The sequence below is a fragment of the Nostoc sp. genome, assembly GCF_036917615.1.
GTDB lineage: Bacteria > Cyanobacteriota > Cyanobacteriia > Cyanobacteriales > Nostocaceae > Nostoc.
The window spans coordinates 1-115,343 of record NZ_JBALCZ010000011.1 but is presented as its reverse complement, the minus strand read 5'-3'; the positions used below and the strand labels follow the sequence as shown (position 1 = coordinate 115,343).

At 41.7% G+C, this 115,343-nt stretch carries 100 protein-coding genes and 3 pseudogenes (1 of these 103 running past the window's edge); 47 read left to right on the top strand and 56 right to left on the bottom strand.

All coding sequences use genetic code 11. The annotated features are described in order from the left end of the window. From V7K85_RS01920 to V7K85_RS01905, 4 genes are all read right to left on the bottom strand, one after another. A protein-coding gene (locus V7K85_RS01920) for a redoxin family protein (RefSeq protein ID WP_334810979.1) crosses the window boundary here: on the bottom strand, nt 1-632 show its 5' portion. Its footprint begins 103 nt before the window's first position; 632 of the gene's 735 nt are visible here — the first part of the coding sequence; its start codon is at nt 630-632; its stop codon lies off the left edge, out of view. A 77-nt stretch (nt 633-709) separates the two neighbouring features. Continuing rightward, nucleotides 710-1,660, bottom strand: coding sequence for an alpha/beta fold hydrolase (locus V7K85_RS01915; RefSeq protein WP_334810978.1), 951 nt, complete (start codon nt 1,658-1,660; stop codon nt 710-712). Nucleotides 1,661-1,682: 22 nt separating this feature from the next. Further along, complete coding sequence (locus V7K85_RS01910) at nt 1,683-2,507, bottom strand: SDR family oxidoreductase (RefSeq protein ID WP_334810977.1); 825 nt, start codon at nt 2,505-2,507, stop codon at nt 1,683-1,685. Between the two features lie 132 nt (nt 2,508-2,639). Then, nucleotides 2,640-3,125 (bottom strand): glutathione peroxidase, encoded by a 486-nt coding sequence (locus V7K85_RS01905; RefSeq protein WP_334810976.1) that lies wholly within the window; start codon nt 3,123-3,125, stop codon nt 2,640-2,642. Nucleotides 3,126-4,238: 1,113 nt separating this feature from the next. On the opposite strand from V7K85_RS01905, the gene V7K85_RS01895 reads away from it, so the two are divergent. Continuing rightward, nucleotides 4,239-4,694: a DUF2141 domain-containing protein gene (locus V7K85_RS01895; protein ID WP_334810975.1), complete on the top strand. Its 456-nt coding sequence runs from the start codon at nt 4,239-4,241 to the stop codon at nt 4,692-4,694. 23 nt (nt 4,695-4,717) lie between these two features. Here the strand turns inward: V7K85_RS01895 and V7K85_RS01890 are convergent, their stop codons facing one another. Together V7K85_RS01890 and V7K85_RS01885 are read right to left on the bottom strand one after the other, a co-directional pair. Then, on the bottom strand, nt 4,718-5,860 hold the full coding sequence (locus tag V7K85_RS01890) for a peptidoglycan-binding protein (protein WP_334810974.1): 1,143 nt from the start codon (nt 5,858-5,860) through the stop codon (nt 4,718-4,720). Nucleotides 5,861-6,213: 353 nt separating this feature from the next. After that, nucleotides 6,214-7,281, bottom strand: coding sequence for a DMT family transporter (locus V7K85_RS01885; RefSeq protein ID WP_334810973.1), 1,068 nt, complete (start codon nt 7,279-7,281; stop codon nt 6,214-6,216). Nucleotides 7,282-7,807: 526 nt separating this feature from the next. Here V7K85_RS01885 and V7K85_RS01880 point away from each other — a divergent pair. From V7K85_RS01880 to V7K85_RS01865, 4 genes are all read left to right on the top strand, one after another. Then, the gene (locus V7K85_RS01880) at nt 7,808-8,467 is read left to right on the top strand and encodes a vWA domain-containing protein (protein ID WP_334810972.1); all 660 of its coding nucleotides are present in this window, start codon (nt 7,808-7,810) and stop codon (nt 8,465-8,467) included. 10 nt (nt 8,468-8,477) lie between these two features. Further along, nucleotides 8,478-9,266: a PP2C family serine/threonine-protein phosphatase gene (locus V7K85_RS01875; protein ID WP_334810971.1), complete on the top strand. Its 789-nt coding sequence runs from the start codon at nt 8,478-8,480 to the stop codon at nt 9,264-9,266. A 6-nt stretch (nt 9,267-9,272) separates the two neighbouring features. Then, complete coding sequence (locus V7K85_RS01870; protein WP_334810970.1) at nt 9,273-11,291, top strand: protein kinase domain-containing protein; 2,019 nt, start codon at nt 9,273-9,275, stop codon at nt 11,289-11,291. Between the two features lie 99 nt (nt 11,292-11,390). Next, nucleotides 11,391-11,717, top strand: a complete 327-nt coding sequence (locus V7K85_RS01865) for a barstar family protein (RefSeq protein ID WP_334810969.1) — start codon at nt 11,391-11,393, stop codon at nt 11,715-11,717. Between the two features lie 874 nt (nt 11,718-12,591). Here the strand turns inward: V7K85_RS01865 and V7K85_RS01860 are convergent. Beyond that, nucleotides 12,592-14,220, bottom strand: a complete 1,629-nt coding sequence (locus V7K85_RS01860) for a Ppx/GppA phosphatase family protein (RefSeq protein ID WP_334810968.1) — start codon at nt 14,218-14,220, stop codon at nt 12,592-12,594. 450 nt (nt 14,221-14,670) lie between these two features. Between V7K85_RS01860 and V7K85_RS01855 the strand changes: the two genes are divergently transcribed. Both V7K85_RS01855 and V7K85_RS01850 read left to right on the top strand, forming a co-directional pair. Then, nucleotides 14,671-15,552, top strand: coding sequence for a 4-hydroxybenzoate solanesyltransferase (locus V7K85_RS01855; RefSeq protein ID WP_334810967.1), 882 nt, complete (start codon nt 14,671-14,673; stop codon nt 15,550-15,552). A gap of 117 nt (nt 15,553-15,669) precedes the next feature. Beyond that, nucleotides 15,670-16,437, top strand: coding sequence for a DsbA family protein (locus V7K85_RS01850; RefSeq protein ID WP_334810966.1), 768 nt, complete (start codon nt 15,670-15,672; stop codon nt 16,435-16,437). A 284-nt stretch (nt 16,438-16,721) separates the two neighbouring features. Here the strand turns inward: V7K85_RS01850 and V7K85_RS01845 are convergent, their stop codons facing one another. From V7K85_RS01845 to V7K85_RS01835, 3 genes are all read right to left on the bottom strand, one after another. Next, a complete protein-coding gene (locus V7K85_RS01845; RefSeq protein WP_334810965.1) occupies nt 16,722-17,171 on the bottom strand; it encodes an acyl-CoA thioesterase in 450 nt (149 codons plus the stop codon). Between the two features lie 252 nt (nt 17,172-17,423). Further along, nucleotides 17,424-17,813 (bottom strand): tautomerase family protein, encoded by a 390-nt coding sequence (locus V7K85_RS01840; RefSeq protein WP_334810964.1) that lies wholly within the window; start codon nt 17,811-17,813, stop codon nt 17,424-17,426. Between the two features lie 4 nt (nt 17,814-17,817). After that, on the bottom strand, nt 17,818-18,405 hold the full coding sequence (locus V7K85_RS01835) for a TetR/AcrR family transcriptional regulator (protein WP_334737549.1): 588 nt from the start codon (nt 18,403-18,405) through the stop codon (nt 17,818-17,820). A 557-nt stretch (nt 18,406-18,962) separates the two neighbouring features. On the opposite strand from V7K85_RS01835, the gene V7K85_RS01830 reads away from it, so the two are divergent. Beyond that, nucleotides 18,963-19,760, top strand: a complete 798-nt coding sequence (locus V7K85_RS01830) for a sulfite exporter TauE/SafE family protein (protein WP_334810963.1) — start codon at nt 18,963-18,965, stop codon at nt 19,758-19,760. A 36-nt stretch (nt 19,761-19,796) separates the two neighbouring features. Here V7K85_RS01830 and V7K85_RS01825 read toward each other — a convergent pair whose 3' ends face one another. Further along, the gene (locus V7K85_RS01825) at nt 19,797-20,459 is read right to left on the bottom strand and encodes a cadmium resistance transporter (RefSeq protein WP_334810962.1); all 663 of its coding nucleotides are present in this window, start codon (nt 20,457-20,459) and stop codon (nt 19,797-19,799) included. A 739-nt stretch (nt 20,460-21,198) separates the two neighbouring features. Between V7K85_RS01825 and V7K85_RS01820 the strand changes: the two genes are divergently transcribed. The 6 genes from V7K85_RS01820 (at nt 21,199) to V7K85_RS01795 (ending at nt 26,794) form a co-directional block, all read left to right on the top strand. After that, nucleotides 21,199-22,533 carry an ABC transporter substrate-binding protein gene (locus tag V7K85_RS01820; protein ID WP_334810961.1) on the top strand — a complete coding sequence of 445 codons (1,335 nt, stop codon included), beginning with the start codon at nt 21,199-21,201 and terminating at the stop codon, nt 22,531-22,533. Between the two features lie 104 nt (nt 22,534-22,637). Further along, nucleotides 22,638-23,549 carry a carbohydrate ABC transporter permease gene (locus V7K85_RS01815; protein ID WP_334810960.1) on the top strand — a complete coding sequence of 304 codons (912 nt, stop codon included), beginning with the start codon at nt 22,638-22,640 and terminating at the stop codon, nt 23,547-23,549. A 3-nt stretch (nt 23,550-23,552) separates the two neighbouring features. Continuing rightward, nucleotides 23,553-24,416 (top strand): carbohydrate ABC transporter permease, encoded by an 864-nt coding sequence (locus V7K85_RS01810; protein ID WP_334810959.1) that lies wholly within the window; start codon nt 23,553-23,555, stop codon nt 24,414-24,416. Between the two features lie 8 nt (nt 24,417-24,424). Next, nucleotides 24,425-25,504 (top strand): ABC transporter ATP-binding protein, encoded by a 1,080-nt coding sequence (locus V7K85_RS01805; RefSeq protein ID WP_334810958.1) that lies wholly within the window; start codon nt 24,425-24,427, stop codon nt 25,502-25,504. Between the two features lie 102 nt (nt 25,505-25,606). Beyond that, nucleotides 25,607-26,317, top strand: a complete 711-nt coding sequence (locus V7K85_RS01800; protein ID WP_334810957.1) for a cadmium resistance transporter — start codon at nt 25,607-25,609, stop codon at nt 26,315-26,317. Nucleotides 26,318-26,383: 66 nt separating this feature from the next. Then, nucleotides 26,384-26,794 carry a hypothetical protein gene (locus V7K85_RS01795; protein ID WP_334810956.1) on the top strand — a complete coding sequence of 137 codons (411 nt, stop codon included), beginning with the start codon at nt 26,384-26,386 and terminating at the stop codon, nt 26,792-26,794. Here V7K85_RS01795 and cysK read toward each other — a convergent pair. Then, the gene (gene cysK / locus V7K85_RS01790; protein ID WP_334810955.1) at nt 26,747-27,709 is read right to left on the bottom strand and encodes a cysteine synthase A; all 963 of its coding nucleotides are present in this window, start codon (nt 27,707-27,709) and stop codon (nt 26,747-26,749) included. The genes V7K85_RS01795 and cysK overlap by 48 nt on opposite strands. Nucleotides 27,710-27,727: 18 nt before the next feature. Beyond that, nucleotides 27,728-28,210: an RrF2 family transcriptional regulator gene (locus V7K85_RS01785; RefSeq protein ID WP_273769587.1), complete on the bottom strand. Its 483-nt coding sequence runs from the start codon at nt 28,208-28,210 to the stop codon at nt 27,728-27,730. 214 nt (nt 28,211-28,424) lie between these two features. Here V7K85_RS01785 and cysE point away from each other — a divergent pair, with 214 nt between their 5' ends. Next, nucleotides 28,425-29,159 (top strand): serine O-acetyltransferase, encoded by a 735-nt coding sequence (cysE, locus tag V7K85_RS01780; protein ID WP_442940532.1) that lies wholly within the window; start codon nt 28,425-28,427, stop codon nt 29,157-29,159. 270 nt (nt 29,160-29,429) lie between these two features. Continuing rightward, nucleotides 29,430-30,020, top strand: a complete 591-nt coding sequence (locus V7K85_RS01775) for a Crp/Fnr family transcriptional regulator (protein ID WP_334810954.1) — start codon at nt 29,430-29,432, stop codon at nt 30,018-30,020. Between the two features lie 15 nt (nt 30,021-30,035). On the opposite strand, the gene V7K85_RS01770 is transcribed toward V7K85_RS01775, so the two are convergent. The 5 genes from V7K85_RS01770 to V7K85_RS01750 all read right to left on the bottom strand — a co-directional run bounded on the left by V7K85_RS01770 (nt 30,036) and on the right by V7K85_RS01750 (nt 38,033). Next, a complete protein-coding gene (locus V7K85_RS01770) occupies nt 30,036-30,233 on the bottom strand; it encodes an NIL domain-containing protein (protein WP_334810953.1) in 198 nt (65 codons plus the stop codon). 121 nt (nt 30,234-30,354) lie between these two features. Beyond that, nucleotides 30,355-30,999: an NIL domain-containing protein gene (locus V7K85_RS01765; protein ID WP_334810952.1), complete on the bottom strand. Its 645-nt coding sequence runs from the start codon at nt 30,997-30,999 to the stop codon at nt 30,355-30,357. Between the two features lie 390 nt (nt 31,000-31,389). Continuing rightward, complete coding sequence (locus V7K85_RS01760; protein WP_334810951.1) at nt 31,390-32,502, bottom strand: PepSY-associated TM helix domain-containing protein; 1,113 nt, start codon at nt 32,500-32,502, stop codon at nt 31,390-31,392. 115 nt (nt 32,503-32,617) lie between these two features. After that, nucleotides 32,618-35,314, bottom strand: a complete 2,697-nt coding sequence (locus V7K85_RS01755) for a TonB-dependent siderophore receptor (RefSeq protein ID WP_334810950.1) — start codon at nt 35,312-35,314, stop codon at nt 32,618-32,620. A gap of 79 nt (nt 35,315-35,393) precedes the next feature. Continuing rightward, on the bottom strand, nt 35,394-38,033 hold the full coding sequence (locus V7K85_RS01750; RefSeq protein ID WP_334810949.1) for a TonB-dependent siderophore receptor: 2,640 nt from the start codon (nt 38,031-38,033) through the stop codon (nt 35,394-35,396). An 884-nt stretch (nt 38,034-38,917) separates the two neighbouring features. On the opposite strand from V7K85_RS01750, the gene V7K85_RS01745 reads away from it, so the two are divergent. Both V7K85_RS01745 and V7K85_RS01740 read left to right on the top strand, forming a co-directional pair. Further along, on the top strand, nt 38,918-40,906 hold the full coding sequence (locus V7K85_RS01745; protein WP_334810948.1) for a hypothetical protein: 1,989 nt from the start codon (nt 38,918-38,920) through the stop codon (nt 40,904-40,906). Next, nucleotides 40,858-41,739, top strand: a complete 882-nt coding sequence (locus V7K85_RS01740) for a type I restriction enzyme HsdR N-terminal domain-containing protein (RefSeq protein ID WP_334810947.1) — start codon at nt 40,858-40,860, stop codon at nt 41,737-41,739. The genes V7K85_RS01745 and V7K85_RS01740 overlap by 49 nt, the downstream gene beginning before the upstream one ends. A 90-nt stretch (nt 41,740-41,829) precedes the next feature. Here the strand turns inward: V7K85_RS01740 and V7K85_RS01735 are convergent, their stop codons facing one another. From V7K85_RS01735 to V7K85_RS01720, 4 genes are all read right to left on the bottom strand, one after another. Then, the gene (locus tag V7K85_RS01735; protein WP_334723834.1) at nt 41,830-42,096 is read right to left on the bottom strand and encodes an NIL domain-containing protein; all 267 of its coding nucleotides are present in this window, start codon (nt 42,094-42,096) and stop codon (nt 41,830-41,832) included. Between the two features lie 152 nt (nt 42,097-42,248). Further along, a complete protein-coding gene (gene cysW / locus V7K85_RS01730; protein ID WP_334810946.1) occupies nt 42,249-43,127 on the bottom strand; it encodes a sulfate ABC transporter permease subunit CysW in 879 nt (292 codons plus the stop codon). Continuing rightward, nucleotides 43,114-43,974 (bottom strand): sulfate ABC transporter permease subunit CysT, encoded by an 861-nt coding sequence (cysT, locus tag V7K85_RS01725; RefSeq protein ID WP_334810945.1) that lies wholly within the window; start codon nt 43,972-43,974, stop codon nt 43,114-43,116. Before cysT ends, cysW begins: the two co-directional genes overlap by 14 nt. Before the next feature lie 93 nt (nt 43,975-44,067). Continuing rightward, the gene (locus V7K85_RS01720; RefSeq protein ID WP_334810943.1) at nt 44,068-45,213 is read right to left on the bottom strand and encodes a sulfate ABC transporter substrate-binding protein; all 1,146 of its coding nucleotides are present in this window, start codon (nt 45,211-45,213) and stop codon (nt 44,068-44,070) included. Between the two features lie 402 nt (nt 45,214-45,615). On the opposite strand from V7K85_RS01720, the gene V7K85_RS01715 reads away from it, so the two are divergent. Then, entirely contained in the window at nt 45,616-46,083 is a 468-nt protein-coding gene (locus V7K85_RS01715; RefSeq protein WP_334810942.1) for a hypothetical protein, read from the top strand. A 223-nt stretch (nt 46,084-46,306) separates the two neighbouring features. Here the strand turns inward: V7K85_RS01715 and V7K85_RS01710 are convergent, their stop codons facing one another. From V7K85_RS01710 to purE, 3 genes are all read right to left on the bottom strand, one after another. Continuing rightward, on the bottom strand, nt 46,307-47,086 hold the full coding sequence (locus tag V7K85_RS01710) for a class II glutamine amidotransferase (RefSeq protein WP_334810941.1): 780 nt from the start codon (nt 47,084-47,086) through the stop codon (nt 46,307-46,309). A gap of 577 nt (nt 47,087-47,663) precedes the next feature. Further along, nucleotides 47,664-47,963, bottom strand: a complete 300-nt coding sequence (locus V7K85_RS01705; protein ID WP_334810940.1) for a putative quinol monooxygenase — start codon at nt 47,961-47,963, stop codon at nt 47,664-47,666. Between the two features lie 85 nt (nt 47,964-48,048). Next, nucleotides 48,049-48,567: a 5-(carboxyamino)imidazole ribonucleotide mutase gene (purE, locus tag V7K85_RS01700; RefSeq protein WP_334810939.1), complete on the bottom strand. Its 519-nt coding sequence runs from the start codon at nt 48,565-48,567 to the stop codon at nt 48,049-48,051. Nucleotides 48,568-48,659: 92 nt separating this feature from the next. Here purE and nagA point away from each other — a divergent pair, with 92 nt between their 5' ends. Beyond that, complete coding sequence (gene nagA, locus V7K85_RS01695; RefSeq protein WP_334810938.1) at nt 48,660-49,829, top strand: N-acetylglucosamine-6-phosphate deacetylase; 1,170 nt, start codon at nt 48,660-48,662, stop codon at nt 49,827-49,829. 454 nt (nt 49,830-50,283) lie between these two features. Here nagA and V7K85_RS01690 read toward each other — a convergent pair whose 3' ends face one another. Continuing rightward, complete coding sequence (locus tag V7K85_RS01690; protein ID WP_334811084.1) at nt 50,284-50,646, bottom strand: type II toxin-antitoxin system HicB family antitoxin; 363 nt, start codon at nt 50,644-50,646, stop codon at nt 50,284-50,286. Between the two features lie 28 nt (nt 50,647-50,674). Further along, on the bottom strand, nt 50,675-50,905 hold the full coding sequence (locus V7K85_RS01685) for a type II toxin-antitoxin system HicA family toxin (protein WP_334810937.1): 231 nt from the start codon (nt 50,903-50,905) through the stop codon (nt 50,675-50,677). A 112-nt stretch (nt 50,906-51,017) separates the two neighbouring features. On the opposite strand from V7K85_RS01685, the gene V7K85_RS01680 reads away from it, so the two are divergent. Then, a complete protein-coding gene (locus tag V7K85_RS01680) occupies nt 51,018-51,239 on the top strand; it encodes a hypothetical protein (protein WP_334810936.1) in 222 nt (73 codons plus the stop codon). Next, nucleotides 51,227-51,670, top strand: a complete 444-nt coding sequence (locus V7K85_RS01675) for a type II toxin-antitoxin system VapC family toxin (RefSeq protein ID WP_334810935.1) — start codon at nt 51,227-51,229, stop codon at nt 51,668-51,670. Before V7K85_RS01680 ends, V7K85_RS01675 begins: the two co-directional genes overlap by 13 nt. A 70-nt stretch (nt 51,671-51,740) precedes the next feature. Here V7K85_RS01675 and V7K85_RS01670 read toward each other — a convergent pair. The 8 genes and pseudogenes from V7K85_RS01670 to V7K85_RS01635 all read right to left on the bottom strand — a co-directional run bounded on the left by V7K85_RS01670 (nt 51,741) and on the right by V7K85_RS01635 (nt 60,046). Further along, nucleotides 51,741-52,313 (bottom strand): annotated as a pseudogene (locus V7K85_RS01670) (Uma2 family endonuclease). A 279-nt stretch (nt 52,314-52,592) separates the two neighbouring features. After that, entirely contained in the window at nt 52,593-52,934 is a 342-nt protein-coding gene (locus tag V7K85_RS01665) for a hypothetical protein (RefSeq protein WP_334810934.1), read from the bottom strand. A gap of 183 nt (nt 52,935-53,117) precedes the next feature. Further along, the gene (locus tag V7K85_RS01660) at nt 53,118-53,450 is read right to left on the bottom strand and encodes a type II toxin-antitoxin system PemK/MazF family toxin (protein ID WP_334810932.1); all 333 of its coding nucleotides are present in this window, start codon (nt 53,448-53,450) and stop codon (nt 53,118-53,120) included. Further along, on the bottom strand, nt 53,434-53,652 hold the full coding sequence (locus V7K85_RS01655; RefSeq protein ID WP_334810931.1) for a hypothetical protein: 219 nt from the start codon (nt 53,650-53,652) through the stop codon (nt 53,434-53,436). The genes V7K85_RS01660 and V7K85_RS01655 overlap by 17 nt, the downstream gene beginning before the upstream one ends. 54 nt (nt 53,653-53,706) lie before the next feature. Next, entirely contained in the window at nt 53,707-54,009 is a 303-nt protein-coding gene (locus V7K85_RS01650) for a hypothetical protein (protein WP_334810930.1), read from the bottom strand. Between the two features lie 62 nt (nt 54,010-54,071). Beyond that, nucleotides 54,072-54,956, bottom strand: a pseudogene (locus V7K85_RS01645) (AIPR family protein); the annotation flags it as partial. 18 nt (nt 54,957-54,974) lie between these two features. Continuing rightward, nucleotides 54,975-55,826 (bottom strand): hypothetical protein, encoded by an 852-nt coding sequence (locus tag V7K85_RS01640; RefSeq protein WP_334810929.1) that lies wholly within the window; start codon nt 55,824-55,826, stop codon nt 54,975-54,977. A gap of 233 nt (nt 55,827-56,059) precedes the next feature. Beyond that, on the bottom strand, nt 56,060-60,046 hold the full coding sequence (locus V7K85_RS01635) for a magnesium chelatase subunit H (protein ID WP_334810928.1): 3,987 nt from the start codon (nt 60,044-60,046) through the stop codon (nt 56,060-56,062). A 1,143-nt stretch (nt 60,047-61,189) separates the two neighbouring features. Between V7K85_RS01635 and V7K85_RS01630 the strand changes: the two genes are divergently transcribed. Both V7K85_RS01630 and V7K85_RS01625 read left to right on the top strand, forming a co-directional pair. Further along, on the top strand, nt 61,190-61,513 hold the full coding sequence (locus tag V7K85_RS01630; protein WP_334810927.1) for a hypothetical protein: 324 nt from the start codon (nt 61,190-61,192) through the stop codon (nt 61,511-61,513). A 766-nt stretch (nt 61,514-62,279) separates the two neighbouring features. After that, complete coding sequence (locus V7K85_RS01625) at nt 62,280-63,107, top strand: PEP-CTERM sorting domain-containing protein (protein ID WP_334810926.1); 828 nt, start codon at nt 62,280-62,282, stop codon at nt 63,105-63,107. A gap of 140 nt (nt 63,108-63,247) precedes the next feature. Here V7K85_RS01625 and V7K85_RS01620 read toward each other — a convergent pair whose 3' ends face one another. Beyond that, nucleotides 63,248-63,532 (bottom strand): DUF427 domain-containing protein, encoded by a 285-nt coding sequence (locus V7K85_RS01620; RefSeq protein WP_334810924.1) that lies wholly within the window; start codon nt 63,530-63,532, stop codon nt 63,248-63,250. Nucleotides 63,533-64,612: 1,080 nt separating this feature from the next. Here V7K85_RS01620 and V7K85_RS01615 point away from each other — a divergent pair. The 9 genes from V7K85_RS01615 (at nt 64,613) to V7K85_RS01575 (ending at nt 72,758) form a co-directional block, all read left to right on the top strand. Then, a complete protein-coding gene (locus V7K85_RS01615) occupies nt 64,613-65,017 on the top strand; it encodes a hypothetical protein (RefSeq protein ID WP_334810923.1) in 405 nt (134 codons plus the stop codon). Nucleotides 65,018-65,309: 292 nt separating this feature from the next. Continuing rightward, nucleotides 65,310-65,558, top strand: coding sequence for a toxin-antitoxin system HicB family antitoxin (locus tag V7K85_RS01610; protein ID WP_334810922.1), 249 nt, complete (start codon nt 65,310-65,312; stop codon nt 65,556-65,558). Between the two features lie 132 nt (nt 65,559-65,690). Beyond that, a complete protein-coding gene (locus tag V7K85_RS01605) occupies nt 65,691-66,851 on the top strand; it encodes a KamA family radical SAM protein (protein ID WP_334810921.1) in 1,161 nt (386 codons plus the stop codon). Nucleotides 66,852-66,904: 53 nt separating this feature from the next. Then, nucleotides 66,905-67,336: an SET domain-containing protein gene (locus tag V7K85_RS01600; RefSeq protein WP_334810920.1), complete on the top strand. Its 432-nt coding sequence runs from the start codon at nt 66,905-66,907 to the stop codon at nt 67,334-67,336. Next, complete coding sequence (locus tag V7K85_RS01595; protein ID WP_334810919.1) at nt 67,329-67,547, top strand: hypothetical protein; 219 nt, start codon at nt 67,329-67,331, stop codon at nt 67,545-67,547. The genes V7K85_RS01600 and V7K85_RS01595 overlap by 8 nt, the downstream gene beginning before the upstream one ends. Further along, nucleotides 67,548-68,591, top strand: coding sequence for an inosamine-phosphate amidinotransferase 1 (locus tag V7K85_RS01590; RefSeq protein ID WP_334810918.1), 1,044 nt, complete (start codon nt 67,548-67,550; stop codon nt 68,589-68,591). It abuts the gene before it with no gap. Between the two features lie 62 nt (nt 68,592-68,653). Next, nucleotides 68,654-69,643, top strand: a complete 990-nt coding sequence (locus tag V7K85_RS01585; protein WP_334810917.1) for a D-alanine--D-alanine ligase family protein — start codon at nt 68,654-68,656, stop codon at nt 69,641-69,643. 434 nt (nt 69,644-70,077) lie between these two features. Beyond that, nucleotides 70,078-71,397, top strand: a complete 1,320-nt coding sequence (locus tag V7K85_RS01580; RefSeq protein ID WP_334811083.1) for a bifunctional serine/threonine protein kinase/MFS transporter — start codon at nt 70,078-70,080, stop codon at nt 71,395-71,397. Continuing rightward, nucleotides 71,394-72,758, top strand: a complete 1,365-nt coding sequence (locus tag V7K85_RS01575) for a serine/threonine protein kinase (protein ID WP_334810915.1) — start codon at nt 71,394-71,396, stop codon at nt 72,756-72,758. The genes V7K85_RS01580 and V7K85_RS01575 overlap by 4 nt, the downstream gene beginning before the upstream one ends. A gap of 375 nt (nt 72,759-73,133) precedes the next feature. On the opposite strand, the gene V7K85_RS01570 is transcribed toward V7K85_RS01575, so the two are convergent. From V7K85_RS01570 to V7K85_RS01550, 5 genes are all read right to left on the bottom strand, one after another. Next, nucleotides 73,134-74,519 (bottom strand): MATE family efflux transporter, encoded by a 1,386-nt coding sequence (locus tag V7K85_RS01570; RefSeq protein WP_334810914.1) that lies wholly within the window; start codon nt 74,517-74,519, stop codon nt 73,134-73,136. 274 nt (nt 74,520-74,793) lie between these two features. Beyond that, nucleotides 74,794-76,989 (bottom strand): lytic transglycosylase domain-containing protein, encoded by a 2,196-nt coding sequence (locus V7K85_RS01565; protein WP_334810913.1) that lies wholly within the window; start codon nt 76,987-76,989, stop codon nt 74,794-74,796. 359 nt (nt 76,990-77,348) lie between these two features. Then, nucleotides 77,349-79,340 carry an MASE1 domain-containing protein gene (locus V7K85_RS01560; RefSeq protein ID WP_334810912.1) on the bottom strand — a complete coding sequence of 664 codons (1,992 nt, stop codon included), beginning with the start codon at nt 79,338-79,340 and terminating at the stop codon, nt 77,349-77,351. Nucleotides 79,341-79,481: 141 nt separating this feature from the next. Next, nucleotides 79,482-79,940: a hypothetical protein gene (locus V7K85_RS01555; protein ID WP_334810911.1), complete on the bottom strand. Its 459-nt coding sequence runs from the start codon at nt 79,938-79,940 to the stop codon at nt 79,482-79,484. Between the two features lie 13 nt (nt 79,941-79,953). Further along, the gene (locus V7K85_RS01550) at nt 79,954-80,727 is read right to left on the bottom strand and encodes a toll/interleukin-1 receptor domain-containing protein (protein ID WP_334810910.1); all 774 of its coding nucleotides are present in this window, start codon (nt 80,725-80,727) and stop codon (nt 79,954-79,956) included. A gap of 136 nt (nt 80,728-80,863) precedes the next feature. Here V7K85_RS01550 and V7K85_RS01545 point away from each other — a divergent pair, with 136 nt between their 5' ends. Further along, a complete protein-coding gene (locus V7K85_RS01545; protein WP_334810909.1) occupies nt 80,864-81,484 on the top strand; it encodes a Uma2 family endonuclease in 621 nt (206 codons plus the stop codon). On the opposite strand, the gene V7K85_RS01540 is transcribed toward V7K85_RS01545, so the two are convergent. Next, nucleotides 81,466-82,743: an FAD-dependent hydroxylase gene (locus V7K85_RS01540; RefSeq protein WP_334810907.1), complete on the bottom strand. Its 1,278-nt coding sequence runs from the start codon at nt 82,741-82,743 to the stop codon at nt 81,466-81,468. The genes V7K85_RS01545 and V7K85_RS01540 overlap by 19 nt on opposite strands. Nucleotides 82,744-83,086: 343 nt before the next feature. On the opposite strand from V7K85_RS01540, the gene V7K85_RS01535 reads away from it, so the two are divergent. Continuing rightward, on the top strand, nt 83,087-83,779 hold the full coding sequence (locus V7K85_RS01535; RefSeq protein ID WP_334810906.1) for a PEP-CTERM sorting domain-containing protein: 693 nt from the start codon (nt 83,087-83,089) through the stop codon (nt 83,777-83,779). A gap of 316 nt (nt 83,780-84,095) precedes the next feature. Here V7K85_RS01535 and V7K85_RS01530 read toward each other — a convergent pair whose 3' ends face one another. Next, nucleotides 84,096-84,275 (bottom strand): hypothetical protein, encoded by a 180-nt coding sequence (locus tag V7K85_RS01530; protein WP_334810905.1) that lies wholly within the window; start codon nt 84,273-84,275, stop codon nt 84,096-84,098. Between the two features lie 241 nt (nt 84,276-84,516). Then, nucleotides 84,517-85,275 carry a YebC/PmpR family DNA-binding transcriptional regulator gene (locus V7K85_RS01525; RefSeq protein ID WP_334810904.1) on the bottom strand — a complete coding sequence of 253 codons (759 nt, stop codon included), beginning with the start codon at nt 85,273-85,275 and terminating at the stop codon, nt 84,517-84,519. 147 nt (nt 85,276-85,422) lie between these two features. Here V7K85_RS01525 and V7K85_RS01520 point away from each other — a divergent pair, with 147 nt between their 5' ends. Beyond that, nucleotides 85,423-86,376 carry an extracellular solute-binding protein gene (locus tag V7K85_RS01520; RefSeq protein WP_442940531.1) on the top strand — a complete coding sequence of 318 codons (954 nt, stop codon included), beginning with the start codon at nt 85,423-85,425 and terminating at the stop codon, nt 86,374-86,376. Between the two features lie 349 nt (nt 86,377-86,725). Here V7K85_RS01520 and V7K85_RS01515 read toward each other — a convergent pair whose 3' ends face one another. From V7K85_RS01515 to V7K85_RS01480, 9 genes and pseudogenes are all read right to left on the bottom strand, one after another. Next, nucleotides 86,726-88,672, bottom strand: coding sequence for a hypothetical protein (locus tag V7K85_RS01515; protein ID WP_334810903.1), 1,947 nt, complete (start codon nt 88,670-88,672; stop codon nt 86,726-86,728). A 65-nt stretch (nt 88,673-88,737) separates the two neighbouring features. Beyond that, nucleotides 88,738-91,590 carry a DUF6603 domain-containing protein gene (locus V7K85_RS01510; RefSeq protein WP_334810901.1) on the bottom strand — a complete coding sequence of 951 codons (2,853 nt, stop codon included), beginning with the start codon at nt 91,588-91,590 and terminating at the stop codon, nt 88,738-88,740. Nucleotides 91,591-91,746: 156 nt separating this feature from the next. Beyond that, nucleotides 91,747-94,299 (bottom strand): tail fiber domain-containing protein, encoded by a 2,553-nt coding sequence (locus V7K85_RS01505; protein WP_334810900.1) that lies wholly within the window; start codon nt 94,297-94,299, stop codon nt 91,747-91,749. Between the two features lie 26 nt (nt 94,300-94,325). Continuing rightward, entirely contained in the window at nt 94,326-94,520 is a 195-nt protein-coding gene (locus V7K85_RS01500) for a hypothetical protein (RefSeq protein ID WP_334810899.1), read from the bottom strand. Further along, complete coding sequence (locus V7K85_RS01495; RefSeq protein WP_334810898.1) at nt 94,517-98,788, bottom strand: hypothetical protein; 4,272 nt, start codon at nt 98,786-98,788, stop codon at nt 94,517-94,519. Before V7K85_RS01495 ends, V7K85_RS01500 begins: the two co-directional genes overlap by 4 nt. Nucleotides 98,789-98,871: 83 nt before the next feature. Further along, a complete protein-coding gene (locus tag V7K85_RS01490) occupies nt 98,872-99,321 on the bottom strand; it encodes a hypothetical protein (protein WP_334810897.1) in 450 nt (149 codons plus the stop codon). A gap of 36 nt (nt 99,322-99,357) precedes the next feature. After that, on the bottom strand, nt 99,358-99,606 hold the full coding sequence (locus V7K85_RS01485) for a helix-turn-helix domain-containing protein (RefSeq protein ID WP_334810896.1): 249 nt from the start codon (nt 99,604-99,606) through the stop codon (nt 99,358-99,360). A gap of 262 nt (nt 99,607-99,868) precedes the next feature. Then, nucleotides 99,869-100,123, bottom strand: a pseudogene (locus V7K85_RS36340) (hypothetical protein); the annotation flags it as partial. A 77-nt stretch (nt 100,124-100,200) separates the two neighbouring features. Beyond that, nucleotides 100,201-101,769, bottom strand: a complete 1,569-nt coding sequence (locus V7K85_RS01480) for a metallophosphoesterase family protein (RefSeq protein WP_334810895.1) — start codon at nt 101,767-101,769, stop codon at nt 100,201-100,203. Between the two features lie 475 nt (nt 101,770-102,244). Between V7K85_RS01480 and V7K85_RS01475 the strand changes: the two genes are divergently transcribed. Beyond that, the gene (locus V7K85_RS01475; protein ID WP_334810894.1) at nt 102,245-104,224 is read left to right on the top strand and encodes a beta strand repeat-containing protein; all 1,980 of its coding nucleotides are present in this window, start codon (nt 102,245-102,247) and stop codon (nt 104,222-104,224) included. A 164-nt stretch (nt 104,225-104,388) separates the two neighbouring features. Further along, nucleotides 104,389-104,565: a hypothetical protein gene (locus tag V7K85_RS01470; RefSeq protein ID WP_334810893.1), complete on the top strand. Its 177-nt coding sequence runs from the start codon at nt 104,389-104,391 to the stop codon at nt 104,563-104,565. A gap of 138 nt (nt 104,566-104,703) precedes the next feature. On the opposite strand, the gene V7K85_RS01465 is transcribed toward V7K85_RS01470, so the two are convergent. Beyond that, nucleotides 104,704-105,129 carry a type II toxin-antitoxin system VapC family toxin gene (locus tag V7K85_RS01465; RefSeq protein WP_334810892.1) on the bottom strand — a complete coding sequence of 142 codons (426 nt, stop codon included), beginning with the start codon at nt 105,127-105,129 and terminating at the stop codon, nt 104,704-104,706. Between the two features lie 7 nt (nt 105,130-105,136). Next, nucleotides 105,137-105,352, bottom strand: a complete 216-nt coding sequence (locus V7K85_RS01460; protein WP_298920326.1) for a hypothetical protein — start codon at nt 105,350-105,352, stop codon at nt 105,137-105,139. Nucleotides 105,353-105,859: 507 nt separating this feature from the next. Here V7K85_RS01460 and V7K85_RS01455 point away from each other — a divergent pair. The 7 genes from V7K85_RS01455 (at nt 105,860) to V7K85_RS01425 (ending at nt 113,815) form a co-directional block, all read left to right on the top strand. Continuing rightward, nucleotides 105,860-107,017 (top strand): sulfate ABC transporter substrate-binding protein, encoded by a 1,158-nt coding sequence (locus V7K85_RS01455; protein ID WP_334810891.1) that lies wholly within the window; start codon nt 105,860-105,862, stop codon nt 107,015-107,017. 84 nt (nt 107,018-107,101) lie between these two features. Further along, nucleotides 107,102-108,103 (top strand): PstS family phosphate ABC transporter substrate-binding protein, encoded by a 1,002-nt coding sequence (locus tag V7K85_RS01450; RefSeq protein WP_334810890.1) that lies wholly within the window; start codon nt 107,102-107,104, stop codon nt 108,101-108,103. A gap of 49 nt (nt 108,104-108,152) precedes the next feature. After that, nucleotides 108,153-109,094 carry a phosphate ABC transporter permease subunit PstC gene (gene pstC / locus V7K85_RS01445; protein ID WP_334810889.1) on the top strand — a complete coding sequence of 314 codons (942 nt, stop codon included), beginning with the start codon at nt 108,153-108,155 and terminating at the stop codon, nt 109,092-109,094. A gap of 6 nt (nt 109,095-109,100) precedes the next feature. Continuing rightward, on the top strand, nt 109,101-110,000 hold the full coding sequence (pstA, locus tag V7K85_RS01440) for a phosphate ABC transporter permease PstA (RefSeq protein WP_334810888.1): 900 nt from the start codon (nt 109,101-109,103) through the stop codon (nt 109,998-110,000). 51 nt (nt 110,001-110,051) lie between these two features. Next, a complete protein-coding gene (gene pstB, locus V7K85_RS01435; protein ID WP_334810887.1) occupies nt 110,052-110,879 on the top strand; it encodes a phosphate ABC transporter ATP-binding protein PstB in 828 nt (275 codons plus the stop codon). A gap of 256 nt (nt 110,880-111,135) precedes the next feature. After that, nucleotides 111,136-111,561, top strand: coding sequence for a hypothetical protein (locus tag V7K85_RS01430; protein ID WP_334810886.1), 426 nt, complete (start codon nt 111,136-111,138; stop codon nt 111,559-111,561). Between the two features lie 76 nt (nt 111,562-111,637). Continuing rightward, nucleotides 111,638-113,815 carry a single-stranded-DNA-specific exonuclease RecJ gene (locus V7K85_RS01425; protein WP_334810885.1) on the top strand — a complete coding sequence of 726 codons (2,178 nt, stop codon included), beginning with the start codon at nt 111,638-111,640 and terminating at the stop codon, nt 113,813-113,815. A gap of 102 nt (nt 113,816-113,917) precedes the next feature. Here V7K85_RS01425 and psb30 read toward each other — a convergent pair whose 3' ends face one another. Then, complete coding sequence (psb30, locus tag V7K85_RS01420) at nt 113,918-114,061, bottom strand: photosystem II reaction center protein Ycf12/Psb30 (protein WP_069068686.1); 144 nt, start codon at nt 114,059-114,061, stop codon at nt 113,918-113,920. A gap of 291 nt (nt 114,062-114,352) precedes the next feature. Here psb30 and V7K85_RS01415 point away from each other — a divergent pair, with 291 nt between their 5' ends. Together V7K85_RS01415 and V7K85_RS01410 are read left to right on the top strand one after the other, a co-directional pair. Then, nucleotides 114,353-114,703: a YkgJ family cysteine cluster protein gene (locus tag V7K85_RS01415; RefSeq protein ID WP_334810884.1), complete on the top strand. Its 351-nt coding sequence runs from the start codon at nt 114,353-114,355 to the stop codon at nt 114,701-114,703. A 124-nt stretch (nt 114,704-114,827) separates the two neighbouring features. After that, nucleotides 114,828-115,259 carry a TMEM165/GDT1 family protein gene (locus V7K85_RS01410; protein ID WP_334810883.1) on the top strand — a complete coding sequence of 144 codons (432 nt, stop codon included), beginning with the start codon at nt 114,828-114,830 and terminating at the stop codon, nt 115,257-115,259. Nucleotides 115,260-115,343: the final 84 nt, after the last annotated feature.

Genomic DNA, 115,343 nt, shown 5'->3' with positions numbered 1-115,343 from the left:
GACCGTGTAGTGATATCCTTACCCAAGGTAATTTCTTCGTAGTTAATACCATGTTCCTTGAGCATCGCCTTAGCACGGGCACAGAAGGGACAACCGACTTTCGTAAATAGGGAAACTACTTCGGGCTTCACTGCTTGGGGATTGATGTATCTGAGCATTGTCTCAGCATCGGACACCTTAAAGGGATCTCCTGGCTCCTCTGGCTCAATAAACATGTTGTTGATTACGCCATCTTTCACCAGCATAGAATAGCGCCACGATCGCTTCCCAAACCCCAAGTCTGATTTATCTACCAGCATCCCCATGCCTTCAGTAAATTCACCATTTCCATCGGGAATTAGTGTGATATTTTCTGCTTCTTGATCCTTTGCCCATTCATTCATCACAAAGGCATCATTGACAGAAACACAGATAATATCATCGACACCATTTTCTTTGAAAACCTTAGCCAACTCGTTGTAACCAGGGAGATGAGTTGATGAACAAGTCGGAGTATAAGCACCCGGTAAGGAGAAGACAACCACTGTCTTATTAGCAAACAATTTATCGGTTGTCACATCCACCCACTGGTTATCCACACGAGTATGGAAAGTGACATTGGGTACTTCTTGTCCTTGGCGATTGGAGAACATAATTTTGCTTGCCTTTAGTAATCAATTCCAGTCATAACCTATCATAGGAAGACGAGTATGATGTAACTATCAATCAGCTAAGAAACTTCATTAATAAATGGAGCGATCGCTCCAACAAATTCAGCGGTTGACTCATATGGTAAAACATTGCGCCCATTTATTTTTATACCTCGACCTTGAGGTAAACAAGCGAGGTAGTGAGCCAAGCGTTCATCTGGCGTTTCTTTTCTATTGTCTTGACTAATACTCGATGCAGTTTCCCCCACAACCGCTAATGTTGGTTGCCCAATAGAGGCGATAAAACTAGTATAATCCTGTCGCCAAAATCCTGCTAAAAAAGAAAATACTGCATAGCGATTAGCAGGATTTTCTGCTCCTGCAACCAATGTCTTCAACCACTCTGCATCCACAGCATTTTCAGAAGCAAAAAGTTGACGAGTCGAGAAAGAATGTAAAAACTTTGGAGTGCGTGCATAGCGATAAAAAGCACTCCCAAAAGGCGAATCTAACAGGTTCCAAAGGACTTTTTGCTGCCATTCTGGTGATTTATTTGTCATCAAAGCCCACGCTGGAGGCCCAGAGAGTACAAGTCTGGCAATTAAGTTTGATTCCTTTTGGACTAATGCGATGCCTGCGGCGGGCAAAGCCAACGCAACTGGTAATAAAGCACCTTGTACTACTACAATGACAGGTTTTTGCACTACTGTTTGTAAAAAGTACTGCAACTGTTCCGCCCAATCCCTAGGAGTGTAAGCCACACGAGGCATATCACTTTCGCCACATCCTAATAAATCAGGGTTGTAAATTAAATTACGCTGACCTGTATTATACCATTCGCGACAAAATCGCTGCCAAAATTGCCGCGACAATCCGACGCCAATAGGATGAATTAACAGTAAGGGAATACCCTCAGATGTTGTATTAATTGGTTGATGAACTTCGTAGGCGCAACGATAATTCTGCCAACTGTAAAACTGGCTAGGAGATGCTGTCAAATTGGTTGTGTTAGCTATAGCTGATGGTTGCATAATTCCCAGTTTTTAATAATTGCTAAAAAATTATTTGTGGATGAATTAACTGGTATCCAGCCTCTTTGAGCTTTTCATTCGATACCCAAGCATTATATGGGCGAGTACTCTTGATAGAAGTATCCCATTTAACTTTGGGTAAATTATGTTTTTCAAATAGGCACTCTAGCAAGTCTCGGCTGGTAAAATGTGCATCATCGACTAGATTGTAAATCCCTTGCAAACGACGGTGACGGGCAAATTCTATCGCACTAACAATATCATCTAAATGAATCCAATTTGTGATATCCTCGCCATTGCCAGGACGGGTTGCACCAGAATATCTGTTAAATATTTTCACCAGTTCTCTGTCAGTCCCATAAATCCCTCCTAAGCGGAAGATACAAACGCGGAGATTTTCGTTAGATGCTGATAGCAACACATCCTCTGTTTTTCGGAGAATTTGTGTATTTAAATTAGCGGGTGCAACCGGTGTTTCTTCATCTACCCATACACCATTTCTGTCACCATACACTGCATAACTTCCTGTATATATCAATTGTTTTACACTCTTAATCTGCTGCAAGCATGAAACTAAAGTTTGAGCAGTTTGTAGATAAGTTTCTTCGTAAACTTCCGCACCTTTTGCACCAACACTCAAAAGTACAACATCTTGATTGTGCAAAACTGATTTTAGACTATCTAGGTCATTTCCGCAGGTAACTACAACTCTTTGGGATACTGATTGTAGTGCAGGGACACGCTCAGGGGAAGTTGTGGTTACACTGATCACAAAATCCCTCTTCTGCTGCCAATATTGAGCAACTTTATAACCAACATAACCACAACCAATAATTGCAACGTTCATGACAAATTAGATACAAATAAGTTAAACTAATGATCGAGATAATATTCTCAATTAAGGGACTGGACAGAAATAAATTTAACAGTCCAGAGTTAACAGTCAATAGTTAATAAGACAGAAAGTTTTACCTAATGACTATTTTGCTAATTCTTTCTCAATTATGGCAATTATCTCTGGTGAATTGGGCTGGATACTACTATTAAATCGAGCGATCACTTCACCTTGTTTATTAACTATAAATTTTTCAAAGTTCCAAGCAACAGTTCCGGTTGGCTTAACGGCTTTGGTAAGTCGCTGATAAAGTGGATGCTGCTGTGAGCCTTTAGCATGAACTTTATCGAATAGTTCAAAGGTAACATCATATTTACTCGTGCAGAATTGCGAAATATCTTCATTGCTTCCTGGTTCCTGCGCTCCAAAATCGTTACAGGGAAACCCCAAAATACGTAACCCTGCTTCCCCATACTTCTGGTTCAACTTTTCTAGCTCCTCATATTGAGAAGTATAACCGCAGTAGGAAGCCACATTCACAATTAAGAGTACCTTGCCAATATAGTCGTTTAATTGCTTATCCTCACCGTTGATGGTCTTGACTGCGATGTCCGAAATTGTGTTAATCATCTTGAATCTGATTTATAGGGAATATTGCCAAGTCTCCCATATTACAGGTACTCTAAACTCGGTTTATTTTAGGAAATTAGGTTTGTTAGCCTTGTTTACCACTACGATTCTATTTAACTCAGGTTATAAGCTTGTATGGGAGTTTCAATAGATGTTTCCCTGACTGATTGATGCTCAATGACCAAAGCGATGTCTAACGATAAGCCAGGAGGCAGAGCCTCTTTGCTCAACTGGTACGTCTGATCAATTAAGATCGCGATCGCCTCTCATATCCGCCTAATCATTTACGATATGTAATTGCGAGTACAACGTACTTCTAGGTCGAAGCAAGCTATGCTACCGCGAACACTTCGTACCCTTCTCCTGGCAAAGACCAAGGCCAACGGGTTCTAGACATCTCCAAAAATTAAATATGCGTTATCCAGAACCCTTGTAGAGACGCGAAATTTCGCGTCTTTACATTCTTTTCCGGAGATGTCTAATACAAAATTTTTTCGCAGAGATGAATTAGGAATTATGTTGACTCCTGTCTTGAGTTTATCTCTACAGCCCGTCACTTTTATCAACAAGGTTAGATGGTGGAGACTGCGGGCAATCTATCGGTTCTTTTAGCCGATGGTAGCTTCTGGATTATGTTTAAAGGATATAGTTGCTTTATTTGTTGCATTAAGAGATATACGCCATAACAGACGCAAAAATGTATTATGCAATACATTAATACATTTTTTTGAGTAAATAGACAATCAGTCAAATTTATCCTTTTAGAGGATAGCAGAACTCAAAGTTGCTCTTGACACCCTGTGGGTTGCGATCGCTGCCTTTTTAGTGTTTTTCATGAACGCTGGTTTTTGTATGATTTAATAGACCCAGCTTTAAAACTAGGAGGATAGAATCTGAAAGGCCCAAAGCAGGTAGGGTTTGAAATTCCAGTAGATGGCTATGAGAACCTGGGAACGGGATGACTGACTACTGCGTATACAAGATAAATCTAAAGACGAAATATGGCAGGATGCTTGCGAGTATTGACCGAATAATGTCAGTATGAATCTGCGTGATCTGAATCAAAGTGAAAACTTAATTTCAACAAAACTTATTTTAGCTTGTGACAATTTTATGGTTAAAGGATTGAGAGCTAGTATGCTGCTATTGGCAGTTCTGGGAAATCTGGCATGGTCATTTACTGCTAAGGCAAATTTTAACGGCAAACTCACCGTGGAAATTGATGGCTTGAAGAATAAAGAAGGACAAGTCTGTGCCAGTATATTTACAAGCAGTGAAGGATTTCCTAGCGATCGCGATCGCGGCTTACAAAAGCAGTGTAGCAAGATTACTAACACTCCCTTAACCATTACCTTTGAGAACTTGAAAGCAGGTAGTTATGCTGTTGCTATCTTCCACGATCAAAATAATGACGGCACTCTCAATAGTAATGGACTTGGTATACCAAGCGAAGGCTTTGGATTTTCCTGCAACCCAGAAATTCGCACAAGAGCGCCCAAATTTAGCGAAGCAGCATTTGTGGTCGCAGGCCCAAACACTTATATCCAAATCCAATTGAAATATTTTTAGGCTGACCAAAAAGCGAAGTTGCTCTATTCTCGCGAATCGTTGTATGAATCTTCTGGTAGACTTTGTTGTTCTGGCAAGCCACGCATTCGATTGATTTGAGTTAAAGCATATCGTGCTGTTGCTTGCACTTCGGGATCTGGGTCTTCCAGCGCATGGAGCAACATCTGACTGGTTTGACTCATCATGTCATAAACGCGCGTCAGGTCACGGATCGCATTTTGCCGCACTTGTGGACTTTCATCTTGGATTGAAGTTGCTAGAGCACGGTTCATCGGTTTGAGTGCGCGGATGCCAATTTCTGCCAAAGCTGCCAAAATTAAGCTGCTTTCTTGAGAATCGGCATCAATCATCAGGTCAACCATAGGCTGAATTGCCCGCGAATCTCCCTGCTGACCCAAATCCCAAATAGCCTTGTGTCGCTTCGTTGGGTCAGGACTGCGTAAGTCTTGAATTAATTCGTCAATGATATTGAGTTTAGCAAGCCGGGAAGTTTTTTCCGGTAGCAGTAATTGTGTGGCGAATGGTGGCGTAGCTGTTTGTGGACTAGTTACAGTCTCTGGTGAGGGTGGTGTCATCGGGTCTTTCTTAGCTTCACTCAAACTTTTAGTATTTGATATTTCCGACTTTTGCACTTGTTGTACCTGACGAAACCACCTCAGCAGGTAAACAAGTGCGCCAATACTTCCTAGAACTCCGATGGCAAATAGTAACCACCAGACAAAACCTCTCTCGATTGGCTTGGGTTTTGCAGTTGGTTTGGAAGTCGTAGCAGGAGAGACAACAAATGGAGAGGTGACAATCTGATTTTTGGCAACTAAAGCTGCTTGCAGTCTCCCCCTAGTCGCCAGACCCGTAATCCCATCTACTTCTAAACCCTTTGCTTTCTGGAATTTAGCTACAGCCATTTCCGTACTGGCGCTGTACTCTCCATCTACCACGCCATTGTAGTATCCCAACTCCTTTAATTGGGTTTGTAGTATCTGCACATCTGATTTTGGACTACCATATCTCAAAACAGCCGGACTAGCAGTAACTGTCGAACTAGCTTGTGCAAGTTCTGAAATTGCAGGTGCTAGGTTAGGTGTGGCTGTACTTGCGTGATTTGGGTAAAAACCCAGGCAAGAAAAACAGGTAAATATCAAAATTGAGGAAGGGCGTAGCCTCATATTGCAAGTTTCAGCCTGAACGTGCTTTTGAAATCATCGATCCCACAATAACTTCTAGATGACCAAATGTTAACTCTTATTTTTCATTGGGTATTGGCCATTGGGCACTTGTTAAGTAGGTCGGCGTGAATAATTATTGTTGGGATAAGGCAGTTATTGCTGGGGGCAGGGGGCAGGAGGAGAAAAAGTTTGAGCCTTATTTACTTTTCTTCACACAGTTTGGTTTTATTGCACCGACTTACTTACTGAGCTTGTCCTGAGCGTAGCCGTTGGTCAACGCTTAGAGCGAGTATTCGTTCGCTTTTAGCGTCTCGTAGAGAGCGTCATTAGGAATTACGAATTATTTTAACGAGTTAGGGCAAAATTTCGGGTTCAGATTCTCTGATTGCTAAAGTTATGGGGTTTAATTTTTTAGCAGATGCTTCTAAAACTGGTTGCTGTATATTAGCTTTTTCGCCGACAGTAACTGTGTCGGTTTGCGCTGCTAAAGTATCACGTTGGTTAATCAGATAGATGCTGATTAAAGTCAGGAAAACACCGACCCACTGCAACGGACTGAGGACTTCTGAGAGAAAAAGATTGCCGAATAGTAGGGCAAAGACGGGTGTGAGGAAGGTGAGGGAACTAAGACTGGTGAGACTGCTACTAGAAGCAAAGTAGAAGAATAACCCGTAGGCGATCGCACTGCCAAATACGGTAGCATAACCCAAAGCCACTAAATCAGATGCTCCTAGATTCTCCCACTGCTGGGATTCGACAACTGATGAAACTCCCCATAGTGGCAATCCACCCAAAATCATGTGCCATCCCGTGGCGCTTACTGGGTCAGCATGTCGGCACACAAACCGAATCAACACTGTTCCCACTGCCATTGATAGCGCTGCTAACAGCATCAACCACTCGCCACGGGCAAACAAATCTTGCCAGTTCCCAATTGTGATATTTGCGCCTGAGTCGAGAAAATGTAAAATCCACTCATTAGGTAAACCAATTAAACTAATGCCTGTGACTCCTAGTCCTAGTCCCAGCCATCCCCAAAAACCAATATGTTCCTGGAATAGCCACAACGATAGCAAGGCAACAGCCAAGGGTTGGGAGTCAATCATCACAGACCCTAACCCCGCACTGGTTCTGACTAATCCTTCTGCCAAAAAGCCTTGAAACAGCGTCCCATCTATCAGGGCAAATAATCCAATCCACAGCCATGCAGCCCAACCTTTGGGCTGGGGTTTACCCATGAATGCTGCTGCAATCAAAATTAACATCCCCGCTGGTATCAGACGCACTCCCGCCATGAATAGCGGTGTGGTGTGGGGTATCACTCCTTTCATGGCTACCATTGCCGTTCCCCATAGGAAAAAGGGAGCAATTAACAAAAAGGGGGCGAAGGGAAATCGAGATGCACTGAGTTTCAGTTGCATGGGTTTGCTGATGCCTTTGTTTAACAAGCGCAAAAATTGCTTTACCCAATTTTACCGAATTATGTAGTTTTGCGTAGGCATAGCCCGTCGTAGACATCGCCTCTGGCGGGTGCTTTGCACCATCGCGTCGTGTCTGCCAGAGAAGGAAAGAATACTCAGGTTTAGCTAAGGTTGCAGGATGCGGAAGATTGTAATCAGACGGATAGCTTTAAAAAGCTTTATTAGATGACAAGCACAAACGCTTTAAATTAACCTAAGTTCGATAAACCTCTCCCTGACTCGAACTAAAGTTCAAGTCTGTCCCTCTCGCCCGTCGGAGAGGGGCGGTTTTGCGTAGTAAAACCTTCTTAGAGGTCTTTCGATTCAGATCGTTAGGCAACACCACATAAGCCGTCAAACTCAGCTTAAATCAGGCAAATAGGCAATAGTATTTATACGTATAAATACTACTGTAAAAGTCTTTTTTAAAGCTGACAATATAAATGATTGATCTCTCAGACCAGTTGATTCAATTTAGGAGCATCGAATGTCTGTAGGATTGCCTGAATTCGTTGAAAATCCAGAAAATCGTTGCCCTGTAATTCTCTTACTCGATACTTCTGGTTCTATGTCAGGTCAGCCTATCCAAGAGTTAAATCGAGGACTTGCTGCTTTCAAAGAAGATGTACTAAAAGATTCCCAAGCATCGCTGAGTGTGGAAGTGGCCATGATCACATTTGGCCCCATAGTTAAACTCACGCAAGACTTTGTGACGATTGACCAATTTACACCGCCTATATTGAAAGCAAATCATTTTACCCCAATGGGTGCGGCGATTGAGTATGCTTTGGATTTTCTAGAGAACCGGAAACAGACTTATAAAGATAACGGTATTCTCTATTATCGCCCTTGGGTGTTTTTGATTACAGACGGAGCGCCATCAGACTCCTGGCAGTCAGCCGCGCAAAGATTGAGAGAAGCAGAAGCACAAAGCCGACTGTCATTTTTTGCAGTTGGTGTAAAAGGTGCTGATATGAATATCCTCAAACAAATTTCCCCACCTGAACGTCCACCAGTTATGCTAAATGGCTTAGATTTTCGTGAGCTGTTTGTCTGGCTTTCTGCTTCGATCAAACGGGTTTCTAGTGGCAAAGTAGGGCAAGCTGTAGCTTTACCGGCTATGGGATGGGGTCAAATTACCAGTTAGAGGAAATTTTGTGAATTGGAAAGCTGTTGCACGTTACGCTATCGGAACAAGTCATCAAAACCAGGGGATACGTTGTCAAGATTATGGGGATTATCGCATCTTTAATGATGTGATTGTAGGCGCTGTTGCCGATGGTGCTGGTAGTGCAAAATATTCTGATATTGGTTCTAAGTTGGCGGTAGAAACGGTACTTAAATGCTTTTCTGATATTAATGAATCTCCTCAGAAGCAAGAAGAATTAGAAGAAGGTTTTTCTCAACCACTGTCCAAAGAAGAAGTTCATAAACTGTTTGCTAAGATTCTGGAAATAGCTCTTGAAAAGTTACATAATCAAGCAGCCCAAGGAAATTATTCTGTCAATGATTTAGCTTGTACGTTGTTGGTTTTCGTGGCGACTCCTGACTGGATTGCAGCTATGCAAATTGGGGATGGATTTATTGTGGTACGTTCCCAAGAGTCAGAATATCAACTGTTGTTTGAGCCAAATAAAGGTGAATTCATCAATGAAACGACTTTTATCACCTCAACAAATGCAGTAAAAGAAATGCAGGTAGAAATTATTTTAGAAAAACAAGAGTTTATTTGTGCTTCCACTGATGGACTGGAAAAAGTAGCAATTCGCTTGAGCGACTGGAAACCCTTCCCACCTTTCTTTAAACCTTTCGAGGAATACTTGCATGATACTGTTAATCCAGAGAAAGAAGATAAATATTTAATAGAATTTCTCAACTCTGAACGGCTAAATTCTCGCACTGATGATGATAAAACCTTACTTTTATGCTTGTTTGATAGAGAGTAAAATTCGATGACAGTTCTCACCTGTGCCAGTACGGGTCAATCGATTACTTTGCTGGGTGAATTAATAGCTGATAGTGGTGAAGGTCAGGTTTGGCGAACTAATCGCAATGGTTACTTAGCAAAAATTTACCACTCGCCAACTCCTGAGCATGTGCAAAAATTGGCGGTGATGATAGCGCACCGACCCAAAGAGCCAAACTCTGATCTCAATCATATTTCTTTTGCTTGGCCTAAGTCGGTACTGAAAGATGCTCAGGCTAATTGCGTGGGCTTTTTAATGCCGGAAATTAAGGAGGGAAAAGAACTTATTGATGTTTACAACCTCAAGCGCCGTAAGACTTTAAAACTTGATGTTGATTGGCGTTTTCTCCACACAACGGCGCTGAATATCGCCTCAATTATTGAAGAAATTCACATTTCTGGCTATGTTGTGGGTGACATCAAGCCGCAAAATATTCTTGTAAATGATCGCGCCTTACCTTCTATTATTGATACTGACTCCTTTCAGGTTCGGAATCCAAAAAATAATAAGGTTTATCGTTGTCTAGTTGGTTCAGAGGGCTTTACACCACCGGAACTGATTGATCAAGATTTTTCTAGCATTGAGCAAACTGAAGTACACGATCGCTTCCGGTTAGCAGTCATTATCTATCAGTTGTTGTTTGGTGGTCAAACTCCTTTTGCAGGAAAGTGGATAGGTGCGGGGGAAACTCCAGAAACTAATGAACTTATCCGTCAGGGTTTATGGCTGTATGCACCAAACCGTTTGATTCAACCTGTAGAAAGGACAATTCCTCTTGAGATTATTCACCCAGAGGTTCAGCGATGTTTTCTCAGATGCTTTAATGATGGTTATAAAAATTCTAACTTGCGCCCAACTGCTGGGGATTGGGTAAAGGCGCTGAGACTTGCTGTTAATGAGTTAACTATCTGTGGAAAGGTAGACAGCCACTACTACAGCCAAACTTATGGTAAGTGTTATTGGTGCGATCGCTCTACAAAACTTGGTATTGATATATTTCCTAGCTTTGCTAGACCAAAACAACAATCTGCTTTTTCTGTATCAACATCACAACCTGAAGCTTTTGCCGCAGATAAAATTATAGAAAATGTTGCAATAGGAGGGCAAATCCATACTCTGCAAAGGCATTCCGGCTCTGTTCATTCCGTAGCTTTAAGTCCAGATGGCAGAATTATTGCCAGTGGAAGTGGTGACAAGACTATCAAACTGTGGGATGTAAGCACGGGAAGAGAAATTTCCACTCTTCAGGGGCATTCCTCCTATGTTGATTCCGTAGTTTTCAGCCCAGATGGAAAAAGCCTTGCCAGTGGGAGTGATGACAAGACTATCAAACTGTGGGATGTGACAACAGGAGGGCAAATCCGCACTCTCCAAGCGCATTCTTCCCGGGTTCAGTCCGTAGCCTTCAGCCCAGATAGCAAAACCCTTGCTAGTGGGAGTCGTGGCAAGACTATCAAACTGTGGGATATGACAACAGGAGGGCAAATCCATACCCTACAAGGGCATTTCAACTATGTTTATTCTGTAGCTTTCAGCCCAGATAGCAAAACCCTTGCCAGTGGGAGTCGTGACAGGACTATCAAATTATGGGATGTGACAACAGGAGGGCAAATCCATACCCTACAAGGGTATTCCTCCCGGATTCATTCCGTAGCCTTCAGCCCAGATAGCAAAACCCTTGCCAGTGGGAGTCGTGACAAGACTATCAAACTGTGGGATATGACAACAGGAGGGCAAATCCATACCCTGCAAGGGCATTTCAACTATGTTTATTCCGTAGCTTTCAGCCCAGATGGCAAAACCCTTGCCAGTGCGAGTCATGACAGGACTATCAAACTGTGGGATGTAGGCACGGCAAGAGAAATCTACACCCTTCTGGGGCATTCCTCTTATGTTACTTCCGTAGCTTTCAGTCCAGATGGCCAAATCCTTGCCAGTGGGAGTGATGACAAGACTATCAAGATTTGGCAGCTTGCATCATCAACCAATACGGCTACACAATAGGTTTCAAGAAGTCATCTAGTAGTCGTGATAACTAAGGAAGAATATATGAGTGAATTCCTAAATGTTTCAATAGACGTAAAATAAGGTATACGTGAAGCAGTGGAACAAATAGCCGCAGAACCAGGAACTAAAGTTTTTTATCTTGATGGTAAAAAAATTAGTAGCAAAGAAACATTTTTAAGTAAAGCTGCTGAAGCAATGCAATTTCCTACATACTTTGGTGCTAATTGGGATGCTTTTGATGAATGTATCACCGATTTAACATGGTGTCCGGCTGAGAGATACGTGATATTGTATGACCATGCTGAAATATTTGCTCAAGCTGAACCGACACAGTATCAAATAGCATTGGATATTTTAAATTCAGCCAAAGAATACTGGGAAGCTAATAATATTACTCTGAAGTTTTTTACTATAAACAAATAAGTTGAATCATCCTTGAACATTCCCGCAAATTTCATCCAAGGATGTTCGGTTTGGGGAGGTTCAATTTCCAAAGTCACTATTTCTGGTTTTCGCTCTTGTAAAAGTTGAATGAGTTTCTCTAACGCTTCTTCTTTTGTCGCACCAGAGCTTTTAATATCTGGCAAGCCTAGCACTGTCGCACTAACCCTACCATCTTGTTGATTCTCAATCAACACATCGTAACTTAACTTAGGTACAGTTTTAGTAAGAGAAGTTGTTACAGATAAATTTATCAGATTTTTTCCCTCAAGCTTTGATAACGATCATAGCTCTCAAAGCTGAGAAATTCTCACAATAGACCTCTTGCATAAATGCTTAAATTGTCATGTTGAGCAGAGCGAAACAAAGTAGTGAGATTCTTCTCTCCACTACGTTCCGTACCCTGCGGTAACGCTGCGCGAACAGAATGATATTCGTCATTTTTTGACTTTTGCAAGAGGTCTAATCAAGAAATCTAAGCTATATGCTGAAGCCTGAATATTCTCCAGTGCAGAAAACTGAGCAATTTAGCCTGCTTGATTGAAATTTCATAAAAGGATACCTAAGTTTTCCCGGCTTAGATATCCTATAGCAACATAACCTACACTAAATAGATTGTTAATTCTAGTCTAAGTCCTAATTTGTGTTTTTAAAATATTTCTTGAGTTAGTTTTTAAATTCATACTTAAGTATGATGAAAAAGTATATGAGAATTAACTGAAATTTTGAAAGCAGATGCGTAATTTACAGATAATTTGTATAAGCGCATATATATACGCTTATACTTGATTCAGCAGATGCGTTATACAGCATTAACGCACCCTAATTTCTAGGAGAAGTTAGCAACGCTAGACTTTTATAAACTCGCTACTAATTTTACTCCAAATTCTTCCTCAAACACTCCTTTTTTATAATCTAAACTCCAGAGTTCTAAGGCGCAGTCATCATTAGGTTGAGATGGGAATATTAGCAGATTACACTGCCTCAATTGTGGATAATACTCACACTGCACTTGGGCGATCGCACCGATTTGTCGTCTATCTAATGCCACTGCCAATCTTAAAATTGCACTCAATTGACTGACCATTTGTCGCTGATGTTTAGTCAGCCAATTTTGGTAATTTTCATGTTTTTTCTTGGGAGGCGATTTGCGATGATAACGCGCTAAATTGGCAATGATTTCAATCTCGGTTTCTGTATAACCGAGTAATTCCCCATTGCGAATTAGATAGTAAGAGTGCTTGTGGTGAGACGAATGGCTGATATAATGACCGCAATTGTGTAATATTGCAGCTGCCCACAGCAGTTGTCGCTCGTCAGATCCCCAGTGATGTAGTGTACCTTGAGTTTGGTCAAATAAACTCTGGGCAAATGTTGCCACGCGATCGCTATATTCTAAGTTGACGTGGTATTTATTAGCTAGTTTTAGAACATTCCGTTCCCGAACTGAACTTTGGTAACGCAGCTTATCTTCAATTAAACCGTGGGTTAGCATCCAGTCTACGATTACGCCTTCCCTTAAAGAACGCTCACAAACTGTGACCGATTCACTACCCAAAAGGGTCATTGCTTCCTGTAATATGACTGCGCCAGCGAGTATAACTTCAGGGCGCTTATCTGGCATACCCGGAATCGCAGCCTTTTCTGAGTTACTCAGTTTCCGGAAGCGATTTACCAACTCTCGCAAGTCTTTAAGACTGAACTGGTAACCATTGAGAGTGGAAGGAATGACACCTGACTTTTCTCGTACATGAATCATCGCCAGGGTTTCAATTGTGCCCGCCGTACCCACTAAACGCGGAGATTCCCCAAGTTCGAGGTTTGTTAGTACCTCATCCACGGAACGTTCTAACATCCCGCGTGCATAAGCTTGCAGATACTGAAACTCGGTGTTGCTGATTGGGTCAGTGGTGATTAACTCGCTAGTGAGTCGCACTGCACCCACTTTGGTACTGGTGAGAGTACGTGCTTGGTGACTATCACCCAAAATTAATTCTGTGGAACCACCGCCAATATCAATAATCATGTGGGGCTGGTTGTGAAATTCCATCCCCGATAGTACGCCAAGGTAGATTCGTCGCGCTTCTTCTTGACCAGAAATCAAGTCAACGCTTAAACCTAACTCCGTTTCTATTTTGTGCAAAAAATCTTTCCCATTGGGGGCTTCCCGCACAGCACTAGTTGCCACCGCAATGATTGTTTCAGCATTAATAGTTTTGGCAACTTCTTGGAAGCGTCCTAAAGCAGCGATCGCCTTTTTAATTATCTCCGGTTTGAGTTCCCCAGTACTAAGATTGCGATCGCCAAGTCTGACGGTTTCTTTTTCTCTGGCGATAATGCTGAAAGCTGGTAGTATGGGGTCAATCTTCACTACTACCATATGTAGAGAATTTGTTCCCAGGTCAATGGCAGCAATAATCCGGTCTTGCTTAGTTGGTTGAGTTGGAACACTCTCCCAGCTAGCCGAAGCAACTAAATTCAGCATCTAGTTTTCTCTCTTTATAAGAAATGGCAAACGGTGGTATGTCGGGGTAGCTGGCGCTGATATTTGTTGCAACACACTTGCTCAAACTGAGTACTGGGTGCTAGGTACTGAGTTAATTAAAAAATACTCAGCACTCTTCATCTTTAGTCGGGGGGAACTCAGCTAAGTATATTCACCCTACTGCTTCTAACCGTAGTGACTATTTAAAGATATTTTAAGTTGCCACTTGGGGTTATGTTTTTACAAATAACAAATAACGTTATTCTCTAGATGTAAAGATGTGTGAATTAGAAATATAAAATAGAAAATAGCCTGTTATCTACTGGATTGATGCTGTATCGTTGGCATAATTCGGCGAATAGAGGCATATTTTTACAAATATAAAATAACGTTATTCTGTAGATGTAAAGATGTGTGAATTCATCTATCTAAAGTTATTTGTTGATTTCTATGTTAACGACGCCAGAACGCCCCCAGCAACCAGTTTGGCTTGTAATTATCCGGCTTTTGCGCTGGCATAAACCAGAAGGACGGTTAATTCTAATGATTCCTGCCCTTTGGGCTGTGTTTTTGGCAGCTTCTGGTAAACCGCCTTTACCTCTGGTTGGTGTAATTATATTGGGTACTCTGGCCACGAGTGCGGCTGGGTGTGTTGTCAATGATTTATGGGATCGGGACATTGATCCACAAGTGGAGAGAACACGCGATCGCCCCCTAGCTTCTCGCGCCCTGTCTGTGAAAGTTGGGATTGTAGTCGCTATAGTCTCGCTAGCATGTGCAGCAGTCCTGGCCTTTTATCTTAACCCCCTGAGTTTCTGGTTATGTGTAGCAGCAGTGCCTGTAATTCTGCTTTATCCAGGTGCAAAGCGGGTGTTTCCTGTACCGCAACTGGTGCTTTCCATCGCTTGGGGTTTTGGCGTGTTAATTAGCTGGAGTGCAGTGACACAAACCATCTCCCAGCCAACTTGGTTACTTTGGGGCGCGACTGTACTGTGGACATTAGGATTTGATACAGTTTACGCCATGAGCGACAAGGAAGACGATCGCCGCATTGGTGTTAATTCTAGCGCTCTATTTTTTGGGAATTATGCCCCTGTAGTTATTGGAATTTTCTTTGCTGGCACAATCTTGTTATTGGCTTGGTTAGGTGTACTCATAGATCTGCACTTAGCCTTCTGGATTAGCCTTGCAGTTGCTACTATCGGATGGGTTTGGCAGTCTCTGCGATTAAGACAGCTAGACTTACCTAATCCTGTTTATGGTAAAATGTTTCGGCAAAACGTCTGGATTGGTTTTATTTTACTTGCTGGAATGATTGCTGGATCTTTTTAATAAGTAAAAATAAAATTCCCATAACTTTAATTATGGGATTTTAAATTGGAGTGTACTCCTAAGTCGAAGCGACTGCGCGTCTATCAGTTAGATAAAAAATATTTATGAGTGTTTTGTATGGGTATATTTTTTGATTGGTTTAGTCCTTTATTTCAGTATCTGCGTACTTGGACAGCAATAGGTCTGCTATGTTTGGTTGTTACCTGGTCAATTCCTGCACAAGCTGCTAGCCGCATTGATCCGCAACTGGAACAGCAAGTATTACAAATTATCCGGGAACACCCAGAGGTACTTATTGAATCTGTTCAAGGCTATCAGCAGCAACAACAACAGAAAGTAAAACAAGCACAGCAAGCATTTTTACAGGATTTAAAGAAGAATCCTCAAACAGTAATTGATAAGTCTCCCACCACAGGTTCAAGTCAATCAAAAACTGTGTTAATAGAATTTTCAGATTTTCAATGTCCCTATTGTGCTGAGGCGCATAAAACCCTGAAACAATTATTAGTAAAGTATCCAGATAAAGTAAGATTAGTTTACAAGAATTTTCCGCTGACTTCAATTCATGCTGAAGCATTGCTAGCTGCGACAGCGGCTTGGGCAGCATATCAGCAAGGCAAATTTTGGGAATATCATGATGCGCTATTTACTAATCAAAAGCAACTAGGTGAGGCGTTATATTTAGATATTGCTAAAAAACTGAATCTGGATTTAGGTAAGTTTAAACGCGATCTGACTCTTGCCACTCCCGCAATTAAGAAAGATATCCAGCTAGCTGAAAAATTGGGTGTTCCTGGCACACCATTCTTTGTAATTAATAGTCCAACTTTTTCAGGAGTGGTGCAGCTAGAAGACATCGAAAGTATATTAGTTGGTGCTAAGTAAATTGGTGTATTTGAAAATTGATTAACGTCGGTAATCGCAATAAATAGTTGTTCTTACAACATCCGTAGCAAATAGGCTGATTACAGAATTTTCAGCAAGGGAATGTCATTTTCCTTTAGTCCTCTTGTCGGTATTAAAAGTTTTAGATCCCTCTAAATCCCCTTTAAAAAGGGGGACTTTGATTCCGGTTCCCCCCTTTTTAAGGGGGGTTAGGGGGGATCTAGAAGTGCCTAAAGTCACAGTGAAACACTTTTCAAACAACCTCTTAACTCAAGCGTATTACTTTATAAATGATCTTTCCGATTCACTTTTTGATACTCCAAATATTTCTTTTGTAATTCCTCTGGAATGGGAATAAGACGATTATTTTGCAAACTAACAAAACCACCCTTCTGGGTAGCCACTGCTGCTAACTCATTGTTAGATAAAATTTCAGCTTGCACAGTCCACTTCAACCGTCCTAAATTACTCAGCCATAAACGTCCAATCACTTGATCAATAATCTTTATTGGACGTTTATATTGAATTTCCGTTCCAGCTAGAATCGGTGTATATCCTTGCTCAATTTGTTGATTGAGTTGCCAGTGTTCATCTAAAAACTTTAAACGTAAATCCTCTAGCCATCTGATATAGACAATATTACTAACGATTCCCATAAAGTCAATGTCGTATGTTTTTACAGGAATTGCTAATATTACTTCTAATGGTCTATGCAAGTTGTTATTTACTAGCATTATTTATCTCGATAAATTGTTTTTAAGACTGCTCGGTTTGTAAAATATTAAAATTATTTACCTCTTTTAACTACAGGTAATTATTAATTGCCTAATAACCCATTAGCCATCAATACGTTTGGGTTAGGGATATTTGTCGGTTGGGTTGAACCTAGACGCCGGAGGCGGCTTCCCGCAGGGTAGTGAAACCAAACCTACGCTGGTTTTGGTTTTTAGCTTTAACCCAAGCGTATTGCATTAGCCATAATGGTTTCAAACTTCTACTTTGTATTTTAAAATTAACTCATCGCCAGGTAAACCTCTAATTCCCCAGTTAGATTTGGGCGTTTCAAAAATTGTGATTTCAATATCGTACACAGGAATATTTAACTGTTCATTAATATTTTTAATCAGCAGGCGAATCAACTGTTTTTTTGTTTCCACCGAGCGTCCATCAAACATACTAATTTCGATAATCAGATAATTGTCTGATCTATCAGTTGGATAGTAAAAATCTGATTGATTCAGTGGAAAAAAGCGGTGAAATCTTTTTTCAGGCGGAAGCTGTAAAACCTCAATAACAGAGACATGGATTATATTTGATAGCTCCGTTTTAACAGGATTTAATTTGTCTCCTAAACCATATACCTTGATTTTTACCATACATTTAAAGGTGAGTTTCCAAGTATTGATTCAGGTGATTAATTACCCTGTGCATGTGAATTGAATCTCCATAAAGCTTGCTGATCATTACGGCTCCTTCTAGCGTTGCAATTATGATGGTAGCGATTTCATCAGCACTCACTTCCGGGTGAATTTCACCCTTTTCAATTCCCGTTTCAATAATTCGACGAATCAGATTCAGCCAAGAGTTCATCGCCTGTTGAGCACGTTCTCGCAACGCTGGATGAGCATCATCACTCTCCACAGCAGTATTCAGCAGTGGACACCCTCCCTTGATAGGTGGATTTTCTGCGAAGCTACTAAATACGCCAATGATTGCTTGCAGGCGTTCTACTGCGTGGCGTTTGCTTCGTAATGCAAATCTAGTATGCTGGTTGATGCGTGCGATCGCAAAGTCAAAAGCCTGTAGCGCGAGATCATCTTTGCTTTGGAAGTGATTGTAAATTCCTCCTTTCTGCAATCCAGTAACACGCATGATGTCTGACATTGATGAGCCTGCATATCCCTGTTGGTTAAACAGTTCGGCTGCTTGATAGAGAATTCTGCTTTTTGTTTCTTCACCTTTGGACATTACAGCGATTTATTAGATGAATGGACTACGGAGAGTAGGAAGTAGTGTAGTTTATTGAATTGAAAATTGCTGTAAATCAAATATTACCGACCGAATGGTCTGATTATAATAGCATGATAGGTGCTTGCAAGTCAAGGGTTCAGATAATCTAGCGATATACAACGCGAATACGCTGGACGTTTAATCATGTTTACTATTAAAATACGGTAAGTTTATCGCCTTACCGGCTTTTATATGTAAAACCACAGAAAAACCAGTTAGAAGTTGAGTTGATCTGAGCAACTGACCGATAAATATTTATCAAAGTCTGTTTTAGCTAAATCCCAGTTGTCATGCTTCCAAAACTTCCAGACCGGTTTTGAGTTATCCAGGAAGCCTCTACCCCAACTTTTAGCTGGATAACCTTTGTATCACTCATCCTTTGATAAACACAATAAGTTACTACCCCTAGCTCTGTCTGGCACTGGGCTATAGTTCGGCTGGGTTGCGGCTCTCTAGCAGTGAAGCTCTAGCTGACTTTCAGTTCAATCTGATTGTACTTGAAACCCCCGAAGAGTATGCACTATTTATTACTACCGTTCTTAAGCTTTTTTGTTGGCATCATCGTTGGTTTGACGGGAATTGGCGGAGCCTCTCTCATCACCCCAATGTTGATTTTTGTTTTTCAGGTTCCGCCTTCTATCGCTGTGAGTTCTGATGTTGTGGCTGCCACATTGATGAAGATTGTTGGTAGCGTCAAGCATTGGGAACAGAAAACCCTTGATACAGAAGTTGTCAAATGGCTGGCATTTGGGAGTGTTCCAGGCTCACTGTCCGGGGTGGGGATTTTGCACTTAATTAAACGTACAGGTGAGTATAACCTGGATAACATCTTGCTCCGTTTGCTTGGCGGGATGATTTTGCTAGTTACAGTATTAGCACTAGTGCAATTGTTGTTATTAACTTTTTTCCCCAAATTTAATTTACCTGAACTACCAAAGTTAGACTTAGAAACTAATTTGGGTCGTATCCTGACAATCACTTTAGGAGCAATTTTAGGCTGTTTAGTTGGTCTAACTAGCGTCTCATCAGGTTCAATGTTTGCCCTAGTGCTGATTGGGTTTTTCCGGCTTGATGCCCGGAAGTTAGTGGGTACAGATATTTCACACGCAGCAATTTTGCTGCTGTTTACAGCCCTCGGTCACCTCAGCCTGGGAACGGTTGATTGGAGTCTGGTAGTGCCTATATGGCTAGGCTCTGTGCCAGGGGTGTTACTAGGTGCTAAAATCTGCCAGGTAGCTCCACAACGCCCACTACGGTTTATTATTTACGCCATCTTGATGATGGTGAGTTGGAAATTAGTTCATCAGGTGTGACCAATTTTAGATTTTCAATTCCAAATCCAACATTGATTAACTTCTCACCCAAGGCAGTAGAGTAAATGTACCTCGCTCATACATAATGAACAGACCCAAGCCAATCAACACAAAAGGTACGATAGCTTTACCGTAGCGACTTAAAATATAAGCAATCGTAGGTTGACGGCTTAAAAAATAAGCGATCGCACACCAAACCCCTACCATGACAAAAAATATACTTAGAATTACTCCCAAGCTGGCAAGATCATGACCAGCGAATAAAGGGATATATATACTAATATTGTCACCACCATTAGCAACAGTTACTCCTGCCACTTTATAGGTTTGGGGATGCAAAACACTCAAAATAAAAGACAATACCGGGTTAGTAGGTGTGGACTGCCTAAAATCACTGCTGACTGTCTGAACTGTTATAGTTTCTTCTTTTCTATATACTAATTGTTGAATCCCAATTGCTATTGGTAGCAGTCCTAGCAATCCTATCCATTCTCGCTGTACGACCAAGCCACCAAAAAATCCTGGTAAGCTAGCGATGATAATGGCTGTAAAACCCAGATATTGACCGAGTAAGATATGCCGTCGTCGAAAATTAACATCTACCTGTGAAAAAAATATTAACAATATAATGATGTCATCTATGTTAGTGCCTATAAAGGCAATTATCGCTTCACTGAAGGTTGTCCCTAGCTTACTCATGCTGGATTTTTAGAACCTACGATTTATCACCATACCAAATTAACTAATTCGTAATTATTAGATTTAAGTCCCCAGCAAATTATATTTGTTGGGGGTCTAGAAGAAAGTTGGAGTCTAAATTACCAACTAATTCAATTACGAATTTTTTTAACCTTCTGGTATAACTAAACTTTAAAATGACAAAGTAATTATCCTCACAAGTAAGTCGGCAGGAAAATTTACCAGTATGTAACGAAAAGTTAATCATAGCTATTGCAGTTAAATTTAACACGGTCATTGTCTAAGCAGGACAAACGCATCTAAATTACTGTTGATTGCAACCAATGTTAAGAACCAACGAAAAAATCAGCATTTATCGTTTGGTTTAGTTTAAGAGACTCAAAGCGATGCCTGCGGCGGGCTACGCCTACGCCTAAATATCTGTCAATAAGCAGCGATTAATGCGACTATTTTTCAGCTTATTGAGAACTTAAGGGTCTTGCTACCTTATCCCTTTTTGCTACTACCAGGAGAGTATAATCTAAGAAGAAAAGCAGAAACAAGAAGTAGTAGGAATAGTTGCGCCTCGCAAACAGGCTGTACAGTTGCCTTAAAAGATAACTATAGCAGTCCTAAATGATTTATGAAATTCTCTGTTTCTTCTCTTGGCGCTCTTGGCGGCTTGGCGGTTCGATAGTTTTCACAACTGATTTAGGATTGCTATATAGAATTATTGTCACTAGCGATCGCTACATTGATCATGTTATATCAAAACCCAAAAAACAAGTTGCAAAAATTTATCCAAAAACAAAGTTTTTTACATATAGGGATTTTTCTGGCAATTCTGTTGGGGATCATATTGTTCAATTGGGTAGCACTCTCGCAACGAGCAGTTACCCTTAATATGTTAATTACTGCCCCTGATGCCCAACCTTGGAAGCAGGGTTTGATTAAAGACTTTGAGGCTGAGAACCCAGGAATTCGGATTAACTTAGTTGAGGGGCCAAATGCCACAAATTTGCTCGAAGACCTGTACACCTCATCTTTTATCTTAGGTGAATCCCCTTATGACTTGGTGAATATGGACGTGATCTGGACGCCCAAGTTTGCTGCTGCTGGATGGTTGCTACCCCTAGAGGATCGCATTTCCAAGCAGGAGTTGGCAGCATTTTCACCCAAGGATGTAGAAGGCGGACGTTACCAGAACAAGCTGTACCGCATTCCCGTGCGTTCCGACGTGGGAATGCTCTATTACCGGGAAGATTTAATCAAAGAAGCAGGATTGGAACCACCAGAAACCTTTGAGGATTTGATCCGAATATCCCTTACCTTGCAGAAGAAAGACCAAGTGAATTGGGGCTATGTTTGGCAGGGACGGCAATATGAAGGACTCGTAGCAATGTTTGTGGAAGTCCTTAATGGCTTTGGTGGCTTCTGGGTTAATCCTGAAACCTTCGAGGTGGGGCTGGATAGGCCAGAAACATTACAGGCCGTTGAGTTTTTGCGTAGTACCGTCAGCCAGGGCGTTTCTCCTCCTGGAGTCACAACCTACCAGGAAGAAGACACCCGGCGCTTGTTCCAAAGTGGTCAAGTAGCGTTTTTACGTAGTTGGCCCTATGCATGGCCTTTAGCCCAAGCAAAGAATTCGCCAATCCGAGGCAAAATTGCGATTAAACCGATGGTTCATGCTCCTGGTAAGACTGGTGCAGCTTGTTTAGGAGGCTGGGGTATAGGGATTGCTAAATCTTCTAAACATCCCGAAGAAGCTTGGAAAGCAATTCAGTACTTTACCAGTCGGGAGGCACAGCGCCGATTCATTTTGAGTGCAGGCTATGTGCCAAGTCGCCGGGATTTATTTACAGACCCAGAGATTGTTGCCAAATATCCTCACTATCCGCAGTTACTAGAGGTTGTGGACAATGCAGTTTTACGTTCGCCGATCGCGCAATATGACCAAACATCGGATATTTTGCAGCGTTATCTCAGCGCTGCGCTATCCGGTCGGATAAATCCGGAACGAGCAATGCAAGCTGCTGCTAATGAAACGCGCCGACTGTTGGGGGCAGGGGGCAGGGAGCAGGGGGAGAAGAATTAATAACCAATGACAAATGACAAATGACAAATGACAAATGACAAATGACAAATGACAAATGACAAATGACAAATGACAAATGACAAATGACAAATGACAAATGACAAATGACTAATTTACATACACTCCGAAGTCGGGAACAACGGACTGCTTGGATCTTACTAACACCAGCATTATTGCTGTTGTTGTTTGTATTTGCCTACCCGATTTTACGAGCATTTTGGTTAAGTGTATTTACTAGGAATTTGGGAACAGAACTACAACCTGTATTTTCTGGTTTGGACAATTATCTGCGGATGTCAGGGGATGGTCGTTTCTGGCAGAGTTTGTGGGCTACGACCGTGTTCACAACAGCATCCGTGCTTTCAGAACTACTGCTAGGACTCTTGATTGCTCTAGTTCTCAATCAGGCGTTTTTTGGACGGGGCGTAGTACGGACAACTGCGATTCTACCTTGGGCTTTGCCTACCGCTCTGATTGGTCTGGCATGGGCTTGGATTTTTAACGACCAATTTGGGATTGTAAACGACATTCTGCGGCGGTTAGGGCTGATTAAAACTGGAATTAACTGGTTAGGAGATCCCACTCTGGCGATGAGCGCAGCGATCTTTGCTGATGTTTGGAAAACTACACCCTTTATCAGTATTCTGCTGTTGGCTGGCTTGCAGTCAATACCAGCAGACCTCTACGAAGCCTACTCTGTTGATGGGGCAAATCCTTGGCAAAGCTTCCGCAATATTACCTTGCCACTGCTGCTGCCACAAATCTTAATTGCAGTCCTATTTCGATTTGCTCAAGCTTTCGGGATTTTCGACTTGATTGCTGTGATGACCGGGGGTGGTCCTGGTGGTGCAACTGAAGTAGTGTCGCTATACATCTATTCCACGGTGATGCGCTACTTAGATTTTGGTTATGGAGCAGCCCTGGTAGTAGTGACATTTCTAATATTAATTGCTGCGGTGGCGATCGCTAGTTTCTTGCTTAATAAATACCGTGCCAAAACATCAGGAGTTATTTAACCCATGAGTTCAACTCCACAACCAACAGCAAAAACCAGATTTTCTGTGAAAAAAATTTTGCTGCTAATAGCAGTTGCATTCGTAATGTTATTTAGCCTCGCGCCAGCCCTATGGCAATTACTAACCTCATTTAAAGTTAACGAAGATATTGCCGCTGTTCCCACTGTTTATTTCCCTACGCGATTCACTTTTAGTCATTACATTGAGTTATTCACTCGTCGTCCATTTTGGCGCTACATCTTCAACAGTGCCTTTGTGTCGATTATTTCTACAGCTTTAGCTTTAGCGATCGGCGCACCCGCTGCTTATGCACTGGCACGGTTACGCCCTTGGGGTGAACAAGCTATCCTCGCCAGCGTTCTGATGGTGACTTTATTTCCTGGAATTCTCTTGTTCCTGGGACTGTTAGAAATTATCCAAGCCCTTAGATTGGGTAACAACTATCTAGCGCTAATTATACCCTACACTGCCATAAATTTGCCCCTGACAATTCTAGTACTCAGAAGCTTTTTCCAACAATTACCTAAAGACTTAGAAGATTCTGCTAGGGTCGATGGCTACAACACCTTTCAACTACTGTGGCAAATCGTGCTGCCCATGACCCTTCCCGCCTTAGTGACTACTGGAATTCTCACCTTTATTTTTGCCTGGAACGAGTTTATTTTCGCTCTAACGTTTATGACCCGTGAAGAGATGAAGACGATTCCGGTTGCTGCTGCTCAGTTAGGTGGTGCAACAGTATTTGAAATTCCCTACGGTGCGATCGCCGCTGCTACTGTTGTAGGGACGTTGCCTTTGGTTTTACTAGTTTTGTTTTTCCAGCGCCGGATTGTCCAAGGTCTGACTGCTGGTGCTGTCAAAGGATAAAAATAAAAATGGCTAAACTCGAACTCAAAAACTTGAATAAAACTTATACTTCCAAAGTCGTCCCTGTCAAAGACGTTAGCTTAACAGTAGATAACGATGAGTTTCTCACTTTACTTGGGCCTTCTGGCTGTGGCAAATCCACTGTTCTACGCATGATTGCAGGTCTTGAAGAACCTACTCGTGGTCAGATTAAAATCAACGAGGTGGATGTCACCTATAAGTCAGCAGGCGATCGCAACATCGCAATGGTATTTCAAAGCTATGCACTCTATCCGCACATGACAGTGTACGAAAACCTCGCTTCTGGACTCAAGCTAAAAAAAGTACCACCTGTAGAAATTAAACAGCGAGTAGCAGAAGTGGTAAAAATTTTAGGACTAGAAGAGTTAATGAACCGCAAGCCTGGTCAAATGTCTGGAGGTCAGCGACAGCGTGTTGCGGTTGGTCGGGCCTTAGTGCGTAATGCCGATGTGTATCTGCTAGATGAACCGTTAAGTAATTTGGATGCACTTTTGCGGGAACGAGTCCGAGCCGACCTCAAGCAAATTTTTGCAGTTCAGAAAGTCCCTGTGGTCTATGTTACCCATGACCAAACAGAAGCGATGACACTCTCCACGAAAGTAGCTTTACTCAACGATGGCTATGTTCAGCAACTTGACCCACCCGAACTCATCTATAACCATCCAGCTAATTTATTTGTGGCTGGATTTGTTGGTAGTCCTCAGATGAATTTGCTGACTCTATCTTGTAAGGAACGATACGCCATGCTAGGGAACTTCCAAGTGCCTCTGCCAGATATACCAACTGTACCACCCCAAATTGTGCTAGGTATCCGCCCAGAAAACGTTCGCATTGCCCAACTAGGTGATACTCAAACTATCCAAGGACAAGTGTATCTAGTAGAAAACTTGGGTATGCACTATTTAGTGAGTGTCAGGGTTGAAGGTTCACAAACTGAAGCCATTACAGTCCGTGCTTTGTTGCCAACAGACCAAAATTGGAGTAACGAGGATATTACACTGACATTACCCCCTGAAGATATTCACTGGTTTGATATTCAATCTGACCACGCTCTTGTCAGGAGGTAAATGTTAAGTGTGAGGGGCTAAGTAGGTGGTTACAATTAAATATAAGATCAAAGGTGAGATGCTCCTTCCAAGATAAAAGCATGTCTATGTTTCTCTTAAAATATGAACGAGTTAGTTACTGCAATTACTACAGGGGCAATTGCATTCATTGCCACTAATATTGATGATATTGTCATTCTATTGTTGTTTTTTTCTCAAATAAATGCTAACTTTCGCCCCCGGCATATAGTTGCTGGTCAATTTCTAGGTTTTACAGTTCTATTAATCCTTAGTCTTTCTGGTTTATTTGGTGGGTTAGTTTTATCAAAAAGCTGGATTGGATTACTTGGTTTACTACCAATATCCATAGGTATCAGTAGCTTAGTGAATCGGGAAGAAGATTCATCAAAAGAAGTTGTAGCTGCAACAGAAGAAACGGAAGCATCAACAATTACTAGTTTTTTTTCTCCCCAAGCTTATAGTGTGGCAGCCGTAACAATTGCCAATGGTAGCGATAATATTAGTGTTTACGTGCCTTTATTTGCTAGTAGTAACTTAGAGAGTTTTGTGGTAATTATCGGATTATTTTTTCTATTGTTAGGAGTTTGGTGCTACGCTGCATACAAATTGACTAACAACAGAGTCATAGCTGATGTATTGACTCGTTACGTTAATAATCTTGTGCCTTTTGTTCTTATAGGATTAGGCGCTTTTATTGTATTAAAAAGTGGAGCTTTAAGCTTAATAAAGCTAGCTGCTAGTTGTTTGTGTTTGATGATTTTGGTGAAAAATAATGAAAGTACCGATGAAATTGGCAAAAATTCTAGTATATAACTAACCCTATTTGAGAAGTTTACCCTTGGTGTTTGAAACTAGTTCGCTGCAAAAAAGAGGTAATATATGACTGAAAACAATGAAGAAGTGCGCGGGCTATTTAATGGAAAATTTGGTGATAGCTTGTTCAGGAAACCTTTTTATTATCTCTTGCGTAAGAACGAACTATCTGAACTATTCAAGAAGATAGAAGGTATGAACGATCACCGCCTTCTTGCGATTATCACAGCGTTGCTAATTGAAACCACGCTAGATAACCTACTTGGTCTTTTCTTACCTCGCTATTATAAGCTGTTGAAGGCAAGTAATTTTACCTTTTCAATGAAAATAAATTTACTGGAAGCATTAAATTTTGTTCCACCGTCCATCACTACGTCTGCTCATTTTTGTCAGTCCCTAAAATCTGAAATCTCAAATTGTTATATGGAATCAAACTTTACTCAACCACTCATTCTCCTCTGGATCTTTGAACAGTGAGGTACTGAGGTAGCGTTCGCCAAAGCTAGGCTGGATCATGACAATTAGGCGACCTGCATTTTCTGGTCGCTGTGCCACTTTAATAGCCGCGTATAAAGCAGCGCCAGTAGAAATCCCTGATAGCAATCCTTCTTCTTTTGCTAGGCGACGGCTGTAAGCGATCGCCTCCTCATCCGCTACCTGAATCACTTCATCCACCACTTCTGAACGGTAAATTGCTGGGACAAATCCCGCGCCGATCCCCTGAATTTTGTGAGGCCCCGATTTACCACCTGCTAATACTGGGCTGTTACTTGGCTCAACTGCGATCGCTTGAAAACTCGGCTTCCGCCCTTTAATAACTTCTGCAACTCCCGTAATCGTTCCACCGGTACCTACTCCCGCCACGAGAATATCCACCTGTCCATCGGTATCATCCCAAATTTCTTCTGCTGTGGTTTGGGCGTGAACTTTCGGGTTAGCAGGGTTGCGGAACTGCTGCAACATATAAGCATTGGGCGTTTGAGCTAAAATCTGCTCTGCACGACCGATCGCTCCTCGCATCCCTTCTACCCCTGGCGTTAACTCTAATTGAGCGCCATAAGCTTTGAGCATGGATCGTCTTTCCTGGCTCATTGTGTCAGGCATCGTTAGAATAAGATGGTAACCCTTAGCGGCCGCCACCATCGCCAGCGCAATTCCTGTATTCCCAGAAGTCGGCTCCACTAAAATAGTTTTTCCGGGGTGAATTAAGCCTGCTTCCTCTGCCGCTTCCACCATACTCGCGCCAATCCGGTCTTTCACAGAAGATGCTGGATTCATGCTTTCTAGCTTCACCACAATCTGAGCAACCGCTCCCGAAGCTTGGGGAATCTTGTTTAATTGAACTAAAGGAGTTCGTCCGATTAACTCTGTGATATCTTTTGCTATCTGCATGTGAGTACTCCGTCGTGTCTAAATATAATACATCGGACTTTGCTGGGCGCGAGTTTCTCTTTCCTGGCACAAGTCTTGGAGTGTATAGCGCCCCAAAACTTCAATTGAGGCAGCGTTGGCTTGCTCCCAAACTTCATATACCAGAGTCTTTTCTAGAGTGGAAGAGTCAGAGGTATCTTTCTCTTTCCGCTCGCCTTCGACCAAAGTGACAATTTCAAGTATTGTGATCTGCCAAGGTTCACGAACTAAAACGAAACCTCCTTTAGAGCCGCGTTGACTCTGCACCACACCAGCACGCCGGAGGTTGGTCAAAATTTGTTCCAAATAGCGCTCTGGTATAGGTTGCTTGGCAGTGATTTCGCTCATGGTTAAAGGAAGTTTTTTTCCGTGGTGGCTTGCCAGTTCTAAGAGTGCCAGCAGCGCGTATTCCACTTTGGAAGACAGATCCAAGAGAGCGTAGTTTTGGCTATTCAAGACTGTACTCAATATACTACGGTGAATTGAGGGACTTATCGCAGTTTATGCGAAATTAATTTTTCTGAAAGTGTGGAATGTGATAGCATCCCACTTATTACCCACAAAAACACTTTATCCTATCGACTTACCGTAGATTATTATCTTACACAATTCCCATGAATGATTTAATCTTTTTGTGGGAATTATCCTGAGTTTCTGTTTTCAGAGCCTCACTTACCAACGAAAATCTCAACTGAGTATGCTACTAACTGATTTGCGAACCATTTTTGAGCGTGATCCAGCAGCCCGTAACTGGCTAGAAGTATTGTTCTGTTACCCTGGACTTCATGCCCTAGTGTTTCATCGATTGGCACACTGGCTGCATAAAATGGGAATTCCCTTCATCCCTCGGTTTATCTCTCATATTAGTCGGTTTTTAACCGGAATTGAAATCCATCCTGGCGCATTAATTGGTCAGGGAGTGTTTATTGACCACGGTATGGGAGTAGTGATTGGTGAGACTGCGATCGTGGGTGACTATGCCCTAATTTATCAAGGTGTCACCCTTGGCGGGACTGGCAAAGAAAGCGGCAAACGCCATCCAACTTTAGGCTCTCATGTAGTTGTGGGAACGGGTGCGAAGGTTTTGGGAAATATTCAAATTGGCGATCGCGTCCGGATTGGAGCCGGTTCTGTGGTGCTGCGAGACGTGCCCAGTAACACCACCGTAGTCGGGATTCCAGGGCGTGTAACTCGTCAAAACAACTTACCTACTAATGTTCTGGATCATGATAAAGTACGTGACGTAGAAGCTGAAGTAATCCGCGCTTTATTTGAACGTGTCAAGGTTCTAGAGAAACAGTTCGAGCAGTTGGAAGAGGAAGATCAATCAAGTTTGTCCCCAACTGAGGTTGACGACGAACCAACCGACAATCCTAAGAGCAAAAATTCTGATGGGATAATTGAAGATTTTCTTGATGGTGCAGGAATTTAGGGAATGGGGCATTGGGAAGAGGCAGAGGGGCTCTTAGCAGGGAGCAGAGGGGAAAGAGGTAATTTTATTATTCTCTCCCTTGCCCCCTGCCCCCCTGGTTACTGAGCGCAGCGATGCACTGAGCTTGTCGAAGTGTCGAACCATGCCGAAGTGTCAAAGTATGCTCCCCTGCTTCTTCCGCAGTCTCCTGTTTAAAATACCCATAGGCTCTTAGAACCTGATATAAATATAATACTACGGTTAATTTATCGGAGAATAGTGTTATATAATATGGTGTCTTTGTACACAAGCGTTTCGAGCACAAGCAGTAATAATACTAAGCAAATTTTCGCCCGTAGGTCATTTCTGCCAGAGCATCAAAACGGCCTTTGGAAGATTGAAACGGGTTTTGTGCGGACTTTTACCTATCTGGAAGATGGTACAACCGTCGCTCTGGGATTGTGGGGCCCTGGAGATGTCGTTGGTAAGGTTTTGTCAAAATTAGAACCTTATCAGATGGAATGCCTAACTAAAGTGGAGGTGACAATCTTACCTCTAAACGAGTGGACTCAACTAACAGAAACTCTACTTGCCCATATCCAACAGGCTCAAGAATTGATGATCATTCGTAGCCATAAAAAAGTGGATACTATGCTCATCAAGCTGTTGGCATGGTTATCCAAAAAGTTTGGTTCGGAAGTTGAGAAGGGACGTTTAATAGATATGCGTCTGACTCATGAAGACCTGGCGGAAATGCTCGGTTCAACTCGTGTTACCATCACTCGTGTTCTTGGGCAGTTTGAGCAAGAGGGCTTGATTGATCGTCTTTCCCTGCATCGAATTGTGCTGCGAGAAGAAGAAATTTGGTACTACGAAATTTAAATTATTTCAGCAAAACTAGCTATCGCCGTCAGCATTCGGCTTGCCCACAATTCTAAGATTCAGGGATTCCTGGTAAGCCAGACCGCTACAGATTTGTGGCAGTGTTGCCCGCAGTTCAATATCAAAGCATCCTTCTGCATCTGTATTTGGTTGTAGCATAGCTTTAGTAATATTAACTACCAAGCCGTAAGCAGAAATTAACTGCGAAATCACAGGCGTTTGCAGATAGCATTTGGGAATATGTTCCGCAGACGAATCTGAGTGACTTGGCTTTTTTCATAGACTGAAGGAACCAGTGATAATCTGGTTTGAGAATTGGTTTGACGGTTATTAACTAGCGATCGCTATAAACGCTAGACAAATCCAGCCAAATCGGTAGCCCCAGTTTTTCTAAATAACTCAGGCTAGAGTAGAGTTGCTTTGTTCTCCCCCACAAATCCAAGTCAAACCAGCCGTCATCTTGGGTATCGGGTTGAAGTCTAGCACTAGTGATATTGACTGTTAGTCCATAACCAGAAACTAACTCCGAAATCATCGGTTCCTGGTAATAGGTTTTTAAGACGCACAGTTGCAAGCGCAATCGATTGGTTTGACCTAGAGAAATCCATTGCTGGAATTGTTCTTGCCATTGATTTGTCAGCGACGCAGAGTCTTTGGGATTCAGCTTGCTAGTTGGATTGGGGAAAGGTAAAGAGTGCTGGTTGGGTTGAATCTGGTTAGCGATCGCTAGTTGCAGCAAATTCACTCCCAATCCTTGCAAGTAAGATAGGCTATTTGTCAGTTTTTGGGGATTTCCTGAAAGTTCCAAATCAAACCAGCCATCGCTGTCACTATCTGATGTTAGGGATGCACCTTTAATATTGACGGTTAAACCATAACGAGACACCAGTCGGGAAATTACAGGTTGCCTGTGATACCGCTGAGGCACGAGAATTCGGCTGTGGACTGAAGCAGGTTCTACAGATTTACTCTCAGACATTAGATTAATTCCCAATAGTGATAACGCGAGTGCGTCTCCTTGGTGCAGCCTTTCGTAGAGAAGAGTTTGCGGCTGCGCCTACGCAATTTTTTGGGTTCGGCAGAGAATCTTGCTGATGCCGTGCCCCTACAACTTAACTGTGCCTGGTTGAATGTCAGCCTCATAGAGGTTTTCATCTTTCTGGCTTTTATTAAACTACGGTAACTCTATCGATTTAATAAATTTAGTTGTGATGTAAAGGAGAGTTCCACAAAGACCACAAATAAGCAATAAGTAAATTAACGTAAATTAGACTCAATTTATGTGGAGTAGTTTGACGCTAAACCGATTGAGAATCATTTGAATGGTTGCATAGTAACTGAACTGTATTGCGTTACTCCGGGCTTATCATCAGACATCACTAACTACAGTTTTTGCCCGATAGCGATACCACCACATCACAGAGCCAGTAATAAATAGAATCAGTGGTGCAAGTCCAACAAACACATAGAGAATGCGAGTAGGTAAACCGCCAAATGTGCCGTAGTGCAGGGGTACAAAAGAGTTGAGGACGCGATCGCCCAACCGCATCTTTAAAGCATTATCAACTCTTAAAACCTTACCACTGTACTGATCGAGATAAACATTACTATTCCCATACTCTACATTTTCCTGCGGCAGCTTCATGCGAATTTGTAGAGCATCTTCTGGTTTATCAGGAAAATAAATGCTTTTAGTAACAGCACCAGGTAAGGCAGCATGGGCAATTTTGAGTTGTTCTGTCAGCCCTAAGGTTGATTTTCCAGGAATTGGCTTGGATACTGGCTCGGATGGTTTTGGGGTGAATGTAACAGCGTAAATAATCGGCTCAGGAAAGCTGAAGCTCCAGCAAAAGCCAGTAAAGCCAGTAAAGAATAAAAAAACTACAGCGATAATGCCAGCTACCTTATGAATATCAAAGTTCACCCGCTTGGGATGAGCATCAAGCTTGATTTTGAAGCCTGCAATTAGCTTACGCCAACCGGGCCAGAGAATTAAACCTGTGATGGTGAGCATACACATTAGAAAGGCAGTAATGCCAACAAACATAGTTCCGGTATCGCCTGCCATTAGGCTGTAGTGCAGCTTAAGGAGCATACCTATTAAAGTTTTATAAGTTATACGCTCACCCATAATTGCGCCTGTATAAGGGTTGATAAAAACTTCTGTCCTTTCCTCATCAGGTGATGACAACTGCCCCACGTAGGGAGAAGAAGAAGTATCTGGCAAATAAATCCGAAAAAGATGCATATCGCCTTGCGCGGCATATTTAGCCTCAATTGTATTCAGCACAAACTCTGGGGATAACTGCACCTGTTGGGGAGTAATAATTCCATACTGTTGAGTAATCATCAAGTGGTCAAAATCTTGCTCGAACACCAACAAGCTGCCTGTCAAGCCAACGATAACCAGCACCAGTCCAACAAAAAGACCGATATATTGGTGCAGGTAAAAAACAATATCGCGTAGTTTTTTCCGGTTCATAATCGCCACTTTTTAGTTTGATTTTTATCGGCTCATTCCCCCTTTGCACTGGGGGAAGAATTGGTTTGTCTTCCCCTCAGGTAGAAAACTCTTTTGTTCCCTCATCTTTGCTGGATCAAAACTGCACAGAAAACGTCCCCAGCACAGTCAACGGCGCACCAGGACGCAGATAGTAGCCCTGAGAATCGTAATATTGTGTATCAAAAAGATTCTTAAAGTTCAGCCCCACCCTCCAGTTATCCCGTTTGTAAAAAATGGTGGCATCAGCACGCACATAGGAGGGGATTTTGATCGTATTGGGGAGTTCAGCTTCGCGATCGCCTGTATAAAATACTCCCCCACCAAAACCGAATCCTTTCCAATCACCAGTTTGAATTTCATAAGTTGTCCACAGACTAGCCCCACTACCGGGAGCATTTACCAAGGAGTCGCCCACTGGCAGGCTATTATCTTTACTTACAAAAGCATCGTTGATAAAAGCAGAAGCAATCACATTCCAGCCTGGTAGAATCTGCCCAGAAACGTCAAATTCTAAACCGCGACTTTTCACTTCTCCAGCCGCAATGGAATAGTCAGAGTTCCCTGGAATGGGATCGGTTGTAGCGACATTTTCCTTAGTGATATCATAGGCGGCAAAGGTGGCGGATAGCCTGTCTTTAATCAGTTCGGCTTTAACTCCCACTTCATACTGAGTGCCGCGCTCTGGTGGTAAAGCACTGCCATCAACTGTGCGTGACGAGTTTGGCTTGAAGGATTGGGCGTAGCTAAAGTAGAGTGAAATCGGCTCAATCGGCTGATAGACAACGCCAAGACGAGGAGTAAAAGGATTGTTATAAAAACGCGTTTCAGTCGGATTGTCGGTTGCGATACCTGCACTATCGAAATTTTGGCTGAAGCTGCTGCTATGAATGAAATCCACTCTGCCACCTAGTAGTAACTTGAGATTCGCGAGTAAGGTAATTTGGTCTTGCAGGTAAATGCCAAACTCGTCGAAACCTTGTTTGTAGAAACTATACGGAACATCGGTTGGTTGAGGAGAGCCATACACCGGATTAAAAATATCAATGGGTGAGCCATCTGTTTGAAAGTAGGCAGGATCTTTATAGTTGTACTGATCCCAAGCAAAACCCAGGAGTACTTGATGTTTGATCGACCCTGTATTAAACTTACCGATCAGATCGGTTTGGAAGGTGTAGGCGGAGTTGATTATGCGATCGCTAGGAACAAAGCGACGAGGTATCGTCCGGCCATCCACCTCTAAATCTGCACTTGGTCGTATTGAGCGCACCGTTTGATCAGAGAAGTAGGCGGCAAATCCACTGCGGAGTTGTAAGTTCTCACTAAACCGATGATCAAATGTCACATTGAGGTTGTTTGCTTCCTGGCGAAAACTGTTGATATCCGGCTCTCCTAAAAACCGACTGATGGGAAGCTGAAAAACAATTGGGTTAGGCGGAAGTCCATCGTTATAAACGCGATCTGTACTTAAATACTGATATTCCAGGGTTAATGTGGTGGCATCGCTGAATTTGTAGGTCAACGCCGGGGCAATAGAGAACATTTTAGAGTTGACAAAATCAACAAAATCACCAGTAGTTTCGTAGGCAACATTCAGGCGGTACAGTAATTTTTTGTCAGTCGTGAGTGGGCCTGAAACATCAATCGAGGGCCGATAGTAGTCGTAACTGCCAACAGTAAATTCACCGGAGTAGTAGGGGTAATCGAGTGGTTGTTTGGTCACGTAGTTGACAATCCCACCCGGCTCAAATTGACCATATAGTACCGAGGCTGGTCCTTTGAGTACCTCGATCCGCTCCAGGCTGGTGGGATTAATAATCGGAGATTGAATCCTGAACCCGTTCCTCAAACTGTCGTAGCTTACAAAACCTCGAATGCGGTAGTCATCTTGACTGTCTCCATAGCCCCCCTCTTTGGCGATGCCACTGACATTGCGTAATGCATCCGAAATTCGGGTAACTCCTTGATCCTTAATCACCTGTTGAGGAATTACCTGAATAGATTGTGGGATATCGCGCAGTGGGGTGTCAGTTTTAGTAGCAGTGGTTGCATCTGGCACTCGATACCCATCTTGTTCAACTGTCACCACTAATTCAATCGGTTGATCAACTTGTGCTGATGGTTTTGGCTGTGTCTGAGTTTCTGGCTGACTTGGTAGCTGAGTTGGTTGCGTTTGAGGTTGTTGTGATTGCGTAGAGGATGCAGCAGTTGCAACAGAGAAGATTATACCCTCATCTGCACTGTCGAACAATTCAACGACTGGCACAATAGTCTCACCTGTCACAGTCACCCGAATAGTATTAGCATCAAAGTTAGTAACTGTTATCTGAGTAATTCCAGCTATCGGTTTATCTGAGCGGAATGTAAATGCCTCACCACTGGGTAAGCGCAGTTGAGCATTGGGAATATCAGCAATAAAATTATTACCCGCACTGCGATTTGTGACTTGCAACTGTTCGCCTTTAGATGTCTGTAAAATCACCTCTACACCCTTAGATGTGGGATTTGCCTTTACCGAGGTAACTTGTACAATTTCTGTTTGTGCCGTGTTTGGTGGTGTTGATGATTGCACTAATAACATTTTGGCGCTGGTAACAACAGGTTCTAGCTCACTTAATTGCCTAATCTTCCCAGTTGCTTGATGTGGCTTGGCTTGTGGTAGTGTTTTCGCTAGATTGAACCGATTATCAAATTTAGGAATATCTTGCGCTTTTGCAGGCTGAACTAGCAAAATTGTGAAAAGTATCAACAACCACTCTCGTCTGTAACTGAATTTACATATTTGCTTATTCATTTTCTCTCCACACACCTTATTATTCAAGATGACAAAAACCTCACATCGTGCGTAGCTTTGATGCAGATGCCTATTGAGCTTAGAATGTAAAAGAAACAGAGCCAATCACCGTAAATGGATCACCTGGGTAAACAACGTCGCGTCCCTGAGTTTCCAGGTAGTAGTTAATATCAAAAAGATTTTTGAAATTGAGACCAACCCTCCAGTTATCTTGCTTGTAAAACAGCGCTGCATCTGTGCGAAAATAACTTGGCAGGATAAGGGATTTGTCAATTTCTCCGGGGCGATCGCCTACATAATAAAGACCTAAACCAAAGCCCAATCCTTTGAAATTACCTTGTTGAAGTTCATAAGTTGTCCAGAAACTGGCAGTATTTTCTGCCACGTTTTGCAAACGATTGCCTACAGGTAAGTCATTATCGCGCGTGACTCTGGCATCTATATAACCATAGCTAGCAATCACATTCCAACCTGGTGTTAATTGTCCGACGATATCAAGTTCAATCCCTTTGCTGGTCTGTTCCCCCACCTGAATGGAGTAATTGGAATCAGTGGGATCACTAGTTAAAACGTTAGATTTTGTGAGGTGGTAAGCTGCCAATGTTGCTGAGATTTTGCCGTCAAGCAGCTCTCCTTTAACGCCTACTTCGTACTGTTTACTGCGTTCGGGAGTAAAAGGTGAATTGTCCCTAGAGCGTCCATACTGTGGTACGAAGGATTCCGCATAGCTTGCATACAGAGAAATAGGAGGGATGGGTTGATAGACAATACCAACACGCGGTGTGAAGGCGGAATTATTGTCGTTCGTTGCACTTTGGGCTACCAAGTCCTTCTGTAAAATACTGACCGTATCAAAACGACCGCCCAAGAGTAGCTTGAGGTTCTCAGCTATAGTTACCTGGTCTTGCAGATAAAAGCCTAATGTATCTGTAAAATTTTGAACTATGTAAGGAGTCGTGGGACGGGTAATCGGAACAAAGTAGACAGGATTGAAAACATCGATAGATGCAAAAGGCCCGTTTGTAAAGCCATTGGAAACATTGGTGTAACGGTTCAGATCTACGCCAAACAACAGCTTGTGGGTAATTGTTCCTGTTTTGAAGTTACCAATAACATCTGTCTGGAGTCTGTAGTCCTCTTGGGTGGTTCCACCAAAATTAGCGATGTCTCTAGTCGCTGTGCGTCCATCTGCTTGCAGTTCGTCCACCTGAACGCGGATTTCATCACTCTTGAATATGTTGGTAGATAAGGTCTGACGCAATTGCCAATCCCGACTGAAGCGGTGTTCAAGATTGTACCCAAACTTGTAGTTTGTAGCAGTGCCTTCGTTAATAGAGGGTTCACCAAAAAATCGACTAATCGGAACTGACCCAGGGCGATCGCCAATTGCTATTACTCCGCGATCGGGTTTATAATTTCTGTCATTATATTCAAAAAATAGCTTTAAATCCGTATTTTCACTAAGCTTCCAAGCGATGACTGGTGCAACAAATATCTTCTGGGAATTAATAAAATCTCTGAAACTACCAGCATTCTCGTAGGCAATATTGAGGCGATAGAGCAGGGTTTTGTCTACATTCAGAGGTCCTGATAAATCCAAAGCTGAACGATAGAAAGCATAATTTCCAGCACTCAGATCGACATTGTAGTAGGGGTCACTTAGAGGTTGCTTCGTCACAATATTGACAATTCCACCTGGTTCAGTTTCTCCAAATAGCACAGATGCTGGCCCCTTGAGTACCTCAACCCGTTCCACATTTGCAAAATCTGTGGACGCAAAGTTGTCACGAATTCCATCTCGAAAAGTTATTTCTTGCGTAAATCCCCGAATTCTCACTCTGTCAAAGGAGTTTTGATAGCCTGCACCTGGTGTTACCCCACTGACATTTTGCAGAATATCCCGCAATCTAATTGTTTTTTGATCATCAATTATTTGTCGTGGAATCACCTGAATCGATTGGGGAATATCGCGCAGAGGCGTATCAGTTTTAGTCGCGGTTGACGCATCAGGTACGCGATATCCATCTTGCTCACCCGTTACCACCAATTCAATTGGCTGATCACCCGAAGCTGATGGTTGATTTGGTTGTGTCTGGTTCGTTGGCTGTTGTGGTGTTTGGGGTTGCTGCTGTGATGGCATAGAAGGTGCAGTACTCGCAACAGAGAAAATCACACCCTCGTCTGGACTATCAAATAGCTCAACAGTTGGTACACCCACCTCACCTGTCACTGTCACCCGAATAGTATTGGCATCAAGATTTGTTACCGTTATCTGTGTAACACCCGCTATTGGCTTTTCTGAGCGGAATGTGAATGCTTCGCCCGATGCTAGGCGCAGTTGAGCATTGGGAATGTCAGTGATAAAATTGCTACCAACACTGTTATTTACTAGTTGCAACTGTTGCCCTCTTGATGTCTGTAAAATCACCTCCAGACCTTTGTCGGTGGGATTTGCCTTAACTCCTGTCACTTGCGTAACTTCAGTAGTTGGCATATTCGGTGTTGTTGTTGACTGTACAAGCATTTGAGCGCTGGTATTGGGAAGTTCTACTTCGTTGAGTCTTAGAATCTTTCCAATCACCCTAGAATCGCGTAGCACCGATGTAACATACTTACTTTCTGCTCGTTTGTTGACTTCTTGAGCAATTGCACTTATTGGAACGCAGAACAAAATAGAGCTTGTAACCAGCAGAACTTTCAATATTTGCTTTAACACCATTTACCACCCCTACACTTACTCCCCGGCTGCCATTAACTCTCAATAAATCAGCAAATAGCTGCTAGCTATTGAGATATCTAATCAGCTACTTGAGAATACAGATTACAGGATATGACTAAGCAATTGCAAATAGTTATCAGAATTTATTTACAAGGGGAGTTGACAGATAATAGCTTTTTGGTTTTATTACTGTGATTTCAGATACCTTTTTATTTAAGTTAATTGAAAATTATCTTAAAGGTGTAAAACTATTAATAATATTTATTTTTAATCCACTAAATCTATAAAAGCTAATGGGACTTTGAAACAATCTTTGCCCAAACATAGCCAGACTTAGCTTTATGAGTGGCAAATACATCGATATATCTACTAAGCCAGCCTCAACTGTGCCTGATTGAATATCAGCTTCATAGAGATTTTCATCTTTTTGGCTCTTATTAAACTACAGTAACTCTATCGGTTTAATGCAATTTTTCTTATGTAAAGGAGATTTCCACAAAGACCACAAATAAACAATAAATAAATTCACGTAAATTAGGCTCAATTTATCTGGAGTACTTTGACGCCAAACCAATTGAGAATCTCTTACATCTGTCCGTTCGCTGATATCCTCATTATCTTGGAATCAAAAGTGGAGGGCGACGTTGATAGCAAAGTGTTAGCGAGTCTTTTCCCTTGGCGCTAGCCTCTGAGACGCCAAAGGCGTTAGCGAGTCATCGTCACGAGCGTCACAGCCCGTCTTAGACATCGTTTTACTCATTACCAAGTGATTAAAGAGTTCCCGAAGTCAGGTTAAGTGGTGTTGTCAGAATTTTGTTAGATTTTCTTTCATAGTGGGCATACTGCAAGTATCAAGTAAGTAGCATCGAAACAGGAAAAACAGTATGTTGACGACACAGCCGCAAGAAGAAATTACATCATTGAAGCAAAATTTAAGACGTGAAATCAAAAAACTAGCAGGTGCTTCAGGCATCAACAACCTGAATTCAAAGCTAGAAAGATTAGAAGAAATCGAGAGAATTCTTAGTATAGATAAATATAAAATTGTTTTTATAGGTACTATTGGTAAAGGAAAAACTACAGCCATATGTCATCTTTTTAACCTAATTAGCGACTTCAAGGTTTCCAAGACAATTAATGGCAAAACTAAAAATGTAACCGAAACGAAAGAGTTACTATCAACCGGAGCGGGCAGAACTACTATATGTGAAGTAATTATTAAGGCATCTGAAAAAACTTACATAGAGATAGAGCGTTATACAGTTGATGAAATGGAAAATCTTATTTTTGATTTCTGCGATTCTCTTGCTAATAGAGATAATACGCAGTCAGAGGAGAAAATAATCATTTCTCAAGAAATTGAGAGAGTTATTAGGAATATTACAGAACTTAAAATAACTTCTAAAACAGTCGATGATGGTGACAAGAAGAACATTTTAATAACTGATCAAGCGAAGGAGTTACTTAATGAGTCAGGAGTAGATTTTCTGAAAAAAACTGCATTGAATAATGCAAATCTCGAAGCTAGAAATACTACTAAAATTGAGTTTGACAACCAGAATAATGAGCAAGAATGGATAAAAAATACCTTTGCTGCCATCAATAATGTCCAGTTAAAGGAATTTGCTATTCCAAGGAAAATATATCTTTATCTGAGCGATGATATTTTATCTGGTTCTAACTTGTCTCAGTTCGATTCTGTTGTTGATACCAAAGGACTTGATGAGAACCCAATTCGTAAAGACTTACAGAAATATATTGACAGTCAGGATACCATCTGTCTCTTTGTAACTCCCTTTAGTGATGCTCCTGAAGCTAATATTAGGAAATTAATCATTTATCATCTTACATCTAAATCCAAAGACTTTCATCATAGATTTGTAACTTTGGTATTACCTCGCAAAAATGAGCCTGAAAAAGTTCATGGCTCTGATGAAGATAGAGATTTAGGAATTAGAATCAGACAAGACGAAGTTCAAGCTACATTCAAAAAGTTGAATTTAGATTTTTTCCAAAAAAATATCTTGTTCTATGATTCTTTGAGATACTATCGTGATGATATAGTTAAGCTAAATGAAAACTACGATGAAGAAGATGTACAGAAAGATAAAAATGAATTTATCGAAGCTATAGCGGGTGTAATAGAACGTAGGCGAAATATTTTATTAGATGAAATCAAGGCTATCAAAGAAAGCTCGGCGAAAATCAAAAATAGTGATGCTTTAAAGGAATCAGAAATCAAGGCAATTCAAAATGCCATTCAGAAGATAAAGAGTTTACGGGATTTAAGTAAAAGAGTGCCTGGTTTTGTTTATGAAGATTTTATTGATGAATATGTTAATAAATACTATCGCGATGAGTATCCAGCATGGAACACGAAACACGCTATCCATAGAAATTTCGGTTACTATCAGCCAAGAGATATAGATATTTATTACGATGCGAGAGTTGTTGCTGGGGGAACAGATGAAGATAAAATGCTGAAAAAATTTACCAAAGAAGTAAAACAGGAATTAGAAAATATCCTCAATGAGCTTACATCTGCGAATGAATCTTTAAAAATATTGTTCCCTGAATTAGTTAAAAAATTTTACGTATTATATGACGATTTTATATACGAAGTAGGCAAAGAAGTTGAAGAAGAAATCACGATAAAACTATTACCTCGAAACGAAGATTCGGCTTTTTGGAAGGCTCTATTTGATGAAAAAGGTAAGGAGAGGAAGAAGAGAGAAACATTTGTCGATAATGTATGTTTGATATTTCAGCGAGAACTGGAAGAGAAAAACTTAAATACATTCTTAAAAAGCAAAGCTGAATATCATTGGGAGAAATTAGTTATCAAAATGCTAGGCTTTTTTGGGGAAAAATAGACAATTTATCAATTGCATATTTAATACATAGTTTAGGGCGCAATATAATTGTGTCCTTAAAACTATTTTATCCACCATTAATTGCTATCAGAAGATATATGACTAATTTAAAACAAGAAATATCCACAAAAATCATCAAATATTCAAAAGATTATCAAGAATATACAAAATGTTTGATTAGGGAAATACAAATTCCAATTAATGGAAGACCAGAGGAGTTGGTTAGACAAATATTTATTCATTTTTTTATTAAAGAAACTCAGTTATTTCCAGATATCATTAATATCGAAGTTGAGGTGAATAGTCATGATGTAGAAATATCCAAAAAGCAAAAAAATGATAACTTTAAGCCACATCAATCTCCTTTAATAATTGTGGAAGTAAAACGAGAAGACGTAAATTTAAAAAATCATTATAATCAGATTCAAAGGTATCTAAAAAAATCTAGTTGCGATATGGGAATTTTGTATAATTATCATGAAATTATCGCCTTTACTAGAAAAGATGATCAATTTGAAACTAATCGTCTCAAAAGTATTAGAGACATACAGACATTAATTTTACAAAGCAATGATAATAATGATGATTTATTAGAATTTGAAAAAGCTCAAAATGGAAATTTTGATAGTTTTGCTTATCTGATTAGGAAATATGGTAAATATACAACTAACAAAGTAGTTTTTAAACTAAAACAACAGCAATCCGAAATAGAAGGATATTTCTTCAATATACAAGGAAATAAAGTTTACTATGATCTATGTGGTAAATATTCCCAAAAACAACAAAATTTTGATTACCAAGATTTTGAAAAACTAATTTCTATCGTTTATTAAAGAAAAACCTAACCCCCTTCCCGACGCGGGAAGGGGGAAAATTCAAAGTCTCTCTCCTTTTAGGAGAGAGATTTAGAGAGAGGTTAACCCTTACCAATCACTCGCTTGAGTGTCATCCCAGACTTGCAACTCCAAGTCGTGAAGATAGGTTAACCCGCTCTGAATTTGTGCATCTGTTCCTTGTAGTTCAAGATCAAACCAACCATCACCGACAGCATTGGCTCCCAAAATTGCTGCGGTGATATTCACAGTCAATCCATAGTCAGACACCAGGCGAGAAATGACAGGTTCCTGGTGATAATCCTTAGGAATTCTTAGTCGAATCCGTTTATTGGTAAGTGTATTGTCACTAGCCATATTTGAATTATTTCAATCCCTGATCGGGATTGGTACAGAACTACCCTTAACTTTAATGGTAATTTCCTGATCGGTACTAGGTAAATCGTACCATGTCCCCTGATTTGCTTGTATCTTATTTAAAGGATAACTGTTCTAACCGCTTGATTTTTCTATTCAACATCTTTAATCCGGGTTTTCCGTTCCAGAATCTCCTTCAGAACTAAGGTTACTACTGCTAACAACGCTAACAGTACAGCCGCAGAGAAAGCAGCTTCGGTTTCGTACTGTTTGTAAGCATCTTCTACAAACAATGGTAAACTCTGGGTTTGGTCGGCAATGTTGCCAGATACCACCGAAACCGCCCCGAATTCACCCATTGCTCTGGCATTGGTCAAAATTAAACCGTAGAGTAAGCCCCAGCGGATACTAGGTAAGGTGATGCGCCAAAATATCTGCCAATCTTTCGCACCTAGAGTTCTGGCAGCTTCTTCTTGCTCCTTACCAAATTCCTCTAAAACAGGAATTACTTCTCGCGCCACAAAGGGCATACTCACAAAGGCTGTAGCCAGCACCATACCTGGAAAGGCAAAGATTATCTTGATATCATGAGCCTGGAGCCAAGGGCCAAACCACCCATTGCGTCCGTAAAGTAGCACAATCATCAATCCTGCGACTACGGGCGAAATCGAAAAGGGCAAGTCAATAATGCTCAAAACTACGGCGCGTCCAGGAAATTTATGACGAGCGATCGCCCAGGCTGCACATAGCCCAAATACTGTATTTATAGGCAGAGAAATCAAAGCTAGCAACAGTGTCAGCCAAGCTGCATGGAGAAAAGCTGGTCGCGTTAGGTTGGACATAAACGGCCCAAATCCTTTGCTAAAGGCTTGGATAAAAACGTTAATTGCAGGAATGTATTGAACTAAGGCTAAATAGGCGATCGCTATCCCAATTAAAACTATTGGTACCCAACTCTTCTGCTCTTTAGGCTTGGCTATTTCTGTATCAGACCCAGAAGATGAGTGAAAACTTGGCTTATCTACTGTCATATCGCCTTGCCCATGCTTGTAAGAAATTAATAGCCAATAACAGTACCAATGAAATTGATAGTAAAACTATGCCAATTACTGTTGCACCAGAATAGTCATACTGCTCTAACCGCTGGAAAATTAGCACAGGTGCAATCAAATCTTGAAATGGGGTATTGGAAGAGATAATCACAGTTGACCCATATTCCCCAACTGCACGGGAGAAACCCAAGGCAACACCAGTTAAAATTGTCGGAAATAAAGGTGGCAAAATCACCTTCCAGAAAGTCTGCCATTGAGAAGCCCCCAGACACCAGGCGGCTTCTTCAATTTCATGTTCCATTTCCTGAAGCACGGGTTGCACAGTTCTGACGATAAAAGGTAGTGAGATAAATATCATAGCCACCGCTACTCCCGTGCGGGTAAAAGCCACCTTAATTCCTAGTGGTGCTAGTAGTGAACCTATCCAGCCATTATCGCTGTAAACTGTTGCCAGGGTTAGCCCTGCTACCGCAGTTGGTAGTGCAAAGGGTAAATCCACTGTGGCATCAATCAAGCGTTTGAAGGGAAAGTCGTAACGAACCAGAACCCAAGCGATTAGAGTCCCAAAAATGCCATTTAGTAAGGCAGCAAATATTGCTGTAACAAAAGTGACATTATATGTAGCTAATGCAATCTCACTGGTTGCGATCGCCCAAAATTTCGCCGGAGTTTCCGTACTTGCTTTCAGGAACATGGCAATTATGGGAATAAACAGCATCACCGTCAGGTATGCAATGGTGATTCGCCAAGTCCAAGGAACCCGCCCCAATCTCTTCCAAAATGGCGTTTTGCGTTCAACTTCCACAGAAGGAGATACAGTCGTCATAGTCAAAAATTCAAAATTTTAATTTCAAAAAAAGTTTTTTGTCAGTGGTCAGTTGTTTTTTCTACTGACCACCGACCATTGATTAATGACTAATTACCGTTTAGCTTGGGCTTGAATCTTATCAAACACACCGCCATCTGCGAAGAACTTCTGATCGATCGCTCCCCAACCGCCTAAATCTGCAACTGTACCCAGAGTTTTCAGCTTGGGAAATTTGTCTGTGACTTCCTTGGTTTGAGCTAAAGTCTCATCCACAGGACGGAATCCCAATTTAACAAACTCTTGCTGTGCTTCTGGGCTATAGAGGTATTTCACAAAACCTTCAGCAACTTCGCGGGTTCTGTGCTTATCCACATTTTTATCTACCACAGCGATCGGATTGTCGATGGATATATTCACATCGGGAACGACATAATCAACCTTCTCGCCCTTTTGCTGTGCCAAAATAACTTCGTTTTCGTAGTTGATTAAGACATCCCCCTGCCCTTGCTTGGCAAATTTATCAGTAGCGTCCCGCGAATCTCTAGCCAAGATTGGCACATTTTTGTAAACTTTAGTCACAAATTCAGTAGCTTTAGCCTCATCGCCACCTGTTTTAATTACAGAATCCCATAGTGCTAAGAAATTCCACTTAGCACCGCCAGAAGTTTTGGGGTTAGGAGTAATCAATTTCACACCGTCTTTGGCTAAATCTTGCCAGTTCTTGATGCCTTTAGGATTGCCGGAACGAGTGACTATTGCTACAACAGATTTGGAAACAATACCATTGTTGGGAACTTCTTTCTCCCATCCTGGCTGAATCAATCCAGCCTTCTCAATCTTTGTGGTGTCTCCAGCTAGTGCCAAGTGAACAACATCTGCTTCCAAACCATCGATAACGGCGCGAGTTTGGGAACCAGAACCGCCATAGCTTTGCTTGAAGGTAACAGTTTGGTTATGATCTTTCTTCCACTGTTCTACAAACTTAGGAATGATCGCTTCGTGAGCTGCTTTGGTAACTGCAAACGATACAAGAGTTAATTCAACATTATCCTTGCTTGCAGCCACAGGGCTAGCAGTAGGGGCTTCAGAGGAAGAATTACTCCCAGTTCCACCGGAGCAGGCGGCAAGCGCCATACTCAATAAAGTACCTACTAAAAAGAGCGATACAAAGCTTTTGAGCGAATTTAGTCTGAACCGATATGTTCTATGTTCAGCGATCGCTTGTAACCTTTTCAGTGGGCGTTGCCACAAACTCATTCTATTTCCTCCACTAAATCTACAAATAATTGATGGGAATACAGTTATATAGTGTTTATCATACTGGATGATTCCATCTATCTAGTTGTAAACACTAAAAAACCTCATATTCTTTATCAAGAATATGGTGATTCTACCAGTTTTGTGAGCAATTACAATGCTTTTACTTTCAACTATTTAACCCTCGTGTCGATGGATACTCCAGTTTCCAACCTGGGCGAAGCTATCAGTAGGCCGTTTGCAGGGTGATTAGCGTTTACCAGTGTTATCGGGGATAGATTTGGAGTTAACTGTTGCTCAGGTGTTTGGTTGGCTAAAAATCAGCAGCTAGAGAAACCCTAGTAAAATTGATGAATATGCTTGAGAGCATTACATTAAAACTTAAGTGATGAGTTTTCAGAAATGAAATCCTATACTGACATATATAACTACTATCGTGATAATGTTTATCCCTGTGCAGAGAAGGAATATTCTTGGTATAAAAAAGCTGACAATTTAAGAGATGCTGTCGAAAAAGCTTTTCTTAGCAAAGACGAGCAGGGAAAAGTTCATAGACATCAATGCCGTGTTGGTCGCTATTGTCTAGCTTTAGCGGCTAAGATTGCCTTAGAATATTTTGATGGTCACTATATTAGTAGTTTTGAAAACTTTCACAGTATTTACCAATTTGTTGATTCTGTTAGCTGTAAAGTAAAAGGTTTTGGTGAATTAGGCACTTATGAGGTCGCACTTCGTATTACTAAATATCTAGGTTGTGAACTTCAGAAAGTCTATCTTCATGCAGATGTTACGATTGGTACTTGCGCTCTAAGCTTTAATGTCAAGGATGGAGATATCATACCTTATAGAAGAATTTCCTGTACCCTTTAACCAATTAAGCGGAGAGCATCTAGAAAATTTACTTTGTATCTACAAAGAAGTGTTAGCTAATTCTACAGCCGAAGTAGGTAAAACTTGTATTTGTCCAAAAAACAATTCTTCTTGTATCAGTAAAAACGGCTGCGCTTAAAATGCTAATAATATATGAAAAGCATGAAAAACAAAACCCATCTAGAAAGTTTCTAAATGGGAAAAATTGAGCAATTATTTATTCTTAACTAAATGCATATTTCAGAGGTAATCCATCTTGAAAAACTAGTAATTGTCCCGGTTGGATTGGTGTCCAAACTTCGTTGTCAGTCAGGGGTGTGGTAGCAATGACAGCAACGCGATCGCGTTCTGTAGTCACTTCCCGAAAATCTACGGTCATGTCTTGGTCAATTAAATGGGCAGCTGCAAAGGGCGCTTGGCGGACAATGTAGCTGAGTTTGGTTGAGCAATAAGCAAATAAGTGTTTTCCATCAGATAATAAGTAATTAAATATACCTATTTTGGCAATCACATCACTAATTTCTTTCAACACAGGGTATAGTTCTTTTATGTCAGGCTTACCCTCAGGAAAGTGCTGTCGCAATGTTTCTAGCATCATGCAGAATGCTTTTTCACTATCGGTGTCACCTACAGCTTGATAAAAACCTAAATTTTCCGGCTCAAAATCTGGCAAATTACCGTTGTGGGCAAACACCCAATACTGACCCCACAATTCTCTGCGGAAAGGATGGCAGTTATGTAGGGCAACTTCACCCTGAGTGGCTTTGCGGATATGGGCTATGACATGGGTTGAGTGGATGGGATAACTCCGCACCAACTCCGCTACTGGAGAAATAATAGAAGGTTGGGCATCTAAAAACATCCGACATCCCTTTCCTTCAAAGAAAGCAATGCCCCAACCATCGCTATGATCATCCGTTTTTCCTCCCCGTGCAGAAAACCCTTCAAAAGAAAAGCAAATATCCGTTGGAACATTGCAGTTCATTCCGAGCAATTGGCACATAATAAGGCTAGAAGACTAGTTTCAGCCGTCAATAAAATTATTCATCCCATTAACGTACTATTTTAGAGCTTTTTGAAAATTAAAAACGTATTTGGCCTTACATTAACCTGACATTTTTAGGCATTCGAAAAATTCGATATTGCAAATGTTATGAGAAGTTTTTAGTTCCCTTAAGCAGTATAAAACATTTTTCTCTCATTGACCATTGAGGCGCTATTAGAAGACTTTCTATCTGCCACTTAACATCTAACCATTTAATAACTATTGCCTAACTAATACGTGTTACTGTCAAAAAAATAAACTCGATCCTAAAAAAGACTGATAAGTTAAAAAAAGCATTACTCCCAGTAATGCTTTTTGGCTATAATTGTCTCACGTTTACTTAAAATTTAGTAGTTTACAATCAATTCGTACATGGATGTTGTCGCGCTCAATTTTTGACTAAAGCTTCAGGATCAAGATACTTCAGAATGCTGCATTGATTCTGGAGCGATCGCTTCAATCCCAAAATTTAAGGCTGAGATATTCCCAATGATCCCCAACAATAAAGAATCTACTTCAAGTTAGCAATATATGACTATGCTAAAAGATGGTATCGGCGGACATCTGGTGCAGTAGTCACTAAAGCTTCGAGTTTGGCTGCTCCCACTTGGAAATGGGGTGAATTTAGATGAGTATTCAGGGCTTGCTCAGAAGTCCACTCCTCTATAAAAGTAAAGTCTGTCGGGTCGGACTGGTTTTGCAAAAGTTCATACTTGATCACACCTGCTTCCTGACGGGTTGGCTCAATGAGTTCCAACAGTACAGCTTTTAGTTCTTCTACTTTGTTAGGCAAAGCAATAATACGGGCAATTACGCGAAGAGTTTGGTTAGTCATTAGTCATTTGTCATTAGTCATTTGTCATTTGTCATTAGTTATTCTCCCCCTGCCCCCTGGTCTTCTCCTCTGCTATTAACATTTATTAAAACATCTGCTGTAAATATTGCTCATAGCCTAGTTGTTCTAGTTTTACTTGCTTTGCAATTACTGATTCAGATAGGGCTTGGCGATATTGTTGCACTCTTTCTAGCAATTCTGGTTGCCCAGTTGCGAGGATTTGTACTGCTAAAAGTCCGGCATTTTTGGCATTACCGATCGCTACTGTTGCCACAGGAATACCCGCAGGCATTTGTAAAATAGAATACAAAGAATCCACACCTTGTAAATTACGGGTGGGTATAGGAACACCGATCACAGGAAGTGGAGTAAAAGACGCTACCATTCCAGGCAGATGGGCAGCACCACCCGCACCAGCAATAATCACCTTAATACCGCGTTGGTGTGCAAGTTGAGCATATTGCACCATGCGTTCGGGGGTACGATGAGCAGAAACGATCGCCACTTCCTTCTCAACGCCAAATTCTTCACAAACTGCGATCGCGTCTTTCATAGTGGGCAAATCAGAATCGCTGCCCATGATAATACCGACTAGGGGAGTCATAGAATTTTGGATTTTGGATTTTGGATTTTGGATTAATTGCCGATTGTTCCATCTAAAATCGGGTCAGGTTTAATTATTCCCTAGCCAGTGTGATGATCCAAGCAACACAAAATCCTGTAGATATTATCAATGCTAGAGTACCAGGGTACAAAGATTTGCAGATGCTCTTGGTTAATCAAGAGGGCATAATTGAGCAAATCTTGCCAATGGGTACAGCAGGAGTACACAGCCGTGCGCCTCTACTAGATGTAGCAGGTGACTGGATTTCTTTAGGCGGCGTTGATTTGCAAATTAACGGTGCGTTGGGTTTGGCATTTCCCGAATTGACGGCTCTTAATGCTCACTTGCTGGGGAAAATCTCACAATTTTTGTGGGATGCCGGGGTAGATGGATTTTTACCGACACTTGTAACAACTTCGGTAGAAAATATTCAGCGATCGCTTGCGATTATTGCTGAGGTTCTCCCCAGTCAACAATCAGGTGCCAAGATTCTAGGAGTACATCTAGAAGGCCCATTTTTGAATTTCCAAAAGCGCGGCGCACACCCAGCAGAGTACCTGTTACCCTTAACAATTGATCAGGTAAAGCGGGTTTTGGGTAATTATGCTCATGTTGTAAAAGTGATCACCTTAGCACCGGAGTTAGATTTCACTGATGAAGTAATTCCATATTTGCGTTCTCTGGGGATTACTGTCAGTTTAGGGCATTCTCAAGCAACAGCTGCCCAAGCGCAACGTGCTTTTGAGCAGGGTGCAACGATGGTAACCCATGCTTTCAACACCATGCCAGCGTTACATCACCGCGAACCAGGATTGTTAGGGGCAGCAATTATTCATCCTGATGTGATGTGTAGTTTTATTGCTGATGGTAAACACGTTTCGCCCACGATGCTGGAAATTTTACTTCGCGCTAGCTATCAAGAAAAAGGGCTGTTTCTTGTCAGCGATGCTCTTGCACCTTTGGGGCTACCCGATGGCGTGTATCCTTGGGATAATCGGCAAATTGAAGTTAAAAACGGTACGGCACAACTGGCGGATGGCACTTTGTCGGGGACGACTTTACCCTTGTTGGTGGGAGTGCAAAATTTGGTGAAATGGGAAATTTGTGACGTAGAAAGTGCGATCGCTTTAGCTACTAATGCGCCTAGACAAGCGATTGGTTTACTAAGAATTGCCAAGAGTCAACCTGCTAATTTATTACGCTGGCATTGGGATGAGACTACAAAAAAATTAACTTGGCAACGATTATTTACTGTAGGCTGAAATGCAGGCTTGAGATCCGAATGACCAAATAATTACGAATTACGAATTACGAATTAGTAATTATTTGGTCAAGTGGCGTGGGTTGGGGAGAACGAGTCTTATCCGAACCGCAATACCGTTCAGTTAAGCCCAAAATCCTTGATAGAGACGCGAAATTTCGCGTCTCTACAGCTCTCAAATCAGTACCAAAAATCCTTAACTGAACCGTATTGATCCGAACCGAATTAGAATGACTTGTATATCCGATGAATTAGCAGATTAGCTTTTATGTCTAATTACAGCAGATTCAGGTAAATGAAGTACACAGGTAGGGGCACAGCACTGCTGTGCCCTTAAAATCATCTGTACCTCACCGGCGTTGCAATCTGCTGGATCAAGAAGTACTACAGCAAGCTAAAAGCCTAACTCCTGAAGAGCAAATACGCTTAATTGAAGACTTGTCAAGCTTAATTCGTCAACAGTTGCGATCGCACCTCATATCCAATATTGCTCGGTTAAGCCTAAAAAATAACTCCAATGTAGGTTGGGTTGAGCAACGTAGCAAGATCTTGAAGGGTAACCCAACATTAAATATTTTGCGGTGGTGTTCTGGAGTTGTGCGGAATGGAAGTTTACCAGAGAATGGTTTATCAGGCTCCTCTCCCAGTTCTTCACAAAAAGCCAGATAATCATCAATAGAAATTTGGAATTCTTGACGCGCTTCATCTACAGTTTTTGCCTTAAAGGTAATCACGTCATTAATATCTAGGACTTGACCAAAAAGTATTCCCGCTTCTACATCTACTTCTACACTAGCTGTATATCCCTTATAATTCATCATATTGAATTCCTGCCTTAATCAAAAATTATTTAACAGATTTAACTGCTCCTTTATCTGTCTCATTTTGAGGATGCGGTTCGTGAAAAACAGCTTTCACATCATTTAATTTCACTCGAACCCGCGAATCTTTACCTTGAGTAATATCAGCGCCTAGAGCTATGAATAAACTTTCAATATCTTTCCAAAGAATATTAGATGGTATAGAATTTGTAAAAATTAACTCTAATATCTGACGTTGTTTGTTATTGAGAGCCATTTAATCAATACAATTACAGCCATCTTACAGTTAAGTTGAGTATAACCATAAATTTCATGATATCATATTTTGATATTATTCCAAGATAATAGCGATCGCCTGAAGTGTATTTATGTTTAATTATCAAGAAGTACTACAACAAGCTCAAAGCCTAACTCCTGAAGAGCAAATACGTTTAATTGAAGACTTGTCAAGTTTAATTCGTCAACGGGTAACGATGACACCTAAGCCAAAGCGTAGCATTCTGGAATTGCGTGGCTTGGGTAAAGAAATTTGGAATGGTATTGATGCTCAAGAATACGTTAATCAGGAACGTGATTCATGGAATGGCTAGTCCAGTTACAGGGGCAAATTGTAGGCTTGGATACTGCTCCACTGATTTACTTTATTGAAGAAAATCCTAATTATTTGGATGTTACAAATGCTTTTTTTGAAGCGATGTTTTCTGATGAGTTTAGTGTTATAACATCAATTTTGACGATCACGGAAGTGTTAGTCTATCCTTTGCGACAAGGAAACACAGTATTAGCTCAACAATATCGTGACATTCTGCTCAATTCCCAAGGTTTGACTACTATCGAAGTTTTTCCTGATATTGCTGAAAATGCTGCACAACTAAGGGCAGATTATAACTTAAGAACCCCAGATGCTATTCAGATGGCTACTGCTATTCGTGGAGGTGCATCATTATTCTTGACAAATGATGTGCGGTTGCCATCGTTACCAAGATTATCAGTGTTAGTGTTGGAGCAACTAGTAGTTTAGTTTGAGTATTTTTTTGGGTTGCGACGCCGAATAGCCCGTGGTAGACATCGCACTTCCTATTTTAATCAATTTACCAAATATGTTTAAGATTAAGCACAAATTCCGGTAGCACATTTTCTCCTGATAAACTAGCAGGATGCAGCACTTCAACATCTCTACCAAAGCGATAAATTTCTACTTACCGAGTCTCTAAATCAATTAACCAACCTAATCTAGCACCGTTGTCTCGGTACTCTTGCATTTTATTTTGTAGCCTTGTTAAACAATCAGTATCAGAACGCAATTCCACTACAAAATCAGGACATACAGGTGGAAATCCCTCTTTTTGCTTTTGTGTGAGAGAATCCCATTTGTTACGTCTTAACCAAGATCCGTCAGGAGAACGAACTGCACCATTTGGTAAAATAAACCCAACCGAAGAACCAAAAGCTATACCTAATGACTCATCACGATTCCACATTCCAAGTTGAGCAGTTAAATTAGCATTGCGATTGCTGGTTAAACCTCCTACTAAAGGCATTAGTAGCAATGTGCCATCAGCATTACGTTCAAATCTGATTAATTCATTTATCTGACATAACTGGAAGAATTGCTCATCTGTCAGTTGAATAACCGGGATAAAGTTGATAGTTAAGCCATCCATTGCAGAATTGAAATTTGTGTGTTCCTATTTAGTAAAATATTACTCTCCCAAAGATGGATGCAATGTTTAACGATAGGCATTTAATTCTCAAAGCTGCTTGAATTTCCTCACGTGTGAGTCGTGGATGTGATTCTAAAACTGTAATGACAGGGTTAGCTGTACAGACGCGTAGCAGCTTGTCGTTAGACATTACTCAAGCTACCTTTGCCGTTAGTTACAGTTTGGGTGGGTTGAGTGGCGGGAACCGCTATAACTCAAGGAACTTGTGAAATAGATTTTTTACTCGTACTCCGCTTTCGAGTAGAGCCACTGTTTATCTGTGTTTATACTCATCCATTTATATCTGTCCGTTATTTCGGGATAAACACAATTAGCAAATGCGATCGCCGAAATAGCAAATGCGATCGCCAAAGTAGTAAATGCGATCGCCGAAATAGCAAATGCGATCGCCGAAATAGCAAATGCGATCGCCAAAGTAGTAAATGCGATCGCCGAAATAGCAAATGCGATCGCCAAAGTAGCAAATGCTGTCGCCGAAGTAGCAAATGCTGTCGCCGAAGTAGCAAATGCTGTCGCCGATATAGCAAATGTAGTCGCCGAAGTAGCAAATGCGATCGCCAAAATAGCAAATGCTGTCGCCGATATAGCAAATGTAGTCGCCGAAATAGCAAATGCGATCGCCGATATAGCAAATGTAGTCGCCTGTTGTGGAAGAGTAAGCGTTAGCGGAGCTTACCGAAGGTATCACTTTATCTAGGCATTTAATTCTCTATTTTGCAAAGTTGCCAATACTATTGCTGGCTTTTATAACAACCCCAACCAACACCGCAAAGACTCCTGTAACAGTTCAGCATCAGCATCAGCTAACTTACCAATCACTTTTACAACTAAGCTTTTATGCACTGTGTATAAACCTCTCTTGACTGCTGTAGCTACGTTTAGCCCTGCTGCTGCCCATTCAGACAAGACAAACTCACCTTCTAGTAATGCTCCAGTTTTGCTCGTCAAGGGCGTAATTAGGATGTCTTGAGAAATGTGTGGCGCACTTACCACAACAGCAGGTCTAATTTTTGAGCTAGACAAATCTGAAAAGGGATACTGAACCAAAATGATGTCATTTTTAGAGTAGTTCGGCATAGACATCATCCTCTGCGTTATCCCAAACTGCATCCAATGATGTTTGACTGGCTTGAAGCCAAAATTCAGTTTCATTATCAGGAAGCAGCGTCACTAGCACTCTTGTTCCTTCCGGTAATTCTGCTGACTCCAGCAGTTCTATTTTTCCTTGCCGAACAGTAGCCCAAAGCGTTTTTAGCATATCCGTTTTATGAATAGTCATGCTTTAATTTTATGCTTCGATAGTTTATGAGGAGCGATCGCCTTGCAGAAAACCTCAAAAACAAAGCGATCGCCTTGCAGAAAATCTCAAAAATAAGGCGATCGCCTGTCGTGGAAGAGTGAGCGATCGCACTTCGCACATTCCCAAAAGCGATCGCCTTGCAGAAAACCTCAAAAACAAGGCGTAGACGCGTAGCAGCTTATCGTTAGACATCGCTTGTTGTGGAACAGAAAGTGCGATCGTCTTACAAAAAACCTCAAAAACAATGCATTGCACTTCGCACATTCTCAAAAGCGATCGCCTTGCAGAAAACCTCAAAAACAAAGCGTAGACGCATAGCGGCTTGTCGTTAGACATCGCCTGTTGTGGAAGAGTGAGTGCGATCGCCTGTTGTGACAACTAATATGTATTTAGCGAATTTATTTTAAATTATCCAATACCACATTTTCTAATATGTATGTAACAAAATCTTTTTGTTTGATACCAATATTAATCGGCAGAGCTTTGGATTTGACATAATTATTAGTTAACTGAATTAACTCAGACAAGGTGTTACTAATAAATTCATTAGAGAAATCAATATTTTTAAGTGTCTCTACATCTTTAGGCTTATAGTCACGTTTCTGAAGTCTTTTTACTACTAGCAACATCCCTAAATGAAACATTAATATCCGAATTGGTGAAGCATGGTTCCACTGCTTGTTAATAGCTATGTTACTTGCTTTATTAGATATAAAACTACGAATAGAAATTTCCAAGTTTTTCATAGTTCTCGCACAGAATAGATATATTTCAAGACTAATTTTTTGACTAAAAACTCGTTTGTAATCATTGTCTTTCTTAAGGATTGATGATGGTCTTGAACGTGCAATATCTGGCTCATGGAAAACTATTGCTATGACCGACTGAGCTAAGTATGGAATACTAATGATTCTATCAAGTTGTTTACCTGTGTTCTTGTAATAATTTTTTCGACGGTCATAAAACCATTCTTGATTTAAAAAGAAATTTTCTATGTCTAATTGTATTGGATCTGTAGCTTTTAAAGAGGCTGGTGGAATAGGCGTTTGAAAATTTGTTGCTTTGATAACACGGTCTCTAGTTTCTGGATCATTTGTAACAACTATTTTTATTAAAATAGCTCTTTCTTCATTCAACCCATTGTTATTATTTTCCTTATTCTTTATATAATGATAAATTGTGTTTGTTGTTTGTAAACCATTTACAACTTGTACATCATCTAGACTAATTGTTTTACCAGCAACACTTGCTTTTGAAGATAAAATAGTTATTCCATTATTGAGCCACCAAAAATCTAGCTTTTAATTTGACTCTAAAGTAGCTTTTATATCTTTATTAACCTCTACATTACTACCCTGATAGTCTCGAACATTAAACGCAAATATATATTTACGTAATTCATCGTTATCATAAGTAACAAAATTATAATAATCTTTCAAAGATGCTAAAATAACGTAGTTATCTTCACCTCTAGAAATGTAATTCTCAATAAATTTTAACTGTAAAGTATAGCTTTTTTCAAGTCTAGAAGAATCTATTAGTTCTCGCGCACCAACAAAGCTAACATCAACTTTTGCTCCGGAAAAATATCTACCAGTATTTTGTTTTAAGACTTCAGACTGATTATGTACCTTTTGATTTATAGCTGATACGTCACCTTTACTTGCATATACGTATGTTATTTCAATAGAAGGATGTTGTGATGCGAGATTAAGATACAATTCACGAAAAAAAGTAATTTTATTAATTAAATCAGAATTATAATATTTTTCAATCTGAGCAATATTTTTTTCTAAATCAAAAATATTCATTGTAGTTGAAAGCCATTTCTCAATAGCTTTCTCAGAAAAAGAATCAGACCGTTTTGATTGAATTAAGAATAGTTGTATGCAAGGACTTTTCTTAAAATTGTCTAATTCTATATCTTCACTAACAAAATCATTATTAATAAAAATGAAGAAACCATCAATTCCACCATCATCACCTCCTCCTATTTTTCCATAATTTAACTCGTCATATGAAAGATCATATTTTTTCAATATTTGTTCAAAAGTAAACATTTCAAAGAATTCATCATCGGGTAATGTATTATCACTTTTATTTATTTTTTGCTTGATAATATTATCGAGAACTATGCTATCGTTACCAGCCATATATTTTTTCCTAACTGTATTACAAATAGCGCTTATTGTAAAAATCAGTAAATATATAAATGAGTTATCTATGATTATTATCACAAGGCAATTATAAATAGTTGTGATATGAATCACAACTATTAGGATATTTTAGTGTTTTAAGTTATGTTACTGTCAAAATCTATAAAAATGTAGAGACGTTAGATATAACATCTCTACATTTTGATTTTGCATTTCTAAATACTTATAACCTACTCAATCCCTTCAATCCGGTCTTCAACCTCTTGGTACAACTCGCGCAGACGATCTAAATTCTCCTCGCTAGTCTCCCAATAACCACGTCCATTCACTTCCAACAAAGTTGAAACAACCTTGCGGAAAGAATGGGGATTAAGGTTCATCAATCGTTTCTGCATTTCTTCATCTTTGATGAAGGTTTCGTTAGTATCCTCGTAAATCCAGTTATCCACAGCGCCGGCTGTCGCACTCCAACCCATTGTATTAACCAATCGCTTAGAGAGTTCGCGCACACCTTCATAACCATGATTCAGCATCCCCTCGTACCACTTGGGATTTAATAATTTGGTACGAGCATCTAAGCGCACAGTTTCTGATAATGTCCGCACTTGAGCGTTAGCTGTGGTTGTATCTGCAATATAAGATGCTGGTTTTTTGCCATCACCCCGCAGATTTGCCACAAGCTTTGTAGGATCTGAATCAAAGTAATGAGAAACATCCGTTAAGCTAATCTCAGAAGAATCGAGATTTTGGAAAGTTGCATCAGCAGTTTTTAATGTACTTTCAAAAATCTTCCGAGATTCATCCATGATTCCGGGGTTATCGGAATTGAAGGCGAAAGATTTGCGGTTGAGATACATTTCCTGCAACTCGGCTTCGCTATCCCAAGTGCTGTTTTCTACCGCCAAGTTGATATTTGACGAGTAAGAACCAGAAGCGTTGGAGAAGACGCGCGTCGCTGCTTGACGGAGATTAACCCCCATTTCCTCAGCTTGCTGCAAAGCATGTTTGCGAACAAAGTTCATTTCTAAGGGTTCATCCGCCTCAGCTGCCATCTTCACCCCTTGGTCTAGCAGGTTCATTTGGTTGATGAACAAATCGCGGAATACACCAGAACAGTTGATTACCACATCAATTCTGGGCCTTCCCAACTCTTCTAGAGATATCAATTCCAATTTGTTCACCCGTCCCAAGGCATCGGGAACCGGACGCACGCCCACCATCCACATAATTTGCGCTAGGGATTCGCCGTAAGTTTTGATGTTATCGGTTCCCCAAAGGACGCAGGCGATGGTTTCTGGCCATTTTCCTTCGTTTTCTGCCTTGTTACGTGCCAAAAGTCGATCTACAACGATTTTGGCTGATTGGACTGCTGCTGTTGTGGGGATGGATTGCGGATCTAGTGCATGGATATTCTTCCCCGTAGGCAAGACATCCGGGTTGCGGATGGGATCACCACCAGGGCCAGGTAAGATGTACTCGCCTTCTAAACCTTTGAGTAATGCTCCTAGTTCGTTGTCGGCACAAACTTGTTGGAGGCAGAATTCCAAATATTCAAATAGGGGTTTGAGTGTGGCTGTGTCAACTTTGGGATAACCTGCTTTATGCAATGATTCTACCCAAGGTTCTTTTTTGCCCATGTTAAAGAAATTCAATCGGGAAACCAGAGAAACTCGTCCTTCCGCATCGATTTGCTCTTGCACAAGGGCGCTAACTGCTGCACGGGTTGCTAAGGTGATATCTTGCAATAACTGGACATCTTCTAAAATGCCTCTGTCGTTATTTTGGTAAATATCGTCAATGTTACGCCCAATGCTGTTAGCGATAATTCCCGGTAAGCCTTGAAGTTCTTCTTCTTGACGATCTAGACTGGCAATATTGACCAGAGTTGCGATCGCTTCTTCTGCACTTGGCGGTTTCCCAATCACGTGCAACCCACAAGGCAACAACCGAGACTCGATTTCCATCAACCTGCGGTAGACGTTGCCAACAATATTATCCCGCTCATCAGCACTCATCTCTTTGGAATCGGTTTCTGGCAGATTGATATCCTTATCCAGATTCACGATCCGGCATTTATCCATAATGCTGTTAACAATGGAAATGCCGCGTCCACTATCTTTTAAAGTTTGATAAGAAGCAATTAACTCGCTGAGTTCCTTTAAACCTTTATACAAACCAGCATTTTCTGCAGGAGGTGTCAAGTAGGAAATCGTTTCGGCATAACTCCGACGTTTGGCAATTGTCGCTTCACTCGGATTATTAGCTGCGTAGTAATACAAGTTGGGAATTGAGCCAATCAAGTTATCTGGATAACAATCACCAGACATCCCCATCTGTTTACCTGGCATGAATTCCAAGGAACCGTGTGTACCAAAGTGCAGCACAGCGTCAGCTTTCCAAACTTGCTCTAGGTAAGTGTAGTAGGCAGCAAAACCGTGGTGAGGACTAGCTGAACGGGAGAACAACAGCCGCATCGGATCGCCTTCATAACCAAATGTAGGTTGGACACCGATAAAGACGTTACCGAATTGCTTACCATAAATCAGCAGGTTTTGCCCATCGCTGTTGAGATGTCCCGGAGGTGGCCCCCAGTTTTCTTCTAAGCGGTGAGAGTAGGGGGTGAGTGCCTCATACTCAGGAACCGACATTTTGTAAGCAATGTTAAGTTCAGGGCTGTTGTACTGCGCTTGAGCGTCATGGATGACTTCTTGCATCAACGCTTCGGCTGATTCTGGCAATTCGGGTAAGTCGTAGCCGTTATTCTTCAGGGCTTTCATCACCTCATAGATGGAACCGAATACATCCAAGTAAGCGGCGGTTCCGACGTTGCCTTTATCTGGTGGGAAACTGAAAACGGTGATTGCGACTTTTTTATCAAGCTTCGGCTTGCGGCGGAGGTTAGCCCATTTTAAGGCGCGTTCAGCCACAGCTTCAACCCGATCGCGCAGGGCGATGGCTTTCCCTGTAGTCCCATCCCTACCTGACAAAATTATCGGCTCAATTGCCCCATCCAATTCCGGAATCGCAATTTGCAAAGCTACTTGAATAGGATGCAAACCTAAATCGCTATCCATCCACTCTTCTGTGGTTTGGAAGACTAAAGGTAACGCCACCATGTAAGGACGGTTTAAGCGTTTGAGTGACTCAATTGCTTTGGGATGGTCTTGTCTAGCTGGGCCACCCACTAAAGCAAAACCAGTTAGCGATATGACTGCATCTACCAACTGTGTGTTGGTATTTGGTTCGTAGAAGTAAGCATCAACAGGCTTGGAGAAATCCAAACCACCAGCAAACACAGGTAATACCCGTGCGCCTAATGCTTCCAACTCCTGCACCATTGCTACATAATGGGCATCATCCCCTGTAACTAGGTGAGTGCGTTGCAATACTAACCCGACACAAGGAGCTAGGGGATCTTTGAGATCGCTAGAGATATCCTTACGAGCTGTATACCAATTTAGGTACTCTCTGACATCTTCAAACATACTGGGAGCCAAAGGATGCCAAATCCCTAAATCGGGATAAACCACCGGTTGTTGATATGTAGAAGATGCAAAACTTTGTTTCTCTAAACCTTTAAATACGTATTTATCAGCTAGCATCAACAAGAAGTTTTCCAGATTTTCTGGAGAACCACCTAGCCAATACTGAAAACTGAGCATGAAATTTCGGGCATCCTGTGCCTTATCCATTGGGAGAAACTTCAGCACTTGCGGGAGAGTACGCAAAAGCTTCAGCATCCCATCTTGGAATCCCGCCCCGGATTTTTCTTTGCGTTTCCGCATGAATTGCGCGATCGCACTTTTTGACTGACCCAACTGTGCCAAGGAAAAGCTGCCCATTTTACTCAGGCGCATGACTTCTGGCATGGATGGAAAGACAACGGAAACGTCTAGGCGATCGCGGTGTGGTTCTACTGCTGCTACTACTTTCTGTGCTAAGTCTTCGATGAAAATGAGGGAAGCGATGAAGATATTCGCACTCTCAATTTCTCGTTTGAACTCTTCGTAATTCTCTGGGTCGCGGAGTTCCTCAATCAAGTACCCGCTGATTTCAATCGCCAAGTTGGGATTGTTCGCGTTAATCGTGCGAACCGCTTGCGATAATGCACTCTGGTACTGGGACTCAAGCACGACATAGACCACCTTGATTAAATTACGTCCGCGTAAGTTATCAGGCGCAATGTGTCTAATGGTGGACTTGACGTGGGTGAACATGCTTCCTCGGCTCCTTTGATGCGTGTTCTCTACTAGAAGTTATTAGCGGCATTAGCTGCCACAGTTAACTTCTTATTTTTCGGCAATATGTGTTTTTTATCAGAAAACACTTGCCCACTGGGCATTTTATCGTCTATCTGATACAAATCGATATAAAAAACGAAATATTTCTTTGTATTTGTTGACTCTGTATTAAAGTATTAGCTCACTATTTTGTAAATTTCTTGTAATACTTTTTATTCTTAATCGTTAAATAGTTATTTATAGATGTTATTTTGGTTACATAAAATATTTATACTGAATATAGCAATCCTAAATGAGTTGTGAAAATCTCCGATTCCTCTCTCTGCGCCTCTGCGGTTAATTTATTTCTACAAATGATTTAGGACTGCTATAAGTATTTTTAGTATGCATAGACAGGTTGTAATTAGACATCTCCAGAAAAGAATGTAGAGACGCAAAATTTCGCTTCTCTACAAGGGTTTGGGTGAAAGCATAATTAATTTTCGGAGATGTCTATTATGTGGTTGTGTGTAACTAATATGTGTATTGATAAGAATCAATTAGTTATTGGTATTAAAGTTTGCATTCCTACTTCGTAAAATCCAGATTCTTTAGAAGATGAATTATATAATTTAGATAATTATAAAAGCAATTAGTATTTAGCTTCTGCCTAAATCAGACCATGCTTGATAAGCAAACAGGATAAAAATGAAGTATAAAATTTCTCGTCATGCACAGACAGAGATGCAGCGAAGAAATACAGCAGATTGCAACTTCTCTACGAGAGGCTACGCCAAGGTGAGGTACAGATAATCGTAGGGGCACAATATGTTGTGCCCCTACCCGTGTACTTCATTTACCTGCAATACGCTATATATCTCAATTTTTAGTTGAATCTGTTCTTAATGCTCAGAAATATTAGACGCTTCCAAAAGAATCGATAATCCACGTTCCCGAAAGTATTCGATTTCTATATAATAGAGGTTTGAGAGTGTTAGCGTACAGCTTTTCATATCTTTGAAGCGATCCTAAGACACAAAGATAAAAATATCTAACCTTCCCGTAAGTAGCTAGGCGTAATTAAATATAAGACGCTCAAGGGAATATCCACCCTTTAAACTTCTAGCTTTCATGCCATCAATGATTGTTATAGCCCACATTCCGGGCAATGAAATTGCGATCGCAGCCTTGGTGCAACTGCTGCAATCAACTACTGTGAACAACTCCACCCGTTCGCAGGTAGCATATAGCTTAGGGAGAATTATACAGAATAATCAGGATCACTTTGAGATAGTTAAAGCTTTAAATAGTTATTTGCTATTGGCTCATAATTACTACGATTTAGCCTGGAAATGCGCCCAGAATATGCCTTACCCCAAGTTCTATGAAGCTTGGCACCACCATAATATTGCTACTCGTGCGATGCGAAGCTTAAAGAGAATCCTCTTCACAAGAATAATTTAAGTACTTTTGCAGCAGCGACATTACAAATGAAGTTCCCGTGGTAACGACAACTTGGCCGTTCATTACAAAGGAAGAACCAGACGTTACAAATAAAGTTGTTGTCGTTACCACAGCTTGTCAGTTTGTTACCAACACAACTTGTTTCGTTACGAATGCTTATCTGTTAGTAATGAAAACTTGTCCCTTCGTTACCAATACAACTTGTTTCGTTCATAATGCTTATCCGTTGTTAACGAAAACTTGTCCGTTCGTTAACAATACAACTTGTTTCGTTCATAATGCTTATCTATTTGTGACAAAGCTTATGCAATTATTACCACAGCTTAAGCAAAACTTATCAATCAACGACAAAATATAGCCATTCTTGGTTTGATACCTTGGCGTGAACTTCGAGAGTTATGTCTTTTTGTGCAAAAATGGATTGACAATCTATAAGGCATTTTCAATAATTAAGCCATCTTGCATATCTTCTGAATACAAAATACTTGCTTACCTTAAAACGGCACTGGCAACAATGAGACTATCCCAAAACGATAGCAAATAGCGATGTTTACGACGGGCTACGCCTACGCGCAAATTTGCTGCATATTGAAGCGTTTCTAGCAAGACAGGTAAAATTTTACAGCCTTTTGAAAATTCTTCAATTAGGTTTTGAATCTGTGAGTTATCAAAACCCGCTTTGTAAATTAAATTTGAATATTATATATTCATGAACTGTACAAGTAACTTTTTTTATTTTTTGACAAATTAATGCGAGGAGTTTTAAGTGACAAAAAACAATAGAAAAAAGGCTGTCGCTCAAGCTATTTCCACAGCCGTTGCTCTGGGCTGGGTGATAATGCAAGTGGAATCAGCGCAAGCTGCTACCCTGACTGTTAACAATCTCAATGACAGTGGGGTTGGCTCATTGCGAGATACTATCAACATTGCAACTAGCAATGACGTGGTAAACTTCTTATTGGGAAGTCATCCTAGTACAATTAACCTGACTAGTGGGGCACTTGCGATCGCTAAGAATCTGACTATTAATGGCCCAGGAGCTAACTTACTTACCATCAGTGGCAATAATCAATTCCCCGTGTTTGACATTAGCGCCGCCGATGTTACACTTTCTGGGCTAGCGATCGCTGGTGATTTCAATGCTTACGATTTTAGTAACCTAACTTTTACCAATAGCACAATCAGCGGTGACAATTTTAAGATAGATATTAATGGTCGTGGCCTAAGGCTTATCAATACCATCATCAGCGGTAACAATACTGTAAATATCAATACTACGGATTATATAGATTTGCTGCTCGATGATAGTAAAATAACGACTCTAGGTAACACCACTAACGCCGGCAATTTAACTATCTCTACTAAAAACCTAAATATTGCCCTCAGCAACATCAACAGCAGCAATCCTGACCAAATCAGCGCTGGTCTAGCAAAAGAGCTAACTCTACTAGCAATCGGCATAATTCTCCCACCCGATGCTATTATATCAAAACCAGTACCCGAACCAAGCGCGATCGCTGGTAGTATACTTGCTGCTAGTCTGGCTTGGCTGGCAAAGAGAAAGCAAGTAGCATTTCGCAAGGCGAAGGTATAATTACGTCTTAAAATAAATTTGCAAATACTTTAAATACGAAGCCCGCTCAGACTTGTATCTGCGCGGGCTAATTATTTTATAGGCAATTAGCCGGACATAATATCAATTCCCTGAAACTAAAATACTTTCAGGAACCTTTATTAAGCCTCAACTTTTACACCCTTCCAGAAGGCTACATAGCCCTCAATATTCTTAGCCTTCTCCTTGGCGCTGGGATAGTACCAAGCAGCATCTTTGTTGATTTGCCCATCAACGTCGATACTGTAGTAGCTGGCGACACCTTTCCAAGGACAAGTACTGTGGGTGTTACTGTCTGTGAAGTACTGCTTGTTAATGGTGTCAGCAGGGAAATAATGATTGTTTTCCACAACTACGGTATTATCGCTCTCAGCTAAAACTGTGCCATTCCAAATTGCTTTCGGCATAAGTGAGTTTGCAAATAAACTATACACTTAACATTTTGACACTATCAGCTTATTTTATCCTTATGAACCGCTAACTTACACGAGAGTTCATCCAAGCTCAAATGAATAGTCAGTAAGGTTTATAGAAAACATTGCGATGCCAGGATTAATTATAATCACTTTTACTTATCAAATTAAGAATTAAATGTATTTGCTTTTATCATAAAGGTTTTCTAGCATATTGGTATGCAAACTTAATTAGCCAAAACACAGTTGGATTTCAGTTTATAGCCGAAAGCAAAAAATATCTAGAAGAGAAGACCATAATTACACATATGTGAGCGATCGCACCTTCTAGAAATGCTTGCGAATAAGAGATTTTATGTAGCGCAATTTGGCATTTTCTGAGTTTTTAGTTATTAAATATTCTACGAATTCCCAATTTCTGATATTTGGGTCAATTTGACTCAGCCGTTTAGGTAATTAACAATCAAGCTATCAAATGAACTGAGTGTAGTAGGTGGAGATTTATAAAACAGTGGACTCTATTATTAGAGAACACTGATTGATTGTACTTTGTTCTAGTTAAGGATAACTCTATGAAACTTACAAACTTGATAAATTTTGCACATATTCTTGCTGGGATTAATTCTATGCCTAAAATCACTAGCTTTCATACAGCCAATAATAATAACAGTGGCGCATCAATAAACCCAGCCGTCAACTCTGACACTTTATCTAGCTATTCCACGAATATAAATTACCTCAAACCCTTTGATACAAGCTTTATTGCGTATCATATGATGGGTCTTAGTAATTTTGAATGATTTAAGTTAACTGTGTCCTTTCGAGTTGTAAACTACATCCTTTTACTAATTATAGTTTTGTCTAAGTTCGTAAAATCTTTCCGAACTGCTGCATTATTACTAGCTAATTTAGTGAAGTTTTAATTTTTCCAATTTTTATAAAATCATTTTTTTGAATTGATGAAGAACCAGTAAATCGATATATTAACTTAATATTAATAATTCAAAATTGCTAAACAAGAGAACTTTATTACTAGCTAACATTAATTAATCTAGTTAAATTGAGGTTAAAATTATGAAAATTAAAAACTTGCTCAATTCTGCATTTATCGTTGCTTGTATTGCTTTTATACCTGGAATTGTTGGCGCTCAAACAGCTAATAAGAACAATAGTGCCGCACAAATCAACACAGATGTCAACTCTAATACTTTACGTACTAATTCCCCAAATGCCAGCTATCTCCAACCTTTCAATACTACCTTTCTAGCTTATCAAGGTTATTTCAAAGAGCAGGGTATTCCTAGTGGGGGCGCTTTGATATCTGAATTCCAAATAGGAAAACTGACTGCAAAAGATGTGGTTCAGGCTGCTGTCAAGGCTAACAAGTTACCAGCACAAGTTTTGAATGCTCGAAGTTATCTCAATGCGGTCGAGTCGCAGTTGACATCATTGAGCAATATTGATGATTTAGATAACTAACTACAGATGGGTCAAAGTTTGTAGATAGGTTATAAAAAAAAGCGGTCGCTCCTGCCTATTCATAGCAAAACAAGCGATCGCTGTACTAAAAGTTTTGAGTGTAATGTCTGGCGACAAGCCCGGAGTTTCGGAATCTCCGGCTTTGCGCTTTGCGTCTACGCCTTTATCTGAAGTTTAGTGGTGGAATAAAGAATTAGATTAACAAGCATGACAGCAAAGGTATATTCTGTGTATGAAGATACTTATTGTTAAACTTTGGGTATTATTTGTAGAGTAGTTCAACTTTGTTTTCATGCCCTGTATTCAAGTCGCTGTTAGAATTCCACCTCATCTTCACAAAAAGCTAGCTATTCACGCTGCTAAGGCTGAGGCATCTAAATCTAAGGTAATTATTAACGCTTTTGCTTATTACCTAAAGTTTACTGAGGATATGCCAAATCCTGACTGGAATCCTCCCATCGAAGTTATCAGAGGCAGAACAAGCCATCATCTCTGGCATCAAACTAGCCAAACTATTTATATTTATATGCTACAACGGTAATCGCCTGTTTGAGGAACAGTTTAGACCAGAAGTGGTGACAGTTGTCAATACTTTTCTCTTTTACCTAAATTTGTAGGTAAAGAAACCAGCCTGTGATTGGTTTATTATTCTCAGCTTAATTTAGTTCTAATCATGATCAAAAACACTATTTTAGAGCCTTTAGTTACCGATGTTCGGTGTGAAGAAATTTGTGAGATTTTGGGAGAGACTTACAACCAGGAACGCTGGAACGATTGGCGCTGGCAAATGCGCCATCGGTTGACTAAACTGGAACACTTTCAGAGGTTATTAAGGCTTAGTGCTACCGAAGAACAGGGACTTTTAATTGCACCAGAGAAGTTTGCTGTAGCCGTCACACCATACTTTGCATCACTACTTGATCCAGAAGATCCGCTTTGCCCACTACGGTTACAAGTAATACCACGGGAAGAAGAACTAGTAGTCAGTGCCGCAGACATGGTAGATCCATGCGGTGAAGATAACGACACTCCCGTGCCAGGACTCGTACACCGCTACCCTGATCGGGTGTTGCTGCTTGCCCTAGACACTTGCGCTGCTTATTGCCGTTATTGCACTCGCTCTCGTTTGGTGAGCCAAGGTGAGATGTACCCAGTAACGCGGCGGTTGGATGCGATCGTCGCTTACCTAGAGGAACACACCGAGATCCGTGATGTGCTAATTTCCGGTGGCGATCCTCTGTTGATGTCTGATGAACCTTTAAACAATTTGCTTGGGCGACTGCGTGCTATTAGGCATATTGAATTTATCCGAATTGGTTCCCGCGTGCCGAGTTTCTTACCGCAGCGAATTACACCGGAATTGGTTGCCTTACTTCGTAAACATCGTGTGTGGCTGTCTTTGCACTTTTGTCATCTGCGGGAACTTACCCCTGAAGTGGCACAAGCTTGCGATCGCCTAGCTGATGGTGGTATTCCTCTAGGTAGTCAAACTGTGCTGTTAAAAGGTGTGAATGACTCTGAAAAAGCGCTGAAGAATCTGTTTCACGGTCTTCTGAAGCTGCGTGTGCGACCCTATTACCTTTACCAATGCGACCCAGTTGTTGGCACTGCACATCTGCGAACGAGTGTTCAAACTGGGATTGATCTAATTTCTAAATTGCGTGGTCATACCACTGGCTATGCTGTACCAACTTATGTAATTGATGCCCCTGGTGGTGGTGGCAAAGTCCCCATTCAAGCCGAGACTCTACTTGCTTATGAGAAGGGCACAGCTACAGTGCGAAATTGGGCAGGTAAGACATACACCTATGTAGATCCACTAGAGCAGGGCTAACACTATATATTTGTACGCGAGTTGATCGCCATCATCAAAAAGGGCCAGTTGGAATGGTTCTGTTAAGTTCTTGGCAAACCAAAAAAGTAAGTAATCGCAGGAGATTAGTTGAAATGTTGATTGTTGGTAATACAAACCTAAAAGGTCGAGGTGTCTTCGCACAGAAGCGCTTTTTGAAAGGAGAGATTATTGAGAGAGCGCCAGTTGTTGTTATACCCGCAGAACAGGTTGAATTCCTTGATAAAACAATTTTGGGCAACTATTACTACGATTGGGAAAATCAAGCTGCTGCGATCGCACTTGGTTTAATGTCCCTGTTTAACCATTCTTACGATCCGAATACTTACTATGTGAAAAAATTCGCCGAAGGGGAGGTGGAATTAATTGCCTACCGAGATATAGAAACAGGAGAAGAAATTACTGCCAACTATAACGGTTCACCTGAAGATATATCTCCTATCTGGTTCGATGTTGTTGATGAATAGCTTTGACTCCATTGAGGACTTAGGAATTAAAATTTCTGCAATTAAGACACCTGAGTTGGACATTAAAGCTAACAGAGAAAGTTTTTTGACTGAAAGTCATAGGGTTATGCGGTTATTCATTGCTCTATGTTATAACCTGAAAGCAGACTACATTGACGCTGGTTTTAGCACTTCTGAGGTGATGAAATTTGATGACGAACAAACTACATAAATGAGTAAAGTCAGAGTTTATAACGAGTGGGACCCGCTTGAAGAAATTCTTGTCGGACGTGCAACTAATGCACGCATTCCTTGCCCAGATCCAGGGTTGTTTGCAGTCGAGTACAGAGAATATGGCAGGATTCAGAACATTCCCTCTGGTCGATATAATGATCGAGTGATTGAAGAAACAGAAGAAGATTTGGATGATTTAGTACAAACACTTCAGCGTCTTGGCATAACCGTCCAGCGTCCTAGCATAGCCGACCATTCCATTAAATTTAGTACCCCTGATTGGGAATCTGATGGTCAACATAACTACTGCCCTAGAGATATTTTGACCGCAATTGGGACTTGGATTATTGAAGCTCCGATAGTACTCCGTTCGCGTTTTTTTGAAACCCTATCATACAAATCCATCCTGATAAATTACTTGCAGAGTGGAGCCAAATGGATTTCAGCTCCTAGACCTCGGCTTACCAATGAGATTTACAATGTTGAGGAGTCTAGCTCATTTGCTATCAAAGACTATGAACCGATATTTGACGCAGCGAATATATTGCGCTTAGGGCGAGATATTTTCTATCTTGTCTCAGATAGTGGGAATCTCTGCGGGGCACTATGGCTTCAAACAGTTTTGGGTGAAGAGTATCGGGTGCATACGTATGATAACATTTACTCTGGAAGTCATGTTGATACCACAATTGTACCTATTCGTCCTGGTTTGGTTGTAGTTAACGCTGAACGAGTTAGCAAACAAAATATACCCAATCTGTTCAAAGGGTGGGATGTGATTTATCTTGATGAAATTGTTGACATTGGTTGTTATACAAGCACCTCTCTTGCCACGAAATGGATTGGTATAAATCTCCTGATGGTGAATCCGAATCTCGCAATTGTTGATAAAGCTCAAACTCGGCTAATTAGAGAACTTGAGAAACGTGATGTTGATGTTATGGGGCTTCAACTCAGACATGCAAGGACATTAGGAGGAGGTTTTCACTGTGTGACGCTGGACGTGCGACGCAGAGGTTCGCTGGAAGACTATTATGCTTAACACAAGAACTTATATGCTCGGCACTGTTGCTGGAAAAATTTAAAAAGAGAAAATCTGATCATATGGGGCTTTTTATTGGTTTGTGTTGTGACATTAAGGAAGACTATCTCAAAAGCGGTTTCAGTGCTACCGATGTGATGGATTTCGAGGATGAAGAAACCATCATTGGGTTAGAAAATACGCTTTGCGATTTGGATCACAAAGTTGAACGTATCGGCAATGGTAGAGAACTTGCTCTCAGGTTAGCAAATGGCGATCGCTGGGATTTAATTTTCAACCTTGCTGGGGGACTTTTGGGTCGCTCTCGCGAAGCCCAAGTCCCCGCAGTCTGCGAATTATTCGCTCAACCCTATACCTTTTCCGATCCGCTTACCTGTGCCCTAACGTTAGACAAGGCACTAGCCAAACGGGTGGTGCGCGATCGCGGCTTGCCGACAGCCCCTTTTGAAGTAGTGAATACTACCGCAGAAGCAACAGCCGTATCGCTGCCAATGCCAGTTTTCCTTAAGCCTGTGGCAGAGGGCAGTTCTAAAGGGGTAACTGGGCGTTCTCTTGTCAAAGAACGCGAGGAGCTAGTAAATTCTTATCAATTGTTACGCAAACTATTTCAGCAGTCCGTACTCGTAGAAACCTTTCTTCCCGGTCGAGAAGTAACAGTGGGCATTATTGGCAACGGCAGCAACTCACGGGTAGTAGGTGTGATGGAAGTAATTTTTACAGGAGTAGCGGAAGCTTTCGCTTATACCACCCTCAATAAAGATGAGTATCTGGAACGGGTATCTTATCGTTTGCTCATAGATCCTGAGCCACTGGCAGCACAGGCAAGGCAGCTGGCGCTGGATGTTTACCATACTCTTGGTTGCCGTGACGCTGCCCGCGTGGATCTGCGTTGCGATGCTAGCGGTGTGTTGCAGTTTATGGAGGTTAACCCACTGCCAGGGCTACATTATATCCGCTCAGACCTGGTAATTATGGGACGTTTGGGTGATGTGACATACACAGAAATCATTGCTGAAATAGTCGAGTCTGCATGGAAAAGGTACAAATGTTGATTTAGTCATCAGTGGTGACTGGCGTGGTACGGCACTAGCTGATGGGTAAAATATATTGCAACTTTACGAATAAACGGTATAACAAAAGCATTCTCCTCATCTCCCTTATCCCTAAATTATTCAGAGGATGTCTGAAAAGTGTACCCAAGGTATAATTTGTCATTCTGAGCTTAACGAACTGGAGCGTTCGCGTAGCGTCTCGTTGGCGCAGCCTCTCGTAGAGAAGAGAAGAATCGCAATTTACCGTGGGTTAATGAGATGCAACACTTGGCTATCGCTTCATTCAGCATGACATTTTTAACTTCTCAGACATCCTCTGACAACTCTGTATAAGTCCAATATTTGAAAGAATGCGAAATCTATCATTTTCCCTTTGTAGTTTTTGCTAGATTCAACTGTAACAAGTTGTAAATATGAAAACTCGGAGTGGGCAAATGGCAGGTCAAAGCCTCAATGACTTTCCCAAACAAATCCTTCAAGAACGCTACGAAATTCAGCAACAGTTAGGTAAGAAAGCAGGAAGACGTACTCTTTTAGCCCGTGACATTCAAACTGAGCAATTAGTTATCATCAAGCTGCTAACATTTAGTAATGATTTTGCTTGGGAAGATTTAAAGCTATTTGAACGAGAAGCCGAAACCCTCAAAGCAGTTGAGCATCCTGCCATTCCTCGTTATATCGACTACTTTGAATTAGATCCCTCTAACAGTAAAGGTTATGCTCTTGTCCAGACCTTTGTAGAAGGTCAATCTTTGGAAGAATATATGAAAACTGGGCGGATTTTTACAGAAACTGAAGTTAAAGTAATTGCTACAGCACTGTTAAATATCCTGATTTATCTACACGGGCGGCAGCCTCCAGTTATTCACCGCGATATCAAGCCCAGCAATATCATTTTGGCAGAGCGTAGCAATAGTGTTAGACAGATTTACTTGGTAGATTTTGGTTCTGTGCAAACCTTAGCAACCAAAGCAGGTAAGACAGTAACGGTTGTCGGGACTTACGGCTATATGCCCCCAGAACAATTTGGTGGCTATGCAACGCCTGCTTCTGACCTTTACAGTCTTGGTGCTACTCTTATTGCTTTAGCGACAGGTATTCATCCCGCCGATTTGCCTCAGAAAGATTTGCGAATTGCATTTCAAGACTTAGTTAAACTTAGTCCTGGATTGGTAGGTTGGTTGCAATGGCTAACAGAACCCAGTCTAGAGCAACGTTTAATATCTGCCTCAATTGCCTTAAAAGCCTTGGAAACAGGTCAGTTGCCAATCAATGACCTAGCTGCGGTGAATCCTCCCAAACCAGTGGACATCAGGGATTTATTGTGGAATGCCATCTGGCGCAGCACCTTTACTGGAGGCTTAGTTGTAGCAGGTTGTGCTGCTATTTATAGCACAGTTGTATTTCCAGTAGCTGGCACCATCACAGGACTACTATATGGTGCATCAATTGGTTTTCCCATTGCGTTTGTTAATGGATTTTTAGTCAGCATTATTACGCGGTTATTCTTCTTCCCGCTAAAAAATGCCCATTTGCATCGGCGCACAATCGGCATTATCAGCACCACATTTGGGATGGCTGCCGCTTTATTTGGATTCAGGCTGCTGTTTCATGGTTCTTTTTCTGATGGGTCAATTGTCACTAGCCTATTTTTCATGATTGCACCTTCTGTTATCACTGGGCTAGGTATGGGAGCAGCTAGTAAATCTATTGCTCAGTGGTATGAAAAGCAATATAGGTTATTAAATAAATGAACAATGAAATATTTAATCAACGTTATCAAGTCCAAAGAGAATTAGGAAGACAAACTGGAAGACGAACTTTTCTAGCCTTGGATTTGCATTCCTCACAACAGGTAGTGGTAAAAATCTTGTACTTGGGGCCAGATTTCGATTGGCAAGACTTAAAGTTATTTCAACGGGAAGCGGAAACTTTAAAAGCGCTTGATTATCCTGCTATCCCGCGCTATATAGATTACTTTGAGCTAGATACGCCCGATGATAAAGGCTTTGGGTTAGTACAAACTTATGTAGGGGCGAAATCTTTAGAGGAACATTTACAAGCAGGACGAACATTTAGTGAAGCAGAGGTAATAGAATTAACGCGATCGCTCCTGACAATTCTCTCTTATTTACACCACCAGCAACCGTCTGTAATTCATCGAGATATTAAACCCAGCAATATTCTACTTACAAATCGTTCTGGTAATAGTGTTGGTCAGATTTACCTTGTAGATTTTGGCTCTGTACAAACTTTAGCTGCTCAAGAAGGCGGCACAATTACTGTAGTCGGTACTTATGGCTATATGCCTCCAGAGCAATTTGGTGGTAGGGTAACTCCCGCCTCCGACCTCTATAGCTTGGGTGCAACTTTAATTTATCTCGTCACAGGATTGCATCCTACAGAATTACCACAGCAGGAGTTACGTATTCAATTCCGACAATCTTGCAATCTCAGTCTAGAATTTGCTGATTGGTTGGAATGGATAACTGAACCAAGTTTAGACCAGAGATTTTCTACAACAGAAGTAGCAATGCAAGCATTAGAAAAACCCCCTCCTAGAAAGCAGGCAACGCTTGCATTAAAAAAACCGTTTGCCAGTAAAATTCACTTAATTAAAACCTCTAAAAGTCTAGAAATTATCTTGCCACCTAAAGGATTTAGCATTGGCTTAATTATGCTTATCTCCTTGATAACACCTTTGGCATTAGGTTTTAATGTTTTGACGATTGGGCTAGTAGGAAGTTCTCTACCAATAAAGATAATTGGCTTTTGCATCCAAGGGAGTGCGATCGCTTTTCTTTTATTTGCCTTTATTTGGGGACTATGCAAACGCACTCGTGTGAGAATTGACTCTCATCAGTTAGTCGTGATGCATGATTTTCTAGAAATTAAATGGCTTGTTGCTCCTCCAGCATTCCGGAAAAATATATGTGTATCGAAATTCATCAAATCAAATTCCAATCATTTAAATAATCAGCCTTTATTGCGGATTTCTGCTAACTCTACCATTTATTATCTTAATAGATATACTCATTTCACTGAGGCAGAGCTGGAGTGGTTAATACAGGAACTCAATGAATGGTTAAATTTATTAATTATCAATAATTCATGAACTAATTGCACCCATTTATAAGTCAATACGCTTGGGTTAAGGATAATTGTAGCTTGGGTTGTAGCTTGCTTAAGAGTAGAGGTACGTAGTGAAACCCAACAAAGTTCCGAAAATATTGGGTTTCGTCCCTCAACCCAACCTACGTAGGTTAAGATTTTTGGCTTTAACCCAAGCGTATTGATCTATAAATTTGACGTAGTTTGGCGCATCTTTATACAGAATTGGTATTACGTAGTAGGCTAACGCACCTTGAATTGTTGACGGTGCGTTAGCCTATGGCGTAATACACCGTACATTTAAAACTTGAAATATTAGCGCCAACTTACTTATAGCAAGCCTAAAATCCGCATGGTAAAGGTACAAAGGTTGAACTTTTTAGGGCTGTTCAACCAGACTTATATCGGAAGTTAAAAGATAAAAACGCCAAGTTAAAAGCACTGCACCCACGATTAGCCCTAGTAATAAACCCAACCATAAACCTATAGCGCCCCAATCTAAAGTGAATGCCATCAGATAGCCACCACCTAGACCAACGCCCCAGTAAGCAAACATAGTGATTAACACTGGCACTTTAGTGTCCTTCAACCCGATCAATGCACCAGCAGCAATAGTCTGAATACTATAAAATATCTGGACTAATGCCCCCACGGTTAGGAAAGAAGTTGCCGTTTTAACTACCTCGACATTATCCAGATTACTGGTGTCCAAATACATTGCCACAATATAGTTGGGAAACAGCAAAAAAATTAGTGCCACAATGCTTACAATGGGAGTAACAAGCGCAATGCAGACAAATCCTGCTCTGCTTGCACCCTTGAAATCATTTTGTCCCCTTAGCTGTCCTACTCTCATCGTGATCGCATAGGAAATACCTATAGATACCGTTTCGACGAAACTTTCTGTCTCAACGGTAATTTCATGGGCTGCTAACGTCTCTGTCCCAAACCACCCCATCATTAAAGCAGTGGCAGTGAATACTCCAATTTCTGCTCCATACTGCAACCCCAAGAACCATCCAGTTTGAAAGATATCTATAAACATATCTTTATCGAAGTGATACAGAGCGCTATCAAGCTGGTAGTCTTTAAAGTAGTCATCGAAGCAAATCCAACTGGCGGCGGCGATAAAATTTAGCCAGAAAATGAGTGTGCTTGCCCAACCGATACCAGCTAAACCAAGGGCTGGTAAACCAAATTTACCGAACATTAGCACGTAATTAGCAGCCGCATTCAATAATAGTCCAGCCACCGTAATTACTGTTAGGAATTGGGGGCGATTCAGAGCAGAGCTAACTTCTTTTAAGATACAAAAACCGAGCGCAGCAGGAAAACCCCAAACAATAGACCGCAAATATGTTTGAGCCAATAATACATTGCTTTCTTCTTGACCCGTCAGCAGCAGAATATAGTCAAAGTGCCAAACGACAAACATCACAGGTAAGCACATCGTCACAGCTAACCAAATTCCCTGACCAGTAGCACGGTTGACTTGATCTATTTTTCCTGCACCAAAAGCATTTGCGACACTTACACCCGCAGCTGAAAGAATAGAACGACAAACAGAAGCTAGGGTAGAAAAGGTCACTGCACCTAAAGCACCCGCAGCTAAAGCTTGGCTGTTAAGTAAGCCCATCATTACCCCATCCAATAAAGGAATGCCCGCTTCTAATATTTGAGTAATTACCAGAGGAACTGCCAATTGCAAGCAGGCTTGGACTTCTAATATCAGTTCTGACTTAAATTCTTTTGAAGTTAACTCCATTGGGGCACAAAATTAAGGAGGGTGCGAAAAAAGGAACATTTAATATATTAAGATATATTAACGCTTACAGATGCGATCAATTCTACTTATTAGCGATCGCCTCACCCTCTGAATATAAAAAAGAGCGAAAGTGCCAACCAGTGAAATCAGTTTCCTGAGCAGCTTTAGCATAGCTGCCTCCACAAGCACTGTTTTCTATTTATCACTATGAGTTGTGAACTTGGAATTAAAAAATTGTTTTAACTCAAGACTCACAACTCATAACTTTTTAAGATTATCGCACGGGTAGTTGCGGGTGTTGAACAGAATATTTTGCCACTATGCCAGAAATCTCAGGGTTGTAAAGTCTCAAATAATTCCAGTAGTTGCCAAATACTTGACGCACATAATTTTTGGTTTCATCAAAGGGAATTTCTTCAACAAACTCATCTGGATCTTTTGTAGTTAGAGTTTGCAGCCATTTGGAGACATTGCCGGGGCCAGCATTGTAACTGGCGATCGCGAGCAAGGAGTTATTGTTATATTGCTGATGGGTATGATCCAAATACCATGTACCCAGCATGATGTTATCGTTGGGATTTTCTAAGTTTATAGTTTTGATATCCAACTTGATTTGTGGGGCAATCCATTGAGCTGTACTCGGCAACAGCTGCATTAAACCAGTAGCATTAACAACGGATTTGATTTTTGGCTCAAACCGTGACTCTTGACGGATTAAGGCAGTGACGAGCAGAGGATTGAGTTGACGTTCAGTAGACCACTTTTCAATCTCCCGGAGATAGGGAAATGGATAACGGGCTTGCCAGTAGGTGATCTGTTTGCTCAGAGTCTGATATTGGGCAAGTTCAGCTGGTGTTTCCCGATCTTCCAATTTAGAAACTTTGTCAATTCCGATGAGATTTTCTCCCTTTGCCTGCCGGATCAACCCTTCAGTAAATTGCTCTGCTACCGTTGGCTGAATTTTGTTCTGAAATTCTGTTTGCCATTGTAACCAGGCATCGCGGTCTTGACCCAGCAGATATAATTCTTTGAAAGTCTCAGAACCAGCAGGCGGTAATGGACGCTGGGGTGCGATTACTTCCGGGTTCATGACGCGCACGTTGTCAAAGTTGCCAACATTTAGTCCCAGCATGGTCGCTGCTCGCCATGCATAGTAAGAGTAGGGAAACTGGCTAACCACATACTCATAAGCAGTTTGAGATTCCTGCTGTTTGCCTAGTAAAGCTGCCCATTTCCCTACCCAAAAGCCTGCTCTCGGAGCCAAAATACTATTGGGGTTGTTGGTGACAATTGGTTCTGCCCATTGCCAAGCACCGACGTAATCTTTGGTTTTGGCTTTATCTTGGGCGATTTTCCAGCGGTATTCTGCGGCTTCATCAGAATTGCCGTATTTGGCTATGAGTAATTGCCACGTCTCGCTAGCTGACTTTTGATTATTCAGGGCTTGGAGAGTTTTGGCTTTTTGTACCAGTGCAGCACTAGCTTGTTTGGGAAATTTACTAATTACCTGATCGAGATAGGGTAAGCCGTCTTTAGAAGTTTTTGCGGTTTCTGCTAACCGCAGTAGAGCATTCCCAGTTTCCTCAGTATTTGGAAATTGCTGCACCAATTGTTTATAGGTAGCGATCGCTTTTTCTTTATCTTTGCCTCCTACCTGTAAGCCCCGTGCGGTTCGGTAAAGGTTGCGCGATGTTTTGGGTGCTTTGGCATAAGCATTCGCCGCTTTCAGAAATTGACTATTTTCCCAATAGCTTGTACCAATGAGTTCCCACTCTTCAGGTTTGAGGGTAGGCTGTTTTACTAGCTGATCTAAAACGCCCACTATGCCTGGTTGGTCATAGGCATATTTAGCCAAGATTAATTGTAATTGTGGCTGATTGGGATTTTCTTGCAACCGTTTGCGGATAATTTCCCAAGTCAGAGGATTGGCAGGAAATTGAGCGATCGCAATTTCTTGTTGCTTCGGTTGAGCAATCAGATATAGCGCTTTCACTGCCGCCGCTTCTTTGGGATACAATTTCAGCACCCTTTGCCTAAGATCCGAAGCTTTGCCGTCCTCGCCCAGTATATCCTGTGCCTGCGCCTGTTTCAGCAAAATGTTGGGCGCGAGGATGGCATAGTCTTTCTCTAGTCCGTCCAGTAAAACCAGCGCTTTTTTTGCTTGGGTTCTTTCAATGTAATCACTCGCTAAAAGATAACGAGCGCGATTTCGATCTGGTGAACGAGACTGCCCGGCGATCGCTGCTAGTTTTGCCGCCCGTTCTGGCAGCGATTTTGATATCAGTGGAAAGACAGCTGATTGGGCAATGCTACCCTCTGATGTTTGCCCTGCTTGATTCTGACTCAGTTTGAGCCATTTCCCCAGAGATTTGCCAATCTCAGGTGCTGATACCATTGCCCCAGCTAAAAAGGCAAACAGTGCCGCACCCGCAATTATCGAAATTTGCTTTTTCTGTAGTTTCTTCAGCATGAATACCCGCTGAAAAGTTCCGGTGAGTTTCTTGAAACTCTAGCACTCCTAACCATCAGTCTTACCAATTTTTAATTTTAGATTTTTAATTTTATGTAGAAAAATCCTAATTTTCAATCCTACAGTTAGCAGTACTGAGTAAATAGCACATATTAGATACTATTACATCTATCTTTGGTATATCATAAATGGTTTATCAGATCATCAGAGAAGTCTGTAGACGCTTCTGCGGTCAGGGGGTCGTAGTCTTCTCTACTGGGTCTACTTTAAGATGAGCAGCCATAGGCATCACCGAAATAGCAAATGCGTAGTTTACCGCCGCAGGCATCGCTTCTGGAAATTCTCTAAATTGTGCTTACTCAAGCAATCCTGTTAGCTTTTACAGGAATCTCAATCACAAACTTTGTGCCTTGCCCTAGTGTGGAGTTACACGAAAGATTACCGCCATGCTTCTGGGTCACAATTTGATAGCTCATAAACAAACCCAAACCAGTACCTTTGCCAACGGGCTTGGTGGTGAAGAAAGGATCAAATAGTTTAGAGCGAATCTCTTTTGGAATGCCTATTCCATTGTCAGAAATCATAATCATCACTTGGTTTGTATCGATTTGACGAGTCTGAATCCAGATGGTATTGAGGTTGGCTGAAATATTTTGGAACGAACGCCCCTGATTAGATTCTTCTAATGCATCAACAGCATTGCTCAAAAGATTCATAAACACTTGATTAAGGGAGCTAGCATCACATTCAATCAGTGGTAACTGACCATATTCTTTAATAACCTGGATCTGGGGGCAATCGGCTGTCGATTGCAATCGATGTTGCAAAATCACTAAGGTACTATCAATCCCTTGATGAATGTCTACCGCTTTCAATCCTGCCTCATCCAAGCGTGAGAAGTTCCGCAGCGATAACACAATAGTAGAGATCCGCTCGGTACCAATTCTCATGGATTGAAGAATGTTGTTAACATCTGACCGTAAAAAGTCCAGTTCAAGTTTATCCAATTCTGCGTGCAGGGATTCAGCTGGATTTGGATAGTGCTGTTGGTAAACTTGCAATGCTCTCAGCAGATCTTGGATATACTCAGAAAGATAAATTAAGTTGCCATCAATGAAATTAACCGGGTTATTGATTTCATGTGCAACCCCTGCCACCATCTGTGCCAATGCAGACATTTTTTCACTGTGAAGCATCTGTAATTGAGTCTGTTTAAGCGTTTGTAGGGTTTGCTTCAGAGTCGTATTCTTTTCATTCAATTCTTCAGTTCTCTGCTGAACTCGAACTTCCAGAGTTTCATTGGTTCTGGCTAATTCGGCAAAAGCTAAACGCAGCTTGGTTTCTGCTTGTGCTCGTTCTGCGAACGTTGCTGTTAGCACAAGAATGGTGAGTGTAATCACGCCAATAAACGATTGCAGTTGCATCAAAGATTGGTTGAGATCCGCAGCCACAAAACCACCTTTGCCATTAACGGTTGCGATCACTGCGATCGCAGCCACAATAAAAGTTAACAGCGTTGCACCCGGTTGCCCCAGTCGAAAGGCAGACCAGATCAACATCGGAATCAACATATACTCCAGGTGATATCCCTCACTAAAAGCAACTTTACTGATGAAAATGACCAACCCCATCAGGATAACTGGCTCTACGATTAACCAGAATCTAAAAGGGCGTGACTTTGCTCTTGAGTCTCGAAGATCAGGGAGATTTTCACAATCCTCTGAGGTTGAACTGAGGGATAACCATTGCCAGATTGGATGTCGGTTTTTTTGAATGAATTGCCCCCAACTAAGCAGAATCGGGCTGACGATAAAAATTCCCGAAACATTAGAAATCCACCAGGTTAACCAAACTGTCCCATACGCTGTCCAGGGAACTTTACCACTCAACGCCAAGGAAGCCACTCCAACAGTTGCATTGATGATCGGCCCCACCATGCCGGTTAAGATCAAAAATTTAAACACGTCGGTGACACGTTCTAAGGGATAGTGAAGATTGGTAGTTTTCCGCAGCAGGAAGACACCCAACATAGTCCCCAAGGTTGTTCCGATCGCAATTAACAGAACTGGCAGCGTTGAAATCACCAGGGATAAGAAACTTGTTGAATCTCGGAACGCCCAGAAGTTGGCGAGAAATGAACCCAGCAAAACACCGTACCCGATCCAGTTACCAAACAACAGAACAGCCCCAGCAGCAATTCCATCCGGGGGCCAAACTGGAGTCACATTGTTCGGTGTGGAGGCAAGATGCCGTGAAATTTCAGCCATTCCATAATAGGCGATCGCCAAAACAACGATACCTCCGATTTGCCTTAGCCCATGAGGGAATATAGGGGATTTTTGTTGAATCATCTGTTTAGTGGCTGCTTGATATCAACGTTGCTTGTCTTTACATAGAATGCCCTTTTCCTTTAAGGTCGGAACACAAAGCAGCCATGAAAGAAAAGTAGGATGCGTTAGCGCCAGCGTAACGCATCACCCAAAACCCTCACGTTAAGAGATTGATGTATGTCGAAGTGCCATATGATTCTCAACCACATTCCATATTTCTTGTGTAATTTTGAGCTGTAAATATGCACCAACAGTAGGAAGTATTATTAATAAACCAATAACAATGACTACAAGCAAAGGTGTATTCCCATAGGGATAATAAGATTTTGCCAGAAACAAAAGTACTATACCAATAAATCCTATAATAATTTTGTCAACCCATTTTTGATTTCCTATCCAAATACGGGTTACTTCAGAACCAGTGTTTAACCTAACTGTTGTCCTCAGCGAAAGACCAAGCCAGTCACGAATGAGCGTAGACTGATTTGCATCTAAAATAATTGCACCTGCCGCTCCCTCTTTAAAGTCAACCTTGTAATTTTGTGTCTCAAAAAACTCACGAAACTCCCTAACCAATACAGCTACATCGACTTCTTTGCTAGAAAAATTCTTTGATGGCATTGTGAAGTTCCTCTTAAGTGAGTTCTTGAGATAGTGTGAGTAAGTAGTTGCGAATTTGTGTTGCTTCGTTGATCAAACGAGCCTGATCAGTGCTGAATTTTCCATGTGGACATATCATAATTAAGGCAAGCCATTCCTGCTTACCGACTTCTTCTGAAAGAAAGTCGGTTGTCTCCTTCCTCCACTGCAAGAAGTGTTTACGGACACTTGCAACGTTTGAGGTAGTTCGTGCATCATCGATAATTGCCTGCAAAAGCTGGATTTGCTGCTGTATTTTCTGACGCCGCGAAGTAGCTTTTGGCTGTTCTAGATTATTTGAAGCCACTTGAACTGTTGAGTTACGTGAAACGATTGTTTCAACAGCCCTCCGAATCCCTTGTGCTACATTCAAAAAAGCTTTATCTCGGTCAGCCCAAGTAGTGATAGGTTCCGCGTTCTTAGGAAGTGCCTGAAGTTTGCCAAAAGGTGCTCCTTGCCAATCTACAGGTTTGAGAATAATGGGGATTACACACGCATCCCCAACTTCATGTCGTTCCATTGCCCGTTTTACTTCGATGTCATAACAGTAGTCTGAAGCTAGAAAATCTGCACTAATTAACAATAAAATAATTTGGGCGGAGTTTAGATGTACATTGATCTTATTTGCCCACTCACTACCAGCCGTTATGTCACGATCATACCAGGCAGCAATAATGTCTTGCCGTCTCATCATAGTGAGATGCTTTGCTAACTCATCTCTCAAGGTTTCATCTCTATGGGAATAGGAGAAAAACACCTCAACACCCATGCGGCAGGTTCCTTTTATTACTTCTTATATAAAGTCTAATCCACTGGGCGCACATCAGACTTAACCGTGGTAGAAAAGCTGTCCGAAGTCCCCTAGATTAGAGATAATATTTCCAAAGCAATAACTCTCAAAAGTCATGACTCAAGCCATACCCAAGCTAGTAACCTTTGAGGAATTTGTCGATTGGCTACCTGAAAATCGACGAGTACGGTACGAACTACATAACGGAGAAATTGTTGAAATGGGGCAACCAGTAGGGGAACATGAGGAAGTTAAAGGATTTTTAGGTATTGAAATTCCTGTTGAAATCAAACGTCTAGGATTGCCCTACTTCATGCCCAACCAAGTTATAGTTAGACCTGCTGAAAAAGATTCTGGTTACATCCCAGATGTGTTAGTGCTAAACCGTGCAAATCTGGCAAACGAAAAATTATGGAAAAAAGAATCTATCGTTAGTTTAGGTGCATCAATACCTTTGGCGATTGAGGTTGTATCAACCAACTGGCGAGACGATTACTATTTAAAATATGCTGAGTATGAAGAGATGGGTATCCTGGAATACTGGATTGTCGATTATGCTGCCTTGGGTGGACGTAATTTTATCGGTAACCCCAAACAACCGACAATCACCGTTTGTAACTTAGTTGATGGGGAATATCAGATAAGTAAGTTTCGAGATAGCGATCTCATTGTTTCCCATACTTTTCCCGAATTGAATCTCACCCCAAACCAGATTTTTCAAGCTGCTGTGGTGTAGCGTTTATCTTTTGCCAATTCTGGAGTTCGCCCCTTCAAGCCAATCATTAACTTCAGCATAAACACCTTTAATATAGGTACTCGCTGCAAAAACCATAAACCCAGGCGACGAACCACCACCACAGGTAAGAAATTATTAGAAAACATCCGATCTAACAAATCGGTAAAACCTAAAATCGTCAGGTTCTCTAGCTTGCGCCAGCGTTCATAACCTTTAAGAATCTGAATATCGCCAATATCTTTACCCGCTAGGTGCGCTGCTTGGATTACTTGCGCTAAAGCCGCTGCATCCCGAATGCCCAGATTTAAACCTTGTCCGCCGACAGGATGGCAATTGTGCGCCGCATCACCAATTAATGCTAATCGGGGGAGAACATAGCGATCGCTTTGCATGAGTTGTACCTGAAATACAAAGCGATCGCCCAGTAATTCCAATTTCCCCATCTGATTGCCATAGCGACGGGTGAGTTCTTTTAAAAATTGCTGATCATCTAAAGCACATAAAGCTTTTGCTTCTTCGTGGGGGGCTGTCCAGACAATGCGGCAACGGTTACCCGATAAAGGTAAAATCGCAAAGGGCCCGCTAGACCAAAATCTTTCGTAAGCGGTGTTATTGTGCGGTTTTTCTGGTTTGACAAATGCAACTATGCAAGACTGCCAATATTTCCAGCCCAGAGTTTTGATACCAGCAGCTTGACGAATCGGCGATCGCGCCCCATCTGCTGCTATCAGTAATTTGCTTTTGACTGACCGTAACTGATCGGCAACTTTAATATCTATCGCTACTATGTCCTTTTGGTACTGCGTATTTACCACTTCAGCCGGACATAGATAAGTCACATTTGGACAATTTTGGACAAACTCCTGCAAAGGCTGCAACAGCGCTTGGTGTTCCGCCACATAACCCAACTCTGCTGTACCTATATCATCTGTAGCAAATTCCACCACATTGGGATAATCGGCATCAGAAAGACGAACTCGGCAATATTTGGCGATTTGAGGCAACATTTTGTCCCAAACTCCAATTCCTTGATAAATTAGTGACGAAAGCATGTGAACTGCATAGGCTTGCCCTTTAGCTACCGCAGCTGATGCCACTTTTGCCTCAATCAGCAACACACTCAACCCAGAATCTTTTAAAGCAGAGGCTAGAGTTAACCCAATAATCCCACCGCCGACAATTACCAAATCATATTCATATCCCCGCTCATCTGGCGGTGTTGGTTGAGGGGAAATTTGCTCAAGCTGCGTTAGGGCCATTGTTAAGTTAGGTTACAGCGTCTTAACTCTTATTTTTACGCGATCGCGCCCCTTTGAGCAAGTTGAGAAGGGCAAAGATTGAAAAACCTCGCTGCTGACTCCCACCAAAGGTTACGAAAGTTAAACAGACTTTTTATGTCAGATATATAACGAGCTGAGTCGCTTTGCTAGCAAGCATCTCCCAATAAATTCAGTATTATAACGTAGGATAATTTAAATATTTGCTGTAAAAATAAATACTAGTTTTATATATTTTGACCGCTATTTTACGGGGTCTTTACCCAAACATGGAGTACCGAAACTTATATTTGAGAAGTCTCGAAACACTTATACATCAGTGAACATGAAAAACATTAGCAAACTGGCTGTGGTAACTATTGGATCTGTGGCTCTGTCCTTGGGTATTGTCGGAAATGCACAAGAAGCTGACGCTACAGGCTTAATAAATGGTGGTTTTGAGCAGCCTGTTGTCTCTAGTAATAAGTCATGGGATTCGATAGATGCATCTCTTGTTCCTGGATGGAAGACTACAGCTACAGATAATAAAATTGAAATTCAAACTCGTAGACTGTTCCATGCTGGAGCATTAGGCACAGATCAATATGCTGAACTCAATGCTAATCAAGTATCTAGCTTATATCAAGATGTAGACACTACAGCTGGTTCAACTATGTTTTGGCGATTTTTCCATGAAGGTCGTCAAGGTATAGATACGATGCGTTTGTCTATTATCGACCTTGCTACTAACAATACTCTCTTCAGCCAACTATACAGCACTGATAACACAGCTTGGGTAGAATATCAAGGTGCAACTGTTGCCACTGGTGGTAAAACACGCTGGCAGTTTGACTCAGTATCTGCTGCTGGTGGTAATCCCACAATAGGAAACTTTTTGGATGAAGTTTACTTTGCAGAAAAACCGCCAGAAGGTTTCAAAACAGTTCCTGAACCTGCTTCTGTACTTGGTCTTTTAGCAATGGGTGCATTCGGTATTCTTTCCACCCGGAAGCGTAAACAGTTAAATCTTGGGAATTAACGACGGTTTGTAACGAGTTTTTGGGGTTCTACTAACTTTCTTTATGCTCATTAATCCAAGTGAAAGGTCTACAAAAAGTTCCTTTCATGACAACTATTTGGCATAAGAGGTATGGTAGAACCATTTTTTTATTTTAATTTCATATCAAATCTTAACTTTTCTTTTTACGCGATCGCACTCTCATAAGCAAGTTAATCAAAAAAACCCGCTGATTGGTAGGGATTCCAGCGGGCTTAAATAATACAATTATTTTTTAAGAGAAACCAACACTAAACTTTATTACAGAGCTACTAAAAACTTTTGCGCGTAATAGTAACTATCTATGAATTAGCTTTTTAGCATGATGCCTGTGATGTCTGTGATGTGTCTTGTGATAAACTTTACCAGCTTTTACGCTACCAGTATGGATAGTTTTAGCTTGAGCAACAGAAGTAAAAACGGTTACAGGGGCAGCAAATATTAAAGCCAAAAGTAAAACTTTAGCGAACTTATTCACTCGAAAATCCTCATCAGGTAATCAACAATCCAACTATCCAATAGGCATATGTCATCAGTTTGTAATTGATATGAATCTTTCATGTCTATTTTTACATCCGTAAAATTTAAGATTTACGGGGAATACTTGGCTAGAAAATACTCACAGCCATAATACTTGCTGGCATTTCAAAGATTAACATGATATTTTATACTTTTTTTGAATAAGTGCTATTTGGCGATAATGGCGGTGTTAATTTTAATTAAGAAATGCTGAGAGCCATCAACTCTTCTGCTATGTCAAAATTAGCTGTGACATTTTGCACGTCATCCAAGCCTTCTAGAGTATCAATTAACTTGAAAAGCGATCGCGCCTGCTCCGGATCAGTAACTTCTGCACTATTACTGGGAATCCAGCGCAATTCGGCGTCAGTCACCTGAAAGCGTTGGTCTTTGAGTGTCTGGCTAAGGGTTTCTAAATTTGCAATCTCAGTAAATACCTCAGCCATCTCATCTTCAGTCATTTCATAAGACTGGGCACCGCCTTCGAGAGATGCTTCTAAAAGCTGTTCTTCGTCAACCACACCCTGCACTACACAAACGCCTTTTTGGTCAAACATCCAGCTAACGCAACCTGTTTCACCAAGATTGCCACCATTTTTACTAAAAGCTACACGCAAGTCAGCAGCAGTGCGATTGCGATTATCTGTGAGGGCTTCGATTAAAATCGCTACACCACCAGGGCCGTAACCTTCGTAGCGAATCGCTTCAAAACTAGCATTATCCCCCCCAAAAGTGCCTGCACCTTTAGTGATCGCTCGTTCAATATTATCATTGGGGATACTTGCAGCCTTTGCCTTGTCAATCGCTGTGCGAAGTTGAAAATTCAGCGCCGGATCTGGTACGCCGCTTCTAGCAGCAACGATAATCGCCCTGGATAACTGAGTGAAGGTTTTTCCCTTTTTTGCATCTACTAGCGCTTTTTGGCGCTTAATATTTGCCCATTTACTGTGTCCTGCCATAATCTGAAATTATCAAAACTCTATTCAAGATTAGAATATATTTGCTGGCAAAAACCATGACTTCAGATAATTGTGCAAGGCTAGATCAGAGTCACAAATTTGTTGTGAGAGAACTAAGAGAATTGACCAATCATTTTAATCAACATTATGCACGATTTTTTTCCCTCCTCGCCGTGTCAAGCGAAAAAGAAAGAAAGTGTCACACTACTTTCGGAGGTTGCTGCTGGGATTATTGGTGGGCATACTAGCTTTAGTTGGATGACAAAGTATTCTACCTGGTGTAAGGAAGATAAAGTAATTCATTTAACCATGTGGCAAGGTGTAAATCCGCCCCCAAATCGGGATGTGCTGCAAAAACTGGTAGACAAATTCAATCAATCCCATTCAGATATTCAAGTAGAGTCGCTTTCTGTTGGGCAACAGGATCAGCAAATGCCCAAGATTTTAGCGGCGGTGGTAGGAAATGCACCCCCAGATTTGTTGTGGTATAACCCAACGATCGCAGGTCAATTGGTGGAACTTGGTGCTATTTTAGCTTTGGATGAAATGCTCGGAAAATCTCCCATAAAAGCCGAAATTGACCCCACTTTGTATGCATCAATGAAATACAACGGTAAGATTTCGTCTGTGCCCTTTGCTACAAATAATGTTGGTATTTTTTACCGTCCGAGTTTGTTTAAGGTAGCGGGGATTACTGAATTACCTCGCACTTGCCAGGAGTTTAGACAAGTTGCGAGGAAATTAACTCGTGATCCCAATGGCGATGGACGACCAGATCAATATGGGATGTTTCTGCCTTTAGGAAAGGGAGAATTTACAGTATTCACCTGGCTACCGTTTATGTGGAGTGGTGGCGGCGAGTTGGTGAGTGGTGATTCACAGAATGCGGCAGCAGTAGATTTGCAAGATAATCAAGGAGCGATGCCTGCGGCAACCCCAGAGGGGAACGCTGCTTTGCAATTCTGGCGCGATTTAATTACGGATGGTTCCGCTATTTTATCTGGGCCAGAACGGGGTTATGAGACAGATGACTTGCTGGCGGATAAAGTCGCGATCGCAATCCATTTCAGTGGTGAAGCGATCGCTATTTCTAAAATTTAAGGTTTTGCTTCTAAGATGAGATTAAACGGGGGTGCATCCCAGTTTTTATTCTTCCAATAAAGAGAATTTAAATCTGAGATTCTCAAGGGATAATCACAGCGGTCGCTATCTACCAGAACACCCATGAGTGAAGAATAAAACCAGCTTTTGATCGAACACGCTGGTGCGATCGCTAAAATAACTCTACAAAAACGCTTCCATAGAGGAACTAACTAGCGTCAGGGTTGATCGAAGAAGTAGTACGCAGTCAAATGCAGGAATATATAATGCCGGAAGTAGGGGTTTTGTTATTGAAAATGTCACAGGATAAAACACCGACAACATATTCTGCCTAATTTGTCAATATCTTTTACTGGACTGGTGCTCTAGTCATTATTTCTTTGCTTACAAATCTAATTTTTTGCGATCCTTCTATCATGCTCAGGGCAAATTGAGCAGAAGTAAAATCTTCTTCTTTTTTCTCATTTAACTTGGCCATCTCACCTGCTAATGCCTTAATATCAATCACTCCTTTAACTTCACCTTTGCAAGAAACATTCATCTTTTTATCTCCCTGGTCGCCATCGAGTTTTCGCAATCCTTTTTCAATCTGAAGTTTGTCAGATCCTGCTACTTTATTAATCGGATCTACGCCACAATTCACCGATTGTGACTTGAGAGAAAAGTCAACCGTATTCACTTCTCCCTTAAACAAACAGAGTAATATACTATCTGACAGCCGCTCTTTTCGTAGGATTGTCAGTTTATTGTTAGGGTCAGCAACACTTTTATCGTTGATGAGGACGTTATAACCTTCTACTTCTAAACCGGGCCAGCCTGATACTACCTCTGAGTGTAACAACAAGCCAGTGATTAGTTCATCGGCTCTCGTGTCTGACACGCTAGAGCTTGTTTGAGTATCTGTTTGTAAGTCAGAGGAAGTCACTCGCCCGATGCTAAAAGCTCCATCTTGCAAGCAGTCAACCCAATAAGAATCTACCCAAAAGAACCGGAGAGATTCTGGTGGAAGTAAGCGTTCATCGGGAACGAGATAGTTGAAGGGAATGCCTTTGAGGAGTTCTAAATCAGCGAACCAAGTGGCGATCGCTTCTGGTAACTTAACTTTAGGATCACTGGCTTCTCCTTGGAAAGGCAAATGGAGTACCTGTAGCTGCAACTTGTTCAGAGTTTGAGCATTAGCTCGCTTCCAGTTAAACAGCTCAACAGCAAGGCGTTGGTTTTGGAGAGTTAGCATCCGCCCTAATTCCCAAGCCGCAGCGTAGGAAACATCAAACAGACCGTTACTAGAATCATAACGCATTAGCGCGTCAGCCATTGGAACTGGCGCAGACAGCCGATCTGGACTCTTACCCGAACTGAGGGGACTGTGATACCAGGAAATAGTTTTATCGCCCTGTCGGAGAGCGTGTGCTAGAGGTACATAGCCCAGATTTAGGTAGTCCTTAGCCTCACTATTCTCTGGTTCGGGAAGTCTGAGGGTATCCGGTGTGCGATCGAGCTTTTTTAGCAATGCCGAAAAATTGTGCTGATTATTGACACAGGCAAAGCTCCAACTCGTTAAGCTGACTAAACGGATTAAGTCGTTATCTCCCGCTCCTTGGTAGTCAAACTCTCCTTTTTCTTTGCTACCTTTATAGCGGTTTTCCAGAGCCACCAAATGGACTGTACTGACTTCGCCTGCTTGAGGCAATCGGTTGCCCAACACGGTTGCCAAAGGTTCGCTCAGAGGCGAGTCACCAGCATCAGTAAGTACGTTAATGTGAGCGAGGAGAGCTACCTCTTTTTGCGTAGGAATAATCTGCGCTAAAAGTTTTTTGGGTACGTCAATAACGGTGAGTTCATCCTCTTCAGTTTGTCCAGGTTCATTAGCGAAATCTGGGAATTTAGCGACATTGCTAAGAGTGGATTTGAGGTCTTTTAATTTGATGGTTTGCGGCGTAGGTTTTTCTGATTCTCGAAACAATAATAGGGCTACCCAAGGCAGATCGGAATCATTTACATTAACCGATCGCTCCCAAGGTAAGGTGCCACGCTTAAGGGTAATGTGGGGCAGGGCGTTAGTATGCTCCCCCAAGTTTCCGGCGGGTGGAAAGACTGCGTAAATATCATTAACAGTTAGCGCGGCAAAGCGATGTCCCGTAACAACGAAGTCAAGAACTTGCGAAAATTTCTCCTCGGAAATTTTCTCAGAAGTCTTGGTTTTAATTGTTTGCTCAACCGTAACTTGATAGGTACCACTGTCTAGGGGTGGTTGTTGATACTCGATGAATTGAACTTTAAGATTTAACGCAGACATTGGATTAATCCTCTTACAAAAAAAGCAGTGGAGTATTAAGAGTCAGTAGTCGAGAGCCATAAGCTCTATGACTTAACTTGCGGGGCAATTACAAAAGCGTCAGCTACGGAATTAGTTAGTTGAACATCTTGGCTAGGAGTGAAACCAAGAGATTGTAAGAGTTGGTTGCGTCGAGTATTACTGGTACTGGCAATGCTGTTCTTCATAGTAGCTGTACGGCTCTCATCCGAGGCTGAGTTTGCCTGGAAAGCGGGAATATTTTTCCAAGCGTAGGGATTCCCTTGTGGTTCTATATCGTATTGCAACTTAGTGACATTAATGCTTTGGGTATTGCCAGGTTTCGGCGGGTTGCCGGGAAGGATGCGGAAACCTGAAAGGGTATTGTCTAAAAATTGTTGCTCGTTTGCTTCTGGTGGTAGAAGTCTCTCCGTTGAACGACTCGTTGTGACGCGGGCATCGCCCCACAGTCCTGTAGGGATTTGTTGAGTGGCTGGCTCAAAACTAAACTCGGTTTTATTTACCTCTACGCCATTGCGGGTAATTTTAATATTGTGAGTTGTCTCTAAGTCGTCATCCTTAATTCCCATTGAGCGAGCGCCAAAATGGGTATTTGCTGTTTCTTTTGTTAAGGCATCAGCATAGTAAGATGCTTGCTTGGTGGGAATCACAGAATTGGTGACTAGCTCGAATTCCTTGGCGTTAACGATAAATAAAGGAGCACCATTTGCTTGTTCGAGTTGTCTAACCAGTCCTTGGGTAACGGTAATGGTACAAACTGCTGCATCGTCTGGTAAGAAAGATGCTTTGAAAGTTGTCCAGTCGATGGGAGTCGGTAAGCGGGAAGATTGATCGCCGAATTCAATCGTAACTTTAATGAACAAAATCCAAAAGGTGGCTGTACCGCCAAATTCGGGTCCCCAAAGGTGCAGTTTAACTCCCAGACAAACAGGGCCGAGCCATCCCAAACCGGCACTGATCCGCACTTGAATCAGGATATCGTAGTAGTAGGGCTTCCAAGAGATCAGGAAGTGGGCTTCGGCAATAAAGTTTGCCCAAAGGGAACCAAGTTGGAAACTGGCTTCTAACTTGCCGCCTGCCATGATCGCATGGGCGCACAGGGCAAAATACATTTCGCCTTTTAGGGATAGAACACTGCCCACCTGCCAGTTAAAGCCAAGGCGAGGAACTGTGGGATAGTGGTCGGGTTTTTTGAAGGCGGGATGGTAGCCGCCCAAGGTAATTACAAAGTCGCCTGCGTGGGGTCCATCAAACCAGAAGTACATCGCAAAGCCGCCGGTTAAGCGGCAAGCTTTGGATAGGATGTAGGAATCTGAAGCAAGTTGAGCTTCAATGGATATCACTCCCTCATCCAGGGAAAATCTGGCTCTGAGGAGCATCGTCACTTCGGCGATGCAGCTAAGATTTTTCGAGTCTTCTGCTGGGGTGGGAATTTTCATGCTGGCAATCCCCAGGAGGTTCATCTCGAAACCTTCCCCGAAAGCGATCGTCAGCAAGGCAAAGCAGTCTACCATCTTGAAGCAGGTAAACTTGAGACCGATCGCCACAAAACCCGACCCCGGAGATAGGGTAATGTATTGATCCAGTTTGCTCAGTTGCTCGGTAATCAGTTCGCCGGTTTCAGAAGTCTCGCTATTGCTGACACCGCCCATTGCTTGAGCAACGAGAGGGAATTCGGTTAGTTTCTCGATCGAGGGAACTTTCAGGTAGCGGTTGTAGCCGAAACCGAGGGAGAATCCGGTGATTAAGAAGCAAGGCGGAACTACCAAAGGAAATTCGAGGACGACGTACAAGAAAAGCGCGGGTTCGTCTTTGTAATAGGTATAGGAACCAATGGCGCTGACACCGAAACCTTTACCCGCCTTGCCACCCTTGCTCGATAGCTTAAATTTGATGATGGCAGTCCCGATATATTCTTCATAAGCAATGCCGTCTTTTACTTTTTCGGTACGCAGCAGTGCGCCAGCTACTTCGAGGTTTTTGCTCTTGTATTCTATCCCAACTCCCGGTAGGCTGAAGCCGGGTGTGAGTGTGCCATCCAACGGAAGTGTCAGGGTTAGATCGTCGCAAGCGAGGGTAAAGTCAGATACCTTGAGCGCGGCATCAAACAAGACTGCCAGTTCTCCTTTGTTGTCTGTTTCTGCGTACTGGAAGCCAATCTGTTTGAGGAAAAACGGGCCGAAGGTTTTTTCAATACTGAACCAAATGCCCAGGTTGCTAGCAGTGGCTTCGCTATCGCTAGCAGAATCTTCTGGGGTGCTTTCCCCTCCTTCTTCTGAACTTACGGGCAAAATGTTGGGAGCATCGGGTAATCCCAAGGTGCCTGACAAGCTAAAGCCTTTGCGGACGGAGATATCTGCATCCTTGCCTTGTCCCTCACCAGGATCGGGGAGTTTGTCGATCGCGTCAGGGAGATTTTCGTTGAATTTGCGAATTTCTTTGAGGGTAAAAGGTTTGGAAGCGGCGACAATTCGCAGGGATGGCTCTATCGTTATATTAGCGATCGCATCGGGTAGTCCCTTGCCCACCAAGGGGAGGCTGTCCAATCTCAGTCCGTCGCCGAGCGCTAAATCTAGCCCAAACAGCCATTTTGCTGTCCCTTTATATTTACTGTAAATCACCATCAGATTATTGAAGCTGATGGGCTGAGTTCGCAGTCCCTCCGGCAGCAAATTGGCGATTTCTGTAGAGAGTGTTTCGATCAGGCTTCCTAGTTCTACGTTGATTTCATTTTCTACTGTGTAGGCGATAACATCCTTGTCGGTTCCATCGGCTTTCGTTTGGTAGTTGAAAGTGATTTCGGTATCGCCTACTTCAATTTTTATCTCACCGGGCGATTCTTGAGTTTTGTCGGGTGCTTTCTCTAGCTCTTGTTCTAATTGGGGTTTTGTGGGGGGCATAGGTTTTGGTTGGGCGCTCCGTTATGAATTTTAAGTAATGCTATAGAATCAGTAGGTTGATTCGATTGGTTTGTACTTTACTCAACCTACTGTCCCGTCTTAAATGAGTAGCTGGCGATCGCTCCTCAAATTTTGATTGAGGGGAACTGAGTCATCCTATAGGGAGGATATGAGTTTCTCATTTAACTCATTAACTTTTTCCTCAAGTCGCTCCATAGAACTTTGTTGACTCTTTACAACTTCATTCAAGTAGATGCACATCTTCTTGTATTGGATGCCATCCGGTTGGCCTGATTGGTTATAAATGACCAGAGACTTCAGACCAATTTTGTCGAGATCCTCAGCCAGATACCCGAAGTCCCATGTATTCGGATCTCCATAACCTTCCTTCATTTGATATTGCTTGGGTTGTAAGCTCAAGAGTTTTTGGAAATCATCTTCCAATGGAGCAATATTTTGTTTGTATCTTTCAGAAGAGCCTTCCCGAGCGATGCAATTCCACCTGTGTTCATTCTCGTGAGCTCCATCATAATTATTTGCTACCCATGTTACATCACACCCCCCGCCACCATTCCACACCGGCACATCACTTAGACGAATACGTCCTTCAACATGAAGTTTCTGTTTAGGGTCTGTTGTGCCAATGCCAACGTTGCCATTTTTTTCAATTCGCACCCGTTCATGACCATCTGTACAGATAGCTAACTTGCCATCTCCTTGCTGCTTTAGCCCCGTGTCATAATCACCAATTGCCAGATCTATCGTCGGGTTAGTTGTACGAATAGCGAGTTTGCCGCTGATGATCGCATCCCCACCATCCACATGCAGCTTTGCTGATGGATTAGTTGTGCCGATGCCAACGTTGCCTTGATGAGCGACAAGCATGGCAACATCAGTTCCGTTGCTTTTCAGAACCTTAATTAAATCTTCGTTAGCAGATTGGTCCGTATTAGCATGAAAAGCGATTGTTCCCCAGCTTTTTATCGAGCCAGTATCAATACGCAAATTTCCGTCTTTTATGTGCACTTTATCGCTGGGAGTAGTTATACCGATGCCGACTTTGCCATCAGAGGTCAGTCTCATACCTGTCGTTCCCATAGCGGATGTTGTCGATCCATAACGAAAGTCGATACAGTTTCCCGTCAGCGTCAATTCCCCTGTTCGGTCGCTGGCGCTGTTATCCCACATCTCGATCCAGGCGCGACTGTCGGTTGAGTTGGTGTTGGAATAGATAGAAAGTTTTTTATCCGATCCACCCTCAATCTGTCCAGATAGACGGATATTCCCATTAACATGAAGTTTAGCTGCCGGAGTAGTCGTGCCGATACCGACCTTGCCAATGACGATCGCATCCCCACCACTCACATGCAGCTTCGCTGAGGGAGAATTCGTGCCGATACCGACATAGCCATTTCTCTTTAGGGTGATTCCTTGCTCCCACTCCCACTGTCCATCTGATTTATCAGAAGTAATTTGCAGAAAATCATTATTTTCAGTATTACCTGTGCGGGAGTGAAAAATGAATTTTTTGTTGGCATCATTCTTCCCTAAAACTAAATCGCCGACAACATGCAGTTGTTTTGCTGGCGTTGTCGTCCCGATGCCTACCTGCGCGCCGCGATATAAAAACGGCGTTTTTTCAATCGGTACAACCAACTGTCCATCTGGATAGCCCCCAATATTTTGGTAGGTGATGTACAAATATGCTACGCCAGAAGCATTACCTGTCACCAGATTGCTAATATTTAGCTCGATCGCTTCTTTTGAAGTTAATTTGTCTTTTTTTGAACTTTCGTTTAGCTTAACCGTCCACTCCGCTGCATTTTGCGTCGGGTCAACCTTCCAGTTGTTTGTATCTGCCGAGGTAATGATGACCTTATTGGCTATAGTTGATGTGGTCAGAGCTTCTGCGCTATCGCCAGTCTCAAAGCTGACAATAAACTTTGAATTTGTTTTGTCCAATAACAGATTAGGTCGATTATTATTGGACGGGGGGCGATTAATTATCTGCAAGTTCAGGCTATTTGGGGTGGTTCCATCATTGAGAATGGTATTGGGGCCGATGAAACGGAATTGTAGCGGAATATTTTTATTGTCGGGATGATTCGTGACCGAAATGGTGTTCTTAATGCTGAGAGTCTCTGTAAAGTGCTCCCCACCATTCAAGAGTAGACCAGAACCATACAGCAGTTCTACATTGGTACTTTTGACGGCGCGATTATTAGCTGTGAAGTTTTTCAGAGTTAGCAAAACTCTATCTGATTTATTATCAGAATCAGAGTTTTGAGGTTTCAACACAAAGCCGGATTTGTGGAGAAAATAAAGAGTGAAAAAGTGGGAATCTTCATCGTAATTTACTTGCCATTCAGCAGGTTCTACTGAAATTTCGCTCGGTTCGATCTGAAGGTCTTTTTCCCAGCGGAGAGAGAAGTGGCATTTGTTCGCACTAGCAGAGCTATTTCCTCCGGCTTCAACAGTCGATAATTTACCAGCAGATGTCTGAAAGCGGATCTCCTCATCAGACTCGTTAAACACTTCCAAATATAGATCTAATTTGGGATTGCCATCTTCCAAATAGACGGTATTAATGATTTCTGACCTGCCATCCTTGTTGGCGTAATAAAGCTGGAAATTTAAGGGCTGGCTTGAGATAAATTCGTCGGGATCAAGAGCCTTCGCTGTCGCTGATTTTACAACTCTTTCAATCATGGTTTTTTCTCCTTGTTAAAAATCAATTACTCGCTGACGATTTGGGTTTCTTGTGGAAGTGAATTAGAATTTGCGGACGGCTGTAATTGGGCTTCTGCCTGCATCTGTATTTTGCCAATCAGTTGAAAGACTTGACGGTAAGGAATGTTGCCCAAAGCATCTAAAATTTGGTTTACTTCCCCTAAAGTTAAGGTAATTTTAATTTCCTGAGTTTCATTCATGGAGTTGATTTATTTCGAGTTAACTTCAACCAGCCTTCATAAATTTTTTGTGGGCTGGATAACGTGGCTTGGGAATTAAATTGATTAAGCGTCGCCGTTGACCAATTATTTCCCTCTTTCCCTAACCAAGACCAAACATAACCAGGCACTTCGGGAAGCGAGAGGTTAATCTGGTTGATGTCACTGAGAAGAGGGGCTGACAGGAAGGTGACTTCAATCGCTTGTAAAGCAGGAACGTACTGTTCCGGCGGAATGGAAATCCTCTTGGCAGGGAGTACGCCGCAACTGGCGTTTACTTGACCTCGCGGATCTACTAACATCACTAGGGTTTGGGCTGTGTTTGCCTCTAAGGTTTGCTCCAGGTTCACCGGCGTATCGGGGGTGCGATCGCCCGCATTATCAAACAGGGTTTTAATCTGCCGATGGGGAACATAGCAACTCTGAGGAGCATAAAAATTGTTGTCTTTGTAAGTACCCTCGGCTGTTTCCACCCAATAGCCCACTAAACTGTCATTAAACTGCTGGTACTCGCCAATGCGGATGGGAAATTCGACCTTTGGGAAAGCATCGGTAGTTCGGTCATCGTTGACAAAAATATCAGCAGAGAACGCAGTATCATTCTGGCTAATGGCAGGCAGTCCTTGCAGTTCTAAATTGACTTGCGATCGCACTAAAGCCAGAGGACGCGCTACCAGCAAAGATATGGCCTGATTTTGCGCGAAGCCCTCTGGGTCAATTGTTTCTAAGGCTTTATTGACAGTGGTAAGGAAATCGGTAAAAAAGCCTTCATTGTCTGCTTGGCTGACCAGATATTGTACGAGTTGGCGCAGGTATTGGTTGGCAATATCGGATATCTCAATCAGTTGGTTGCTGCCAGGAATTGCTCGCCAAGTTGCTGTGCGGTCAAGAATGCCCAAGGAAGTGCCCTGATTGTCATAAATCGTCAAGCTGTTATCTAAATTGTTAGGCAAAATCCAGCCACAAATTGGCGTTGTTGTCGGGTGGTCATTCATTTCCTGCTGTCCTTGACTAGCAGATAGCCAGCGCAAATTCAACCGGGCAGGTTGTGCCAAGCGTGGCGGCAAGTAAATTGGATACGTGCAGTTTGGCGGCGGTGTCAGGGGTTGACTGGTGACAATCTCAGTATTTTGGGGATTGTTAATATCAACTACGACTTTGACGCGCCCAAAAGTATCGACGATCCGCAACCCGCTAATTTTCATTGCTCCCGCACGGATGGGATTGAATTCGTTATACAAATAGGGCGATCGCAGAATGCTACCAGGCACGACACGGGCACCATCGTTAACACCCCCTCGCACCCCTTCCAGAAACCGAGATTCTGATTGTCCAGCCCGCGTATCGTCAACTCCCAACTGCATAGTGCGATTGTAAGTGAGTAGCGCGTCGTTAAAGCCACCGATGCTCTGCGCGAGGCAGTTGAGAGATTGGAGTTGCTCGTAAGCCCGCCGCGCCGTGTAAACCGGATTATTAGCTGACGGATTCTCCGGTTTGTACCAGTCTTTTACTGCTTTAAAATTCTGGCTGAGGAAGTCTTCTGTTTGCTGTTCTTGAGGGATTTTCTGCGCTTTGTAATAGTCTGGCAGCAGATACTTCTTCAAGTAATCAATGAGATTCTCTTTCAGCAGCGTGCCAGCAGAGGGAGAAAGGAAACTTGCACCACTGTAAAGATTAGCTGTGCCGCCGAAATAATTTGTCCCAGCTGTGCTTTTAAGCGAGAGTTCAACTGCATTTACTTGCAGTTCGTAATTATCTTTGAGAATATTAGTGTCGTAGTTGTTGCTGTGACTGTTTTGGCTGTTGTGCCGTAGCGGGAAAAATTGCACTGTCCATTCCAGCAGGAAGGGATTCCAAGGCTGATTTTTCCAGTCGTGGAAGCCAATTTTTTCCCCTGGCTGTTTGGCAATATCGTCTAGTTTTTTCTTAAGAATTGCTAGGATATTGTTTGGGAATTCCTGCCAGTTAATTGTCTGAGTTAACAACTCACATTCCAGCAAACCATCTTCACGCAAGCTACCGTCTTCACCATGTCGGTGGGTGGCTGTCACCGCATCGCCTGTCATTAAAATTACTGGATCGCTGGGCTGCCAGTAGCGCGGGCCAGGAACTATTTTGAGGATGTAAGATGGTCTGAGCAAGCCAATTTTTTCGCCGTAGCTCTGCTTAATTTCGTCGGGTGATAGAGGCTGCTGGTGAAAGTAAACGCTAGCAATACTGCCCGTTAGGTTTTCAGTGCGTTCAGTGCGGTTGAAGTTAGACATCAAGTGGATCACACCGTTCAAGGAAGTCTTTGCCTCCAAATAAAGGCAAACCCACTGATTCTTAGGAAGGTTCGCCCAACTGCAATCGGTTGCTTGCCCGTTCACATACATCTTTGCCCAATTGCTGCCAATTTCACTGGCAGCAAACCCACTATTTGCTAGATGATTCTCAGCATCTAAGAGATAACCTCGCCCCGCATCTGGAATTTTTACCCACATTGAGATTGCATGGACATTGTTCAACCCAGACACTTTGAAATAATTCTCAGTGTCTTTGAATTTCAAACAATTACCCGTCACTGAATCCGCAGCTAAGGTACAACTGCCTTCTACAGTTAGTTGGCTACCTTTAGGAGCAATAAAGCGGGATTCTTTATTGAAGCGATTGATATTAGCGATTAGATTATTAATCGACTGAACAAGTTGGGCAGCGATGGAGGTGCTTTCAGAATTGGGGGCTGAGGCGCTGACAATTTCATCTCGCTCGTCTTTTGTTAAGCTCAAGACTCCAGCAGCTTTGATCTCCTCGTTTAAGGCTGGCAGTCCATATTGGTTGACTGATTTTTTACCTGGCTGCTTTTTTGCTGGCAATTCAATGAAAGCTTTGATTAAATCACTATCGCTTTTATTTTTAACCGGCTTGGGTTTATTCTTTAGTATTGTCTTATCAACCACGTTATGGGTATAAGTGGCGAGCATATACTTGTACCAGTCAGCATAGACTTGTTCTCGAATCGAGCCAATTTTCGCTAATTTTTGGTCGTATTGGTGCTGTAAACCGTTAGTTGTATTAATCTGGTCTCCGATGCTGGTTGGTAACGTCACTTGCACCTGAGCCTCTCCTTGGGCAGCACTGGCAGGAACCGTTGAGTTACCTTCTGGCACTACCCGCCAAAGCATTTCCTTGGTCTGTCCGGCAAAGCCGTTTTCGTGCAGCGTTTCTCGAAACTTCGGCCCGAAATCCAGCTTTTGCTGTTCTAGGCGATCGCTCATTTGCAGCGCTTCTAACTGTTCTTCAATAATTTTGCGGTTTTCTGTGCCAGCATCAAGCTGACGGGCTAAATAAGCGGCGATCGCTTCCTCTTGCGTGTTGCCGACTGCGATCGTCGGATTGGGAAGAGTCGCTGCTGGATCGCTCAGAGAACCACCTGGTCTAAATGTCAATTGCGAGTAACACAGAATGCGATCGGGGAAGTTTTGGCTCCCTAACTCCGCTGTCCAACCCATTTTTTCTTGTAGAGCTTCCAACAGGGTTTGAGCGCTGTTCGCTGAATGTTCTCTTACAAATTGGGCAAGGCAATCTTTTTCGCTGTTGCTGTACCAGCCAATGAGATCGTATTGCAAGCCACCTGGCGGGGTTGCACCTTTAAACTCATCATCGTGAAATCCGAAGACACTGCGACAGTTGGGATAAAAACCAGCAAAGGCGGCTTTTTCGTTATCTAAATTATCGACTTTGGCAAAGGGTCCAATGGCTGTCAATGCTTCAACATATCGGGCATTTGCAGAGCCTGAAGGCCATTGAGCTAACTCCGACTTGCGTCCCAGAAAGCGAAAAGGCTGGTACTCGCCAGTACCAGGGTGACAAAGAATATTAATCGCGTCCTGTGGTGTCTCGCCCTCGGCATAAAGGTAATCACTTTCGACAACCCATTGTTTTTCTGGTTTATTGCCACCACGCCGGACAATCAACCAGCGGTTAGGAAGGAGAGGAAATGTAATGCCATCGGCTTTTGCAATCCCGTTAGTTAGAGCATCAGGCATTGCCCAGTGGAGGTGAATGCCTGCTTTCAGCGTCAAGTTGAGATTTTCAAACGGCGGAGATAATACAGTTTCGCTGAGATAAGCATATTCACGATTTGTTACGTTGCCTACTCGATCGCGGTAAGGAAGCTTACTATAGTCGGTCATCTTCTCTAGTACTGACGTATCGTTGGGGAGATAGAGCGCATCAAGATGAATTGGAACGAGGAGAGTATTGGTCATAACAGCATCCTATGGTGTGTGAATAAGTAATCAACTCGCAACGCCGAATTATTTATCTCAAAAAGCTATGATTTATCGCTTTTTCATGATGTATGCAAAGAAAAATCTCTTTTTCCTATTTCCAAATTAGGTTTTTTGGTAGCATGGACGTGGTGAGCCTGATCATTAAGAACGCAGATATCAGGATATTCAGTTAGTAAGTCTGCAATAATTTCTGCTTTCGGAATTTCCTCACGTTCCCCCATAAGTTCTTCCCACAGTGACGGGTTATCCTTGGCAAACCGGAACTGCTGCCAGTTCGTCACCATTATGAACGGGCCATCGCTGAGAGTTTCAATGGACTGCTGCTGGCATCGATGAAACTGTGGCCCGTCTTTGTCCTCTTCAAACAGATAGCTTAAAAGTTCTAACCTAGTCTGAGTGACACCAGCCCAACCCATATTTCGCCATCCTTCAACCTCACCCTGTAAGAGGGTAGGAATTAGTAGCCCGATAGTGTTGCCAGTATTGGCTTTGCGTTTGGCTTGTACCATGTAAATATCCCGCGCACCCCATCTAGTTTCACCAAATCAATTCGGTAAATACTTCGCCAACAAATCCTGCCCCTGCTCACCCATCTCTTGCAGTATTAACTCAATTTGCTTCATTGCCATTGGCGATGGTTTGGCGTGTCCATTTTCCCAGCGGTTCACTGTTGGATATACTACCCCCATCGCTGTTGCAAATTGTTCTTGTGTTAACTGATTAAATATACGTATTTCCCGAATGAGCTTGCCAACTTCTGGTTGGTTGATTATCAAAGGTTTTTTGAAGGTCATTTAGCTCATAATTCACTACTCCATATAGTGAGTGATATATATTTCATTACATCGTAGTAGCGCTCTAGCTTGATTGGCAGTTAGAGAATATACTGTATTTTTATTTTTAATTATTTCTACTTAAGTAATTATTCTGAGATAAATTAGTATAAAAAATGTATAGTAATACATTTATCTGTAAAAATAAGAACTTACTATAAAAATTTTGTGAAGGGTACGTCACTTACTGTGCGTTTGCTGATTTTGCAAGGGCCAGAGGTAATTATGTCTTGCACAGCTTGGAATCTAGCACATAAAGAGATTCAGACATTTTCATGAATGAAAGAATCTGTTTTTGAAGCTCGTTAATAGGCGTAACGAAGATGGTATCAGGGAGGAAATAGAGAGTTAGATTACAAAAAGCCTGAAGCATTTGCTCGGCAGATGGGCGATGTCTAACAACAAGCCGCGTTGCGTCTACAGTTTTTCGCTTTGGATTACCATCATAGAGGTCAGGCAAAGATTGTTGGGTTTGTAATGCATTCGCCTCTGGTCTGGTAGAGAAGAACGCAAAGGAAGAGAAGGAAGAAATGCTTAACGGAACTGTATTGCCGTTTAAATCACAAATGGTTCAAGTTCGCAGTTATACCACTCATCTTCAATACGTTCAGTAATCAGCGGTCTGATGATAAACTTGGGTGGACTACCATCCAGAACATCAATTCGCACGCATGAGTAAGGCAGGCGGTTCTGGAAAGGGTAGTCGTGACGACCCACAAAAAGCATTGAATCAGCAACTTTCCGAATGGGTTTACCTGCAATTTCAGTAAAAGTCTCCATCAATTCAGTCCCCCTTCGCCGTTGATAGCGGGGGCGATGACCACTACCACCAGAGATAATGCAGTTAATGTGGGAGTCAGCAAATCCGGTATCAGTTGTGCAAAGATGCTCCAAACAGTGAGCGTGACCATTTAAAATTAAATCCACTATGGGACGTTCTTTAATTAGAGAACCAAGAGTTTGTGCCACTTGTTCAAACACCCAGCGCAGACGGTGGCGAACTGCCAAGGTTTGTGCCTGATTCCATTTAGTAGCTTCTGTGACATACGGTGGATGGTGGAAAAAGATTACACGTCCGCGCACCTCGGAGGTGTTCCAAGATTCGATTAGTCTGCTTCGCAACCATTCAAGTTGTTCAAAGTCGATCGCAGGCATTTTCTCAGATGCCAATTGTTTTTCAATGTCGATTTTTACCTCGTTTATTTGGTCTAGTTTGGCGCTAAGGTCATCGAGTTGTTCTGCTTGGGTGGGTTTATCTGGGTTGAGGCGATCGTATATTTCCAAAATCTGCAATTCTTCTTGATCTATTTCCTGGCGACGCTTTTGCAATTGGCGGCGGTAAATTTCCCCCTCTTGAGTTGCAGGTAAGGGTGATGGTGTATTAAATGTGTTAGAATCCAGTGCGAAAAAGTCAATACCGCCGTAACGAAAAGTGTAATAGCGATTGGGTAAACGGGTAAACTGTCCAGGTTGATAACGCAAACAGCGCCCTGTGTCAGTCTTAGCAGTATAGTGTTGATCTAAATGACGTTCTAATTCTGGGGAAGACATCGCCTGAGTGTAGTCCATAAATGCTCGTGCATAGGCATTACCTTGATATGATCCATGCCAGCCAATCTCGATATCTTTGTAGCGGAACAGGCGACGTAGTGACGATGTTGTTCCAGTAAATAAACGGTACATCAACGGCACATCGTAGTAATCATGATTACCGAGTACTGGCAAGAATGGCAGATTAAATACCATGCGGTCATAGGGAATGCTTTTCGGGTTGTCGCCACCGACAAGAAATTCCCGGTAAGGCTCAATAAAGTTTGTTGAATAATACTCTTGGGAACCCACCACATAGATTACATCGCCTGTGTGCAACACAAAACTGCAATCATCGCGGTGAGAAAGCATTAGTTCAGCAACTTTTCGTTGGGGGTGGTGTCGAGAATGGGATTTGGTACCGGAATCACCGATAACCAAAAAGGAAAATTCTGGACTATCCTGCCTGCGATCGTCAATAACCATGCTGGTTTGGTCAATTCCCCGTTGCACAAAACTTGGATGCATCCACCGCACGCGTTCCTTCATCTTTTGAATTTTTACAGGAATCGGTGGATCGGAAATCAATTTCATGGCTGATAACTCTTGAATGCCTAATGCACATGCCGATTGTAACGAGATAATAAGGATTAGGGAGTGGGGACTGGGGAGTCCCTGGCTGTCTAATCAGTATTTAAGAGTATGAGACTCAAGTACAGTGCAAAGTTCCTGATGTTGATTGACCAAAGCATCCATCATTTATCCTCATTTTTTAGTTTGTCATTTGTCTAATGTGAAGAGTATGCAAAGATGACTATTTCCGCATGGATATCTAAGTAATATATTTACTGTGTAGTTATTGCGAGATTATTCAGATATTATCTATTTTCAAGCTAGACACCCACACAGAATAGCCTACAAGGAGGGTATAAAAATCTCTTTACCGTCAACAGTCAACTGTTAACCATTTTCTCTTCTAGTAGGACTTAGACGCTGGCAAAAACCAAACATTAAGGATGGGTTTTAGGCATTCAAGCTGAATCTTTCGATCCTTGTTTAATGATTTCTAGTGAATAACGATTACTTGAATGTTGAATTTTCAACAGCCAATAACATCCTCAACGGTGATGCTGGTGACGATACCTTGGATGCTGGGGCTTCATCAGGCAATAACTTCCTCTCTGGGGGCGATGGCAATGATTATCTTAACACCTCTAACGTTGTCAGCGGATACATCTCTTACCCCTCCTCAAGCAATAACACCCTCAATGGTGGCGCTGGTGACGATACCTTAAATGCTCAGTCTCCAAAAAGCGGCAATAATTTACTCTCTGGAGGCGATGGCAATGATTCTCTCTCCACTTCTGGTGTTTCTACTTATAGAGGGGATCCTAATTTTAGCTCTTCAGGCAATAACACCCTCAACGGTGGCGCTGGTAACGATACCTTGAGAGCTGAGTATTCAACAGGCAATAACTTCCTCTCTGGGGACGATGGCAATGATTCTCTCTCCATCTCTGCCTATCTTTTCGAGTACAGCGGTGGCAGCCTTTATTTCTCCTCCTCAGGCAATAACACCCTCAACGGTGGTGCTGGTGACGATACATTGGGGGCTGAACATTCAACAGGCAGTAACTTCCTCTCTGGGGGCGATGGCAATGATTCCTTCTCTCTAAGCCCCACATTTCCAGATACTGCCCCCTCTTATTTAGTGACTCAAACGGTAGATGGGGGTAAGGGTGACGATTTGTTGTCTATGGATTACACGTTAGCTACAGGGGGGATCATAACCACAATTAATCCTATTACCATTGGATCGATTAAGGCGGGCAAGTATGGGGTTAGTTACAAGAATATCGAACGATTAAATATCTCAGGTACAGCCTACAATGACAATATTGTTGGCAACAGTGGGAACGATACGCTTTCCACGGGCACGAGTGGCAAAGATACCATCGATGGGGGTAAGGGTGACGATGTGTTGTCCGTCGATTATAGCAATGCTACTGGGGGTATCACAACCACTTTCAATGCCACTACTAACATTGGAGCAATTACGGCAGGCACAAGTCAGGTTAGCTACAAGAATATCGAAGGATTAAATATCTTAGGTACAGCCTACAATGACAATATTGTTGGCAACAATGGCAATGATACGCTCTCCACGGGCACGAGTGGCAAAGATACCATCGATGGCGGTACAGGTGACGATGTGTTGTTCGTCAATTACAGCAATGCTACTGGGGGTATTACAACCAGTTTCAATGCCACTACTAACATTGGAGCAATTACGGCAGGCACAAGTCGGGTTAGCTACAAGAATATCGAACGATTAAATATCTCAGGTACAGCCTACAATGACAATATTGTTGGCAGCAATGGCAATGATACACTCGGTGGGGTCAATGCTTATGGCAATGATACGATAGATGGGGGAGCAGGTGACGATCGCTTGATTGTTGACTATTCATCAGGCGATAATCTCCTCTCTGGAGGCGATGGTAATGATACTTTCACAGTCTCTCTGGCATCTGGTAAGAACACCCTCATAGGTGGTAATGGCAACGATCGCTTGATTGTTGGCAATTCTTCATCAGGCGATAACCTCCTTTCTGGAGGCGATGGTAATGATACTCTCACAGCCTCTCAGGGATATGGTAAGAACACCCTCATTGGTGGTAATGGCAATGATTACCTCAGAGGTGGTTCTGGTAATGATAGCCTTTATGGAGGAACTGGTACTGATACCTTTGCTTTCAATGATTACAATGGAGGTATTGATAGACTTTATGACTTCAACGCCACTAATGAATTGATTCAGGTATCGGCTGCTGGTTTTGGTGGCGGGTTATCAATAGGTTCACTTCAGAAAAGTCAGTTTACACTCGGAACATCTGCAACGACAAGCAATCAACGATTTATCTATAACAATATTACAGGTGCATTGTTCTTTGATCAAGATGGCAGTGCGTCTGAGTTTACTCAGGTAAAATTTGCTTTAGTTACTGCTGGTGTGACACTCTCCATAAACAACTTTGTGGTTTTTTAATCATAATTAGCGCTCTTGTATCACTGAGGTACGGAATGGGAGGTATATTTTAAACACCTCCCATTAATTTTTTCAATAGACATAAAAGTGAGAAAGAATGTAGAGGCATAGCACTGCTACATTTATACAAAGGTTCTGGATAACGCATATTTAATTTCACTCCTATGTCTATTGGTTTCCAGCAATTTGTGGCGATAGTAATTCTTGCTCTACGAAATAACAATAGAACTTCCAAACTACCAGTAGAGATTTTTCTGAATGAATATAAGGTATCCCTGATAAATCAATCCCTATTAGAAAAGCTAAATTTTGATGAATTACATACCATGTCAGTTATCTAAGTTTTTTAGTCATTATCCAATAGTCATAAAGTCGCGATCGCAAACTAAGAGTTGCAGATTTTTCTGATTCCCGACTTCTTTCCACCTCCAAAATATTCATTTTCTCAATACTTAATCCCAGTCTTTAATCCCCAATCTCTAAGGTAAATTTTCTCGCAGTAATGCTCGAAAGCCTGCTTGTTGAAAATGCTCATCAGCAGTTAGTGCTTCAGTGATTCCGCTATATTGCATCACAATAAAAGATACGCAATCCCCAAATCCCCATTCTTTCTCTGTTCGTTCCCGATATAACTCGAAAGCACGTTCGTAGAGTTCCTGGGAGAGAGGAACAATTTCTACTTTGGAGTCTGCTACTAGAGAATTTAATAATATGATTGCCGCTTGACGATAAGGTCGTTGGGATAAAGCATTGCCAATTTCCAACATCACCGCCTGTGTTGTCACCAAACGTGTTTCTGCTACTTGTAACATTTTAGCCAGATGTAAGGCTCGGTCATGCAAGCGATCGCTCGGTGCAGATAAGGCAATGGCAAATGATGTATCAAGAAAGACTTCAGAATGCATGGAAAGTTTACTTACTGTACAAATATTTATCTATATTGGTAGACCAGTCAGGTGGCCCATCTAAGTTGAGCGATCGCGCCGTTTGCAGAAATGATACCGTTTCATGTTCACCTGGCGGTAAAATTTCAATACTGATTCGCACGCGGGTATTGATTGGCAGTGCGATCGGTTCAGCCGGATAGAACACTTTACCATTAAACACAGCTGTGATTTTTTCTACCATTTTTCGCAAAAAGTGCTTTTAGTCTATCCTAAGCTGGTTGTGGCAATACGGATAGAGTAGACAACGCAATAACTAGTGAAGATACTTATAGCTGTCTTACGAATTATATCGATTTTTCAGAATTGCCTAAGTCACCAACTGAACTAATGTTAGTTAAATCCCTGCTCTCAGCTATTTATCAAAATCCGAGATTCTGGGTCTGTGAAGTTGCAGTGGTCTTGGTCTTTTACAGACAAAAGGAGGAAAAATTTTGCTTTTTCCCAATTCTTAGCAAAAAATTATTACTAGCATTTTATACATAAATAATGTATGTAGTCCGTAAATAAATCAGCTTTTTAGAGTTTGGCAGAGTGCAAAGCTTATACCCTATCTTTGCTACTTTGATGAGAAACTCCCGACTTAATAAAAAAAATTGAAGCCAGATGAGAACTAATGTTCTATATATCCTATAATTCTTTTAATTACGGTATCCGTCTAGAAATACCGTAGATTTAGGGGTGTATTCTGATGAGCAAGTCGCAAAAACTGACACAATTAAGTAAATTCCTCACTGAGGCAATGCAGGCTTATGCCATGAAAGCTTTGCAGACTATACAACTCTCGTATAAACAGACAATTAAAAGTTGGTTGAATGGACACACTTTGCAAAGCTTTGTGAGTCTGTTTTTAATAAGTACTTTTTTGAGTATAGCAGTTGCCTCCTGCTCTGGAAGCAGTTCAGCTAGCAAAAATGATGTTAAGCTAAAACTCGTTTCTTTCTCTGTTACCAAAGCGGCTCATGACCAGATAATTCCCAAATTTGTCCAAAAGTGGAAGCAAGAACATAACCAAAACGTCACATTTGAGCAAAGTTATGGGGGTTCTGGCGCTCAAGCGGGTGCTGTCATTGCTGGTTCGCAAGAAGCAGATATAGTACATTTGGCACTTCCTCTGGATGTCAGCAAAATTGCTCTTGCAGGTTTGATTAAATCAGGTTGGGAAACCAAAGCTCCGAGAAATGGTATTGTTAGTAAATCGGTTGCTGCGATCGTCACCCGCGAAGGCAATCCCAAAGGTATCAATACTTGGGCAGACTTAGCAAAAGATGGCGTGAAAGTGATTGCCGCTAACCCAAAAACTTCTGGTATTGCTATCTGGGAATTCTTGGCTTTTTGGGGTTCCGTGAGTCTAACCGGAGGTGACGAAGCAACAGCGCTAGATTACGTCACCAAAGTTTATAAAAACACTCTTATTCTGACGAAAGATGCTCGTGAAGCTAGCAATTTATTTTTCCAACAAAATCAGGGTGATGTCTTAATCAACTACGAGAATGAAGTAATTTTAGCAGGAAAAAATGGGATTAAACTACCTTATGTTGTACCCCAAGTCAATATTTCCATTGATAATCCTGTAGCCGTAGTTGATAAAAACGTTGATAAACACGGTACAAGGGAAGTTGCACAAGCATTTGTTGATTTTCTTTACTCGACAGAAGCTCAACGAGAATTTGCTAAATTACAATATCGTCCTGTTAACCCCACTGTCACTCAAGAAGTAGCATCACAATATCAGCCAATTAAAACTTTATTCACATCTCAAGATTTAGGTGGCTGGGATATTATCCAGAAAAAGTTTTTTGGAGATGGGGCTATTTTTGACAAAATTAAGGCTGCTAGCAAAGCATGATAGCTATACTTTTCGTGCAGCATTATCTACTAACAGATAGCCAAGCATAAGGAATTTTAAATCACTTTACTCAATTGATAATTTATGAGCTTACGTAGCAGATTTAAGGATAAATTTTTCCTGATATTTTTAATGATTATTGCCAGCAGTATCACTGCTTGTAGCAGCAACGAAGAAAAGAAAAGTCAGGTGAGTATTGATGGTGCAGCTGTAGGTTTTCCTATTTCTTTAGCAGTCGCAGAAGAATACGGTAAAGTCAAACCTGAAGCTAAAGTAAGCGTTGCCTCAAGTGGTACTGGTGGCGGTATCAGTAAATTTTGTAATGGCGATATTGATATAGCTGGTGCTTCTCGTACTATTAGAGATGAAGAAATCAAAAAATGTAAAAGTAAGAATATTGAATTTGTCGAGTTGCCTATAGCTTTAGATGGCATCGCTGTGATTGCTAACCGCCAAAATAACTTTGCCAAATGTTTAACTATCAAGGAACTGGGTAAGATTTGGGGTGGCAAATCAGATGGTAAAGTATTGAGATGGAATCAAGTTAATCCCAAGTTTCCTAACCAAAAACTGAAGCTGTATGCTCCATCTTCTGATACGGGAACATTTGATTATATGACTCAAGCTGTGACTGGTAAAGCCAAGAATGGCCGTACAGATTACACTGCCACTCAAAATCAAAACCTTCTCGTACAAGGAGTGTCAGGTGATGTAACAGCCTTGGGTTATGTAGGGATATCTTACTATATTCAAAATCAACAAAAACTGAATCTAGTTGCTGTAGAAAGTCTTGCAGGAAAGTGTGAAAAACCAGTGCCAGTGGATAATGTAATTAAAAACATATATACACCTTTATCTCGTCCTCTGTTCATCTATGTTAGTAAAAAATCCTTAGACAATAAGTCAGCAGTCAAAGAATTTGTAGATTTTTATCTAGAAAATTCTTGGAAGTGGGTAGATAGTGTTGGTTATGTGGCACTACCGGATGAAGCTTATCTCAAAGTCAAACAAAAATTTGCTACTGGTGAAACTGGGACAAAGTTTAAAAAAGCAAAACCAGGTGAACCAATCACAAACTTTATTTAAATAAAGTCTCAGTCATTGTAGTCTGATTGTAGTCAAAAATTTACTGTTTATGCAAAGTACCAATTATCAAGACGATCCTTATCTACAACCCAGAGAGTCATTAGAAAAAAATGCATCTGAAGATATTTCAGAAAAAATTGTTGCGGCGATTTTATTTGCTTGTGCTTTAGTCTCGGTTTTGACTACCTTTGGTATTGTCGTAATTATTTTTCAGGAGACATTCAGCTTTTTCCAAGAAGTCTCTTTTGCCAAATTCTTTCTTGATACTAAATGGACACCTTTATTTGCCGATAAACATTTTGGTGTTTGGCCATTGATTAATGGCACTTTATTAACTACAGCTATTGCAATGGCAGTTGCTATTCCTTTGGGTTTATCTTCTGCTATTTATTTGAGTGAATATGCTGAACCTAAAGTTGCGGCAATTTTGCGTCCAGCGGTGGAGCTTTTGGCAGGAATACCAACGGTAGTATATGGTTACTTTGCACTGTTGTTCCTTACACCATTGCTGCGAAATTTTATCCCTCTGGAAATATTCAACGCTTTGAGTGCGGGGTTAATGATGGGGGTAATGATTACTCCTACTGTTGGTTCTATCAGCTTAGATGCTATCCGAGCAGTTCCCCGTTCTTTGCGAGAAGGAGCTTATGCTTTAGGTATCACTAAACTGGAAACCATTTTTAAAGTAGTTCTACCAGCCGCGCTTTCTGGAATTATAGCCTCAATTATTTTGGGTATTTCTCGCGCTGTAGGTGAAACAATGACTGTCCTCATCGCCGCCGGACAACAACCAAGACTAACTATTAATTTTGCGGAATCAATAGAAACAATGACAGCTTACATGGCACAAATTTCTGGTGGAGATAGTCCACGTGGTAGTCTTAATTTCAGGACATTATATGCTGTAGGCGCTGTTCTGTTTCTACTTACGCTTGCTTTGAATATTGTTAGTTACTGGATTGCTAATCGCTTTAAAGAAAAATACGACTAAATAGATATGGCTACAAGTTATCAACAAGATGATTCTTTAGAATCTGCGGCAGAATTTACCGATAATGTTGAGAGTAGGGATAAATTAGGCAAAGTATTTGAAGTACTTTTTTTGTTAGGATTGCTGATTGGTTTATTTATCCTAGCGTTACTACTTTTTGATATTTTGAAAGACGGATTAGGCAGATTTTTATCACCCGGCTTTCTTACAGAAACTCCTTCTCGTTTTCCTGACCAAGGTGGTATTCGTCCTGCGATTATCAGCAGTATGCTTTTAGGATCTGTTGTGATTTTAGTAACTGTCCCAATTGGTGTTGGAGCAGCTTTATATCTAGAAGAATATGCACCTAAAGCTTGGTGGACAGCGATTATTGAGATTAATATCAGTAATCTGGCAGGTGTGCCTTCTATTGTCTATGGATTGCTGGGTTTAGGGGTTTTCAATTATTTGCTTGGGTTTGGCCCCGCTTTAATTTCTGGTGCATTGACTTTATCTTTGTTGTCTTTACCAGTAATTATTGTGACAGCTAGAGAAGCAATTCGCGCTGTCCCAGATTCCCTAAGAAATGCTTCTTACGGATTAGGTGTCACAAAATGGCGAACTATCAGCAGTCACGTGTTACCTTATGCTGTTCCTGGTATTTTGACGGGGGTAATTATCTCTGTATCCCGCGCTATTGGTGATGCAGCCTCTCTGATTGTTGTAGGTGCTGTGGGTTTTCTCACCTTTAACCCTGGTTTGTTTCAGAGATTTATGGCATTACCCATTCAAATTTACAGTTATATAACTCGTCCTGAACCGGGTTTTGCTAGTGCAGCAGCAGCGACAATTATTGCGTTGTTAATCTTGATTTTAGTCTTAAATGGTGTAGCAATTTATATTCGACAACGCTTCTCAATAAGTTAGGTAATTAAATATCTAATTAGATACATTCACGGATATTAGGAGAACAGCCAAATGACTTATAGCAATAGTAGAAGTCAATCAGATAGTGCCACAATAGACCAAGACAAGGGTGTATTCAATGTTGAAGGTTTGAAGGTCTACTATGGGGGATTTTTGGCACTTTTAGATGTTTATCTAAAGATTCCTGAAAAACAAATTATTGCTTTTATTGGGCCTTCAGGATGTGGTAAAAGTACTTTATTGCGTTGCTTCAACCGGATGAATGATTTAATTCCTGGAGCTAAGGTAGAAGGGAGACTTAATTACCGCGATCGCAACATTTACGATCCTAAGATAAATTCGGTCAAATTGCGCCGCCAAATCGGAATGGTTTTTCAAAGACCGAATCCTTTCCCCAAGTCAATATACGAAAATATTTCCTTTGGGCCGCGTGCTAACGGTTATAAAGGTAACATTGATGAATTGGTAGAAGATTCCCTTAGACGCGCTGCTATCTGGGATGAAGTGAAGGATAAACTTAAAGAGAAGGGGACTGCATTATCTGGCGGACAACAGCAACGACTTTGCATTGCTCGTGCGATCGCTATGAAGCCAGATGTATTATTAATGGATGAACCATGTTCTGCTTTAGACCCAATTTCTAGCCGCCAAGTAGAAGAACTCTGCTTAGAACTCAAGCAACAATACACCATTATTATGGTGACACACAATATGCAGCAAGCTTCTAGAGTCGCAGACTTCACGGCTTTCTTCAATACAGAAATTGACGAGCATGGTAAACGTCGCGGAAAATTAGTTGAGTTTAATCCTACGGCGCAAATGTTCAGTTCTCCTCAAACCAAAGAAGCTGAGGATTATATCAGTGGACGTTTCGGTTAAATTCGTAATGACGGTAGGGAATGCGTTGTAGTTCTAATTCTGATGTGAGTTTGACAAACCTCTCCCTGTCTTGAACTAAAGTTCAAGTCTGTCCCTCTCCGAGTCGGAGAGGGACGGTTTTGCGTAGTAAAACCAAGGAGAGGTTTTTTTGATTACTATATAAGCTGTCGAATTTACGTTAATTCTGGAAAATATGCTGAGGCTTAATAGTACTAAATCAAAGTAATATTTCAGTTTAGTACTTATACTGTGTATTATGTTTAAGCCTTTGTCATTTGCTTTAGTTGCAGCTACCGTTTTAGTGACATCAATAAATAATCCCAGCAATACTTTAGCTCGAACTTGTGCTTCTAAGTGTGGTTCGCCCCCGATTCAGTTTACACCTGGGCAACACATCCGGGTTGAAGTTGTAAATAGCACACCTAATCTGATTAAAATCCAAAAACCCTCTGGGACTGATGCAATATCCTTGAGTCCAGGACAGAAATTAAATCTAGAACAAATAGAGGGTACAGAGCCAAATACATCTCTGATATTTTGGAGCGAAAAGGGTTTATCATTACAAGCAATTGTCTCGAAACCTAACTTTGGCACATTGCGGCTGGAACTCCGTCCGACTTTGCGCTCTCCGGGCGATCGCTCGTTATATATTATGGATGATGGTAGAATCAACGTGTTTTAACATAAGTGTTAGGAGTTAGGAGTTAAGAAATAACTTTTAATTAAAAACTCCTAATTTATAACTCCTAACTTTTATTGTGCTAGACCGAGCTGTATCTGAACTATCAAAACCTAGCAAGCGCTTACCTGATCAGCGCTGGCAAATTTATCCACAAAAACCAGAATTTGCCCAAAAGCTGGCGGTTTTGACAAATACTTCCCCCATTATCAGTCAACTGCTGATTAATCGGGGTATGGAAACACCAGAACAGGTACAAGCATTTTTAGAGCCAGAGTCTTTAGTCTTACCTTCGCCGTTGGAAGATTTCCCAGATTTGGCGATTAGTTTGGAATTGTTGCAAAATGCGATCGCTTCTCAAACAAAAATTGCTATTTGTGGTGATTACGATGCTGATGGGATGACCAGCACTGCTCTACTTTTACGTAGTCTCCGCACTTTAGGCGCACAAGTAGATTATGCTATCCCTAGCCGGATGCACGAAGGCTACGGTATTAATAAACGCATAGTTGAAGAATTTCACAGCGAAGGAGTGGGATTAATTCTCACTGTAGATAATGGCATATCTGCGTTTGAACCAGTTGCTAGAGCTAGAGAACTTGGTCTTGCAGTGATTATCACCGATCACCATGATATCCCCCAAAAATTACCGCCAGCTAACGCTATCCTCAACCCTAAGCTAATAGCCGAATCCTCACCTTATCGGGGTGTTGCTGGTGTTGGTGTTGCCTACATTTTGGCAGTGTCTCTAGCACAACAGCTAGGGGAAACTAAGGGCTTGATCCAGCCGATGCTAGCACTATTTACATTGGGAACGATCGCAGATTTAGCCCCCTTAACTGGCGTGAATCGCCGTTGGGTGAAACGTGGTTTACAGCATTTACCCAAATCCAACTTAGCTGGGGTGCAGGCGTTGATTCAGGTAAGCGGCGTGCAGGCGAGGGGAGAGGGGGAGCAGGGGAGCAGGGGAGCAGGGGGAGCAGGGGGAGCAGGGGGAGCAGGGGGAGCAGGGGGAGCAGGGGAGAAAAAATTTAATATTCCTAACTCCTCACTCCTAACTCCTAACTCCTCAAATCCCAAATCACTAAAGCCTGAAGATATCGGGTTTCGCTTGGGGCCGCGAATTAATGCTATAGGTCGGATTGGTAATCCCCAGACTGTGATTGAATTGCTGACTACAGATGATATGGGGGTGGCGCTGGAAAGAGCAATGCAGTGCGAACAAATCAACGCCTCTCGCCAGGAAATGTGTCAGCAAATTGAACAAGAAGCGATCGCTTATGTAGAGACAGAATTTGTTGCCTCTCTACAAAAAGACCGTGTATTAATTGTTGTTCAACCCAATTGGCATCACGGCGTTATTGGTATCGTTGCCTCCCGCTTGGTGGAACGCTACGGTGTTCCCGTGTTTATCGGTACTTATGAGGATGAGCAACATATACGCGGTTCAGCACGCTCAATTCCAGAGTTTCATGTATTTGAAGCTTTGGAATATTGTCACGATTTACTAGGGAAATTTGGTGGACACAAAGCAGCCGGGGGATTCTCTCTAGCAGCAGAAAATTTACAGGTGTTGCGATCGCGTTTGATTGAGTTTGCTAACCAGTGTCTTGAACCCCAACATCTCAAGCCTCTCTTAAAAATTGATGCCGAAGTCAACCTCAATCAAATCAATCAGCAGCTTTATCAACAGCTTAATGCTCTACACCCCTGTGGTATGGACAACCCCGATCCAGTTTTTTGGACACATAATGTTCAAGTGGTTGAGCAAAAAATCGTTGGTAAGGGTCACATTAAACTGACAATTGCTCAAACTATTGATCATCAGGAGTACAAAATTAAAGCGATCGCCTGGCGTTGGGGCGACTACTTCCGCTTACCACCGCGAGTGGATGTCGCTTACAAACTGCGAGAAAATTACTTTAACGGTAACACCACCATCGAGCTAGAGTTAATAGGAGTCAGACTGCCAATTCAGCTTCAACAATTTTTTGCTTCGCCACCTATCCAGTCAAGCACTACCTTTGAGTACAACAAGCGACAGTATACTTGTGGTTTCTATAAAAACGGTATTCAAGCAGAATTAAGAATTAAAAATTCTGAAGGCAAAGTCTTAGCCATGCAGCCAGGACGTATAATTGGTTTGCTGGGCACTAATCGTCAAAATGCCAAAGAAGTTGATATTTCTCAACCACAGTATGACAATATTATCCAAGCTGCCCTTCAGGCATTATCGGTATTGAGCGCTGAGTCATGAGTTATGAGTTATAAGTTATGAGTTATGAGTTTTAAATTCCAAAGTTTTCTTTTACTCAGCACTCCACACTCCTTCTCACTCAGTACTCAGCACTCTGCACTGTTAAAGGTTGCCGTTGCGAAATGCCAGCACAAAGATTACTGCTGGGCCAGCAATCACAATTAGCGCCACGGACAGCAATTGGAAAATGACTTCCCAATTGATACTGGTAAAAGCGTTAAACAAGTCAGACACAGCGTCAAACATTTTTCCTCTTCTCCTGCCAATTGTCTTGAAAAATTCAAGAACTTAGTTATAAAACCCGCAATCGATCATATCTGGCTATGGCCTGCTAGATTTAATTTACTTAACAAAATTATAAGAAAAGACATAAAAACGTAAAATAGGGGCATTAGTCATTAGTCATTAGTCATTGGTCACTTGTACTGAGCGAAGCCGAAGTATTAGTTAGGAACTCTCGCCCTGCCTCCCCCAGTCCCCAGTCCCCAGTCCCCAGTCCCCAGTCCCCAGTCCCCAGTCCCCACTCCCTAATACAAAATGGCAACTTGGCAATGTATTAAGCAATGTGGAGCCTGCTGTAATCTTGATCCAGCAGAGCGTCCAGATTTGGAAGAGTATCTCTCACCACCAGAACTAGAACTCTACCTCAGCATGGTAGGCGAAGGAGGATGGTGCGTTAATTTCGACCATACCACGCGAGAATGTCGCATCTACCCCAATCGTCCTCGCTTCTGCCGTGTGGAATCAGAAGTGTTTCAAGATATGTATGGGGTTGAACCAGAAGAAGTTAACGATTTTGCTATTGACTGCTGTCGCCAGCAAATAGAGGGAGTATATGGCGATCGCAGTCTGGAAATACTACGCTTCAATAAAACTGTAGGGCTGTGAAGAGTATGGAAGGACGCAAAGACACTCGATAATTTTTTTGTATTTATCTGTGGAGTTGCAATTTATTAATAATCTGAGAATATGATAGAAATATGAAAGCAACCCAACAACCAAACTACTGCCTGTGAAACTTGACTCTGCTCCTTTGGATATTTCTGGCATATCTCAAACTCAGATCGAGCTAGAACTGAAAGACAGCACTGATTTTAACTTAACTGATGCGATCGCCCAGCCAGTTCAGCCTGTGGTTGTCGATAGTCCTGAAAAGCAGCAATCAGCGCTAGTAGTTTTTGGTACAACTTTTGTAACCATTTTTTTAGCAGAAATTGGAGATAAAACTCAACTATCGACTCTGTTAATGAGTGCACAATCTCATTCGCCGTGGGTGGTATTTATCGGATCTGCGGCTGCGCTGATAACCACCAGCTTATTAGGTGTGCTTTTAGGTAGTTGGATAGCCACCCGACTCAGCCCGAAAACTGTAGAAAAATCAGCAGGCGTGATGTTGTTGGTGATTTCCTTAATGCTGTTTTGGGATATATTTACTAGTCATTAGTCATTAGTCATTAGTCATTAGTCATTAGTCATTAGTCATTAGTCATTAGTCATTAGTCATTAGTCATTAGTCATTAGTCATTAG

What these genes read in the sequence shown, in the direction of transcription:
- V7K85_RS01915 (WP_334810978.1), bottom strand. Translation starts at nt 1,660, where the DNA reads ATGCAACCATCAGCTATAGCTAACACAACCAATTTGACAGCATCTCCT.
- V7K85_RS01910 (WP_334810977.1), bottom strand. Translation starts at nt 2,507, where the DNA reads ATGAACGTTGCAATTATTGGTTGTGGTTATGTTGGTTATAAAGTTGCT.
- V7K85_RS01905 (WP_334810976.1), bottom strand. Translation starts at nt 3,125, where the DNA reads ATGATTAACACAATTTCGGACATCGCAGTCAAGACCATCAACGGTGAG.
- V7K85_RS01895 (WP_334810975.1), top strand. Translation starts at nt 4,239, where the DNA reads ATGGTTAAAGGATTGAGAGCTAGTATGCTGCTATTGGCAGTTCTGGGA.
- V7K85_RS01890 (WP_334810974.1), bottom strand. Translation starts at nt 5,860, where the DNA reads ATGAGGCTACGCCCTTCCTCAATTTTGATATTTACCTGTTTTTCTTGC.
- V7K85_RS01885 (WP_334810973.1), bottom strand. Translation starts at nt 7,281, where the DNA reads ATGCAACTGAAACTCAGTGCATCTCGATTTCCCTTCGCCCCCTTTTTG.
- V7K85_RS01880 (WP_334810972.1), top strand. Translation starts at nt 7,808, where the DNA reads ATGTCTGTAGGATTGCCTGAATTCGTTGAAAATCCAGAAAATCGTTGC.
- V7K85_RS01870 (WP_334810970.1), top strand. Translation starts at nt 9,273, where the DNA reads ATGACAGTTCTCACCTGTGCCAGTACGGGTCAATCGATTACTTTGCTG.
- V7K85_RS01860 (WP_334810968.1), bottom strand. Translation starts at nt 14,220, where the DNA reads ATGCTGAATTTAGTTGCTTCGGCTAGCTGGGAGAGTGTTCCAACTCAA.
- V7K85_RS01855 (WP_334810967.1), top strand. Translation starts at nt 14,671, where the DNA reads ATGTTAACGACGCCAGAACGCCCCCAGCAACCAGTTTGGCTTGTAATT.
- V7K85_RS01850 (WP_334810966.1), top strand. Translation starts at nt 15,670, where the DNA reads ATGGGTATATTTTTTGATTGGTTTAGTCCTTTATTTCAGTATCTGCGT.
- V7K85_RS01845 (WP_334810965.1), bottom strand. Translation starts at nt 17,171, where the DNA reads ATGCTAGTAAATAACAACTTGCATAGACCATTAGAAGTAATATTAGCA.
- V7K85_RS01840 (WP_334810964.1), bottom strand. Translation starts at nt 17,813, where the DNA reads ATGGTAAAAATCAAGGTATATGGTTTAGGAGACAAATTAAATCCTGTT.
- V7K85_RS01835 (WP_334737549.1), bottom strand. Translation starts at nt 18,405, where the DNA reads ATGTCCAAAGGTGAAGAAACAAAAAGCAGAATTCTCTATCAAGCAGCC.
- V7K85_RS01830 (WP_334810963.1), top strand. Translation starts at nt 18,963, where the DNA reads ATGCACTATTTATTACTACCGTTCTTAAGCTTTTTTGTTGGCATCATC.
- V7K85_RS01825 (WP_334810962.1), bottom strand. Translation starts at nt 20,459, where the DNA reads ATGAGTAAGCTAGGGACAACCTTCAGTGAAGCGATAATTGCCTTTATA.
- V7K85_RS01820 (WP_334810961.1), top strand. Translation starts at nt 21,199, where the DNA reads ATGTTATATCAAAACCCAAAAAACAAGTTGCAAAAATTTATCCAAAAA.
- V7K85_RS01815 (WP_334810960.1), top strand. Translation starts at nt 22,638, where the DNA reads ATGACTAATTTACATACACTCCGAAGTCGGGAACAACGGACTGCTTGG.
- V7K85_RS01810 (WP_334810959.1), top strand. Translation starts at nt 23,553, where the DNA reads ATGAGTTCAACTCCACAACCAACAGCAAAAACCAGATTTTCTGTGAAA.
- V7K85_RS01805 (WP_334810958.1), top strand. Translation starts at nt 24,425, where the DNA reads ATGGCTAAACTCGAACTCAAAAACTTGAATAAAACTTATACTTCCAAA.
- V7K85_RS01800 (WP_334810957.1), top strand. Translation starts at nt 25,607, where the DNA reads ATGAACGAGTTAGTTACTGCAATTACTACAGGGGCAATTGCATTCATT.
- V7K85_RS01795 (WP_334810956.1), top strand. Translation starts at nt 26,384, where the DNA reads ATGACTGAAAACAATGAAGAAGTGCGCGGGCTATTTAATGGAAAATTT.
- cysK (WP_334810955.1), bottom strand. Translation starts at nt 27,709, where the DNA reads ATGCAGATAGCAAAAGATATCACAGAGTTAATCGGACGAACTCCTTTA.
- cysE (WP_442940532.1), top strand. Translation starts at nt 28,425, where the DNA reads ATGCTACTAACTGATTTGCGAACCATTTTTGAGCGTGATCCAGCAGCC.
- V7K85_RS01775 (WP_334810954.1), top strand. Translation starts at nt 29,430, where the DNA reads ATGGTGTCTTTGTACACAAGCGTTTCGAGCACAAGCAGTAATAATACT.
- V7K85_RS01765 (WP_334810952.1), bottom strand. Translation starts at nt 30,999, where the DNA reads ATGTCTGAGAGTAAATCTGTAGAACCTGCTTCAGTCCACAGCCGAATT.
- V7K85_RS01760 (WP_334810951.1), bottom strand. Translation starts at nt 32,502, where the DNA reads ATGAACCGGAAAAAACTACGCGATATTGTTTTTTACCTGCACCAATAT.
- V7K85_RS01755 (WP_334810950.1), bottom strand. Translation starts at nt 35,314, where the DNA reads ATGAATAAGCAAATATGTAAATTCAGTTACAGACGAGAGTGGTTGTTG.
- V7K85_RS01750 (WP_334810949.1), bottom strand. Translation starts at nt 38,033, where the DNA reads ATGGTGTTAAAGCAAATATTGAAAGTTCTGCTGGTTACAAGCTCTATT.
- V7K85_RS01745 (WP_334810948.1), top strand. Translation starts at nt 38,918, where the DNA reads ATGTTGACGACACAGCCGCAAGAAGAAATTACATCATTGAAGCAAAAT.
- V7K85_RS01735 (WP_334723834.1), bottom strand. Translation starts at nt 42,096, where the DNA reads ATGGCTAGTGACAATACACTTACCAATAAACGGATTCGACTAAGAATT.
- cysW (WP_334810946.1), bottom strand. Translation starts at nt 43,127, where the DNA reads ATGACAGTAGATAAGCCAAGTTTTCACTCATCTTCTGGGTCTGATACA.
- cysT (WP_334810945.1), bottom strand. Translation starts at nt 43,974, where the DNA reads ATGACGACTGTATCTCCTTCTGTGGAAGTTGAACGCAAAACGCCATTT.
- V7K85_RS01720 (WP_334810943.1), bottom strand. Translation starts at nt 45,213, where the DNA reads ATGAGTTTGTGGCAACGCCCACTGAAAAGGTTACAAGCGATCGCTGAA.
- V7K85_RS01715 (WP_334810942.1), top strand. Translation starts at nt 45,616, where the DNA reads ATGAAATCCTATACTGACATATATAACTACTATCGTGATAATGTTTAT.
- V7K85_RS01710 (WP_334810941.1), bottom strand. Translation starts at nt 47,086, where the DNA reads ATGTGCCAATTGCTCGGAATGAACTGCAATGTTCCAACGGATATTTGC.
- V7K85_RS01705 (WP_334810940.1), bottom strand. Translation starts at nt 47,963, where the DNA reads ATGACTAACCAAACTCTTCGCGTAATTGCCCGTATTATTGCTTTGCCT.
- purE (WP_334810939.1), bottom strand. Translation starts at nt 48,567, where the DNA reads ATGACTCCCCTAGTCGGTATTATCATGGGCAGCGATTCTGATTTGCCC.
- nagA (WP_334810938.1), top strand. Translation starts at nt 48,660, where the DNA reads ATGATCCAAGCAACACAAAATCCTGTAGATATTATCAATGCTAGAGTA.
- V7K85_RS01690 (WP_334811084.1), bottom strand. Translation starts at nt 50,646, where the DNA reads ATGAATTATAAGGGATATACAGCTAGTGTAGAAGTAGATGTAGAAGCG.
- V7K85_RS01685 (WP_334810937.1), bottom strand. Translation starts at nt 50,905, where the DNA reads ATGGCTCTCAATAACAAACAACGTCAGATATTAGAGTTAATTTTTACA.
- V7K85_RS01680 (WP_334810936.1), top strand. Translation starts at nt 51,018, where the DNA reads ATGTTTAATTATCAAGAAGTACTACAACAAGCTCAAAGCCTAACTCCT.
- V7K85_RS01675 (WP_334810935.1), top strand. Translation starts at nt 51,227, where the DNA reads ATGGAATGGCTAGTCCAGTTACAGGGGCAAATTGTAGGCTTGGATACT.
- V7K85_RS01660 (WP_334810932.1), bottom strand. Translation starts at nt 53,450, where the DNA reads ATGCCGAACTACTCTAAAAATGACATCATTTTGGTTCAGTATCCCTTT.
- V7K85_RS01655 (WP_334810931.1), bottom strand. Translation starts at nt 53,652, where the DNA reads ATGACTATTCATAAAACGGATATGCTAAAAACGCTTTGGGCTACTGTT.
- V7K85_RS01650 (WP_334810930.1), bottom strand. Translation starts at nt 54,009, where the DNA reads ATGTCTAACGACAAGCCGCTATGCGTCTACGCTTTGTTTTTGAGGTTT.
- V7K85_RS01640 (WP_334810929.1), bottom strand. Translation starts at nt 55,826, where the DNA reads ATGGCTGGTAACGATAGCATAGTTCTCGATAATATTATCAAGCAAAAA.
- V7K85_RS01635 (WP_334810928.1), bottom strand. Translation starts at nt 60,046, where the DNA reads ATGTTCACCCACGTCAAGTCCACCATTAGACACATTGCGCCTGATAAC.
- V7K85_RS01630 (WP_334810927.1), top strand. Translation starts at nt 61,190, where the DNA reads ATGATTGTTATAGCCCACATTCCGGGCAATGAAATTGCGATCGCAGCC.
- V7K85_RS01620 (WP_334810924.1), bottom strand. Translation starts at nt 63,532, where the DNA reads ATGCCGAAAGCAATTTGGAATGGCACAGTTTTAGCTGAGAGCGATAAT.
- V7K85_RS01615 (WP_334810923.1), top strand. Translation starts at nt 64,613, where the DNA reads ATGAAAATTAAAAACTTGCTCAATTCTGCATTTATCGTTGCTTGTATT.
- V7K85_RS01610 (WP_334810922.1), top strand. Translation starts at nt 65,310, where the DNA reads ATGCCCTGTATTCAAGTCGCTGTTAGAATTCCACCTCATCTTCACAAA.
- V7K85_RS01605 (WP_334810921.1), top strand. Translation starts at nt 65,691, where the DNA reads ATGATCAAAAACACTATTTTAGAGCCTTTAGTTACCGATGTTCGGTGT.
- V7K85_RS01600 (WP_334810920.1), top strand. Translation starts at nt 66,905, where the DNA reads ATGGTTCTGTTAAGTTCTTGGCAAACCAAAAAAGTAAGTAATCGCAGG.
- V7K85_RS01595 (WP_334810919.1), top strand. Translation starts at nt 67,329, where the DNA reads ATGAATAGCTTTGACTCCATTGAGGACTTAGGAATTAAAATTTCTGCA.
- V7K85_RS01590 (WP_334810918.1), top strand. Translation starts at nt 67,548, where the DNA reads ATGAGTAAAGTCAGAGTTTATAACGAGTGGGACCCGCTTGAAGAAATT.
- V7K85_RS01585 (WP_334810917.1), top strand. Translation starts at nt 68,654, where the DNA reads ATGGGGCTTTTTATTGGTTTGTGTTGTGACATTAAGGAAGACTATCTC.
- V7K85_RS01580 (WP_334811083.1), top strand. Translation starts at nt 70,078, where the DNA reads ATGGCAGGTCAAAGCCTCAATGACTTTCCCAAACAAATCCTTCAAGAA.
- V7K85_RS01575 (WP_334810915.1), top strand. Translation starts at nt 71,394, where the DNA reads ATGAACAATGAAATATTTAATCAACGTTATCAAGTCCAAAGAGAATTA.
- V7K85_RS01570 (WP_334810914.1), bottom strand. Translation starts at nt 74,519, where the DNA reads ATGGAGTTAACTTCAAAAGAATTTAAGTCAGAACTGATATTAGAAGTC.
- V7K85_RS01565 (WP_334810913.1), bottom strand. Translation starts at nt 76,989, where the DNA reads ATGCTGAAGAAACTACAGAAAAAGCAAATTTCGATAATTGCGGGTGCG.
- V7K85_RS01560 (WP_334810912.1), bottom strand. Translation starts at nt 79,340, where the DNA reads ATGATTCAACAAAAATCCCCTATATTCCCTCATGGGCTAAGGCAAATC.
- V7K85_RS01555 (WP_334810911.1), bottom strand. Translation starts at nt 79,940, where the DNA reads ATGCCATCAAAGAATTTTTCTAGCAAAGAAGTCGATGTAGCTGTATTG.
- V7K85_RS01550 (WP_334810910.1), bottom strand. Translation starts at nt 80,727, where the DNA reads ATGGGTGTTGAGGTGTTTTTCTCCTATTCCCATAGAGATGAAACCTTG.
- V7K85_RS01545 (WP_334810909.1), top strand. Translation starts at nt 80,864, where the DNA reads ATGACTCAAGCCATACCCAAGCTAGTAACCTTTGAGGAATTTGTCGAT.
- V7K85_RS01540 (WP_334810907.1), bottom strand. Translation starts at nt 82,743, where the DNA reads ATGGCCCTAACGCAGCTTGAGCAAATTTCCCCTCAACCAACACCGCCA.
- V7K85_RS01535 (WP_334810906.1), top strand. Translation starts at nt 83,087, where the DNA reads ATGAAAAACATTAGCAAACTGGCTGTGGTAACTATTGGATCTGTGGCT.
- V7K85_RS01525 (WP_334810904.1), bottom strand. Translation starts at nt 85,275, where the DNA reads ATGGCAGGACACAGTAAATGGGCAAATATTAAGCGCCAAAAAGCGCTA.
- V7K85_RS01520 (WP_442940531.1), top strand. Translation starts at nt 85,423, where the DNA reads ATGCACGATTTTTTTCCCTCCTCGCCGTGTCAAGCGAAAAAGAAAGAA.
- V7K85_RS01515 (WP_334810903.1), bottom strand. Translation starts at nt 88,672, where the DNA reads ATGTCTGCGTTAAATCTTAAAGTTCAATTCATCGAGTATCAACAACCA.
- V7K85_RS01510 (WP_334810901.1), bottom strand. Translation starts at nt 91,590, where the DNA reads ATGCCCCCCACAAAACCCCAATTAGAACAAGAGCTAGAGAAAGCACCC.
- V7K85_RS01505 (WP_334810900.1), bottom strand. Translation starts at nt 94,299, where the DNA reads ATGATTGAAAGAGTTGTAAAATCAGCGACAGCGAAGGCTCTTGATCCC.
- V7K85_RS01500 (WP_334810899.1), bottom strand. Translation starts at nt 94,520, where the DNA reads ATGAATGAAACTCAGGAAATTAAAATTACCTTAACTTTAGGGGAAGTA.
- V7K85_RS01495 (WP_334810898.1), bottom strand. Translation starts at nt 98,788, where the DNA reads ATGACCAATACTCTCCTCGTTCCAATTCATCTTGATGCGCTCTATCTC.
- V7K85_RS01490 (WP_334810897.1), bottom strand. Translation starts at nt 99,321, where the DNA reads ATGGTACAAGCCAAACGCAAAGCCAATACTGGCAACACTATCGGGCTA.
- V7K85_RS01485 (WP_334810896.1), bottom strand. Translation starts at nt 99,606, where the DNA reads ATGACCTTCAAAAAACCTTTGATAATCAACCAACCAGAAGTTGGCAAG.
- V7K85_RS01480 (WP_334810895.1), bottom strand. Translation starts at nt 101,769, where the DNA reads ATGAAATTGATTTCCGATCCACCGATTCCTGTAAAAATTCAAAAGATG.
- V7K85_RS01470 (WP_334810893.1), top strand. Translation starts at nt 104,389, where the DNA reads ATGTCTATTGGTTTCCAGCAATTTGTGGCGATAGTAATTCTTGCTCTA.
- V7K85_RS01465 (WP_334810892.1), bottom strand. Translation starts at nt 105,129, where the DNA reads ATGCATTCTGAAGTCTTTCTTGATACATCATTTGCCATTGCCTTATCT.
- V7K85_RS01460 (WP_298920326.1), bottom strand. Translation starts at nt 105,352, where the DNA reads ATGGTAGAAAAAATCACAGCTGTGTTTAATGGTAAAGTGTTCTATCCG.
- V7K85_RS01455 (WP_334810891.1), top strand. Translation starts at nt 105,860, where the DNA reads ATGAGCAAGTCGCAAAAACTGACACAATTAAGTAAATTCCTCACTGAG.
- V7K85_RS01450 (WP_334810890.1), top strand. Translation starts at nt 107,102, where the DNA reads ATGAGCTTACGTAGCAGATTTAAGGATAAATTTTTCCTGATATTTTTA.
- pstC (WP_334810889.1), top strand. Translation starts at nt 108,153, where the DNA reads ATGCAAAGTACCAATTATCAAGACGATCCTTATCTACAACCCAGAGAG.
- pstA (WP_334810888.1), top strand. Translation starts at nt 109,101, where the DNA reads ATGGCTACAAGTTATCAACAAGATGATTCTTTAGAATCTGCGGCAGAA.
- pstB (WP_334810887.1), top strand. Translation starts at nt 110,052, where the DNA reads ATGACTTATAGCAATAGTAGAAGTCAATCAGATAGTGCCACAATAGAC.
- V7K85_RS01430 (WP_334810886.1), top strand. Translation starts at nt 111,136, where the DNA reads ATGTTTAAGCCTTTGTCATTTGCTTTAGTTGCAGCTACCGTTTTAGTG.
- psb30 (WP_069068686.1), bottom strand. Translation starts at nt 114,061, where the DNA reads ATGTTTGACGCTGTGTCTGACTTGTTTAACGCTTTTACCAGTATCAAT.
- V7K85_RS01415 (WP_334810884.1), top strand. Translation starts at nt 114,353, where the DNA reads ATGGCAACTTGGCAATGTATTAAGCAATGTGGAGCCTGCTGTAATCTT.